Below are 87,823 nucleotides of genomic sequence, written 5' to 3'. Positions count from 1 at the left end.
GCGCAGGGCGTCCTGCGCAACGAACGCGGCGAGGTGCTCCTCTGCGAGCTGGCCTACAAGCGCGAGTGGGACCTGCCCGGTGGCGTCGTCGACCCGAACGAGTCACCCGCCGACTGCGTCGCCCGGGAGGTGCAGGAGGAGCTCGGGATCACCGTGCGCCCGCGCAGCCTGCTGGCGGTCAACTGGATGCCCGCGTGGCTGGGATGGCGCGACGCCGTGCTGCTCGTCTTCGACCTCGGCACGAGCCCGTCCAACGTCGTGGAGCGGGCCGTCCTCGAGCACCGCGAGATCCGCGCCCTGCACTGGGCCGACGAGTCGACCTGGCCGCAGCGAGTCGCGCCCTACACCGACCGGCTGCTCCGTTCCATCGGCTCGATCACGCTGGATGACCCACGGCTCCCGGGTGCGCTCTACCTCGAGGACGGGATCCCCGCTCTCGACAGGGGACCCCACGCCTGAGGTCAGTGGGGCTCGGGAACCGGGCTCAGCGGCATACGACAGGCATGACGCCCGACGGCGGTGGCGCGCGTGGTCAGACGATCCCGGGAAGGGAGAGGTGCCAGATCGGGTCGATCGCGACACCGACGAAGAGAATCGTCAGGTAGGTGATCGACAGGTGGAACAGGCGCATCGGGCGCAGCTTGATCTCCGGGATGCCGGCCTTCGCGCCAGCCAGCAGCCGGTGGGCCTCGGCGAGGAAGAGCCCGCCCGAGGTGATGGCCACGACGGTGTAGATCCAGCCCATGCCGCCGACCGGGATGAGCGCCACCGAGGTGAGCACCATGGCCCACGCGTAGATGGCGATCTGCCGTGCCACGACGACGAACTGCTCGACGACGGGGAGCATTGGGACGTCGGCCTCGGCGTAGTCCTGCTTGAACCGCATGGACAACGGCCAGTAGTGCGGCGGGGTCCAGAAGAAGATGACCATGAAGAGGATGAAGGCCGACCAGCTCAGGCTGTTGGTCACGGCGGACCAGCCGACGAGGACGGGCATGCAGCCGGCGGCGCCTCCCCAGACGATGTTCTGCGCGGTACGGCGCTTGAGCAGCAAGGTGTAGCCGACGACATAGAACAGCAGTGCGGCGAGCGCGAGGCCAGCGCTCAGCCAGTTGACGAGCAGTCCCAGCCACACCGTCGACACCACGGCGAGGACCACGCCGAAGATGAGGGCACCCCGAGGGGAGATGGTCCCCGTGACGAGGGGCCGCTTCTTCGTGCGGTGCATGACCGCGTCGATGTCGCGGTCGATGTAGCAGTTCAGGGTGTTGGCCGAGCCGGCTGAGAGCGTGCCGCCGACGAGCGTCGCAAGCACGAGCAGGAGGTCGGGAACTCCACGCGCGGCCAGGAACATCACCGGAATCGTCGTGATGAGGAGCAGCTCGATGATCCGGGGCTTCGTCAGCGCGACGTACTGCCCGACGAGGAACCTGAGCCCACTTCCTCCGGGACCGTGGAGCGCCGAAAGGTCGGCGCGGGGGTCCACCGTTGTCACTACAGTCCTCGTCATCCGTTGTCTCGCCGGCTCGCCCGGCGCGCCGTGGGCGCGATCGGTGGCAGGCAGGTCCGCCCGAAGTCTAGCCCGTGCCGCTGCCGCTCTGGTGACGGGTGACGGATCCGGGTAAGGGCCCAGCCGTGCAGGTGTCATCCGGCCGTACAGCCGCGCCGCGCCTGCCTCGTGCTCAGGGCGTAGCACTAGGCTCGTGACATCACGCGCCGCACCTCATCTGGCCCATAAGGAGACCCGTCCCGTGCCCACGACGACCAGTGCAACCGCAACGGAGACCACATCCAACCGAGGCAGGACGGCGCCCAAGGACCTCCTGGCCAAACGTAGCCGGAACCTGTCCAGGCCGATCGCCGACGAGGCCGGCTGGTCCGACGTCGATCTGCGCGCCGTGGACACGATCCGCGTGCTCGCTGCGGATGCCGTCCAGAAGGTCGGGAACGGGCACCCGGGGACGGCGATGTCGCTCGCCCCGCTGGCGTACCTCCTCTACCAGAACGTCATGCGCCACGACCCGTCGGACCCCTCCTGGCTGGGCCGGGACCGCTTCGTCCTGTCCGCCGGCCACACCAGCCTGACGCAGTACATCCAGCTCTACTTCAGCGGTTACGGCCTCACCCTCGATGACCTCAAGGCGCTGCGCACCTGGGGCTCCAAGACCCCCGGCCACCCGGAGGTGCACCACACCGTTGGCGTCGAGATCACCACCGGTCCGCTCGGCTCCGGCCTCGCCTCCGCAGTGGGCATGGCCATGGCACAGCGCAGGCAGCGTGGCCTCTTCGACCCGGACGCTGCGGCGGGAACGAGTCCCTTCGACCACCGGATCTACGTCATCGCCTCGGACGGCGACATGGAGGAGGGCCTGAGCCACGAGGCCTGCTCCCTTGCCGGCCACCAGGAGCTCGGCAACCTCACCGTGGTCTATGACGCGAACCAGATCTCCATCGAGGACGACACGGACATTGCGTTCAGCGAGGACGTGGGGAAGCGGTTCGAGGCGTATGGCTGGCACGTCGTCACCGTCGACTGGCGGGGCGACGGCGACGGGGCGGACTACGTCGAGGACGTCGACGCCCTGCTCGCCGCGATCCGGTCGGGCGAGCAGGTGACCGACAAGCCGACCCTCGTGGTCCTCCGCACGATCATCGCCTGGCCGGCCCCGACGAAGCAGGACACGGGCAAGTCACACGGCTCGGCGCTCGGTGAGGAGGAGGTGGCCGCCACGAAGGAGCTGCTCGGCTTCGACCCGAAGAAGTCCTTCGTCGTCGAGCCGGCTGTGCTGAAACGGGCCCGTGAGGTCGTCCAGCGCGGCAAGGCGGCCCACCGCGAGTGGAAGACGTCCTACGCGGCGTGGCGCAAGGCGAATCCGGATCGTGCCTCCCTGCTCGACCGCGTCGTCTCGGGTCAGGCACCCGAGGGGTTGGCCAAGGCGTTGCCGAGCTTCCCCGCCGACGACAAGGGGATCGCGACGCGCGCGGCCTCCGGCAAGGTCCTCACCGCGCTCGCGACCGTCATGCCTGAGCTGTGGGGTGGCTCCGCCGACCTCGCCGAGTCGAACAACACCACGATGGAGGGCCAGCCGTCCTTCATCCCGACGTCGAAACAGACGAAGGCCTGGCAAGGCAACCCGTTCGGCCGGACGCTCCACTTCGGGGTGCGCGAGAACGGCATGGGGATGATCCTCAACGGCATCGCGCTCGAGGGCCTGACACGCCCCTATGGCGGGACGTTCCTCATCTTCTCCGACTACATGCGACCGGCCGTGCGACTCGCGGCCCTGCAGCAGCTGCCCGTCATCTACGTGTGGACGCACGACTCGATCGGCCTCGGCGAGGACGGCCCGACGCACCAACCAGTCGAGCACCTCTCCGCACTGCGCGCGATCCCGGGCCTGGACGTCGTGCGTCCTGCGGATGCCAACGAGACGGCGGCCGCATGGGGCCAGATCCTCACCAGCGCGACCGGGCCGAGCGCCCTCGCCCTCACCCGACAGCCGGTCCCGACCTTCGACCGCACAACGCACGGCAAGGCCAGCGGCGTTGCCAAGGGCGCCTATGTCCTCGTCGGGGAGTCGAAGCCCGGCGACCCGGACGTCATCCTCGTCGCGACCGGCTCGGAGGTCCAGCTCGCGGTGCAGGCCGCCGAGCAGCTCGAGACGTCCCGGATCGCGGCGCGCGTTGTCTCGATGCCCTGCCGCGAGTGGTTCGAGAGGCAGCCGAGGAGCTACCAGAACAAGGTGCTGCCGCCCGAGGTGCGGGCCCGCGTCAGCGTCGAGGCCGGCGTCTCGATGGGCTGGCACGACATCGTCGGCGACGCCGGCCGCACCGTCAGCCTCGAGCACTTCGGCGCCTCCGCCGACTACAAGACGATCTTCCGGGAGTTCGGGATCACCGCCGAGGCCGTCGTCAAGGCCGCGAAGGACTCGATCAAGGCCGCCAAGGCGGCGGTCCACGCGCCCGCCATCACCGAGACCAATCCGCGTAAGCGTGACTCGAGCGGTGACACAGATGTGAAGAGCTCCCTGCCCCGGGCCGCCGCCCAGAAGTCCGCGGCGGCGCACACCTCGAAGAGGAAGTGACCACCATGACCAACACCAACACGAAGGCCCTGTCGGACGCCGGCGTCTCGATCTGGCTGGACGACCTGTCCCGCGAGCTGATCGAGACCGGCAAGATCGCCGAGCTCATCGAGGAGCGCAACGTCGTCGGGATGACCTCCAACCCGACGATCTTCCAGCAGGCCCTGTCCGCCGGGGACCGCTACAACGATGACTTGGCGGCCCTGACGAACAAGGGCAGGAGCGCCGAGGAGATCGTGCACGAGCTGACGACGGCCGACGTGAGTGACGCGTGCGACCTCTTCCGACCGATCTATGACCGGACCGGTGGCGTCGACGGCCGGGTGTCCATCGAGGTCGACCCCCGGCTGGCACACGACACGAAACGCACCATCGACCAGGCCCGGCAGCTCTACGCCGACGTGGACCGGCCCAATGTCCTCATCAAGATCCCCGCGACCGAGGCGGGACTACCGGCGATCACGACCGCCACGGCCGAGGGCATCAGCGTCAACGTGACCCTGATCTTCGCGCTGGACCGCTACCGGGCCGTCATGAACGCGTACCTCGAGGGGCTCGAGAAGGCCCACGCGGCCGGCAGGGACCTGTCGAAGATCTACTCCGTCGCATCGTTCTTCGTCTCACGTGTGGACACCGAGGTCGACAAGCGCCTGGATGCCATCGGGACCGACGAGGCCAAGGCCCTGCGTGGCAAGGCCGGGGTCGCCAATGCCCGCCTCGCCTACCAGGCCTACGAGGAGGTCTTCAGCACGCCACGCTGGAAGAGCCTCGCCGACGAGGGAGCCAACGTCCAGCGCCCGCTCTGGGCCTCGACCGGCGTCAAGGACCCCGCCTACCCGGACACCCTGTATGTCACCGAGCTCGTCGCCCCTGGCGTGGTCAACACCATGCCGAGCAAGACGCTCGAGGCGACCGCCGACCACGCGGAGATCCGGGGCGACACGGTGACGGGCAACTATGCCGACGCCAGTGCCGTGCTGGACGGTCTTGCCGCGCAAGGGATCTCCTACAACGACGTCGTCAAGGTCCTCGAGGACGAAGGCGTCGAGAAGTTCGAGAAGTCCTGGACCGAGCTCCTCGCCGGTGCTGCTGAGGAGATGGAGAAGGTGCGGGCATGACCGCCCTGTCCGTCAGCGCGTCTGGAGCAGCTGCGGACGCGATCGAGCGGCACGTCCCTGACCTCGTTCGGGACTCCGTGGCGAGTCGGCTCTTCGCCAAGGACGCCACCCTGTGGGGTCCTGAGGCGGAGCCGGAGGCCAGCATTCGCCTCTCCTGGGTTGGCCTCGCCACATCCTCCCGGCCGCTTGTCGGGGAGATCGCAGCGCTGCGGGAGGTCTTTGCGGAGGAGGGGATCGACCACGTCGTCCTCTGTGGCATGGGCGGGTCCTCGCTTGCGCCGGAGGTCATCTGCGCCACCGCAGGCAAACCCCTCGTCGTGCTCGACTCGTCAGACCCGGACTACGTACGGCGGGCCATCAGTGAGGACCTCGAACACACCGTGGTCGTCGTGTCGAGCAAGTCGGGCTCGACGGTGGAGACCGACTCGCAGCGCAGGGCCTACGAGCAGGCCTTCACCGATGCCGGAATCGATCCGGCTGCCCGGATCGTCGTCGTCACGGATCCGGGGAGCCCGCTCGACACCGAGGCGCGGGCGAAGGGGTATCGCGTCGTCAATGCCGATCCCAACGTCGGCGGACGCTACTCGGCGCTGACCGCCTTCGGTCTGGTGCCCAGCGGCCTCGCGGGAGTGGACGTCTCGGCCCTGCTCGACGAGGCGGAGTCGGTCGCCGACCTGCTCGCCGCCGACGACGCCGCCAACCCGGCCCTTCGACTGGGGGCCGCCCTCGGTGGCACCGACCCGCTCCGCGACAAGGTCGCCCTGCTCGACGACGGCTCCGGCATCCACGGCTTCGCCGACTGGGCCGAGCAGCTCATCGCCGAGTCCACCGGCAAGGAGGGCACCGGGCTGCTCCCCGTCGTCGTGCAGTCGGAGGAGGCTCCCGAGATCCAGTGGCCCGCGAGCGACGTCCTCGTGGCCCGTCTCGTGGCGGCCGACGACGAGACCCGCCCGAGCGGCGACAGCGTCCGTGTCGGCGGAACGCTTGGTGCCCAGATGCTGCTCTGGGAAGCCGCCATCGCCGTGTCGGGGCGACTGCTCGGGATCAACCCGTTCGACCAACCGGACGTCGAGTCCGCGAAGCAGGCCGCTCGCGGGCTCCTCGAGGAGGGCACCGGGGAAGACACTGCGCCCGCCTTCGTGGACGGGGCTGTCGAGGTCCGCGCACTGGGGGGTGGGTGGCTGCGTCAGGCGGCAACCGTCGACGAGTCCGTCACGGCACTGCTCGCACAGGTCGGCGAGCGCGGCTACGTGGCGGTGATGGCCTACCTCGACCGGCTCGAGGATGCCGACCTGGCCGAGTGCCGACGGGCCCTGGCCAGGCGTACGGAGCGGCCGACGACCTTCGGGTGGGGGCCCCGGTTCCTCCACTCGACCGGGCAGTTTCACAAGGGCGGGCCTCCGGTGGGGGTGTACCTCCAGATCACCTCCGCCCCGCACGAGGACCTTCCGGTACCGGGCAGGGACTTCACCTTCGGGAAGTTCATCGCGGCACAGGCAGGCGGCGACGCACAGGTGCTCGCCGACCACGGGCGGCCGGTCCTCCAGCTCCACCTGACCGAGCACGACGCCGGACTGGCCCAGGTCCGCAAGGCGCTCCAGGCGGGAGACCACGAATGAGCCCGGCGCGGGTCGCCCATGGCGTGAACCCGCTGCGCGACCCGGAGGACAAGCGACTCCCCCGGATCGCGGGTCCCTGCAGCATGGTGCTCTTCGGCGTGACCGGTGACCTCGCCCGCAAGAAGCTCTTGCCCGCCATCTACGACCTCGCGAACCGCGGGCTGCTGCCGCCGGGCTTCTCCCTGGTCGGCTTCGCCCGCCGCGACTGGGCCACCCAGGACTTCGGCAAGGTCGTCCACGAGGCGGTGCGGGAACACGCCAGGACCCCGTTCAACGACTCGGTCTGGCGCAACCTCGCCGAGGGGTTCCGCTTCGTGCCGGGCACGTTCGACGATCCGGCGGCATTCGACCTGCTCGCCCAGACCGTGCGTGAGCTTGACGCTGTTCGGGGCACTGGCGGGAACCATGCCTTCTACCTGTCGATCCCCCCGGCGTTCTTCGCCCCGGTCTGCGAGCAGCTCGAGCGTTCCGGGCTCCCGGAGGCGGATGGGGACTCCTGGCGACGCGTCGTCATCGAGAAGCCGTTCGGCCACGACCTGCGTAGCGCACAGGAGCTGAACCGGATCGTCGAAAAGGTCTTCCCGCCGGACAGCATCTTCCGGATCGACCACTATCTCGGCAAGGAGACCGTCCAGAACCTGCTCGCCCTGCGGTTCGCCAACCAGCTCTTCGAACCGGTCTGGAACGCTCACTATGTCGACCACGTGCAGATCACGATGGCCGAGGACATCGGAATCGGCGGCCGGGCCGGCTACTACGACGGCATCGGGGCCACGCGTGACGTCATCCAGAACCACCTCCTCCAGCTCCTCGCCCTGACGGCGATGGAGGAGCCGGTGTCCTTCGACGCCAATGAACTGCGCGGGGAGAAGGAGAAGGTCCTGTCGGCCGTACGTCTGCCTCAGGACCTCGACTCCCACGCTGCCCGCGGGCAGTACGCCGCGGGATGGCAGGGTGCCACCGAGGTCGTCGGCTACTGCGAGGAGGACGGCGTCGCCCCCGACTCGACGACCGAGACGTTCGCCGCCGTGACGCTTGAGGTCGACACCCGCCGGTGGGCCGGTGTGCCCTTCTACCTGCGCACGGGAAAGCGCCTGGGCAAGCGGGTGACCGAGATCGCCGTCATCTTCAAACGCGCACCGCACCTGCCCTTCGAGCACACCGCAACCGAGGAGCTGGGCGAGAACGCCGTCGTCATCCGGGTCCAGCCGGACGAGGGCGTCACAATCCGGTTCGGATCGAAGGTGCCGGGCGGGCAGATGGACATTCGCGATGTGACGATGGACTTCGGCTACGGATCGGCCTTCACGGAGAGCTCACCCGAGGCCTACGAGCGCCTCATCCTCGACGTGCTTCTGGGAGATCCCCCGCTCTTTCCCCGCCACGAGGAGGTCGAGCTGTCCTGGCGCATCCTCGACCCGCTCATCAGACACTGGCAGCGCAACGGCAAGCCGGAGCAGTACGCCGCCGGCACGTGGGGACCGCCCTGCGCCGCCCGGATGCTCGAACGCGACGGTCGCACCTGGAGGATGCCGTGATCCGCGACCTCACCGACACGACCACGGCTGCGGTCAGCAAGACCCTGGTCCGGCTCCGCAACGACGTCGGTGCGATGGCACTCGGTCGGGTCCTGACCCTCATCGTCGTGGTCGACGACAGCGACGCCTCTGAGGCGATCGACATCGCCACCCATGCCAGCCGCCAGCATCCCTGCCGGATCATCGTGCTCATCTCTGGTGAACGCCGTGGCCGCAGCCGCCTCGACGCCCAGATCCGCCTGGGCGGTGACGCGGGGGCGAGCGAGATCGTCGTCCTCCGGCTCTACGGCCCGCTGGCCAAGCATGGTCCCAGCGTCGTCGTCCCGCTCCTGCTACCCGACTCCCCCATCGTGGCGTGGTGGCCCGGTGAGGCACCCGATGACGTCGGGAACGACCCCATCGGGACGATGGCACAGAGGCGCATCACCGATGCCGCCGAGCACCGGAACTCACGCGTCGTCCTCAGGAAGCGCGCCCAGACGTACCGACCGGGCGACACCGACCTGTCCTGGACCCGGATCACCCATTGGCGGGGCCTGCTCGCAGCCGCGCTGGACCAGCCCCCGTACGAAACGGTGACCGGGGCGGTCGTCTCCGGGGCGCCGGACTCCCCGTCGACCGACCTGCTGGCCGGGTGGCTGGCCCAGCGACTGAAGGTGCCTGTCCAGCGCGTCGCCACTCCCCGAGGGTCGGGCATCAGCGCGGTGCGCCTCGAGCGCAAGAGCGGGCCCATCGATCTGGTCCGGCCCGGCGACGTCGTCGCCACGTTGTCCCAGCCGGGCCAACCGGACCGCCGGATCACCCTGCCCCGTCGCGAGGCCAAGGAGATCCTCGCCGACGAGCTGCGCCGTCTCGACCCGGATGACACATACGAAGAGGCCCTCCTGCTCGGCATCGAGAGGCTCACCCCGGTGCGCCTCTCGGCTGAGCAAGCCGCTCGCACGGGCAAGGCACCCAATCCGGACCAGTCGCGACGGCTGGCCGCCCGCCTGCGCCGCGTCGACTCCGCGAAGGAGGCGATGGCGATGGTCACCGCTCCCCCGGCCCCGGACACGGCCAGGACGGCCCAGGTGCGCTCCGCGACCAGGCGCAAGCTCGCCGGCGAGCCCACCCCACGCGAGGAGAAGAAGACCACCGAGGAAGCCGCCGAGAAGGCCACCGCGAACAAACCCAAGAGCAAGCGGACCGCCCCCGCCAAGAAGGCCTCGTCATGACTCCCGAGCCGGTCGTCATCGTGCATCCGGACAAGCAGTCCCTCGCTGACGCAGCGGCGGCTCGTCTCGTCACTGCCCTCCTCGATGCGCAGGCCCGTTCGGACGAGGCCCAGATCGCGTTGACCGGAGGCTCGCTCGGCTCGGAGATCATCGCGTCACTCACCCGGGTCCCCGGGCGCCACGCCGTCGACTGGCAGCGGGTGCGCGTCTGGTGGGGCGACGAGCGCTACCTGCCGACGGGGGACCCGGACCGCAACGACACCCAGAACGACGAGGCGGGCCTCACCGAGCTGGGCCTCGACCAGGCCAAGGTCCATCGGGTCCAGGGACCCGATCAGTCCGACAGCGCCGAGGCGAGCGCGGCGGCCTATGCCGCAACGCTCCGGCAGTACGGACACGGGGACTTCGACGTCATCGTCCTCGGGATGGGCCCGGACGGCCACGTCGCGTCCCTCTTCCCCCATCACGAGGCGCAGCGCGTCACAGACGCCATCGCCGTGGCGGTCCACGACTCCCCCAAGCCGCCGCCCGACCGGGTCTCGCTCACCTTCGAGTGCCTGGCCCGTTCCCGGGAGATCTGGTTCCTCGTGGCCGGCGCGGACAAGGCCGAAGCCGTCGCGGCCGCCCTCGATCCCTCCTCCGACCGGTGGGACGTGCCCGCCTCTGCGCCGAAGGGCGCCGAGGCGACGCGGTGGCTCATCGACACCGCGGCCGCATCGCGTCTGCCCTGAACTCCACCACAGACAGTCGTATGCCGCTGAGCGGGCGCGCGCTCAGCGGCATACGGAATGCGGGTGGCCGGGTGTGCCCCCTGTGAAGGGGCGGCTCAGCCAGCCGGGGTCAGGGATGCGTCACTGGATGAGGCCACGCTCACGCAGGCTGGTCAGCGCCTCGTCGAGGATGGCGGCACCGTCGGCGTCGCTGCGGCGCTCCTTCACGTAGGCGAGGTGCGTCTTGTAGGGCTCCACCCGCGGTGGGGCAGGCGGGTTGTCCTGGTCCTGACCGGCCGGGAAGCCGCAGCGAGGGCAGTCCCAGAGGTCGGGCACCACCATGCCCGGCTCCTCGGCGAAGCTCGGCCTCGTCTCGTGGCCGTTGGAGCACCAGTAGGAGACATAGACCCGAGGGGCCGCGTCCCCGCGCTCGGCCTCACCCATGGGCCCCGCGCCGACTCGGCTGCCTCGAATTGCGTTACCGCTCGCCATGTGCGTCCTCTCAGCTCTGGAAGCGGGCCAGCAGGCCCAGTCCGATGATCGCGGCGGCCCAGATCGTGGCCACGGCCACCGTGAAGCGGTCGAGGTTGCGCTCGGCGACCGAGGAGCCACCGAGCGAGGTCGACATGCCACCGCCGAACATGTCCGACAGACCGCCACCCTTGCCCTTGTGCAAGAGGATGAAGAGGGTCAGGATCAGGCTGGACAGCACCAGCAGAACCTGCAGCACGATGCGAACCGCATCCACGTGGTCACTCCAAATCGTCGGCTCCGGGCGCTGCCCGTCGGATGGTGGGCCTTTGGTGGGGCTCGGGACAGAATACCTTCCCCGACTGGCTGGACCGAACGAGCGGCGTCCGGCCGGCCCCGTGCGGCTCAGGTCGCCGTCACGTGGTCGCGGTAGCGGCAGATTGACGCGAACTCGGCCGGGTCGATCGACGCACCGCCGACGAGGGCGCCGTCGACGTCCTCCTGCGCCATGATCGCCGCGACGTTGGCCGCCTTGACGCTGCCACCGTAGAGGATCCGCACCCCGTCGGCCAGGTCGCCGCTGTACAGCTCGGCGAGCAGGGTGCGGATGGCGGCGCACACCTCCTGGGCGTCTTCCGGCGTGGCCACCTCACCGGTGCCGATGGCCCAGATCGGCTCGTACGCGATGACGATGCTCGCCGCCTGCTCCTTCGTCACGCCGTCGAGCGCCGCGCGCAGCTGCGCCACCACGTGCTCGACCTGCCGGCCCTCCTTGCGCACCTCGAGGGCCTCCCCGCAGCAGAGGATCGGCGTGAGCTCGTGCGCGTAGGCCGCCTTGACCTTGGCGGCCACGACGTCGTCGGTCTCGTCGTGGTACTCCCGGCGCTCGCTGTGGCCGACGACGACGTACGTGCACCCCAGCTTCTTCAGGAAGGCCCCCGAGATGTCGCCCGTGTACGCGCCCGACGGGTGCGGTGACAGGTCCTGGGCGCCATGGCGCAGTCGCAACCGGTCTCCCTCGACCAGCGTCTGCACGGACCGGAGGTCGGTGAAGGGCGGGATGACCGCGACCTCGACGGCGTCGTAGTCGTGCTTGGCGTCGCGCAGGGTCCAGTCGAGCTTCTGGACGAGGTGGGTCGCCTGCAGGTGGTCGAGATTCATCTTCCAGTTCCCCGCCATGAGCGGGACCCGGCCCACGGGCGTCTCAGCGGCCATCAGGCGTCTCCCGCCCGGTCCTCGGCGTCGCCGTCGAGGACGGTGAGACCCGGCAGCTCCTTGCCCTCGAGGTACTCGAGGCTCGCCCCGCCCCCGGTGGAGATGTGGCCGAAGTCGCTGTCCGCGAAGCCGAGCTGGCGCACCGCGGCGGCCGAGTCACCGCCTCCGACAACGGTGAGTGCCCCGGCGCGAGTCACGTCGGCCAGCGCCTGCGCGATCGCCTTGGTCCCCGCCGCGAACGGTGCCATCTCGAAGGCGCCCATCGGTCCGTTCCAGAACACCGTGCGACAGTCGGACAGCTTCTCGGCGAAGATGCGGGAGGACTCCGGGCCGATGTCGAGACCCATCCGGTCCGCGGGAATCGCGTCCACGGCGACGACGTCGTGCGCCGCGTCCGCGCTGAAACCGTCGGCGACGACGATGTCGACGGGCAGGACGATCTCGACACCCTCCGTGGCGGCCCGCTCAAGGTAGCCCTTGACGGTGTCGATCTGGTCGGCCTCGAGCAGGCTCTTGCCGACCTCGAGTCCCTTCGCCGCGAGGAAGGTGAACACCATGCCGCCCCCGACGATGAGCCGGTCCGCGGTGCCGAGGAGGTTGCCGATGACGCCCAGCTTGTCGGACACCTTGGCGCCACCGAGCACCACGGCGTAGGGCCGCTGCGGATCGCGGGTCAGCCGGCGCAGCACATTGACCTCGGCCTCGACGAGGCCACCGGTCGCGTGCGGCAGCAGCTTGGCCACGTCGTAGACCGACGCCTGCTCGCGGTGCACGACGCCGAAGCCGTCGGAGACGAAGACGTCGGCGAGCGAGGCAAGCGCCCGGGCGAACTCGGCGCGACCCTCATCCGTCTTGGCGGTCTCGCCGGGGTTGAAGCGCAGGTTCTCGAGCAGGAGGACGCCGCCGTCATCGAGGTGCTCCACCGCCGCCTTGGCGCTCGGGCCCACGGTGTCCTCCGCGAAGGTGACCGGGGCACCGAGGACCTCACCGAGCCGCTTTGCGACGGGCGCGAGGGAGTACTTCGGGTGCGGCTCGCCCTTGGGACGTCCCAGGTGCGCGCACACGATGACGCGCGCCCCCATCTCGGCGAGCATCCGGATCGTCGGCACGGACGCGCGGATGCGGCCGTCGTCGGTGATCGTCGTGCCGTCCAACGGCACATTGAGGTCAGAGCGGACGAGGACGCGCTTGCCGCGCAGGTCCCCGAGGTCGCCTATCGTCTTCACGCGGTTGCCTCTTCGGTCGGGTCAGGTGGGTGACTGGTGCGAGGTGGGAGTGTGGGAGGTGCCCAGCGGGTGCCAAGAGCGCCCACGCACGGCGGTGGCCGCCGCTATCGCCGGGCGCCATGCACGGGCGCCGGGCTTGGCGGCGGCTGCGACACGAGTCGTCAGGAGCCCGTCAGGAGTCGTCAGAGCGACTGGCCGACGAGCTTGACGATGTCGACGAGGCGGTTCGAGTAGCCCCACTCGTTGTCGTACCAGCCGACGACCTTGACCTGGTTGCCGATGACCCTGGTCAGGCCGGCGTCGAAGATGCATGATGCCGGGTCGGTCTCGATGTCCTTGGAGACGATGGGGTCCTCGGTGTAGACGAGGTAGCCCTTGAGGGGTCCCTCGGCTGCAGCCTTGACCGCGGCGTTGACCTCCTCGACGCTCGTCTCTCGGCCCGACTCGAACGTGAGGTCGGTCGCCGAGCCGGTCGGGGTCGGCACCCGGAACGCGAAGCCGTCGAGCTTGCCCTTGAGGTCCGGAATGACCAGGCCGATGGCCTTGGCCGCGCCCGTCGTCGTCGGGACGATGTTCAGCGCGGCGGCCCGGGCACGTCGCAGATCGCGGTGCGGCCCGTCCTGGAGGTTCTGGTCCGCCGTGTAGGCGTGGATCGTCGTCATGAGGCCCTTGACGATGCCGAACTCGTCATTCATGACCTTCGCCATCGGTGCGAGGCAGTTCGTCGTGCACGAGGCGTTGGAGATGATGGTGTGGTTGGCGGCGTCGTAGAGATCATCGTTCACGCCCATGACGATGGTGATGTCCTCGTTCTTGCCCGGGGCGGAGATGATCACCTTCTTGGCGCCCGCATCGAGGTGGCCCTTGGCCTTCTGCGCGTCGGTGAAGAAGCCAGTCGACTCGACGATGACGTCGGCTCCGACCGACGCCCAGCCGATCTGGGCCGGATCCTTCTCCTCGAAGACGCGAATCGACTTGCCGTCGACGGTGATCGACGTCTCGTCGTAGGTCACCTCGCCGGGGAACTTCCCCAGGATGCTGTCGTACTTCAGCAGGTGGGCGAGGGTCTTGTTGTCCATGAGGTCATTGGTGGCGACGACTTCGAGGTCGGCCCCGGAAGCCAGGGCGGCGCGGAGGAAGTTGCGGCCGATGCGGCCAAAGCCGTTGATGCCTACGCGAACAGTCACGGTGTGCACCTCTTCAAGTGAGACTTCACTGGTCGGCGGTAGCCGCAGCGCTGCGACGTCCGCACGGTCAACCCTAGTCCGTCAGCGCGTACCCGTTTCCGTGAGTCTCATCGCACGGGGGCGCAGGAGGGCCGGCTCTCAGCCGTCCAGCATCTCCGGCGTCAGGTTGGCCTCGGTGCCGGGTATGCCGAGCTCCTCCGCCCGTTTGTCGGCCATCGCGAGCAGGCGACGGATGCGGCCCGCCACGGCATCCTTCGTCATCGGTGGCTTGGCGAGCTGGCCGAGCTCCTCCAGGCTGGCCTGCTTGTTCTCGAGGCGGAGCGTCCCCGCCTCACGCAGGTGTTCCGGCACGTCGTCGCCGAGGATCTCCATCGCGCGCTCTACCCTGGCGCCGGCAGCCACCGCGGCGCGTGCGGATCGGCGCAGGTTGGCGTCGTCGAAGTTCGCGAGGCGGTTGGCGGTGGCGCGGACCTCCCGGCGCATACGGCGCTCCTCCCACGCGAGGACGGCGTCGTGCGCGCCGAGGCGGGTGAGCATCGCCCCGATGGCGTCGCCGTCACGGATGACGACCCGGTCGACGCCGCGCACGTCGCGAGCCTTTGACTGGATGCCGAGCCGGCGAGCTGCTCCGACGAGGGCCAGCGCCGCCTCGGGGCCTGGGGAGGTGATCTCGAGCGCGGACGACCGGCCCGGCTCGGTCAGCGAGCCGTGGGCGAGGAACGCTCCCCGCCATGCTGCTTCCGAATCGCAGGTCGGCCCGCTGACGACCTTGGGTGGCAGGCCCCGGACGGGCCGGCCCTGGGCGTCGATGAGGCCCGTCTGGCGCGCCAGCGTCGCACCCTCCTCGATGACACGCACGACATACCGGGAGCCCCGCCGCAAGCCGCCCGCTGCCAGCACGAGCACGTCGCTGCGGTGGCCGTAGACCTCGGAGATGTTGCGGCGCAGGCGACGCGCGGCGTTCGCCGTGTCGAGCTCGGCCTCGACGACGATCTGACCACCGATGATGTGCAGGCCCCCGGCGAAGCGGAGCATCGTCGACACCTCGGCCTTGCGACAGCAGGGCTTGGTCACCTCGAGCCGCGAGAGCTCGTCCTTCACCATTGCCGTCATCGCCATGGTCGACATCCTGCCATCCTGATCAACGACCCGCGGGCAGACGGCGATGGCCCCATCGACCCGCCAGCCGCGGACCCCGGTCCCCAATTGGCGTGCAGAACCCCCGCCACTCCGCCACCCGCGGACCCCGGCCCCCAAACTGGCGCCGGTCGCGCGGCTCAGGCTGAGATGACGTCGCGGAGCGCCGCGGCGAGCCGTAGGGGGTCGTGGACGCCCGGCCGACCCCTCGCCACGACAGGAGCGACGACGAGCTCGGCCCCGACATCGGTGGCCGCCACCTTCAGGGCGGCGTGGTCGTCCACGACGCTCGGGTCGGCGAGCACAGCATCGAGGCGCAGCGCAGGAGCGTTCGCGGCGAAGGATCGCAAGTGGTCCTCGGCGCTGAAGTCCCGTGTCTCGTCCCTGGCCACCTCGAGGTTGAGGTTGAGCAAGCGACGAGCCTTCGTGGCGACCAGCGCGTCGGCGAGGTCGGGCACGAGCAGGTGCGGCATGATCGAGGTGAACCATGAGCCCGGACCGAAGACGATCCAGTCGGCCTCGGCGACGGAGGTCAGGGCCTCCGGGCATGGCCGCGGGCAGGTCGGCAGGATCCCGATCGAGGACACGGTGCCCGGCGACGACGCGATCCGATGCTGCCCGCGCACGACGACCGTCTCGTCCGGCGACGCAGGATCGTGACCGCGGATCTCCGCGATGATCTCGAGGGGCTCGGCAGCCATCGGCAGCACCCGTCCGCGCGCCCCGAGCAGCCGGCCGACGAGGTCGAGGCCACGGACCGGGTCCCCGAGCAGCTCCCAGATCGAGACGATCATGAGATTGCCGAGCGCGTGTCCGTTGAGCTCACCGGAGCCCCCGAAGCGGTGCTGCAGCACGTCCCGCCAGGTGTGGCCCCAGTCCGAGTCGTCGCACAGGGCTGCGAGGGCCATCCGCAGGTCGCCTGGCGGCAGGACATGGAAGTCGTGTCGCAGCCGGCCGCTCGACCCCCCGTCGTCGGCGACCGTGACGACCGCGGTCAGGTGGTCCGTGAGGAGGCGCAGGGCACTGAGTGAGGCGGCGAGCCCGTGTCCTCCGCCGAGAGCCACGATGTGGCGCTGGTCCTTGCGCAGCAGCCGGGCAGCAGGCGGCACCGTCACTCCCTGCCGAGATCACGATGGACGATGAACGTGTCGACCCCCTCGGGTTGGCCGATTCGGGCACTGAGTGCCTCGGCGGTGGCGACCGAACGGTGCTTTCCGCCGGTGCAGCCGATCGCAACAGTGACGTACCGGCGGCCCTCACGGATGTAGCCCTCGATCATGGTCTCGAGCAGGTCGGTCGCCCGGTCGAGGAACTCCTCGGCACCGGCCTGCCGCATGACGAACTCGGCCACCGCCTCGTCCTGCCCGTTGAGTGACTTGAGCTCCGGCACCCAGTACGGGTTGGGCAGGAACCGCATGTCCAGGACGACGTCGGCGTCGAGTGGGAGGCCGTACTTGAACCCGAAGCTCATGACGGCGACCCGGAGCTGCACCTTCCGGTCGCCGGCGAAGATGGACGTCAGCTTCGCCGCGAGCTGGTGGACGTTGAGCCCTGAGCTGTCGATGACCACGTCGGCGCTGGAGCGCAGGTCGAGGAGCAGCGAGCGCTCCCGTTGGATGCCGTCGAGCAGTCGGCCGCGGCCTTGGAGGGGATGGGGACGGCGGACGCTCTCGAAGCGACGGACCAGAGCCTCGTCCGTCGCGTCGAGGAAGAGCACGCTCGGTCGCTCACCCCGGTCGGTGGCTGCGTCGATGGCCTCCTGCAGGTGTGCGAACCAGCCGCGAGAACGGACGTCGACGACGACCGCGACCCGTCGTGGCGCCACCTCGGGCCTGCGCTCCAGGGAGGAGTGGCGCAGCTCGGCCAAGGGCTCGAGCATCTGGGGCGGCAGGTTGTCCACGACGAGCCAGCCGAGGTCCTCGAGGACATTGGCGGTCGTCGTCCGCCCGGCGCCGCTCATGCCAGTGACGATGACCAGCGGTGCATCGGAGATCGCGTTCCCGTCGGGCTGCGGGCTCTCGGAGGTCGCAAACCGGGTGTTCATTCGAGGATCTCTCCCGTCGTGAGACTGACGGCCGGTTGAGCCGGACCGCCCTCGGACAAATGGGCAACGATGGCAGCGGCGAGGGCGGGCCCGATCCCCGGCACCGCCATGATGTCCTCCGCAGCGGCGGTCCGGAGCCGTTTCACCGACCCGAAGTGCCGCAGCAGCGCCCGTTGGCGCGCCGCCCCGAGGCCGGGCACTCCGTCGAGCTGCGAGGCAGTCATCGCCTTGGAGCGGCGCTGGCGGTGGAAGGTGATGGCGAAGCGGTGCGCCTCGTCACGAAGCCGCTGGAGCAGGTAAAGGCCCTCGCTCGTGCGCGGCAGGATGACGGGGTACTCGGTCCGAGGTAGCCAGACCTCCTCGAGCCGCTTGGCCAGGCCGACGACGGCCACCTCCTCGATACCGAGCTCGTCGAGCACCGCTTGGGCCGCGTTGACCTGCGGCAGTCCGCCGTCGACGACGACGAGGCTGGGCGGGTAGGCGAACCGCCGAGGACGGCCGGTTGCCGGATCGATCGGACCCGACCCCCTGTCGTCATCGGCACCCGCATCCCCGTCGACGGCAGGACGGGCGCCGCCGTTGAATCCGCCAGCAGTGCCGGCCGAGCCGTCGTCACCCGGCTCGACGCCAGCGGCCAGGTCGAGGTCTCCGATGCCCTCGGCCTCCTCGAGGTAGCGCCGGAAACGCCTGGTCAGCACCTCGTGCATCGCGGCGGTGTCGTCCACGGTGACTGCCTCCGCGCCGGTCGCCCGGCGCCCCTCAGGACCTCCGGACGACGTGGCCCCGCGGACGATGAACCGCCGATACTCACCCTTGCGCGCCAGCCCGTCCTCGAAGACGACCATGCTCGCCACGACGTTGGTGCCCTGGACGTGGCTCACGTCGTAGCCCTCGATCCGAAGTGGTGCCTCGGCAAGGCCGAGATAGTCCTGGAGCTCCTTGAGGGCCTGGCTGCGGAGGGTGAGGTCGCCGGCGCGGGCCACCTTGTGACGGGCCAAGGACTGTTCCGCGTTGCGCCTGACCGTCTCCATCAGGCTCCGCTTGTCGCCGCGTTGCGGGACCCGAACCGAGACGGTCGAGCCGCGCAGCCCGGACAGCCAGGACACGACCGCCTCCCGGTCGGCGGGCAGGATCGGGACGAGGACTTCGCGCGGCACCGCGCTGCGGTCACCGTTCTCGGAGTCAACGTCACCGTAGACCTGCTGGAGCAGGTGCTCGATGAGGAGCGGCAGGTCTTCGCTCTCCTTCTCCACGACCCAACCGCGCTGCCCCCGGATCCGTCCACCGCGGACATGGAAGACCTGCACGGCCGCCTCGAGGTCGTCATCGGCGAGGGCGAAGACGTCTGCGTCGGTGGCGTCCCCGAGGACGACGGCCTGCTTCTCCAACGCCTTGCGCATCGCCGTGAGGTCATCGCGCAGCCGGGCGGCCTCCTCGAACTCGAGGTTCGAGGCCGCCTCCTTCATCCGGGCCTCGAGACGCCTGCTGAACCGGCTCGTGTCGCCGGACATGAAGTCACAGAAGTCCTCGGCGATGGCGCGGTGCTCCTCCGCGGTGACCCGGCCCACGCACGGCGCCGAGCACTTGTCGATGTAGCCGAGCAGACATGGCCTGCCGCTCGCCGCCGCGCGCTTGAAGACACCGGCGGAGCAGGTCCGGATCGGGAAGACCCGCAGCAGCAGGTCGAGCGTCTCCCGGATGGCCCAGGCATGACCATAGGGACCGAAGTACCGCGTGCCGCGCCGCTTGGCGCCGCGCATCACCTGGGCGCGGGGGAACTCCTCCCCCATCGTCACGGCGAGGAACGGGTAGGACTTGTCGTCGCGGTACTTGACGTTGAACCGGGGGTCGAACTCCTTGATCCACGAGTACTCGAGAGCGAGGGCCTCGACCTCGGTGCGGACCACCGTCCACTCGACCGAGGCAGCGGAGGTGACCATCGTGGCCGTCCGTGGATGGAGCGCGGCCAGGTCCTGGAAGTACGAGGACAGCCGTGGGCGAAGGGACTTCGCCTTACCGACGTAGATGACGCGGCCGTGTGCGTCCCGGAACCGGTAGACGCCGGGATCGAGCGGGATCTCGCCCGGCTTGGGGCGGTAGGTCGTCGGATCGGCCACACCACCACCCTATGTCGGGTCACTGACGCGGCCGTATGCCGCCGAGCCGGGTCCCGAGCCCACCTGCGGATCCAGCCCGGCGACGGTTCACGACACGGTGAACCGGTCTCCTTCCACATGCACGGTCATCGCGGCCAGGGGCTGTTTTGCCTGGCTGTCCGGGGTGGGGGCACCGGACGTGAGGTCGAACTGGCTGCCATGGCAAGGGCAGATGATGTGGCCGCCCTCGATCATGGTCACGGCGCAGCCCTGGTGTGTGCACGTCGTCGAGAAGGCCTTGAACTCACCCGCAGCGGGCTGCGTCACGACGACCTGTTGGTCGGGGAAGATCCGCCCACCGCCGACCGGTATGTCTGCGACCGGGGTGCCTGCGGGACTGGGGGTGGCGCCGCCACCCTGGGCGGCGGGACTCCCGGCGGACGAGCTGCCACCCGAGGCCTTCGCGGTGGGAACGGGAGGGCTGCTGCAAGCGGCCAAGGTCCCTGCTGCCACGCCTACCCCGATCGCCCCGATGAGCACGGTCCTGCGGCCAGTGACAGGCTCCGTCATCCGGTTCCCTTCCTCGTTCGCGTCGTCCTCGTCGATCGGGTGGAGCGCCCGCCTCCCGCATCCGTCGTCCGGGCCGTCGTGCGGACGGTGACCGATGCGGAGGACTTCGTTGCGGCGGCGGTCGTCCTGCCCGCGGTGCCCACCTTGCGCTTTCCGCCTGTGCGGGCGCTGTCGCTCGCCTGTGAGCTCCGTCTCGCGGGCGCCTTGGCGCCAGCCGGCGAACGCTCCGGCGTGCGCGCTGTCCGCTCGAGGATCGGCCGGAGGAACCGCCCCGTGTGGCTCGCCTCCACCAGGGCAACGTCCTCTGGTGTGCCCTCGGCGATCACCTCACCACCGCCGGATCCGCCCTCGGGGCCGAGGTCGATGAGCCAGTCGGCGTTCTTGATGACGTCGAGGTTGTGCTCGATGACGATGACGGTGTTTCCCTTGTCGACCAGGCTCTGGAGGACGTCGAGCAGCTTGCGGATGTCCTCGAAGTGCAGACCCGTCGTCGGCTCGTCGAGCACGTAGACCGTGCGCCCGGATGAGCGCTTCTGGAGCTCGCTCGCCAGCTTGACGCGCTGCGCCTCGCCGCCCGACAGCGTGGGTGCCGGCTGGCCGAGTCGGACGTACCCGAGGCCCACGTCGTTGAGCGTCCTCAGGTGCCGCGAGATCGCCGGCACCGCCTCGAAGAAGTCGGCCGCCTCCTCGATGGGCATGTCGAGCACGTCAGCGATGGTCTTGCCCTTGAAGTGCACTTCGAGGGTCTCCCGGTTGTAGCGGGCGCCGTGACAGACCTCGCACGGGACATAGACGTCGGGGAGGAAGTTCATCTCGATCTTGATGGTGCCGTCGCCGGCGCAGTTCTCGCAGCGACCGCCCTTGACGTTGAAGGAGAACCGGCCGGGCTGGTAACCCCGGACCTTCGCCTCCGTCGTCTCGGCGAAGAGCTTGCGCATGTTGTCGAAGACCCCGGTGTAGGTGGCCGGGTTCGACCTCGGGGTGCGCCCGATCGGGCTCTGGTCGACGTGGACGACCTTGTCGAGATGGTCGAGTCCGGTGACCGACTTGTGCCGTCCAGGAACCCGCTTCGCGTTGTTGAGCTTGTTGGCGAGGACGTTGTAGAGGATGTCATTGACCAGGGTCGACTTCCCCGAGCCCGACACTCCGGTCACCGCGACGAGGTTGCCCAGTGGAAAGTCGACGGTGATGTTCTTGAGGTTGTTCTCCTTGGCTCCCGTCACGGTGAGCCGACGTCCGTCGTGACCGCGCCGAACGACGGGCACCGGGATCTCGCGACGCCCGGACAGGTACATCCCGGTGAGCGAGTCCGGGTGCTCGAGCAGGCCCTGGACCGAGCCGGAGTGCACGACGTGGCCGCCGTGCTCGCCCGCACCGGGACCGATGTCGACCACCCAGTCCGCCGTGGCGATGGTGTCCTCGTCGTGCTCGACGATGATGAGCGTGTTGCCCAGGTCGCGAAGCCGCGTCAGCGTGTCGATGAGCCGATGGTTGTCCCGCTGGTGCAGGCCGATGGACGGCTCGTCGAGGACGTAGAGGACGCCGACGAGCCCCGACCCGATCTGCGTCGCGAGCCGGATCCGCTGGGCCTCGCCGCCCGACAGCGTCCCCGCCGGTCGGTCGAGCGAGAGATAGTCGAGGCCGACGTCGACGAGGAAGCCGAGCCGCGAGTCGATCTCCTTGATGACCCGCTCGGCGATCTGCTGCTCGCGTGGCGTGAAGTCGACGTGGTCGAGGAACCCGGCCGCATCGCAGATCGCGAGCGCACACACCTCGGAGATGTTCTTGCCACCGATGAGCACGGCGAGCGACTCGGGCTTGAGCCGCGCGCCCTTGCACACGGGACAGGGCACCTCGCGCATGTAGCCCTCGTAGCGCTCGCGGCTCCAGTCCGAGTCGGTCTCGGCGTGCCTGCGCTTGATGAAGGGCACGACCCCCTCGAAGCCGGTGGTGTAGGAGCGGTCGCGGCCGTAGCGGTTGCGGTAGCGCACATGGACCTTGTAGTTCTCCCCGTGCAGGAGCGCCTGCTTGGCCCGGCTCGGCAGGGCCTTCCACGGCACGTCCATGGAGAACTTGAGGTCCTCGGCGAGCGCCGACATGACCCGCTGGAAGTACTCGGCGGACCCGGACCCCTGTGCCCACGGCTGGATGGCGCCCTCCGCGAGCGTGAGGTCCTCGTCAGGCACGGCGAGCTCCGGGTCGACCTCGAGCTCGGTGCCGATGCCGGTGCACTCGACGCACGCGCCGAACGGCGAGTTGAAGGAGAAGGACCGCGGCTCGATCTCGTCCATGCCGAGCGGGTGGTTGTTGGGGCAGGCCATCCGCTCGGAGAAGCGCCGCTGGCGCTCGGGGTCCTTGGGGTCCCGATCGACGAAGTCGACGAGCAGGATGCCGCCGGCGAGTCCGAGGGCGGTCTCCACCGAGTCGGTGAGCCGGCGCTTGGCGCCGGTGTCGTCACCCTTGGCCACCAGCCGGTCGACGACGACCTCGATGGTGTGCTTCCGCTGCTTCTCGAGCTTCGGGGGCTCGGACAGCGACACGACCTCTCCGTCGACACGGGCCCGCGCGAAGCCCTTGGTCTGGAGCTCCGCGAAGAGGTCGACGAACTCCCCCTTGCGGCCCTGCACCACCGGGGCGAGGACCTGGAAGCGGGTGCGATCCTCGAGGGTGAGCAGCTGGTCGACGATCTGCTGCGGCGTCTGCCGGGTCACCGGCTCACCGCAGACGGGGCAGTGTGGCCGACCCGCTCGCGCGAAGAGCAGACGCAGGTAATCGTAGACCTCGGTGATCGTCCCCACCGTCGACCGCGGGTTGCGGCTCGTGGACTTCTGGTCGATCGAGACCGCCGGCGACAGGCCCTCGATGAAGTCGACGTCCGGCTTGTCCATCTGCCCGAGGAACTGCCGTGCGTAGGACGAGAGCGACTCGACGTAGCGACGCTGTCCCTCGGCGAAGATCGTGTCGAAGGCGAGCGACGACTTGCCCGAGCCGGAGAGTCCGGTGAACACCACGAGGCTGTCGCGGGGAAGGTCCACCGCCACGTCCTTGAGGTTGTGCTCGCGCGCGCCGCGGACGACGAGCGAGTGGGGGTTGGCGTCCCTGTTGGCGGGCGTAAGACTCACGCGCCCCATGCTAAGTCGGTCCACCGACAGTCCCCCAAACGCAGGCGTGGTCGTATGCCGCTGAGCCGGCTCCCGGCGTCCCCCACTCCCAGCCACGCGAGCTTGCGCCCCCTCTCCCGCAGTCTCGGCCACGCGGATTTTCGGGGGACCACGGGGGCCAGAGCGTGGCCTTTTCGGGGGGTACACGGGGGGCGGAGCCCCCCGTGGGTAGGCATACTGCATGAGTATGAGCGGGAGCCAGCCGACCTCGAACGTCACTCCCATCGAGGACTACGCGGTCATCGGCGACACCCAGACGGCCGCGCTCGTCAGCCGGGAGGGCTCGATCGACTGGCTCTGCCTGCCGCGCTTCGACTCGCACGCCTGCTTCGCGGCGCTCCTCGGCACCCCGAACAACGGTCGGTGGCTCATCCGGCCGGTCGACCCGGATGCCAGGACGACGCGTCGGTACCTCGATGACTCCTTCGTCCTCGAGACGACCCACGAGACCTCGACCGGCGCGGTCCGGGTGCTCGATGTCATGCCGCTCGGCGACGGACGAGCCGATGTCCTCCGGCGGATCGAGGGCGTGTCCGGAACCGTGCGGATGCGTCACGAGTGGATCGTGCGGTTCAGCTATGGCCGCACCAAGCCGTTCGTGAGCCGGCACACCGAGGAACGCGAGGCCGGCATCGACCAGATCATCACCGCGATGGCTGGCCCGGACATGATCGTCCTTCGCGGAGCGCGGCTACCCCGGGCCGAGAACTGGACCCACGTCGACGAGTTCGACATCGCCGCGGGCGAGAACCTCGCCTTCGCCACGACCTGGTTCAGCAGCGTCGAGACGATTCCTCCGCCGCTCAAGGTCCTGAGCCGGATCGCCGACACCATCGAGCGCAGCCGTCAGTGGGCGGCCCGGAGCGACTACGACGGTCCGTACGAGAACGCCGTGACTCGGTCCATCCTGGTGCTGCGCCTGCTCACCCATGGAGTCACCGGCGGTATCGTCGCTGCCCCCACGACCTCGCTGCCCGAGGACTTCGGTGGTGAGCGGAACTGGGACTACCGCTACTGCTGGCTCAGGGACGCCGCGCTGACTCTGGAGTCCCTGCTCGGTTGCGGCTACGTCGAGGAGACCGAGTCATGGCGCCAGTGGCTGCTTCGCGCCGTCGCCGGCGACCCCGAGGACATCCAGATCATGTACTGCGTCGACGGCGCACGGGACCTGCCGGAACGCGAGCTCGACCACCTGCCCGGATACGCCGACTCGCGCCCGGTGCGCATCGGCAACGGCGCCGTCAAGCAATGGCAGACGGACGTGCTCGGTGAGGTGATGATCGCCCTCGAGCAGGCCCGTCAGCAGGGTCTCGCCGAGACCGAGGACTCCTGGATGCTGCAGCGCGCTCTCATGGACAACTTGGCGGAGCGCTGGCAGGAGGCGGACAACGGGCTGTGGGAGGTCCGCGGCCCACGGCGGCCCTTCACCCACTCCCGGGTCATGGTCTGGGCCGCCTTCGACCGGGCCATCCAGGGCGTCGAGGAGCACGGACTCAAAGGTCCGGTCGACCACTGGCGGGAGCTGCGGGAGGCGGTCCGGGCGGAGGTCATGGAGAAGGGCTGGAACGAGGAGAAGCAGAGCTTCGTGCAGCACTACGACACGACCGAGCTCGACGCCTCCCTGCTCAACCTGTCGGCCGTCGGCTTCCTCCCCGGGGACGATCCCAAGATGGTCGGCACCATCCGGGCCGTGGAGCGGGAGCTGTTGCGAGATGGCCTGGTCCTGCGCTACCGGACCCAGACGGGCGTCGACGGGCTCGCCGGCGACGAGCATCCCTTCCTCGCGTGTTCGTTCTGGCTCGTCACCGCCTATGCAAAGGCGGGCATGCTGACGGAGGCGACGGCGCTGATGGACCGCCTCGTCGGGCTGGCCAACGACGTCGGGTTGCTGTCCGAGGAGTACGACCCGATCCACCAACGCATGGTCGGCAACTTCCCCCAGGCGTTTTCACACCTCACCCTCGTCGGCGCAGCCCTCGCGCTGGCCGAGGCCACCGGAAAGGCACGGCATGCACCTCATTGACCTCTCCACGAAGCACCTGCCCAGCGAGACAGAGCGGCTCGTGGCCACGGCCGAGCGCCTGGGCGACCCCGATGTGCGGGCGGCGTCACTGTGCGCGGGGTGGACCCGCGGGCACGTGCTGACCCACCTCGCCCGCAATGCCGACGCGCTCTCGCGGGTGTGTGCGGCGGTGCTGACCGGGGAGCCCGACACCATGTACGACTCGGCCGAGGCGCGCGACGCCGACATCGAGGCGGGCGCGGGACGGCCTGCGGCCGAGCTCGCCTCGGACGTCCGGACGACGGCGGCGTCCTTGGCGCCCCAGATCAGCCGGCTGGGCGTCGGGCACGTCGGCACCACCGTGGAGCGGGTGCCGGGCGGCCAGCTCATCTCCGCCGAGCGCGTCCCGTTCATGCGTCTGCGTGAGGTCGTGTGGCACCACGTCGACCTCGATGCCGGCTACGGGTTCGCAGAGACGCCCGAGGACCTCGTCCACCTCTTCCTCGAGGACATGGTCGCCCGACTGGCCTCGTCGGACGGCGCCCCGGGGCTCGAGATCCGGACCGACGAGGGCGACGAGTGGATCGTCGGGGACGGTGGCGCGACCATCGCTGGGCCGCGCTGGGGCGTGCTCCTCTGGCTCGCCCGCGGCCGCATCGATGGACTGACGGCGCCGGGAACGGCGCTCCCCCAACTGCCGTTCGGAGGCTGAGCGATGGCCGACACCTACACCGGACGAGTCGTACCGGGCGGCCCCGTGCAGGTGCGCGAGCTGCCGGATCTCACCATCCGCAAGCTCGCCGTGTCGCAGATGAGCAACAACGTCTACCTGTTGACGTGCAAGGCGAGCCGCCGCCAGCTGCTCATCGACGCGGCCGATGACGCTCCGCGCATTCTCGAGATCGTCCGAGACAGCGGTGACGGGCTGGAGGCTGTCGTCACCACGCACCGGCACTGGGACCATGTGCGGGGCCTCGAGGAGGTCGTCGCCGCGACCGGCGCTCGCACCTTCGCCGGCGCGGAGGATGCCGACGAGCTGCCGGTCCGGGTCGACGAGCCGCTCGGGCACGGAGACCAGGTGCGGTTCGGGCAGGTCACGCTGGACGTCATCCACCTGCGCGGGCACACCCCTGGCTCTGTCGCCCTGTCGTACCAGAGCCCAGATGGCGGCACGCACCTGTTCACCGGCGACTCGCTGTTCCCGGGGGGCGTCGGCAACACGAAGAACCCCGGGCAGAGCTTCGACTCACTCATCGAGGACGTCACGACGCGCATCTTCGACGTGTACGACGACGACACCTGGTTCTATCCCGGTCACGGCGACGACTCCACCATCGGCGCGGAGCGTCCGCACCTGCAGGAGTGGCGCGAGCGCGGCTGGTGACCCGACGCGATGGTGCCGAGGGCCGCTGAGGGGCGCTGAGACGCGCCCATCAGTCAGCACTACGCGGGGACCGTCTCCTGATCCGGACCCGCATCGAGCTCGGCGATGAGGGACTCCAGCTCGGCGCGGACGACCTCGACGTCGTAGGGGACGTTGGTCACGACGAAGTGCCGCCTCGGGTTGTTGGCGACGCAGAGCCCGATGCCGAGCCGGGACCGCCCGTGCTTCTGGTTCCAGAGCCGCTCCAGAGGAGTCCCGTCCCAGTCCGGAGGTGCGTGCAGCCAGCCCTGCATGACGACCAGGGAGTCCTCCGGGTCGGGGCGGCGCTTCGGAGCATCGATGGCAACCACCGTGATCTCGCCCATGAGTTGACCGTACGACGACCGCCCGGCCCGTGTCAGCACTTCTGGCCTCAGGAGTCCCGCGTGTCACATGGAAGGATGACGTCCGTGTCCCCCGGCCGCCCGCGTTCATCGCGCCCATGAGGATCGATCGCTCGACCGCTCCGCTCCTCGTCCTCGGCGGCGTCATCTCTGTCCAGTTCGGTGGGGCGCTCGCCGCCACTCTCGTGCCGAGGATCGGGGCCGTCGGCTCGGTGCTGCTGCGCCTCTGCTTCGCCATGCTCATCCTCTGCGCCGTCGTCCGACCCCGGCTGCGTGGGCGCTCGCGCAGGGCGTGGGGCACCGTGGTGCTCTTCGGCCTCGCGCTCGCGGCGATGAACACGGCCTTCTACTCGTCGCTCGCCTACCTCCCCATCGGGGTCGCGGTGACCGTCGAGTTCCTCGGGCCACTCACCCTGGCCGCCGTGCTGAGCAGGCGACCCAGGGACGTCGCGGCGGTGCTCGCCGCCGGTCTGGGGGTCGCGCTCGTCTCGGGGGCGACGGGTGCCACGTGGGGGCGGTTCGAGCCGATCGGCCTCTTCTGGGCGGCGGTGGCAGGGGCGATGTGGGCCGCGTACATCGTCCTCAGCCAACGCACCGGGACCCTCTTCACCGGCCTCGATGGGCTGGCCCTGGCGCTCGTCGTGTCGACCGCCGTCGTCGCGCCCTTCGGGCTCTTCTCGGTCGACAGGTGGACGCCCGAGATCGTGGGTCTCGGCCTCGGCATCGCCCTGCTGAGCTCCGTGCTGCCCTACTCCCTGGAGCTCATGGCCCTACGACACCTGAGCCAGCGCGTCTTCGGCATCCTGCTCAGTCTCGAACCAGCCGTGGCCGCCCTGGCCGGCCTGCTCGTCCTCGACCAGGTCCTCGACCGGGGACAGGTCGTCGGCCTGTTTCTCGTCGTGACCGCCAGCGCTCTCGTGCTCAGCGCGAAGGCGAAGCCAGACCCCCCGGACACGGTGGTCGGCTCGGGCTGACCCCGGACGTCAGCTCGACCCGCGACGTGTGCCGGAGCTCGAGTCGATGGCAGCGGGCGCGGCGGCTGCCGCCCGTGCGTCGCGGCGCGTCTTGAGCAGGCTCGCGACCGTTGTCACACCGAGGATGAGGACGATGGCGCCGAGCGAGACGGTGATCGGGATGTCGGGCACGCCGTGGATCGGCTCCCCGCCATTGACGAACGGCAGGTTGTTCTCGTGGAGGGCGTGGAAGATCAGCTTGACGCCGATGAAGCCGAGCAGGACCGCGAGACCGATGCTGAGGTAGACCAGACGCTTGAGCAGGCCGCCGATGAGGAAGTACAGCTGGCGCAGACCCATCAGCGCAAAGATGTTTGCCGTGAGGACGAGGTACGGCTCCTTGGTCAGCCCGTAGATCGCAGGGATCGAGTCGAGCGCGAAGAGCAGGTCGGTCGTCCCCAGCGCGAGGATGACGATCATCATGGGCGTGATGAGGCGCTTGCCGTGCCGGGCGATGACAAGACGGACCCCGTGCCACTCCTTGGTCGCCGGGAAGGTCTTCTCGACCCACACGAGCAAGCGGTTCTCGTGGTACTCGTCGTCGTCGGTCTCCCCACCCCTGGCCAGCTTGATCGCCGTGTAGATGAGGAAGGCCCCGAACAGGTAGAAGACCCACGCGTAGGCATTGATGACGACGGCCCCGAGGGCAATGAAGATGCCACGCAGCACGATGGCGATGACGATGCCGATCATCAACGCGGACTGCTGGAACCGCAGCGGAACCCGGAAGCTGCTCATGATGAGCAGGAAGACGAAGAGGTTGTCGACCGACAGCGAGTACTCGGTGAGCCAGCCCGCGTAGAACTCGCCGGCAGAGCGTCCGCCCCACTCCCACCAGACGAAGAGCCCGAAGAGGATCGCAGCGGTCACGTAGAAGGCAAGGTGGCGGCTGGCCTCCCCCATCGAGGGGATGTGGGGCCGGCGAGCGATGACGAACACGTCGACGACGAGGACGACCGTCATCAGTCCGATCGTGAGGAACCAGCCCCAGGCGGGGACATTCATGTGGGCACCTTCCGGTTACGGCGTCGGTCAGGACAGCGTCAGCAACCGGAGGTCTCTCCCGCCCAGCAAGGCCGGCCCGACGGGCCCGGGACCGACCGAGTCGGAGCCGTGATGACGAGCCCGTCGCTTCGGGGATACTCCCCTCCGTGAACGCCTGAGTCTTGCATCCCCCCGGCCCTGCACTCAACTCGCGTCTGCCGGGTGGACTCGTCCCAGTCGGACCGGACCGTTCAGCGGGTCGCCGAGGTCATCTGCCGGAGCTCCTTCTTCAGCTCGCTCACCTCGTCGCGCAGCCGGGCCGCCAGCTCGAAGTGCAGCTCGGCCGCGGCCTGGTGCATCTGCGCGGTCAGCTCCTGGATGAGCCCCGACAGATCGGCGGCGGCGAGGTCGGACGGCCGCTCGCCGCGCACCCCGGCGGAGACCCCGACGTCCGCCGCCACGGCACCACGCCCAGCCCCGCTCTTCCCACGGGACTGCATGCGCCCGGAGCCGATGAGCTCCTGGGTATCGGCGTCCTCCCGTTGGAGCAGGTCGGTGATGTCCGCGATCTTCTTGCGCAGGGGCTGGGGGTCGACACCCATCTCCCGGTTGTAGGCGAGCTGCTTCTCACGGCGGCGGTTGGTCTCGTCCAGCGCGTCCTGCATCGAGGGCGTGACCTTGTCCGCGTACATGTGGACCTGACCGGAGACGTTGCGGGCGGCACGGCCGATGGTCTGGATGAGCGAACGCGTGGACCGCAGGAACCCTTCCTTGTCGGCGTCGAGGATCGAGACCAGCGACACTTCCGGCAGGTCGAGCCCCTCCCGGAGCAGGTTGATCCCGACGAGCACGTCGAAGACGCCGGTGCGCAGCTCGCGCAGCAGCTCGACCCGGCGGAGCGTGTCGATGTCGCTGTGGAGGTAGCGGACGCGGATCCCCTTGTCGAGCAGGTAGTCGGTGAGGTCCTCGGCCATCTTCTTGGTCAGCGTCGTCACGAGGACGCGCTCGTCCTTGTCGACCCGGAGCTGGATCTCGTGGATCAGGTCGTCGATCTGGCCCTTCGTCGGCTTGAGCACGACCTCGGGGTCGACGAGACCGGTCGGGCGGATGATCTGCTCGACGGGCGGCCCGCCCCTGGCCGACTTGGCCAGCTCGTACTCGCCCGGCGTCGCCGAGAGGTAGACCGTCTGCCCGATCCGCTCGAGGAACTCCTCCCACTTGAGCGGCCGGTTGTCCATCGCGCTCGGCAGTCGGAACCCGTGCTCGACGAGCATCCGCTTGCGCGACATGTCGCCCTCGTACATCGCGCCGATCTGCGGCACCGTCTGGTGCGACTCGTCGATGACGAGCAGGAAGTCCTCGGGGAAGTAGTCCAGCAGGCAGTTCGGCGCAGATCCCGGACCGCGGCCATCGATGTGTCTCGAGTAGTTCTCGATGCCGGAGCAGAAGCCGACCTGCCGCATCATCTCGATGTCGTAGCTCGTGCGCATCCGCAGCCGCTGCGCCTCGAGCAGCTTGCCCTGCTTCTCGAAGGTCGCGAGCTGGTCCTCGAGCTCGAGCTCGATCCCGCGGATCGCGCGGTCCATCCGCTCCGGCCCGGCAACATAGTGCGACGCCGGGAAGACGTACATCTCCTGCTCCTCGTGCACCACTTCGCCGGTGACCGGATGCAGGGTGTAGATCCGCTCGATCTCGTCGCCGAAGAACTCGATCCGGATCGCGAGCTCCTCGTAGACCGGGATGATCTCGACCGTGTCCCCGCGAACCCGGAACGTCCCGCGCGTGAAGGCGAGGTCGTTGCGGGTGTACTGCATCTCGACGAACCGTCGGAGGAGGGAGTCCCGGTCGACCTCCTCTCCGACCCTGATGCGTGCCATCCGATCGACGTACTCCTGCGGCGTCCCGAGGCCGTAGATGCACGAGACCGACGCGACGACGATGACGTCGCGACGGGTCAGCAGCGAGTTCGTCGCCGAGTGACGCAGCCGCTCCACCTCGTCGTTGATCGAGCTGTCCTTCTCGATGTACGTGTCCGTCTGCGGGATGTACGCCTCGGGCTGGTAGTAGTCGTAGTACGAGACGAAGTACTCGACGGCGTTGTTGGGCAGCAGCTCGCGGAACTCGTTGGCGAGCTGCGCGGCGAGCGTCTTGTTCGGTGCCATCACGAGGGTCGGCCGCTGGACCTGCTCGATGAGCCAGGCGGTCGTGGCCGACTTGCCGGTCCCGGTGGCGCCGAGGAGGACGACGTCCTGCTCTCCAGCCGTGATCCGGCGCGCGAGCTCGGCGATGGCCGGGGGCTGGTCACCGCTCGGCCGGTAGTCCGAGATGACCTCGAAAGGTGCCACCGTGCGCTGGAGGTCGGTCGTGGGACGCATGGCTACACGGTACGTCGCGATACCGACAACGCCGGGGTCGTCTGCCGCTGGGCCGGCTCCCGCACGCCGCTCACGGCACCCGGTGGGTCCAGCCGGGCGTGGCGAACTTTGCCTCGACGAGCTCCTTGGCCGCGCTGAGCTCGGCCTCCGAGTACGTCGCCGGCGTCGTGCGATACGCCCGGGTGAACGAGGCCAGGAAGCTCTCGATGATCGCCTCGCGGGTCATCCCGGTCTGGGACCGCATCGGGTCGACCCGCTTGTTCGCCGACTTCGTCCCCTTGTCGGACAGCTTCTCCCGCCCGATCCGGAGCACCTCGAGCATCTTGTCCGCGTCGATGTCGTAGGCCATCGTCACGTGGTGGAGGACCGCGCCGGACGCGAACCGCTTCTGCGCCGCACCGCCGATCTTGCCCTTGTCGCTCGCGATGTCGTTGAGCGGCACGAAGTGCGCGCGCACCCCGATGTCGGCGAGGGCGCCGATGACCCAGTCGTCGAGGAAGGAGTAGGACCGCTCGAAGCTGAGGCCCTCGACGAGCGAGCTCGGCACGACGAGCGAGTACGTGATGGTGTTGCCCGGCTCCATGAACATCGCGCCACCGCCGGAGATCCGCCGGACGACCTCGATCCCGTGCCTGGCGGCCCCGTCGGGGTCCACCTCGTTGCGAACGCTCTGGAACGAGCCGATGACGACGAGCGGCCGGTCCCAGTCCCAGAACCGCAGGGTCGGTGGCCGCTCCCCGGCGGCGACCTCGTGGGCGATGACCTCGTCCAGGGCGACGTGCATCGCCGGGTCGAGGGTCACGGGCGGGATGACGTCGAAGACGTGGTCCTGCCACCCCGTGGCCTTGCCGAGGGCCCGGCGCACGGCGATCCCGATGGCGTCGGGCGTGAAGCCGATGAGGGAGACGGTCTCGTCGAGCGCGCCGTCGATGGCCGACGCCAGCTGCTCGACCCCCGCGTCGGTCGACAGGCCGCTCAGCGCCGCATTGATGTCCTCGAGCGCGTCGTCCGGTTCCAGGAAGAAGTCACCGGAGATGCTCACGTCGGAGAGCCGCCCGTCGGACACGTCCAGATCGACCGCCACGAGCTTGCCACCGGGAACCTTGTACTCGCCTCGCATGCCTGCCTCAACAATTCCGTATGCCGCTGACTTCCCTCCGCACGAGCGTGACCTCAGCGTGGTGTCCAGTCGGTCTGCGCCGCCCAGGCCTGAGCCCGTGCGAACCCCTCGGTGAACCACGGCTCCTTGGCGTCCGCGTACGCCGTCGTCGTGTCGTGCAGGTCGAGCAGGCGGCGCTTCTCGGCCGCATACCCGTCACGCTCCTCGGCAACGTGGGTGAGCCAGTCACGGAACAGGAGCGCGAATCGCCACGCCGGCGAGCCGGCCTCACGGACGTGTACATGGGCGATCTCCCCCGGATCCGTCGATCCGAAGACGCGTTTGCGCCACCCGTCGGCCTCCGCGCCGCTCGGATGGGGGGTGTCCGCATTGAGGTGGTCGAAGACCAGCAGCCCGGCACTACGCATCGCAGCGCGGAACCGAGGGTCGTCCGCCATCGAGAGGTCGCGGACACCGACCTGGATGTCGAGGACGTCCTTGGCCAGCAGGTGGGGCACGGAGGTCGAGCCGACGTGCTCGACCTCGGTCACCCCGTCCACCTGCCTCAGGGCATGGGCGATCTTGGCAACCAGCCGGGCGCCGCGGGGAGCCCAGTCGTCGCGGGGTGCTACGACAGCGGCACGCTCGGGCCGTCGGGAGTGTCGACCGGCGACGAGGTTGTCGTTCCACGGGTGCAGCCGGGCCTCCCAGAGCCGGTCGACGTCGGCGACGAGGTCCTCCCGAGACCCGTCGTTGGACAGCACGACATCACACGCGGCTCGTCGCTCGGCGTCGGAGGCCTGTGCCGTCATCCGGTTGCGCACGTCGTGCTCGTCGAGGCCCCGCTGCTCGACGAGCCGGCCGACCCGCGTCTCGAGGTCGGTCTCGACGACGATCGACACGTGCTCACCGACCCAGAGCCCACGTTCGACGAGCAGTGGCATGTCGTGGACGGTGATGACGCCGTCCGGAACCGCGTCACGCAGCTGCGCGATCCGCTCCCCGATGGCAGGCCCGGTGAGGGCGTCGAGCGCAGCCATGGCCGCCGGATCGGTGAAGACGATGCCGGCCAGTCCGGCCCGGTCGAGCGTGCCGTCGGCGCGGATCACCTCGTCGCCGAAACGCCGCCGGACCTGCTCGAGGACTGGCTGGCCCGGCTCCATGATCTCGCGGGCCACGACGTCCGCATCGACGACCGCTGCACCGAGCTCTCCCAGCCGACGCGCCACCGTGGACTTGCCCGAACCGATTCCCCCGGTCAACCCGACCCGCAGCATGCGGTCACGCTACGGCATCCACCGGCGCAGCAACCGTCCCGTTCTCGTCTACCGACCGGTAGCATCCGACCGTGCCCGCACCAGACCCCTTGCAGCACGCGATGCCCGAATCGTCCACCGGTCGATCGCGCATCTCCAGCTCGCGCCGCATCTCCGCCCTCGACGGACTTCGCGGGCTCGCGGTGGTCCTGGTGGCACTCGGGCACGCCGGTGGGCTGCTGTGGCCCCGGCAGCCGATCGACTCGGTCCCCGTGCTCCGAGGATTCTTCGGCGGCGGCGCCGTCGAGATCTTCTTCATCGTGGGCGGCCTCATCGTCACCCGCGGGCTGCTCCGAGAGCACCAGCTCGGCGTGCTCGATCCCGTGCGGTTCTACCTGCGCAGGCTCGTCCGCCTCGGGGTTCAGCTCGTGCCGCTCGTCCTCGTCATCGTCCTCATCCACCATCTCGACCCAACGGACCCGTGGACGGATCGCGGCACCTACCTGACCGCCGCGCACACCCTCACGCACACGTCGAACGTGTGGGGCGCCTCCCACGTCCTCGAGCTTCGCTCCGACCTCGGACATCTCTGGTACCTCAGCGTCCAGCAGCAGGTGTACCTCGCCCTGCCCCTCGTCATCCTGCTGCTCGCCCGCAGTCAGCGGGCCCTCGCAGGACTCCTTGCGGCGGGCATCGTTGCCGTGACCGTCTGGCGATACCACGTCCTCGAGCACGAGGGATGGCTCATCGCCACCATCTCGACCCTGACCCGGGCCGATGGCGTCCTCTTCGGTGCCCTGATCGCCGTGACGCTCCTCTGGTGGCGCCGGTGGAGCCGGTTTGCGGGCACGCTCATGGCCGTGACGGCTGTCGGCCTCCTTGTCCTCATGGCCAGCCTGCACGAACTGCCCGAGCTGGCCTTCCTGCGCGAGTGGGGCATCGCCTTCAACCTCACCGCGTCGGTCCTCGTCCTCGCCATCTATCTCGCGCGTCAGTCCACCGCCGTAGGGCGGGTGCTGTCGCTCCCGCTGCTCACCTACCTGGGACGGGCCTCACTCGCGATCTTCGTGTGGCACCTTCCGATCTTCACCGTCGTGGCGAGGCACACCGGCGACTGGGACTGGGTCACCCGCACGGTGCTCGGGGTGACGATCCTGGCAGCCGTCGTCCTCGTGACCCATCGCTGGATCGAGGAGCCGACCCGGCGGTGGCTCGCGACGCACCTCCGGCCGCCCGAGTCGCCGACGCACCCGGCGGCCGCCCCGCCGCTTCAGCCGGAGACGGCCGCACCGGTGGGAGGAGGACGATGACCGTGTCGGCTCTCGCGCAACCGGGGGCCCGCCACCGCACCGGGCGTCCTCGCAACGACCTCCTCGACGGGCTGCGCGGCATCGCGATCGTGCTCGTCGTGCTCTCCCACTTCGGCATCGTGTGGTCACCGTTGGTGCGGTGGGACCTCGGGCCGATCCAGAGCCTCTTCGAGGCCGGCAACATCGGTGTGTCGATGTTCCTCGTCATCGGCGGCTTCCTGGTCACCGGGAGCCTGCTCCGCGCCCGGGCCGAGCGCGGCTGGACCGGTCCTCTCTCCGCGCTGTCCCGCCGCACCGTTCGGATCTCCATCCAGGTCTACGTCCTGCTCGTCGTCGTGCTGCTCATGGCGCGACTCGACCCCACCGACACGACGCCGGAGTCGGCCACGCTGTCCTCGGTCCGGGCCGTCGCCACCTACACGTGGAACGAGTACGTCCGACACAACGCGCTCAACGCCCGGTCCGACCTGGGCGCGCTCTACTACCTCAGCATCGAGCTCCAGGTCTACCTGGTCCTCCTCGTCCTGCTGCTCGTCCTGTGGCGAGCCCGGACACTCCTCATCGTGCTCGTCGGACTGGCCATTCCCGTGGTCACCTGGTGGCGCTGGTACGCCTTCGACAGCGAGGGCTGGTACCAGGCGAGCCTGATGACGACGACGCGCATGGATGGCCTGCTCTACGGCATCCTCGCGGCACTGCTCGTCCACCGCCTGGGCTCCGTCCGTCGCCACGGCGGCGGGCTCCTCGGCTCCGGACTCCTGCTCATCGTCGCTGCGGTGGTCAGCACCGCCTTCACGGAGGTCGACGCCTACTTCGGCGTCCAGGGTGTGGTCATCGCCATCGCCACGACGCTCTTCGCGGTCGGAGCCGTCAGCTCACCGGATCCGCGCACCTACGGGTTCCGGGCCATGAGCTGGAGACCGCTCGGGTGGCTCGGCCGGCGGTCGATCACGATCTTCATCTGGCACCTGCCCGTGTTCGCGTTCGTCGCGCGCCGCACCGGGGAATGGGCGCCGCCCGAGCGCGCGCTCGTGGCCGTGGCGCTCCTCACCGTCGTGGTCCTGGTCGTGGACCGCTTCGTCGCGGATCCCGCCACCCGGCTCGTGGCCGGCTGGTGGCGCGGCGTGCCGGCCCGCCGTGCCCCGGGCCAGCGCGGCGCCCGCGGATCGGCCGGTCGCCGGATGGCGAGGCGGATCGAGGAGGAGTTCGCGGACGACCCCCTGTATCCGGACGACCCGTTCCTGCTCGACGACCCACGATCGGATCTCGGCGCACACGAGCCCCGGTCCTCCACGTCGTGAAGGGCCGGGGCTCGGAGCGGGCGTTACCGTGTGAGCGAGCTCAGCGGCATACGAAACGCGTTGTTCAGTTGCCCGTCAGCTTCTCGCGAAGCGCGGCCAGCGCCTCGTCCGAGGCGAGCGTGCCCTCGGCCGGGGTCGCGGCCTGGCTCTCCGGAGCGCCACCACTGGTCGCCGACGAGTAGGACGTCGCAGTGCCGGCATTCGCGGCAGCCTCGGCGTCGGCCTTGTGCGCCGCGTCGACCTGAGCCTTGTGCGACTCCCACCGAGCGTGGGCCTCGGCGTACTGCCGCTCCCACTTCTCGCGCTGGGCCTCGAAGCCCTCGAGCCACTCGTTGGTCTCCGGGTCGAAGCCCTCGGGGTACTTGTAGTTCCCCTCCTCGTCGTACTCGGCCGCCATGCCGTAGAGCGTCGGGTCGAACTCCGACACCGGCACGCTCTCGTCGTTGGCCTGCTTGAGCGACAGGGAGATCCGGCGACGCTCGAGGTCGATGTCGATGACCTTGACGAAGATCTCGTCACCGACGTTGACGACCTGCTCAGGCAGCTCGACGTGACGCTCGGCGAGCTCGGAGATGTGGACGAGGCCCTCGATGCCGTCCTCGACGCGCACGAACGCACCGAAGGGGACGAGCTTGGTGACCTTGCCCGGGACGACCTGGCCGATCGCGTGCGTGCGCGCGAAGTGCTGCCAGGGGTCCTCCTGGGTCGCCTTGAGCGACAGCGAGACCCGCTCGCGGTCCATGTCGACGTCGAGAACCTCGACGGTGACCTCCTGGCCGACCTCGACGACCTCGGACGGGTGGTCGATGTGCTTCCAGGACAGCTCAGAGACGTGGACCAGGCCGTCAACACCGCCGAGGTCGACGAACGCACCGAAGTTGACGATGCTGCTGACGACGCCCTGGCGGACCTGACCCTTCTGGAGCTCCTTGAGGAACGTGGTGCGGACCTCGGACTGCGTCTGCTCGAGCCAGGCGCGACGCGACAGGACCACGTTGTTGCGGTTCTTGTCGAGCTCGATGATCTTGGCCTCGATCTCCTTGCCGACGTACGGCTGGAGGTCGCGGACGCGCCGCATCTCGACGAGCGAGGCCGGCAGGAAGCCGCGGAGGCCGATGTCCAGGATCAGGCCACCCTTGACCACCTCGATGACGGTGCCGGTGACGACGCCGTCCTCCTCCTTGACCTTCTCGATCGTGCCCCAGGCGCGCTCGTACTGCGCGCGCTTCTTGGACAGGATTAGGCGGCCTTCCTTGTCCTCCTTCTGGAGGACGAGGGCCTCGACCTCGTCGCCCACCCCGACGATCTCGGACGGGTCGACGTCGTGCTTGATGGACAGCTCGCGCGAGGGGATGACGCCCTCGGTCTTGTAGCCGATGTCGAGCAGGACCTCGTCCCGGTCGACCTTGACGATGCGACCCTGCACGATGTCGCCGTCGTTGAAGTCCTTGATGGTCGCGTCGATGGCGGCAAGGATGTCTTCCTGAGAGCCGATGTCGTTGATGGCGACCTCAGGCGCGGTCTTCTCGACCGTGTTGGCAGTCATGTAGTAGGAACTCCGATTGTGGACATTGAGATTGGCGACGACCAAGGGCCGCCGTGCGGACAGGATGAACTGAGCACACGAGTGCGTTCGAGCATCCTATCCGTGCTGCCGGGAACCGGTCAAAGGCACGACTGGCTGCGCTCGACGTGAGCCACCATCCCTCGGAGGCGCTACGCCGGCCGGCCGCGCCCGACGAGTCTGCCCGCGCGAACCGGGTCTGGTGGGATGCCGAGGCCCGCGACTACTACGCGGAACACGGCCGGTTCCTGGGAGACGCGGACTGCGTGTGGGGACCGGAGCGGCTCCGGGAGGCAGACGCGCGACTGCTCGGCGACCTGCGCGGCCGGCAGGTGCTGGAGATCGGTGCCGGTGCCGGCCAGTGCGCGCGGTGGGTGCGGGCGGTCGGCGGCCAGGTGGTGGCCACCGACCTCTCGGCCGGCATGGTGGGACAGGGCCGGGCGATCGACGCCGTACGGGCTCGCGAGGAGCGCGTGCCCTTTGTCCAGTGCGACGGCCGCGCGCTGGCCTTTCCCGACGACACCTTCGACATCGTCTTCACCGCCTACGGCGTCATCCCCTTCGTCGCGGACTCCGAGCTCGTCATGCGGGAGGCCGCACGGGTCCTGCGGCCAGGTGGCCGCTTCGTCTTCTCCACGACGCACCCGTTCCGATGGGCCTTCCCCGATGATCCCGGCCCGGGCGGTCTCACCGTGCGGCACTCGTACTTCGACCGGACGCCGTACGTCGAGCAGGACGGGGCGGGACGCACGACCTACGTCGAGCACCACCGGACGCTCGGCGACCGGGTGCGCGAGATCGCTGCCGCCGGCCTGCGTCTCGTCGACGTGGTGGAGCCGGAATGGCCCTCGGGGCACGAGCAGCCCTGGGGCGGCTGGTCGCCCCTGCGAGGGCGCCTCATCCCCGGCACGGCGATCTTCGTCTGCCGCCTCGACTGAGCCAGGGGCCCCGCCCAACGTGCCAGTGTCGACTGGGTCGAATGGAGCGCCAGGCGCCTTCGGGTCAGGCTGAGGTGTCCACCCGGCGGCGCTGCCCCGCAGGGTTCTGGACGCCCTCGCGCGGGAGCAGGACGAAGCCCATGACGAGCAGGAGCACGCCGCCGATGATGCCGACGAGCGGAACGGTCTGGGTCAGCAGGGTGAGGCGTGCTCCATTGTCCTTGGCGTCCGCGACGTTGTTCGCCACTGTCTCCGGCGTGAACTCGAAGTCGAGGTCGAGGACCGTCTGGCCCGTCGCGGCCATCTTGCGGACCTGGTGCTCCGACTGCTTGAGGATCGACCCGGTCGTGGCATCGACCCACATCGTCTTCTCGGTCGTGTACTTGCCAGGGTCGGAACCGATGGTGATGTCGCCGTCGACGACGTTGACCACGAAGCGATAGACGTGGACGCCGTCCAGGTCCTCCTCACCGGAGTACACCGCCGGCACGGCCTTCCCCGTGAGGCCGTCCCAGAACGGGTAGTCCTTCTGCTCGACGTCGAACGGGAACTTGTTGACCAGGCCCTCGACGGCGGTGGCGTCGGCCGGGAGGTACCGGGCCTCGTTGACGGCGAGGGCGGTGACACGATCCGTCGCGAAGTGAGTCGTGCTGGCGCTGATGAGCCGCTTCTGGGGGTCGTCCGCGGAGACGCAGTCGGGCGCGTTGTTGTCCGGGTCCTTGACGAGGCAGCTGGAGTTCTGGAACACGACGACGTCGTCGTCGGACTTGGCGGAGTCGGCGTGCGTGACGCTCGAGGCGCGAACCGGAGTGCGGACCAGGGCGGTGCCGTCGAAGAGGAGCGCCTCGCCGGAGAGGCGCATGACCGAGTTGACGTCGAGCGGAGTCTTCTTCACCTCGCCGGGAGCCCAGAACCTCGCGAGCAGACCCACGACGAGGAGGAAGGACCCGAGAAAGAGCAGGACCATGCTCAACGCTTTGCGCACCGTGACCCCTTTGTCGAAGGCCGGCGCCCCACATGGGCCTTCCCGGCATGGATTGCGCGAACTGTACCAGTCAGTAGGGACCCCGGCAGAGAGGCCGGGACCGAGGAACTCGCGGTTGAATCCGACTTGTTACCACCGTTCAGCTGGCCCGCCCCGTCAACTACAGTTCGCCGGTATGACGACGACCGACGCGGCCGCTGGCCGGCGCCGCCTCCTTGCGCTCGACGGCCTGCGCGGCGTCGCGATCGCGCTCGTCGTGCTCTCACATGGTTGGGCACTCTGGCCACTCGACGCGATCAAGGGAATGCCGTTCATCGGACTCTTCCGGGCGGGCAACATCGCCGTCACGGTGTTCTTCGTCATCGGCGGCTACCTGCTCGTCCGAAGTCTGCTGGCCGAGGTCGAGCGGACCGGGAAGCTTGCCGCCGGGCGGGCCGCGTTCCGACGTCTGCTGCGGGTCAGCGCCCACGTCTACGCCCTGCTCATCGTCCTTGCCATCGTCCATGCGGTCGACGAGACCGATGTCTACCCCGGCACCAGCCTGCGGCAGTCGATCGTCCGGGTGGCGAGCTACACGTGGAACTGGTTCCTGCTCGACAACGCCCTCGTCGCACGCCCGGACCTCGGTCACCTCTGGTACATCAGCGTCTACGTCCACGCAACGCTCCTGCTCATCCTGGTCGTGTGGGTGCTGCGCAGGTACCGCCTCGCCCTCGTCGCCGTCCTGACCGTGCTGTCCGTCGCCCTCTTCGCGTGGCGACTGTGGGTCGTGACGAACGAGGACCTGTTCAGCGCCCTGCTCCGGACGACGACCCGGATGGACGCGATGGTCCTGGGCGCGCTGGTCGCCGCCGCGCTGCCATGGATCCGACGATGGTCCGTCGCCGCAGCGCCGGTCCTCCTCCCGCTGTCCATGGCTGCCCTCGCGGTCCTCATCATGACGACCGGTCATGACGAGTCGTACTTCCGTTGGCCCGGGCTGCTGATCAACCTCGCCGTCGTGGCGTTCGTCGTCGGGGTGCTGCACGCCCGGGGCAACCCGGCCATCCTCCGCCCGCTCGAGTGGCGTCCGCTCGTCGCCCTCGGCAGTGCGTCGATGGCCATCTACATCTGGCACTTCCCCGTCTTCTGGGCCGTCGCCCGGCACTCGAGCGACTGGTCCTGGCAGCTTCGGACGGTGGTGGGGTTCGCCATCACCGCCGTCGCGGTCCTGGTGGCCCAGCACGTCGTCGAGACACCCCTCCAGAAGTGGCTGATGGGACGCTACGCGCGGTCCGCTCGGTCCCAGCGGCAACCAGAGCAGGGGCGCGACGTGGTGCCCGTCGCCGAGGCATCTGAGGAACCTGCCGACGCAGCCACCTCCGGGACCCCGCGGCTCGTCCAGGACTGAGCCCAGCGGCATACGGCCGTATGCCGCTGGGCTGGGTCTCGGCGACACCGCCGACCAGCCGGGGTCACTTCCTGCGACGCACTCCGTCGATGCGAGCCAGGATCCGCTGCGCGGTGTCGTCGTCCAGGCGCAGCCGCCGCTTGGCGCGGTCATAGAGATCGACGACGTTCTTGTCGGCCCAGATGGCAACCCGCTTGACGCCGTCCTGGGGACGGGCGCGATAGTCCGTCGACCGTCGGACGGCCCGCTCCTCCTCGGTGAAGTAGTACAGGGCCATCGATCGGCGGGCGACGTCCTCGGGACAGACGAGTGGATCCGGGTGCCCGTGGTAACTGTCCCCTGACGTCGTGAACACGAGCATCCGGTTGCCCTTGGGAGAGACCCGTCCCTGGACAGAGCTCATGCCCTTGTCCCAGAGCTCGAGGTGGCCGCCCCATTCGTCGCGCCACTCGTCGTTGAGGTACAGCAGGATGTTCACGCGACGAGCCCAGTTCTCGTGCACGTGGTGGGTGGAGAAGTCGGCATGGATGTTGAGGTGCCCGCCGCGCAGGGTCTGGTGGAGGCCACCCCCGTCCATCGTCCAGTCCGGGAGCAGCGCCGGGATGCCGGTGAGCTGCTCGAGCCAGCCGACGAACTGCGGTGACACGAACTCCCTTGCCACGGCTGTGAGGGCGTCACCCCACGTGTCCGGCTGGGTGTTGGCGTACTTCGTCTCGTTGACGTGGAGGTAGCCCTTCCAGAAGGGATCCTCCGTCGGGGGAAACTCGCGCACGCAGCCCGCGAAGGCGTCCGCCGTCAGGACGTCGTCGATGACGATGTGCGGGAACGGCACCGCCGACGCGTACTGGGCCGCCTTGGACTCGATGCCCGCGGTGAGGCGATCGAAGTCCACGAGGGGTTGCGAGGTCATGCGCGGAACTATCCCACAGTTGGTTTCCCGCGGGTAACTTGGTGGCCTACACTCTCCCGAGTCGCACGGCGGAAGCCCGGCGGGACGTGGCCGCCGACGTCAGGGAGGTCAACGGTGCTCACCCCTCAGCACGGTCAGCGGTCCCCGTCCCCGAAGCGGGTCGGGGTCCTCGTCGTCGCGTACAACGCCGCGACCACCCTCGCCCAGACTCTCGATCGGCTGCCCGAGTCGTTCATCGCCGGGGTCGACCACATCCTCATCGGCGACGACGCGAGTGCGGACGACACCCACGCCGTCGCCACCGCCTACCAGCGCGGCTCCGAGCTCCCGCTCACGGTCGTGCGGCACCCGAAGAACCTCGGCTACGGCGGCAACCAGAAGGCCGGCTACCACTGGGCGATCTCCCATGGCCTCGACGTCGTCGTGCTCCTTCATGGTGACGGCCAGTACGCACCGGAGGTCATCGAGTCGGTGGTCGAGCCGCTGCTCCGGGGGGACGCCGATGCGGTCTTCGGCTCGCGAATGATGACGAAGGGTGCCGCGCGGGCGGGCGGGATGCCCGCCTACAAGTACGTCGGCAACCGCATCCTCACGACGATGCAGAACTCCCTCACCGGACTGGCCCTCAGCGAGTGGCACTCGGGATACCGGGCCTACCGGGTCGACGCGCTGAACGACATCGACTTCGCCTCGTACTCGGACGACTTCGACTTCGACACGGAGATCATCCTCGGCCTGCATGCAGCGGGGAAGCGGGTCGTCGAGGTGCCCATCCCGACGTACTACGGTGACGAGATCTGCTACGTCAACGGCATGAAGTACGCGAAGGACGTCACCAAGGACGTCGTCCGCTACCGCCTGCGCCGCATGGGCTTCGGCAGCACGGCCACCTCCGGAGCGACGGTGGACGCCTACGAGCTCAAGCCGTCGCCCCACTCGTCCCACGGGCGGCTCCTGGCCTGGCTCGGAGCTCGGCAGCCCTCGCGGGTCCTCGACGTCGGCTGCTCCGACGGCAGCTTCGGGGCGCTCGCCCGCGCACAGGGGCACACCGTCGTCGGGTTGGACATCGTCAAGCACGACGGCGTCGGGGACCGCCTCGACGGGTTCATCGAGGCGGACCTCAACGCGCCGATGCCGGACACGGGTGAACGCTTCGACGTCGTCGTCGCGGCCGATGTCCTGGAGCACGTCATCGACCCCGGCCGGCTCCTGGGCGAGATCACCGACAGGCTCCGGCCCGGTGGCACGATCCTCGTGTCCGTCCCGAACTTCGGGCACTGGTACCCACGCGGCCGCGTGGCGGTCGGTCGCTTCGACTATGACCAACGCGGCCCGCTCGACGAGGGGCACGTGCGATTCTTCACCCGACGCAGCTTCGAGAAGCTCATCGCGTCCTCCTCGCTGCGAATCGTGGCGCGTGACACGGTCGGGTCGCCCGTGGACGTGCTCCAACGCGGACGCGAGGGCACCGCGATAGGGTCGGTGGCCAACACCCTCGGCGCGGTCGACCGGGCGGCCACCATGGCTTGGCCGACCCTGTTCGGCTATCAGTTCCTGTACCAGCTGGAGCCCATTTGAGATCAGTCCCGCGACAGCGGCGCGAGCTGGTGGCGACCGCCGTCGGGATGGTCGTGGGCGGCGTCGCGTACGTCCTCGCGCTCTTCGACTACCGCTTCGACCCGACTCGCACGGCAGTGCGGCTCGGGTACGCCTCCAACTTCTTCGACCTCCAGGCCGAGGCCTTCCTCAATGGGCGGATCGACGTCCCCACCGGCAGCCTCGGCATCGAAGGCTTCGTCGTCGACGGGAAGACGTACATGTACTTTCCGCCGTTCCCGGCGTTGATCCGGATCCCCGTCATGCTCGTCACCCGGGCGTTCGACGGGCGGCTGTCCCTCCTCTCCATGGCGGTCGCCTGGGTCCTCTTCGCGGTCATGACCGCGAAGCTCGTCTGGCTCGTGCGCCGAGTGGTGGCTCATGGCCGGCCCGTGACCCGCTTCGAGGCGGTTGCCGCGGCGGTCTTCCTCGTCGCTGCGACCGGTGGCACGGTGCTCACCTTCGATGCGAGCCTCCCCTGGGTCTACCACGAGGTCTACGTGTGGGCGGTGGCGCTCGTCGTGGCGGCCCTCTACTGGCTCCTGCGCACCGCCATCGAGCCGAACCGCGCCAACGCCCTGTGGCTGACGGGTTTCGCCCTTGCGGCCGGCCTGACCCGGACGCCAGGTGGCTGGGCCATCGCGATCGGCGCGATGACCGTGGGGTTGGCCCTTCGACTGGGGCGACTGGGCCTCGAGGGGCAACCACGCTGGCGTCTCCCGTTCGTCGCGGGCCTCGCGCCTCTGGCGGTGGCCATCGGCTACAACCTCGTCAAGTTCGGCCACCCCTTCCTCTTCCCGCTCGAGAAGCAGGTCTGGACGAGCGTCAACGCGCACCGCCGTGACGCCCTTGAAGCCAACGGGGGCACGATCACGGGGCTGCAGTTCTTCCCCACGTCGTTCGTCAACTACTTCCGTCCCGACGGCATCCGGCTCGTCGACTACTTCCCCTTCATCACCCTGCCCGGGAAGCCGGCCGAAGCACACTCGGGCGCCTTCCTCGACCAGTCGTACCGGACCGGCAGCATCACCGCCTTCATGCCGTTGCTCGTGATCCTCAGCCTCGTCGCCGTGGTGTACCTGGCCCGTCGTACCACGGATCCGCAGCGACGAGCCTTGCGTCCGGTCGTCTTCGCCGGAGTGCTCGTCAGCGGGGGCGTCATGGCCTACGGCTATCTCGCTTACCGCTACACGAGCGAGTTCGTGCCCGGCCTGGTTGTCGCCGGCGCCGTCGGGCTGTGGGCCGCCTGCGAGTTCCTGCTCCCGAGGGGCAGGTGGGTGCGCCGGGTGGCGGTGGTAGGCGCGGCGTCGCTCGCGGCCATCTCGGTCGCTGCCAACATGCTGACGGCCCACGCCTCGGCAGCTGTGACGTGGCGCGGCGAGCCCCTGAGGTCCTATGTGGCGAGTCAGCTGGACCACAAGCTGCCCTGGACCCAGGGCGTGCGCCGCATGGTCACCCAGTCGGACAGCCTTCCCGCTGATGGCGTGACCGACCAGCTCCATGTCGTCGGCGACTGTGAGGGGCTCTACCTCCACACCGGTGACGCCTACGAGCCGTGGGTGCTGGTTGAGCGACGTGCCGACGTCGTCGTCGTGGAGGTCAAGGACACCCTCCGTCCCGGGCGTACGCCGCTGTTCACCGTCCACGCGACCAAGGACCGGCTCGTCCATCTGGAGACCAAGGGTGACCACTTCGCACGAGTCGTCATCGCCAACGAGAATGGCGACTATGCCGGTCCGTGGTTCCCGGTCTACGGCGGCGGCAGCTTCCGCGTCGGCATCTCGGTGGCAAGTGACCTCGGCTACGCGGAGGTGACGAGCACGCCGGGCGGCTTCGTCGGGTACGTTCCCTTCACCGAGTGGAACGAGAACTGGGAAGCGCGGCCAGGCACCATCGACTTTGCCTTCCGCTCGCCTTACCGCTCGGTCAAGCAGGGCATCACGCTCCACCGCGAAGAGGGCCTGCCGCTGACCCTGTGCCGACGACTGGTCGACGAGGCCGGCTGAGGTGGAGGTCACCTTTCTCGCCTGGCGGGACCCGTGGCATCCCGACGGCGGCGGCTCCGAGGTCTACGTCGAGGAGGTGGCGAGGCGGCTTGTGGAACGCGGTCACACGGTCACGATCCGCAGCGCCGCTGATCCGGGGCGCCCGGCCCGGGAGACCATTGACGGTGTGGCCCACGTGCGCCGCGGAGGCCGCCTCACCGTGTATCTGCGCGGCTTCGCGCATGTGCTCTCGCCGAGGGGCCGACGGGCCGACGTCGTCGTGGACGTCATCAACGGTGTGCCGTTCTGGTCGCCTCTCGTGCGGCGCCGCGGCGTCGTGGCTCTGGTGCACCACGTCCATCGGGAGCAGTGGGCCATCATCTACCCGAACTGGAAGGGTCGGGTGGGCTGGTTCATCGAGTCCCGCCTCACGCCCCTGCTCTACCAGCGGGTGGGCTTTGTGACGGTCTCGCGCCACAGCGCGGACGATCTCATCGGCATCGGGATCAAGCCGTCGCGGATCACCATCGTGCCCAACGGCTTGGACCAGGAGGTGATCCGCTCGGGCCCGGGCGCACGCTCTCCGACTCCCCGGCTCGTCGTCCTGTCGCGGCTGGTGCCCCACAAGCAGATCGAGCATGCCCTCGGCGTGGTCGCACGGCTGCGCGGCGAGATCCCCGGCCTGAGCCTTGACATCGTCGGGGACGGCTGGTGGCGAGACGAGCTCGTCGCCGAGTCAAGCCGACTCGGAGTGAACGACCTCGTCACGTTCCATGGCCACGTGCCTGAGTCGCAGAAACAGCTGCTCCTCGCACGGGCCTGGTTGATGGTGCTGCCATCCGTCAAGGAGGGCTGGGGCATCGCCGTCACGGAGGCGGCGCTGCAAGGCACGCCGACGGTCGGTTACGCGTCCAGTGGCGGGCTGGCGGAGTCGATCGAGCACGGCCGGACGGGGCTGCTCGTCGCGGAGCCGAGCGAGCTCGTCTCGGCCACGCGGTCGCTGCTGACGGACCGGATCACCCGCGATCGGCTGTCCGTTGCGGCTCGACGTCGAGCACTCGAACTGGACTGGGACGCCACCGCCGACGGGTTCGAGCACGCGCTTCGGGGTCGGATCGCGGTCAGCGGTCGCCGTAGGTGATGATCTCGTGAGAGGCCGGGTTGACGTCAGGAGGCGCCGTCTGGCTCGACACGAGCCCAAAGATCGCAACGCCTGCGAGCACGGCACCGGCCACGATCGGGCCGACAACCTTCGTGAGCATCTTCAACTCCCTCTCTGGGTCCGGGGCAGCATACCAGCGGGTAGCGCCCGGGAGCGGTCAATCCTCGACCGGGCGCGGCCGGTCACGACAGTGCCCAATGCCGCCGCCGCCACGAGCAGCAGCAGGATGTCGACTCCGGCCACGAGCGCGGTCGTCCAGGGTGGTGGCGCAGGCGACGGTGACCAGGGCCCAGGCGTTTCCAGCAAGACGAACTCCGGCCCGGCAAAGCGGGTGACCACTCCGTCACGGTCGCCCTCGACAACTCCCGATCCGACCCGGTCACGCTGAACGAGGATCCAGCGCACCCCGATCTCGGCGAGACGCCGTCCGGTGAGATGGCCGGACGCAAGGGCGTCGGCCACGGCCTCCGAACGCGCACTCTCCCCCTCCAGCGTGACGGACCCGACCCGCAGACGGTCCGACCCGATGACGTCTACGTCAAGCCACCGCGATGCGGGGTCGAACGCCGGCACCGGACGCCCCCAGCGGTACACCCGGTACGGCTCCCACGGCAGCGAGATCAGAGTCTGCGCCGTCCCGTCGACGATGTCAGCGATGGCTCCGAGATCAGCCGGGTAGGAGATCGGCCGCACGGTCCGCCACGTCGAGGTCGGGGCATCCGGCAAGGCCACGATCGGCAGGGCCACGAGGACGACTGCAAGGGTGGGGACCACAGCAGCCGCCCTGGAGGAAGCCGACAGCAGGAACCGGTCGGTCATCGCTCCCAGGGACAGTACGGCCAGCAGGACGAAGGGCAGCAGCAGCTTCTGCCCGTCTCGCACCAGGCCTCCGCCAGGCACCGACTCGACGAGGAGCCGGACCACGGCCTGGCCAGCCGAGAAGGTCGTCAACGCGGCGGCCAGCAGGGACCCGGCCCCGAGGACTGCCAGGCGCCGTCGGGTGCCTCCTCCGAGCAACCGGCCCAGGCTGGGCCAGCCCAGCGCCAGGCCGAGGACGACCAGGACGGACGATGCGTGACCGAAGGCGCCCGCTCGACTGGGTGGTGCACTGGACGCATCCCAGATCCCGCCCAGGCCGAGCAGGCTCCAGACCGCTCCGCCGGGGCGCTCGGCCCTGGCGGAGAAAGCCGCTACCCCGCGAGGGTCGCTGAGCAGGCCGGCGTCTCCGAGGATCGTGGGCAGCAGCCACGGCAGCTGCGCCCCGACGCATACGAGCAGCAGTGGAACCGCCGTGCGACGACGGCGATCCAAGCCGACCACCAGAGCAATGCCCGCGCCGAGCAGGGCCCCCGAGGGCGTGACTGCTGCCAGGGCGAGGGCCGCGATCACCGGGGCGAGGGGACGCCAACCCCCATCACCACGGCGATAGCGCATCGCTGCACCGACGAGCGCGAAAGACGCGGCGTAGCCCCACAGCAGGGCCCATTGGCCGAGGGCCAGGCGCTCGACGACGAAGGGGTTCCAGACGGCAAAGCCCGCGACGGCCATCCTGGCCACGGGATGGGCGAGCCCCAGCACGCGGTGTGCGGCGGCTCCGGCGAGGACGAGGAGGCCGAGCACCGCAATGCGGCTCAGGGCGGCTCCTCCCACGACGCCGTCGGCGAGGGACACGAGAGCATCGAGCGGAACCGCACGGGCGGGCGCGTCACCGAGGCCGAGCCACTCGACTCGGAGCGGCTGGCGCGGGGTGAACACGAGGTCCTTCGCCAGGGGGTACCCGGACGAGGTGACCAGCGGCCAGACGAGGACGACGGAGAGTGCGACGACCCACAGGTCGAGCGCCATGCGGACGCGGAGCGAACCCAGGGCCGGTGAGTTCATCGGCCTCCTTCGGGTGGCTCTACGCTGTGGGCCGACCCACCCTAGTTGACGTGAGGACCACCGTGTCCGGAGAAGACCAGTACCCGACGGCCGGCACTCCTGCAGGAGCAGGATCGGCCGGGACCTTCGAGGAGGCGTGGTCCAGGGCGGCGGGGGTACCAGGGTGGCTCACCGAGGCTCAGGGGCGGCGCCTCTGGGAGGAGACCATCAGCCTTGGCCGGGGCTCCCACGTGCTCGAGATCGGCTCTCACCGGGGCCGGAGCACGCTGGTTCTCGCCGCTGCCATCTGCAGCCATGGACCGGGTGGTCGACTGACGGCGGTCGACGCCTTCGTGCCGGGCCCTCGATACGGTGGACAGCTCGCCCGGACGGCGCTGGAGCGCAACCTCAGGGCCGCCGGGCTCGAGGGCCACGTCACCGTCGTTGCCAGCCGGAGCAGCGAGGTGCGGCAGACGTGGCACGAACCGGTTGACCTCGTCTGGGTGGATGGCAAGCATGACTTCTGGACCTGCAGCGACGACCTGAAATGGGCGCGCCAGCTGCCCTCCGGCGGCCACCTGCTGGTCCATGACGCCTTCTCGAGCATCGGGGTGACGACCGCCCTCCTGGTCCATGTCCTGCCTTCGCGCCGGCTGCGGCTCGTCGACAGAGTCGGTTCCCTGGCGACGCTGGAGGTCGGTTCCCCGGACTGGGGCGACCGGCTCCGCTTCGTCAGGCAGCTGCCCTGGTGGTTACGCAACATCGTGGTCAAGGTTCTGCTCAGGCTTCGGATGCACTCGCTGACGCGCGTGCTGGGACACCACGGCCCGGACGACCCCTACTGAGCCAGCTGAACCAGCGGGCAACGGGGCCAATCGGGCCATTCGGGCCATCAACTCGAGGATCGCGCACCCAATCGCTACTTACCGGTAGCGGGGCCCCTATCCTCGTCGTGTGGTCGAGCGAGCCGGGCGCACCCAGGCGGTCAAGAGCGGGGTCGTCGTCGCGGTCGCGACGGGCGTCATGAATGCAGCCACCTACGCCTTCACGCTCCTGTGTGCCCATGTCCTGGGCCCGGCCGACTACGGCGCCTTCGCGGCGATGCTGGGGCTGGTCATCGTCGTCAACGTGCTGTCCCTCGGGCTGCAGGCAACGGGAGCCCGGCGGGTGGCCGAGACCCCCGGCGACCGCCATCTCATCGAGGACAAGCTGATGGCCACCTCGGTGAGATCAGGGATCGCCCTTGCGATTGTCTGCCTCGCCGTGTCACCGGTCCTTGCGGCGGTGCTGCAGCTCGACTCCTGGTTCCTCGCAGCTCTCTTGGCCGTGCCTGCCTTCTGCTTCGCCATCATGGGCGGACAGGCGGGCATCTTGCAGGGCGAGGGCCGTTGGTTGCCGCTCGCGGTCGTCTTCAGCTCGCTCGGGCTGGCCCGACTCGGCATCGGTGCGGTCTTCCTCGCGTTTCGGCCGGACGCCCTCGGGGCCGTTGTGGGCGGTGTCGCCGTGGCCGCCGTGGTCCCGGTTGTGGTTGGGGCAGCAGCGCTGCGCCGAGCGAGTGTCCAGGCGGCTGCAGAGTCGCTGCCTCCCGCATCCGGGCGGTCGCACTCGCGCATGGTGCGAGAGGCCTTGATGAGCTCACACGCGCTTCTGGCGTTCTTCGCACTTGCGACGATCGACATCGTCGTGGCCAGAACGGCGCTCGATGCTCACCTGGCAGGCATCTACGCGGCGGGGCTCATCCTGGTGAAGGCGGTGCAGTTCCTCCCCCAGTTCGTCACCGTCGTTGCCTTTCCGGCCATGGCTCGGCGAGGCGGGGGCCGTCGGGTGCGGGCGGCGGGGTTGGGGCTCATCCTGCTCATTGGCGGCACCGCCACGGTGATCGTCGGCATCTGGGGCGACCTGGCGCTGCCCTTCGTCGGCGGCGACGCGTATGGCGAGGTCGTGCCGCAGCTATGGGTCTTCGCCACCATTGGGACGCTTCTCGCCTCCGTGCAGCTGCTCGTCTACAGCGCGCTTGCCAGGGCGCACCACCGAGCCGTGCTCTTCATCTGGGGCGCGGTGGCGGCCATCCTCGTGTCCACCTGGTGGGTCGACTCAGTCGAGCGGCTGCTCCTGGTGACCGTGTCGGTCGATCTCGCCCTGCTGCTCGTCCTGCTGGTCATCACCAGGCTGGGCAGCACGCGACCAACCGCGGACGACCTGCCCGCGCGCACGCCGGCCGCCGCTTGACGGCTCTGAATCGCGGCGCGACCGGCGCCGTCAGTGCGCGGCGTCGTGCCAGGAGCGACCGACTCCGACGTTGACATCCAGTGGGATGTCCATCTCGACGGCGTGGCCCATCTCGTGGCGGACCAGCTTCTCGACGTCGTCGCGCTCGCCCGGGGCGATCTCGAGGACGAGCTCGTCGTGGACCTGCAGGAGGATGCGCGACCTCGCTCCGGCCTCGGCCAGGGCCCGGTCCACGCCGATCATCGCGACCTTCATGATGTCCGCGGCCGACCCCTGGATCGGCGCGTTGAGGGCCATCCGCTCGGCGGCCTCGCGGCGCTGGCGGTTGTCGGACGTGAGGTCGGGCAGGTAGCGACGCCGTCCGAGCATCGTCGCGGTGTAGCCGGTGCCACGGGCCACGGCGACGACATCGCGCAGGTAGTCGCTCACCCCGCCGAACCGCTCGAAGTAGCCGTCCATGAGGCCGCGGGCCTCCTCGGTGCTGATCGTCAGCTGCTTCGACAGCCCGAACGCAGACAGGCCGTAGGCCAACCCGTACGACATGGCCTTCACCTTGGAACGCATCTGTGGCGTGACGTCCTCCGGTGCCACGCCGAAGACCTTCGACCCGACATAGCGGTGCAGGTCCTCCCCTGACCGGAACGCGTCGATGAGCCCCTCGTCGCCCGACAGGTGGGCCATGACCCGCATCTCGATCTGGGAGTAGTCGGCCGACATCAACGCGTCGTACCCAGCGCCGACGACGAACAGCTCGCGAATGCGCCGCCCCTCCTCCGTGCGGATCGGGACGTTCTGCAGGTTGGGGTCGGTCGAGGACAGCCGGCCCGTGGCTGCGATGGTCTGCAGATAGGTCGTGTGGACCCGGTCATCGTCGGCGACCGACTTCTGCAGCCCCTCGACGGTGACGCGCAGGCGAGCCGAGTCGCGATGCCGGAGCAGCGCCTCGAGGAAGGGGTGCTCGGTCTTGACGTAGAGGTCGCTGAGCGCGTCGGCGTCCGTGGTGTAGCCGGTCTTCGTCTTCTTCGTCTTCGGCATGTTGAGCTGCCCGAAGAGCACCTCCTGCAGCTGTTTCGGCGAGCCCAGGTTGATCTGGTTGCCGCCGATCGCGTCCCACGCGTCCTGCTGGGCCTGGGCAACCTTCGCTGCGAAGTCCTTCTCGAGGGAGTCCAGCCCGGGCACGTCGACGGCGATCCCGATCTGCTCCATCCTGGCGAGCACGTGGATCAACGGCAGCTCGACCTCGGCGAGCAGCTCCGCGCCGCCGGTGGCCGCCACCTGCTCGTCGAGCACCCTGGCCAGGTCGCGCACCGCCGTCGCGCGGACCATCTGCTGCTGCGCTGCCCTGGCTTCGGCATCCCCCTCGAAGTCGAGGATCCCTTGCCCCTCAGGCGTCGTCGACCCGCTGAGCTCGCGCCTCAGGTGACGCAGCACGAGGTCATCGAGATGGTAGGTGCGCTGGTCCGGCTTGACGAGGTAGGCCGCGAGCTGCGTGTCGCTGGTCAGGCCCGCGAGGGTCCAGCCCCGCGCGGCGAGCGCCTCGATCGGACCCTTGGCATCGTGCATCGCCTTCGGTCGGCCGGCGTCCTCCAGCCACGTCCCGATCGCGGCCTCAGCCTCCGGGGTCAGCCCGGTCAGGTCGATCCACGCCGCCGCGCCATCCGCCGAAGCGATGGCCAGCCCGGTCGGGTCGCCCGTCCCGCGCGCCCAGGTGCCGGCGACTGAGAGCGCCGCGCGGTCGCCAGGGACGAGGTGCTCCGCGACCCAGCCCGCCACCTCATCCGGCTCGAGGACCGACCCGTCCACCTCGAAGCCCTCCTCGGCCTCCGGTGCGCTCGCCTCGACCTCAGCGAACAGCCGGTCGCGCAACACGCGGAACTCGAGGCGGTCGAACACCTCGTGCACCTCCTCACGGGCCCACTGGGCCCGCTCGAGGTCATCGACGGTGCACCCGATGTGGACGTCCCTGACGAGCTGGTTGAGCCGACGGTTGCGCAGGACCTGGTCGAGGTGTTCGCGCAGCCCGTCTCCCGCCTTGCCCTTGATCTGGTCGATGTTGGCAACGATGCCGTCGAGGTCGCCGAACTGCGCGATCCACTTCGCGGCGGTCTTGGGGCCGACTCCAGGCACCCCGGGGAGGTTGTCGGACGTCTCGCCCACCATGGCGGCGAGGTCGCTGTAGCGGGTCGGTGGCACGCCGTACTTTTCCTCGACCTGCGCCGGCCCCATCCGCCACACCTCGGACACGCCTCGCACCGGATAGAGGATCGTGACGTTGTCGCTGACGAGCTGGAACGTGTCTCGGTCGCCCGAGCAGATCAGGACCTCGATCTCCTTGGCGTCTGCTTCCGTCGCGATCGTCGCAAGGATGTCGTCGGCCTCGTAGCCGTCGAGCTCGCAGTACCGGATCCGGAGCGCGTCGAGCACCTCCTTGACGAGGGGCAGCTGGCCGCTGAACTCGTCCGGTGTGCGCGCCCGGCCCGCCTTGTACTCGCTGTACTCCTGCGTCCGGAACGTCTGGCGCGACTTGTCGAACGCCACGGCGACGTGCGTCGGCTGCTCATCGCGCAGCATGTTGATGAGCATCGACGTGAACCCGTAGACGGCGTTCGTGTGCTGCCCCGTCGCGGTCGAGAAGTTCTCGGCCGGCAGCGCGAAGAACGCGCGGTAGGCAAGCGAATGTCCGTCGAGGAGGAGAAGTCGGCTCACCCCGCAGAGCCTAGTGTCCGGTGCCGACACCGGTGCAGCCCGTTCGGACGCCCTCTCAGGCGCGCTCTCCGCCGCATTACGATCCCCCTATGTCTGATACCACGCACCTCGAGTCGATCCGGGCGGTGGGCGCCGGCGCCCTGGGCGAGCGGATGGGGATCGAGATCACGGAAGCGACTCCTGAGCGCCTCGTCGGAACCATGCCAGTCGAGGGCAACACCCAGCCCTACGGCCTGCTCCACGGCGGCGCCAGCGTCGTGCTCGCCGAGACGCTCGGCTCGTTCGGCGCGGCCCTGGTGGCCGGCGAGGACCGCGTGGCCGTTGGGCTCGACATCAACGCGACCCACCACCGGGCGGCGCGCTCCGGCGTCGTGACCGGCACGGCGACGTTGTTGAGCGGAGGACGTTCCGTGGCCAGCTACGACGTTGTCATCACCGATGAGGACGGGCGGCGAGTCTGCACCGCCCGCATCAGCTGCCTGCTGCGCGATCGGGCGCCGGGGGCCTGAGACGGCAACCGTCCCGATCAGCCAACGGCACCGGGGTGCTGCGCCGACGTCGCGCGGGCCCGGACGTCACGACGACGCTGCAAAACCTTGTCGAGCGAATATCGTTGGCTCCGAGGCTTGCCGGCGAGCTTGCGCTGCAGCACCGCCGAGGACGTGACGCGACGAACCGTCTCCGGGACGAAGCCGAGCCGGGCAAAGAACCGGTTCAGCTCGCGATCCTGCGCGGGCACCGCGCTGACGAGGTGGTCGCACCCGTTCCGGTCGGCGTAGCGGGACGCGGCGGCGAGCAGGGCCTTGCCCACCCCTTGTCGCCGGAAGTCCGCGTGGACATAGAGCATGTCGATGGAGACGCTCGGGGCGGCGACGAGCAGACTGCGCGTCGTGTCCGCGATGACGACGTAACCAGCGGGTCGCCCATCAAAGAACGCGATGTACGCCGTCACATCCTTGCGCGCCAAGGCCTTTCGAAGGGTGCCGTCAGCCGCCAGGCGACCTGCCGCCTCGGGCGTCGTGCCCGCCTCGACACGATGCGCCGTCCAGAGCTCGATGAACGGTGTCTGCAAACCCACGTCCACGCGCTGGACGGTCACCGGCGAACGACTCATTCGTCCCTCCAAAGCTGTGGTCCCGGAACCCACCCGCCCTGACCTTACGACCACGACGCTCGTTGCGAAAGAGGGGGTTTGACACATCTCGTCCACGCACCCGAGTGCGCCCAACACATTCCGTGTGCCGCTGGGCTCGCTTTCGCCGTTTGCCTCCTCGGCGCCATGGCTGGGTTGTCGGGACCATGAGTGGAATCAGGGGCGAGCGGACCAGAGTCGGCCCTTGCCGTCGCGGTCCGTGGTCGCGACGTAGAGGGTGTCGTCCACGGTTGCCGTAGCGATCGGCACACCGGGAGGCGCGGACCGTTGACGCCAGCCCGACGAGCCGCGTTGGAGGACGGCCCCCGGCACCATGACGAGGTCCTCTCCCCGCACCCTGACCGGGGCAGGCACCGTCTGCTTGTCGGACACCCCGAGCGCCGGGGTCGTGGCTCGGGACACGGTGGAGCCCTGCACCGTCCAGACAGCAAGGGTCCCGCCATCGGTGCCGACGACGAGGCAGGCGGCGCCGTCGCAGCGCGCCGCATGGGCCTCAGCGATCGGCTGCGACGCCGGCAGTCGGACCAGCGTCCAGGGGCCGTGTCCGCCGGGGGCCGTCCAGAGGGCGGGGACTGAGGCGATGGAGCCCGTGCCGAGGTCGGTGACGGAGCCTGCGAGAGCCAGGCCGTCGCCGGCGGACGTGACGAACCGGGCACCGTTCAGGGCACGTGGGGTGCTGCCGAGGGGCGAGCCGGTCGAGTCCTGTCGTTCCCATCGGTTTCCCGATCGGAACCAGAGCGAGACGTCGTTGCCGGTTCGGTTGCTCTGCCACGCCCCGGCCACGACCGGCTCCGTCCCGGCGAACGCGATGCCGGTCAGGTCACCGGCACCCCAGCCGCCGAAGACCCCGAACGGCTGGGGCTGCTCGACGAGGCGCGGGGGCTGGCTTCCCAGGTCTCCTGCCCAGATGGTCCACCGGACGTTGGCATGGGCTCCGCCCCTGGCCCCGCCGACCGCGACGACCTGTCCGTCACGGGTGGCCAGGGAAAGCCAGCGCGCGACGGCCGCATAGGGCGTCTTGCCGTCGACGTCCACCTCGGTGAGCCTGCCGTCGCGGAGGACGAGCAGGCGAGGGTTCGGACGGTCGGGCGCCCACGCTCCGATGACGAGGGAATCGCCCGCAGCGGCCAGCGTCACCGCGTCCATGCCGTCAGGCAGCGGGTGTTCGCTCCAGGCCAGGGGGCTCGCGTTCGCGCTGTCCGAGGCGGTCGGAATGACCTCGCTCGCCCCGTCCTGACAGGCCGCCAGGACGGCCCCCAGGACGACGACCACAAGGACCGCGAGCAGCGGGCGCTGCCTCCGTGGCGGACGGCGGCTGTCATCGGGGCGCACCACCCGGTGAGCCTCGATCCGTCGCCGTCCGCGCACGCTGGAGAGCTGTCCGTCAGTCCTCGCCGAGATAGGCCTTTCGGACCTCGTCGCTGGCGAGCAGTTCCTCACCGGAACCCTTGAGCACGATCCTGCCGACCTCGAGGACGTAGCCCTGGTTGGCTCGCTGGAGCGCGGCCTGGGCGTTCTGCTCGACGAGCAGGATCGTCGTGCCCTGCTGCTGCAGGGTCGTCACGGTGGACATGATGCGCTTCATCATGATCGGCGAGAGCCCCATCGACGGCTCGTCGAGCATGAGCAGCTTCGGGCGGCTCATCATCGCCCGCCCCATCGCCAGCATCTGCTGCTCACCGCCGGAGAAGGTGCCGGCGGGCTGCTGGTGGCGCTCGCCGAGGATGGGGAAGAGGTCGTACGCCGCCTGGAGGTCCTTGTCGACCTCGCGGTCCCGGCGCGCAAACGCCCCGAGGCGCAGGTTCTGCTCGACGGAGAGGCGGGGGAAGATGCGGCGGCCCTCCGGTGAGTGGGCGATGCCGAGGCTCACGATCTCGTGTGCCGCGGCGTTGTCGATCCGCCTGCCCTGGAAGCGAATCGAGCCTGAACTCGGACGCATGAGCCCGGAGATGGTCCGCAGGGTCGTCGTCTTCCCGGCTCCGTTGGTACCGATGAGGGTGACCACCTCGCCCTCGTCGACGGAGAAGCTGATCCCCTTGACCGCCTTGATCTTGCCGTACGAGACGACGAGGTCTTTGACCTCGAGCATCGCGCTCACGCGTCCTCCTCGTCGTCGTCGGCGCCGCCGCCAATGTAGGCCTCGATGACCCTGGGGTCGGACTGCACCTCGTGCGGGGTTCCCTCGACGAGGACCTCCCCGCGGACGAGGCAGAGCACCCGGTCGCAGAGGTTGAAGATGAAGCGCATGTCGTGCTCGATGACCACGACGGCCAGCCCGTTGTCCCGGATCCGGAAGATGAGATCACTCGCCTGCTGCGTCTCCCTCGGGTTCATGCCGGCCGTCGGCTCGTCCAGCAGGAGGAGCTGTGGGTCGGTGGCCAGGGCGCGGGCGATCTCGAGTCGCCGCTGGTCCCCGTAGGGCATGTTGCGAGCCAGGTGCTCGGTCGACTTGCCGAGCCCGACGAACTCCAGCAGCTCCTGGGCGCGGTCACGCGACTCCCGCTCCTCGCGACGGAACTTCGGACCCCGGAGGATCGAAGTCAGCGCCATGGAGCTCGTCCGGCAGTATCGCCCCACCATGACGTTCTCGAGAGCGGTCATGTTGCCGAAGAGACGGATGTTCTGGAAGGTCCTCGCCATCCCGGCGCTGACGACTGCCCGTGGCTTGGGCGGCAGATCCGTGCCGAGCAGGCGGACGCGCCCCTCGGTCGGCTTGTACAGGCCGGTGAGACAGTTGAAGAAGGTCGTCTTGCCGGCGCCGTTGGGCCCGATCAATCCGACGATCTCACCCTCATGGACACTCATCGCCACGTCGTTGACGGCGACGAGGCCGCCGAAACGCATGGTGACTCCGGTCGCCTCGAGCACGGGCGTGCCGTCCGTGCGGTCGGTGGGCGTGATCTCGTCGACGGCGGTCATGCCTTGGCCTCCTGTTCCTCGACGAGGTGGACTTCCTCGATGCGGGTGGCGAGCTCCTCATCCTCCTCGTGGAACTCGAGCTGACGCCGCTTGCTCGCAATGATGCCCTCCGGCCGGAAGCGCATCATGACGACGAGCAGCAGACCGAAGATGAGCAGCCGGTAGTCGGCGACGAAGCGCAGCTTCTCGGGGAGCAGCTTGAGAATGGTGGCGCCGATGAGCACTCCGGTGACGGTGCCCATGCCGCCGAGGACGACTGCCGCGAGCAGGAAAGCAGACTCAAGGAAGATGAACTGGTCCGGGGTGACCGACACGTCGTGATGGGCCTTGATCGTGCCCGCCAGGCCAGCGAGGAAGGCGCCACCGGCGAAGGCGAAGAGTTTGAGGGCGAAGGTGTTGACCCCCATGGCCTCGGCTGCCTTCTCGTCCTCACGGATCGCGATCCAGCCGCGTCCGATGCGGCTGTCGTTGAGCCGCGTGAAGACGGTGATGACGAACGCGAGCAGCACGAGGAGCGCGAAGTAGTAGTTCGCGAACCGCCCGAGCGTGAACCCGAGGACGTCGTGCGTGTCACCGAAGTTGAACGAACCGATCTCGAGGTCCGGGATGGCCGGGATGCCGTTGGGTCCGTTGGTCAGCTTGGGACCGTCCTGACCATCGAGGTTGCCCATCGAGAGTCGGAAGATCTCCCCGAAGGCGAGCGTCACGATAGCGAGGTAGTCGCCCGAGACTCGCAACGTCGGCGAGCCGATGATCAGGCCGAGAGTCGCCGCCACGCCGCCGCCGATGAGCATCACGACGAGGAACGGGGGCTTCCATCCGATGGTTGCGAACGTCGAGTAGGACATGGTCGCGCCCACGTAGGAACCGGCACCCAGGAAGGCGATGTAGCCGAGGTCGAGCAGGCCCGCGAGACCGACGACGATGTTGAGGCCGAGAGCCGTGGTCCCGAAGATCAGCACCTGGGTGGCGATCGACATGTTCGCGTCCGAGCCACCCTGGGTGAACGGGAACAGGAGCGCCACGGCGACAGCGCCGAGCATGAGGACGCGTCGATGCGTCTGTGCGATGATGCCGACCCACGTGAAGAACCCGGCTCTGGCGAGCGTCAGGGCGATGATGCCCACGAACAGGACGACGAGTGAGAAGACCGTCCCGTCGTCGATGCCCAGGACATAGGCGGCCCCGAAGAGGGCGATGGCGAGCAGCACGACGATGGTGAGGATCTCGACCCACGACGGCAGGCTCGCGTGCAGCGGGTCGCGGTGCGCACGCGGTGTCAGGCCGGCCGACCCGACCAGGAGGATGACGGCCCCGGCGAAGGAGACCCAGGCGCCCGGCATGACGTTGACGAGGCCACCGGACTGGATCGCTATGAGGGCGATGACGAGCACCATGAAGATGGTGCTCCCGAGTCCGAGGGTGCGCAGGGCCAACACCGAGCTGAGCCACTCGCCGAGTCGGTTCAACGGGCCCCGGTACATCAGGGCGAAGAGCACGGCGAACACCGCGGTGATGATCATCAGGATCTGGACGGCACCTGGGTAGAAGTTGATCGACAGGTCGTCCAGCACGTCGCTGGTGTAGCTCCACGCGAAGAAGCAGCCTGCCGCGAGGATGACCGCGCCCGCCAGCGTGAGGGGCCACGCGTAGGGGCCGACCGGCCGACCGACGCGGTCCCACAGACTGACCCGCTCCGTGTCGTCGTGCACTTCATCGATGTCGGTGTCGATGCTCATGCGCGGTCCACCACCCTTGCACCGAGAATGCCCTGGGGCCGGAAGACGAGGACGATGATGAGCAGCACGAACGCCCAGACGTCCTTCCACGCCGATCCGCCGAACTGGCCGGGTATGAAGCCGACGGCCAGCGCCTCGGCGACACCGAGGACAAGACCCCCCACGACGGCGCCCATGATGTTGCCGATTCCACCGAGCACGGCCGCGGTGAAGGCCTTGAGGCCGGCGAGGAAGCCCATCCGGAAGTCGATGTTCGCGTTGAGCAGGCCCTGCGAGACGCCGGCGATGGCGGCGAGGAGAGCACCGATGGCGAACGCGATCACGATGATCCGGTCGACGTTGACGCCCATGAGCCGCGCGGTGTCCGGGTCCTCGGAGACCGCCTGCATTCCCTGACCCGACCTGGTCCTGTTGATGAACCACCAGAGGAACGCCGCGGACATGAGGAGCGCGCCGACCGTGAAGACCGCGGCGCGCTGCACGGTGACGCCACCGAACGTGAGTGCGGGACCCGTCACCACGTCGATCTGCGGGAACGGGATCTTGCTCTTCGCGCCGGGGTAGAAGAGACGGACCGCCTCCTGGAGGGCCACGGAGATGCCGATCGCGGTGATGAGGGGGGCCAGTCGGGGCGCCCCGCGGAGGGGCCGGTAGGCGAAACGCTCCATCACCACGGCCGTGGTGACCGAGGCGATGACGGCACCGAGGAGCATGATGGGCAGCACCCACAGTGCGGTCGTCCCCTCGAAGAGGAGGGTCCACGTGGCCAGGGCGCCGAAGGCCCCGATCATGAAGATCTCGCCGTGGGCGAAGTTGATGAGCTGGATGATGCCGTAGACGACGGTGTAGCCGACCGCGATCAGGGCATAGAGCGAGCCGAGAGTCAGGCCATTGACCAGTTGCTGTAGCAATTCGGTCATGTGTGCCGGAACCACCTTTCGATGTCGACGATTTCGGCCAGGGACGGTAATGCCCGCCCCTGGCCGAAGTCTGTCAGTTGATGATCCGGATCAGGCGAGGTTCTCCGACTTGACGAAGACCCACTTGCCGTTCTCCACCTTGTAGCCCGAGATGACCTTGACCTTCGTGTCACCGAACTCGTCGAAGCCGACCTGGCCAGTCACGCCGGCAAAGCTGACCTTGCCGACCGCGTCGATGATCGCCTGACGCTGGCTCTTGACGTCGGACGCGTCCTTGAGGGCAACCTTGAGGCCCTCGATGATCGCCTTGGCGGCGTCGTACGAGTAGCCACCGTAGGCAGCGGCCGGCTCGGCGAACTTGGCGGCCTCGTAGTCGGCGAGGAACTTCTTGCCCGCGTCGGACTTGTCGGTCGGCTCACCGACCGAGGTCGCGAGGTCGCCGTTGGACGTGGCGCCGGCGAGCTGGACGAACGTCGGGTCGAAGATGCCGTCGCCACCCATGAGCGGGACGTTGAGGCCAGCGGCCTTCATCTGCTGGGAGAGCGGCCCTGCCTGCGGGTACTCACCACCGTAGTAGACCGCACCGGGCTTCGCCGGAGCGACCTTGGAGACGACCGGGCCGTAGTTCGACTCGTCCGGGTTGATCGTCTCGGCGGCGACGATGGTGCCACCGCCGGCCTTGAAGGCCTCGGTGAAGTACTGGACCAGGCCCTGACCGTAGGTCTTCTTGTCGTGGATCGTCGCGACCGACTTGATGCCCTGGTCGAGCAGGAACTTCGCGGCGAAGGCGCCCTGCGTGATGTCGGTCGTGCAGGTGCGGAAGAAGGTCTTGTACGGACGCGTGTTGCCGTCCGCGCCGCGGGTCAGCGACGGGCCGGTGTTGGCCGGTGAGACCTGGACGATGTTCGCAGCCGCGAAGACGGGCTGCGTCTGCTGCGACACGCTCGAGTTGAGGTTGCCCACGACGCCGGCGACCTGGTCGTCCGCGGCGAGCTTGGTTGCGCCGTTCTTGCCGACGTCGGCCTTGCCCTCGTCGTCGACCGGCTCGACCTTGATCTCCCAGCCGGGGATCGCGTTCTCCTGGTTGGCCTGCATCACTGCGAGTTCGACCGAGTGCTGGATGCCCTTGCCGAGCGCGGAGAGGTCACCGGAGAGCGGCGCGATGACACCGATCTTCACCGTCTTCTTGGCGCCGCCGGTCGACCCGGCGTTGGACTCCGCGCCGCGAGTGCCACAGGCGCTCAGGGCCAGAGCGGCGACCACGACGGGCACCGCAAACTTCATGTGGGAACGCACTGCTGTCCTCCTGATGTCACACATCCCTCGGTCGAGGGGCTGAGGAGGACACTAGAGCCATCCCGGCGCCACGTCACCCCTCTTGGCCGGATCGGTGACCGTGTCGTGACCTGCGGACCTCAACGGGCGACGTATTCGCTCATCGGACGTGCTGTCGCTCAGTTCGTCGGGAAGCCGTTGATGACCGCATCGGCAACCTCCTTCATCCCGAGGCGCCGATCCATGGCCGTCTTCTGGATCCAGCGGAACGCGTCCGCCTCCGACAGCTTCAGCTGCGTCATGAGCACGCCCTTGGCCCGGTCCACGAGCTTGCGCGTCTCGAGTCGCTCCCCGAGATCGGCGACTTCCGCCTCCAGGGCGGTCAGCTCGAGCCACCTCGAGTGGGCGATGTCGATCGCCGGCCGCAGGTCGTCCGCCGTGAACGGCTTGACGATGTAGGCCATCACGCCGGCGTCGCGGGCACGCTCGACGAGCTCGGTCTGGCTGAATGCCGTCAGCATGATGACGGGACACACCTTGCCCTCGTGGAGCTGCTCGGCAGCGGAGAGCCCGTCGAGCACCGGCATCTTGACGTCCATGATGACGACATCCGGCCGCAGCTCCTTGGCCAGCTCGACCGCCTGCTCACCGTTGCTCGCCTGGCCGACGACCTCGTAGCCCTGCTCGCCGAGCATTTCGACGAGGTCGAGGCGAATGAGGGCCTCGTCCTCCGCGACGAGGACGCGGGTGGCCCCGCGGTCGCCGGCGTGGGTGTCCCGTGTGCTGCTCTGCTCTGTGCTCACGGTCAAACCCTATCTGTGTGCCGGGAGCGGGACTTGAACCCGCACGACCTTGCGGCCAGAGCATTTTGAGTGCTCCGTGTCTGCCATTCCACCACCCCGGCAGAGGTGCCGGGCCAGCATACCCGCCCGGTCCGGCCGAGAGATCGGGTCAGGCGGTCACCTCGTCGGGGTTGTACGCCGGCGCGGCCCGGTTCACCGCGTCCCCGATGCGATGGACTCGAAGGGCGTTCGTCGAGCCGGGGATGCCGGGCGGCGACCCGGCGACGATGAGGACGCGGTCGCCCTCGGCGACCCGGCCCTCGGGAAGGAGGTTGAGGTCCACCTGCATCGCGAACTGGTCGGTATGGGACATCCGGGACACGAGGTAGGTCTCGATGCCCCAGACCAGGGCGAGCTGGGAACGGGTGCGCTGCTGCGACGTGAAGGCCAGCATCGGCCGCTTCGGGCGCAGCCGGGACTGGCGTCGCGCCGACCCACCCGTCTCGGTGAAGGTGATGAGGAACTTGGCGTCGACGACCTCGCCGATCTCGACCGCAGCCTTGGTGACCGCCCCGGCCGCCGACGTGATCGAGGCGCTCAGCGGCGCGATCTTGTCGAAGCCGTGCTCCTCGGTCGACTCGATGATGCGCGCCATCGTCGTGACCGCCTCCAGCGGCCACGCGCCGACCGAGGTCTCGCCGGAGAGCATGATGGCGTCGGCGCCGTCGAGCACCGCGTTGGCCGCGTCCGATGCCTCCGCTCGGGTCGGCCTCGGGTTCTCGATCATCGACTCGAGCACCTGGGTCGCGACGATGACCGGCTTGGCCGCCTGGCGCGCGAGCTCGACCGCGCGCTTCTGGACGATCGGCACGTCCTCGAGCGGCATCTCGACGCCGAGGTCTCCCCTGGCGACCATGATGCCGTCGAACGCCTCGACGATCCCCGCCAAGTTGGCAACGGCCTGCGGCTTCTCGATCTTGGCGATGACGGGGACCCGATAGCCGAACTCGTCCATGATCTCGTGGACGTCGTCGATGTCACTCGCCGACCTGACGAACGACAGGGCGATCAGGTCGACGCCGAGGCGCATCGCGAATCGCAGGTCGTCCTTGTCCTTCTCGGACAGCGCAGGCACGCTGACCGCCACGCCGGGCAGGTTGATGCCCTTGTTGTCCGAGACGACGCCGCCGATGACCGTCTCGGTGAGCACGTCGGTCTCCGTGACGTCCACTGCCCGGAGGCAGACCTTGCCGTCGTCGATGAGCAGGACGTCCCCGGGACGGACGTCCCTGGGCAGGCCCGCGTAGGTCGTGCCGACCTCGGTCTCGCCACCCTCGATGTCACGGGTCGTGATGGTGAACCGCTGGCCTGGCGAGAGGGTGACCGGGCCCTCCGAGAACCGGCCGGTCCGGATCTTCGGACCTTGCAGGTCGATGAGGATCCCGACGGCACGTCCCGAGGCGTCGCCCGCAGCCCGCACATCGCGGTACACCTGCGCGTGCAGGGACTGCTCCCCGTGCGAGAGGTTCAGGCGGGCGACATCCATCCCCGCGTCGACGAGGGCTCGGAGCTTCTGGGGGGACGAGGTCTTGGGACCGATGGTGCAGACGATCTTGGCGCGACGCATGACTCAACCTTATGGGGCCTGTGACGTGGGTCACGTGAGGGGGTTCACCCCTTGGACGAAGGGCGGGAGTGCTGGGACTGCGCGTCCCCGCCGACCAGCTCAGCGGCATACGGACAGGTCGTATGCCGCTGGGCTGGGTCGCGTTGGACCTCAGACCGCGAGGGGCCGCTCGGTCGGGGCGATGGGACGCGGCAGCGAGCTCGAGCCGGTGAGCCAGGCGTCGACTCCGGCGGCAGCCGCGCGGCCCTCGGCGATGGCCCACACGATGAGGCTCTGGCCACGACCCGCGTCACCCGCGACGAAGATGCCCGGCACGGAGGACATGTAGTTCTTGTCGCGCCGGACGTTGGACCGCTCGTCGAGCTCGACGCCGAGCTGCTCGACGACACCCGGACCCTGCGGACCGAGGAAGCCCATGGCGAACAGGACCAGCTGGGCCGGGATCTCGCGCTCGGTGCCGGCCCTGGGCTGCGGTCGACCGTCGACGAGCTCCACCTCGACCAGCCGCAGGGCGGCGACCCTGCCCTGCGCGTCCCCGACGAACTCCGTCGTGCTCACCGAGTAGATCCGGTCCCCACCCTCCTCGTGCGCGCTGGCGACGCGGAAGATCATCGGGTAGGTCGGCCACGGCTGGTTCGCGGGTCGGTCGTCACCGGGCTGCGGCATGATTTCGAGGCTGGTGACCGACCGGGCCCCCTGCCGGTGCGCGGTTCCGATGCAGTCGGCCCCGGTGTCACCGCCGCCGATGACGATGACGTCCTTGCCGGTGGCGAGGATCTGGTCCTCGACCACCTCGCCCAGCGCCGCCCGGTTGCCTTGCGGGAGGTACTCCATCGCCTGGTGCACGCCGCGCAGCTCGCGGCCCGGGGCCTGCAGGTCGCGCGGCACCGTCGCCCCGATGGCGAGGACGACCGCGTCGTAGCGATCGCGCAGCTGCCGCCCCGTGAGGTCGACACCGACATCGACCCCACTGCGGAAGCGAGTGCCCTCGGCCTGCATCTGGCTGAGGCGCCGGTCGAGCACCGACTTCTCCATCTTGAACTCAGGGATGCCATAGCGCAGCAGTCCACCCGGCTTGTCGGCGCGCTCGAAGACCGCGACCGTGTGTCCGGCGCGGGTCAGCTGCTGGGCGGCCGCCAGACCGGCAGGGCCTGAGCCGACGACGGCGACCGTCTTGCCGGACAGACGCTCCGGCGGCAGGGGCCGGACCAGCCCGCGGTCGAACGCCTGCTCGATCGTCGACACCTCGACCTGCTTGATGGTCACCGCCGGCTGGTTGATGCCGAGCACGCAGGCCGTCTCGCACGGGGCCGGGCAGAGCCGTCCGGTGAACTCCGGGAAGTTGTTCGTCGCGTGGAGCCGCTCGATGGCATTGGCCCAGTCACCGCGCCAGGCGTGCGTGTTCCACTCCGGGATGAGGTTGCCGAGCGGGCAGCCCTGGTGACAGAAGGGGATGCCGCAGTCCATGCACCGGCCGGCCTGACGCTGGAGCTGGCCGAGCTGCTGCTCCTCGTAGACCTCCTTCCAGTCCCGGATGCGCACCGGGACGGGGCGTCGGGCGGGCAGCTCGCGCTGCCTCGTGGTGAGGAAGCCTTGGGGGTCAGCCATGGGAAGCCTCCATGATCCGGTTCCACACGTCCGGGCCGTCGGCGTCGAGGCCCTCGGCCACCGCCTCGGCCCGGACGTCGAGAACCCGCTGGTAGTCACGCGGGAGGACGAGGGTGAACCGCCCGCGGGCGCTCCCCCAGTCATCGAGCAGGGCCTCGGCGACCGGCGAGTCGGTCCAGGCGACATGGTCGGTCAGGAGTTGCCGGACCGTCGTCTCGTCCTCCGTCCGCAGCGGCGAGAGACCGACGAGCTCGCGGTTGACGAGCTCGGGCCGCAGGTCGAGGACGTAGGCGACGCCGCCGGACATGCCGGCCGCGAGGTTGCGTCCGGTTGTCCCGAGGATGAGGACGGTGCCCCCCGTCATGTACTCGCACCCGTGGTCGCCGACGCCCTCGACGACGGCCGTGACCCCGGAGTTCCGGACACAGAACCGCTCACCGACGACGCCTCGGAGGAAGAGCTCGCCCGTGGTGCCGCCGTAGCCGATGACGTTGCCGGCGATGACGTTCTCCTCGGCGACGAGCCGTGCCCTCTGGTGCGGGCGGACGACGATCCGACCACCGGAGAGCCCCTTGCCGACGTAGTCGTTCGCGTCGCCGAGGAGGCGCAGGGTCACCCCAGCGGGCAGGAAGGCGCCGAACGACTGGCCACCGGAGCCGGTCATGGTCAGCTCGATCGTGTTGTCCGGCAGGCCGTGTGGGTGTGCTCTGGTGACGTGGTGGCCGAGCATCGTGCCGACGGTCCGGTTGACGTTGCGGACCGCGATCTCGCTGCGGACCTGCTCACCGCCCTCGATCGCGGGCAGGGCCCGGGTGATCAGCTCGTTGTCGAGTGCCTTGTCGAGCGCGTGGTCCTGCGCAGTCGTCTGGTGCAGCGTCCCGGCGGTGGGGTTGTCGGCAACCGACAGAATCGGCGTGAGGTCGAGCCCGGACGCCTTCCAGTGCGCGATCGCCTTGTCGAGATCCAGGCTGCCGACCTGGCCGACGGCCTCCTCGATCGAGCGGAACCCGAGGGCCGCGAGGTGCTCGCGGACCTCCTCGGCGACGTACTCGAAGAACGTCTCGACGAACTCCGGTTTGCCCGTGAAGCGCGAGCGCAGCTCCGGGTTCTGTGTCGCGATCCCGACCGGACACGTGTCGAGGTGGCAGACCCGCATCATGATGCAGCCGGAGACGACGAGTGGCGCCGTCGCGAACCCGAACTCCTCCGCCCCGAGCAGGGCCGCGACGACGACGTCCCGCCCCGTCTTGAGCTGGCCGTCCACCTGCACGACGATGCGGTCGCGCAGACCGTTGAGCACGAGCGTCTGCTGTGCCTCGGCGAGCCCGAGCTCCCACGGCGCTCCCGCGTGCTTGAGCGACGTGAGCGGCGACGCGCCCGTGCCCCCGTCGTGGCCCGAGATGAGCACGACGTCGGCGTGGGCCTTCGACACCCCGGCGGCCACCGTGCCGACCCCGACCTCCGAGACGAGCTTGACGTGGATCCGCGCGGAGGGGTTGGCGTTCTTGAGGTCGTGGATCAGCTGGGCGAGGTCCTCGATCGAGTAGATGTCGTGGTGCGGTGGAGGCGAGATGAGGCCCACGCCCGGTGTGGAGTGCCGGGTCCGAGCCACCCACGGGTAGACCTTGTGGCCGGGCAGCTGACCACCCTCCCCCGGCTTGGCACCCTGGGCCATCTTGATCTGGATGTCGTCCGAATGGGTCAGGTAGAGGCTGGTGACACCGAACCGCCCGGACGCCACCTGCTTGACGGCCGATCGCCGCTCCGGGTCGAGGAGCCGGTCGACGTCCTCGCCGCCCTCGCCCGTGTTGGAGCGTCCGCCCAGACGGTTCATCGCGACGGCCAGCGTCTCGTGCGCCTCCTGGGAGATCGAGCCGTAGCTCATCGCGCCCGTGTTGAACCGCTTGACGATCTCGCTGACCGGCTCGACCTCGTCGATCGGCACCGGCAGGCGGCCGGTGACCCCGGCCGACTTGAACGCCATCAGGCCACGCAGGGTCATCAGCCGCGACGTCTGGTCGTCGATGCGCCCGGTGTACTGCTTGAAGATGTCGTAGCGGCGCTGCCTCGTCGAGTGCTGCAGGCGGAACACCGTCTCGGGATCGAACAGGTGCGGCTCCCCCTCGCGTCGCCACTGGTACTCCCCGCCGACGTCGAGCACGCGGTGGGCCTGGTAGACCCCGTCGGGCGGGTAGGCGGTCGCATGGCGCTCGGACGTCTCCCTCGCGATGACGTCGAGGCCGACGCCCCCGAGCTGCGAAACAGTGCCCGTGAAGTAGCGGTCGACGAGGTCCTGGGCGAGGCCGATCGCCTCGAACACCTGGGCCCCTCGGTAGGACGCGACGGTGGAGATGCCCATCTTGGACATCACCTTGAGCACTCCCTTGCCGAGTGCCTTGATGAGGTTCTTCACGGCCTGCTCCGGGGTCACGCCCTCGAGCTGGCCCGACCGGACGAGGTCCTCGACGGTCTCCATCGCGAGGTACGGGTTGACCGCGGCGGCCCCGTAGCCGATGAGCAGCGCCACGTGGTGGACCTCGCGCACGTCACCCGCCTCGACGAGCAGGCCGACCTGGGTCCGGGTCTTCTCGCGGATGAGGTGGTGGTGGACGGCCGCGGTGAGCAGCAGCGAAGGGATGGGCGCGAGGTCACGACCCGAGTCACGGTCGGAGAGGACGACGAAGCGGGCACCGCGCGAGATCGCCTGGGAGACCTCGGCGAAGATCTCCTCGAGCCGGTCGCGCATCGCGGCCGCTCCCCCGGTCACGTCGTAGAGGCCGCGGATGACGTGGGTCGCGTAGCCGGGCAGGTCGCCGTCGGCGTTGACGTGCACGATCTTGGCCAGCTCGTCGTTGTCGATGACGGGGAACGTCAGGACGATCTGGCGCGCGTGCGCCGGGGAGGCCGACAGGGCGTTGCCCTCAGGACCCATCGTCGTCGACAGCGAGGTGACGAGCTCCTCACGGATCGCGTCGAGCGGTGGGTTCGTCACCTGCGCGAAGAGCTGGGTGAAGTAGTCGAAGAGGAGCCGGGGGCGCGACGAGAGGACGGCGATCGGCGTGTCCGTGCCCATCGACCCGAGGGCCTCGGCCCCGGACCTCGCCATCGGCGTGAGGAGAATGCGCAGGTCCTCGGTCGTGTAGCCGAAGGTCTGCTGGCGGCGCGCGACCGAGGACGCAGTGTGGACGATGTGCTCCCGCTCGGGCAGGTCCTCGAGGCGGATGAGCCCCGCGTGCAGCCACTCGCCGTAGGGCTTGCCCGCCGCGAGCTGGCCCTTGATCTCGTCGTCGCTGACGATCCGGCCGTGCTCGGTGTCGACGAGGAACATCTTCCCCGGCTGGAGGCGGCCCCGCTGGACGATCGTCCCCGGGTCGAGCTCGAGGACGCCGGACTCGGACGCGAGGACGACGAGGCCCTCGTCGGTGACGGTGTAGCGCCCGGGCCGCAGGCCGTTGCGGTCGAGCACGGCCCCGACGAGGGTGCCGTCCGTGAAGCAGACGTTGGCCGGGCCGTCCCACGGCTCCATGAACGTCGAGTGGAACTCGTAGAACGCACGCCGGGCCGGGTCCATCAGCTCGTGGTTCTCCCAGGCCTCCGGGATCATCATGAGGACCGCGTGGGGCAGCGACCGACCGCCCAGGTGGAGCAGCTCGAGGACCTCGTCGAAGCTGGCCGAGTCGGACGCTCCGGGGGTGCAGATCGGGTAGAGCCGCTCGAGGTCGCCCGGGATGATGTCCGAGGTGAGCAGGCTCTCTCGCGCGCGCATCCAGTTCCGGTTGCCCTTGACCGTGTTGATCTCGCCGTTGTGTGCGATGAACCGGTAGGGATGCGCGAGCGGCCAGGAGGGGAAGGTGTTGGTCGAGAACCGGGAGTGTACGAGGGCCAGCTCGGTCGCGAAGCGAGGGTCGGACAGATCCGGGAAGAACGGCTCGAGCTGGCCGGTGGTGAGCATGCCCTTGTAGACGATCGTCCGTGAGGAGAGCGAGGCGAAGTAGACGTCGGCCTCGTGCTCGGCGCGCTTGCGCAGGCAGAAGGCGAGCCGGTCGAGCCCGAGCGCGACCTGGCGCCCCATGGCCGAGCTGACGAAGAGCTGCTCGACGTGGGGCATGCAGGCTCGAGCAGCCGCGCCGACGAGGTCGGCCTCGACGGGCACGTCACGCCACCCGAGCACCTTGAGGTGCTCCTCGGCGGCCAGCGCCTCGATCCTCGCCTTGGCGGCGGCCCGAGCGGCCGGCTCCGTGGGCAGGAAAGCCAGCCCAGCGGCATACGCCCCGGCATTGGGGAGCGGGAAGGGCACGGTCCCGCGGAAGAACGCGTCCGGCAGCTGCGTGAGGATCCCCGCCCCGTCGCCGACGAGGGGGTCGGCGCCCGTGGCACCGCGGTGGTCGAGGTTGCGCAACGCGGTCAGCGCATGCTCGACGATGTCGTGGCCCGCCGATCCCCTCATCGTCGCGATGAGGGCCACCCCACACGCGTCGTGCTCGAACTCGCGACGGTACAGACCCGAGTCGTCCGGGTGGGTACTGAACAGTCCACGCGTGCGGGTGTGCGGCGACATCTTCACCGTCCTTACCAGTTGTCGAACCCCTGACGTTGGGTGAGGGCGTGTGGACGGCCTTGGCCACAAGCTGTGGAGAAAACTACTGCCCGCTTCGGCGTGTCCTACTCTTTGATACGCGGTGTTTCGGATCGTGAGACGCTGTCGGCCGCCTCCGCGGTCTGGGCAGGCTGGTCGGCCTCCTCCGCTCTGTCCGCCTTTGCTGCCTTGTCCGGCTCGTCGGACTCATCCGACTCGTCAGCTGGTGAACCAGGGGCGCCCACGGGCGGCAGGGCCCGGGCGTCGGCCCGCCTGCCGAACCAGCGCCACAGCCAGAGGCCGAGGAGGAAGACGAGGATCGAGGTCCACGTGTTGACCCGCTGGCCGAGGATGTGGGTGGCCGGGTCGGTACGCATGTTCTCCACGATGATCCGGCCGATGGGATAGCCCATGACGTAGGCGGCGAAGACCTGTCCCCGCGCCAGGTCGAAGCGCTGGCCCAGCCAGATGAGGAACGCAGCGAGCGCGAGCACCCACAACGCCTCGTAGAGGAACGTCGGGTGGAAGTAGCCAAGCACGACCGGGTTGCCATCAGGTCCGACCACGGCTCGTCCGGCGGACTGGTCGAACTCGTACACCTTGAGCCGCCAGGGCAGGTCGGTGGGCGCGCCGTGCAGCTCGTTGTTGAACCAGTTGCCGAAGCGGCCCATCGCCTGGGCGATCGCCACTCCGGGAGCCGCTGCGTCGATGAAGTCGCGGAAGTCGACCGCGGACCTGCGGCAGCCGATCCAGGCCCCGACAGCGCCGAGGGCGATGGCACCCCAGATACCGAGTCCGCCCTCGTAGATCTTGAGGGCATCGGCCGGGTTCTTGCCGGGCCCGAAGTAGAGGTGGTTGTCGGTGATGACGTGGTAGATGCGTCCGCCGATGATGCCGAAGGGCACGGCCCAGGCGGCGATGTCGACGGCCGCACCGGCCGACACCCCCCGGGCCGCGAGCCGGCGCTGGGTGAGCCAGACCGCGACGATGATGCCGGCGAGAATGCACATGGCATAGGCGCGGATCGGCACGGGCCCGACGTTCCAGACCGACTGGGTCGGCGACGGGATCTCGGACGCAAGACTTGGCAGTATGCCGCTGAGCCGGCTCACGCGCGCCCCCTCCGTACGCCGTCGGCGAGTTCCCGAGCGAGGGCGCCGAGCGCCTCGAGCCCGGCCTCGGTGGTGGCAGCCTCGGTGAGGCACCGCACGAGCGCGGAGCCGACGATGACACCGTCGGCGAACCGGCCGACCTGGCTGGCCTGGTCCCCGGTGGAGACCCCGAGCCCGACGCAGACTGGCAGGTCGGTGACCGCCCGGGTCCGCGACACGAGGTCCTCGGCTGCCTCGTCGACGCTGGCCCGCGCCCCAGTGACCCCCATGACGGCCGTCGCGTAGACGAACCCCCGACAGTGCGAGGTGACCTCGGCCAGGCGCTCAGGGGTCGAGCTCGGCGCGACGAGGAACACCCTGTCCAGCCCATGACGGTCGGCGGCGCCGATCCAGTCCGCGGCCTCGTCGGGGATGAGGTCGGGGGTGATCAGCCCAGCACCGCCGGCGTCTGCGAGGTCGGCGGCGAACCGGTCGACGCCGTAACGGAGGACCGGGTTCCAGTACGTCATGACGAGGGCTCCGGCGCCAGCTGCGGTGACGCCGCGCACGGCTTCGAAGGTGTCCTTGAGTCGCACACCGCCCTCGAGGGCCCGCACGGCGGCATCCTGGATGACCGGCCCGTCCATGACGGGGTCGCTGTAGGGCACCCCGATCTCGATGATGTCGACGCCCGATCGGACGAGAACCTCCATGGCCGCTATCGAGTCGGAGACGGACGGGAAGCCGACCGGGAGATAGCCGATGAGCGCCGCGCGTCCCTCCCGACGGCAGGCCTCGATGATGGGACCCACACTCACAGCTGCTCCCCCGTCCCCTTGGCACCGGGTGCGTCGAAGGGCTCGTCCCGGGGCTCGGTCGGGTGGTCGCCGATGAGGCCGAACCACCGCGCGGCGGTGTGGACGTCCTTGTCGCCGCGCCCGGAGAGGTTGACGAGGATGACCGCGTCCGGGCCCAGCTCCCTGCCGAGCTGCATCGCGCCGGCGAGGGCGTGGCTGCTCTCGATCGCGGGGAGGATCCCCTCCGTGCGGCTGAGCAGGCGGAACGCCTCCATGGCCTCGACGTCCGTGATGGGACGGTACTCCGCCCGCCCCGACTCCCGGAGGTACGCGTGCTCGGGCCCGACGCTCGGGTAGTCGAGGCCGGCCGAGACGCTGTGCGACTCGATGGTCTGGCCGTCCTCGTCCTGCAGGACGTACGTGAAGGCGCCGTGCAGCACGCCCGGGATCCCGGTGGAGAATCGGGCGGCGTGCTTGCCGGAGTCGATGCCCGACCCGCCTGCCTCGAGCCCGACGAGGCGCACCGATGCGTCGTCGATGAACCGGTGGAAGATGCCCATCGCGTTGGACCCCCCACCGACGCAGGCGCACACGACGTCTGGAAGCCTGCCGACGAGGTCCAGCACCTGCTGCCGCGCCTCGATGCCGATCACGCGGTGGAACTCGCGGACCATCTCCGGGAAGGGATGGGGTCCCGTGACGGTGCCGAGCACGTAGTGCGTGGTCGCGACGTTGGCGACCCAGTCCCGGAAGGCCTCGTTGACGGCGTCCTTGAGCGTCTGGCTGCCGTGCTCGACCGGCACGACCTCGGCGCCGAGCAGCTGCATCCGAGCAACGTTGAGGGCTTGGCGCTCGGTGTCCTTCCGGCCCATGTAGACGACGCACTCGAGGCCCAGCAGCGCCGCCGCCGTCGCCGTGGCCACACCGTGCTGCCCGGCTCCCGTCTCTGCGATGACCCGCGTCTTGCCCATGCGCTTGGTCAGCAGCGCCTGGCCCAGCACGTTGTTGATCTTGTGCGAGCCGGTGTGGTTGAGGTCCTCGCGCTTGAGGATGACCCGCGCGCCGCCACAGTGCTCGGCGAACCGCGGCACCTCGGTGATGATGCTCGGGCGGCCGGTGTAGGTCCGATGCAGCCGCTCGAGCTCGCCGACGAACGCCGGGTCGACGGCCGCCTTGCGCCAAACCTCCTCGAGCTGCTCGAGTGCGGGGATGAGCGCCTCGGGGACGTAGCGGCCGCCGAACGCGCCGAAGCGCCCCACGGACACGGTCTGGGACATCGTCACTCCTCGTTGGACGCGTCGCGCGCGGCCTCGATGAACCGCCGCACGGCGTCGGACGGTGCGCCGCCGGTGACGAGGGCCTCACCGACGAGCACGGCTCGCGCACCGGATCGAACGTAGTCGACGACGTCAGAAGGCCCGGCGACTCCCGACTCGGCGACGCCGACGACCTCCTCCGGCAGCTGTGGCAGGAGGCGGGCCACGACCTGCGGATCCACCTCGAGCGTCTTGAGATCGCGGGCGTTGACCCCGACGAGCGCCGCTCCGAGTCCCAGCGCCCGCTCGAGCTCCTCGGCGTCGTGGACCTCGACGAGCGGCGTCATGCCGAGGCCGGTGGCCTGGTCGTACAGCTCATGCAGCAGCGGGTCGTCCAAGGCGGAGGCCATGAGCAGGACGAGGTCCGCGCCGTGGGCCCGCGCCTCGACGACCTGGTAGGGGTCGACCATGAAGTCCTTGCGGAGCACGGGGATCCGCACGGCGGAGCGGACGGCGTCCAGGTCGGCGAGGCTGCCACCGAACCTGCGCTGCTCGGTGAGGACGCTGACCGCGCTGGCCCCGCCGGCCTCGTACGACGCGGCGAGCCGCCCCGGCTCCGGGATCGCGGCCAGCGAGCCCTTGCTCGGGCTGCGGCGTTTCACCTCGGCGATGACGGCAACCCCGGGGGCCGTGCGGAAGGACGGCAGCAGGTCGATCGGCGGCGCGGCATCCGCGGCTCGGGCCTCGACCTCGGAAAGCGGCGTGGCGGCACGACGGCTTGCGAGATCCTCGCGAACGCCGTCGATGATCCCGTCGAGAACCGTCGGCACAGCTCTCAGCTCTTGCCGACCGTCGAGGTGCCGTGCTCGTCCGGGGCGTCGGCGACGAGGCCCTCGCCCTCCCGGTCATGCGGCCTGCTGCCGTAGCCGGCCATGGCGAGGACCTTGCCCACGATGGCACCGATGACGATGACCACCGCAGCGATGATGCCGAGCACCATGTTCGGCAGGACGACAGCGATGCTGCCGATGGCCGCGCCGACCAGCATGATGCCCACCGCAGCCCACGCCGCCACGCTGTGCCCGTGGTCCTCGTGCTGCTCTTCCATGAGGTTCTCCCATCCGGTCGGCGTCTCGTACCGGTCGCCGCCACGTCGTCAGGCGGCTGCTCCCGACCGCCTTCGGGTCATTCTGTCAGGTCCGGTCCGGCCCGTCGCGAAGGGTGGGGTCGTGGCCCTCACTGAGCTCGTCCCACGTCGTGCGGACCTCTCCGCGGGGCCCGCTGGCGGGCTTGGTGCGCTCGTAGCGGGCAGAGAGTCCGGACCAGTTCCGGCTCGACACGGCTGCGGCAACGGTGCCGCACACGAGGACCGCGGCAGCGACGAGCGCGGCCCAGCCCCATCCGGTCGTGATGCCCGTCGCGTCCGGCGCCGTCGTCCTCGCGAGCTGCCGGGACAGGGCGTCACCGACGACCACGCTCGGCCGGAGGGCCACGAACGCCGTCAGGGCCAGGGTGCCCAGGGCCGACACGACCATGACGACCGCGGAGGCAGTCCGGATCACCGGGCCGCCGGTCATGAGCGCGAGGAGCGCGACCACACAGATGACGGCCAGTCCGACCGCACCGGGGGCGGCGGCGGCTCCGGTGACGTCCACCGCTCCGCCGCTCAGCACGTCACCGGTCGTGCCCCGAGCCCAGACCTGGGTGGACAGGGCGATGAAGAGAACCGCGGGGAGGGCCACGGCCAGGGCCGAGCGGCGCTTGTCGAGCCTCACCGGACCACCGGCCTCAGGCCTTCGGCCGCGGCCACCGCACGCAGGGCGGCAGCCGCCTTGTTGACGGTCTCCTCGTACTCGAGGTGCGGGACGGAGTCCGCGACGATCCCCGCTCCTGCCTGGACGTGGGCCTGTCCTTCCTTGATGAGGGCGGTCCGGATGGCGATGGCCATGTCCAGGTCGCCCGCGAAGTCGAGGTATCCCACCACCCCGCCGTAGAGACCGCGTCGAACCCCCTCGTAGTGGTCGATGAGCGCCATGGCGCGTGGCTTCGGGGCCCCGGAGAGCGTACCGGCCGGAAACGTGGCGACGAGGGCGTCGTAGGCCGTGCACTCAGGGCGGAGCTCGCCCACGACGGTCGACTCGATGTGCATGATGTGGCTGTAGCGGCGCACCGACATGAAGTCGACCGTGTCGACGGTTCCGGCCCGGCAGATCCGCTGGAGGTCGTTGCGCGCCAGGTCGACCAGCATGAGGTGCTCGGCGCGCTCCTTGGCGTCCCCGAGCAGGTCCTCGGCAAGGTGGGCATCGTGCTCCGGGCTCTTGCCGCGCGGACGAGATCCGGCGATGGGGTGGGTGATGGCCTGGCGTCCGGTGACCTTGATGAGCGCCTCGGGACTGGAGCCGACGACGTCGTAGGACGACCCGTCGGGGTGCGGCAGACGCAGCAGGTACATGTAGGGGCTCGGGTTGCTCACCCGGAGGGCGCGGTACACGTCCAGCGCGTCCGCCCGGCACGGCACGGTGAACCGTTGGGAGACGACGATCTGGAAGGCCTCCCCCGCCCGGATGGCCTCCTTGGCCTGCTCGACCATCGCCTCGAACTGCTCCTGCGTGTGGCTGCTTCGCGGCTGCGCGCCCAAGGGGTCGATCGTGGCGACGGTGCTCGGCGCCGGAGCGGCGAGCTCCTCCGTCATGCGGTCGAGCCGCCCGACGGCGTCGGCCCAGGCCTGCTCGATCCGCTCGTCCGTGGCGTCGTGGTTGACGGCGTTGGCCACCAGGAGGAGCGAGCCGTCGCTGTGGTCGAACACGGCGAGGTCGGTGGCGAGCATCAACGCCAGCTCCGGAAGCTCGAGCTGGTCCCACCCGGAGTCCGGGACCCGCTCCCAGCGGCGCACGGCGTCGTAGCTGATCGCACCGACGAGGCCGCCGGTGAGGGGCGGGAGGCCGGGGATGCGCGGCGTGGCAAGCGCTGCGACGGTGTCACGGACGGCTGCCGTCGGGTCACCGGATCGGGGCAGGCCGACCGGCACGTCGCCGACCCAGTACGCCTCGCCGTCGCGTTCGGTCAGGGTGGCGGCGCTCCGGGCTCCGACGATGGAGTACCGGGACCAGACGCCGCCGTGCTCGGCCGACTCGAGCAGGAAGGTGCCCGGTGCGTCCTTGGCGAGCTTTCGGTACACGCCGACCGGGGTCTCGGCGTCCGCGAGCACCCGTCTGACGACGGGGATGACCCGACGGTGCTCCAGGGCCAGCTCGGTGAAGACCCCGAGGCTCGGCCACGTCGTCCCCCAGGTCAGGTCGGCGTGCGGGACCGGCGAGGAGTTCGCTGCGCTCGCCGGCGTCGGAGCGCTGGTCGGTTCCGTGGTCGTCCTGGACACGTGCGCCATTCTCGCGCACCCGCGGCCGGCTTCCTCCGCCGCCCGCGATCCGGGATGCAGGACCGGTTTCAGCCGCGTCAGCCCGTGGACTCTGCCGACTCTCCCGACGAGCCCTCCCCGACCACCGCTGGGAGGACGCGGGCATCGAAGCACGTCCGGTCGCCCGTGTGGCAGGCCGCCCCGACCTGGTCGACCTGGACGAGCAGCGCATCCCCGTCGCAGTCGAGCCGGATGCCGCGGACCCACTGGACGTGGCCGCTCGTGTCGCCCTTGCGCCAGTAGGCCCTGCGGCTCCTCGACCAGAAGGTGACGCGGCCGTCCGCGAGGGTGCGCCGGAGCGCCTCCTCGTCCATCCAGCCGAGCATGAGGACCTCGCCGCTGTCGTGCTGCTGCACGATGGCGGCGACGAGCCCGTGCTCGTCCCGCTTCAGCATCGCCGCGATGGCGGGATCGAGCGCGGGTGTTTCGGTGCTGGTCGACTCGGTCACCGGCACATTCTGCCCCGACCCCGTACGTCCGGGCCAAAGGAGGAGTCGTATGCCGCTGGGCCGGCTGCGCTGTCCCCCACCGTCTGCGCTCGGCTCGGGCATCCGTGGTCACAGCGCCCGTTGCTGCGCGGACCAGGACTGGTGGAGGCGGGTGTACACACCACCGACGCCGACGAGTTCCGTGTGGTGCCCGCGCTCGACGATGCGGCCGGCGTCCACGACGACGACCTCGTCGGCCGCCTCCGCCGTGGAGAGGCGGTGCGCGATGGCGATGGAGGTGCGACCTCGCGTCAGGGAGTCGAGAGCACGTTGGAGCCGTACCTCGGTGCTGGGGTCGACGGCCGAGGTGGCCTCGTCCAGCACCAGCAGATCCGGGTCGGCGAGATAGGCGCGCGCCAGTGCGACGAGCTGGCGCTCACCGGCGGAGAGAGACTCGCCGCGCTGGCCGACATCCGTGTCCAGGCCGAGCGGCAGCGTGGCGACCCAGGCGTCGAGGCCGAGCTCGCTGAGGGCGAGGCGGACGTCGTCTGCGCGGGTGTCCGGCCTCCCGAAGCGGATGTTGTCGAGCAGGCTGGCGTCGAAGAGGAAGCCCTCCTGGGGTACGAGGACGACCCGTTGCCGCAGCGAGGCGAAGCTGATGGTGCGCAGGTCGGCCCCGTCGACGAGGACCCGCCCGGTGGTCGGATCCATCAGCCTGGTGAGCAGCTTGGCGAGCGTCGACTTGCCGGAGCCGGTCTCGCCCACGATGGCCACCCTGCTGCGTGGGGCAATCGCGAGGTCGATGTCGTGGAGCACCGGCTCCCCGCCCGGGTAGGCGAAGCCGACCGCCTCGAAGTGCACCGAGATCGGCCCGCGGGGCAGGGTCACCCCGTCGGTGGGGTCGGCGACGTCGGCCGGCGAGTCGATGATGCCGATGACGCGCCGCCAACCGGCCACGGCGTTCTGCAGCTCGGTGAGGATCTCGGTGGCCTGCTGGACGGGCATGGTGAAGAGATTGACGAGGAAGAGGAAGGCGAGCAGCTCGCCGAGGGTCAGCCGCCCATTGGCTGCGAGGACGGTCCCGACGACGAGGACGACCGCCGTGGTCAGCCCAGAGACGAGCTGACCCGACGTGAAGGCCATGACGGCACGGGCCTGGGCGCCGATCGCCGCCGTGCGATGGTTCTCGATGGCGGTGTCGATCCGCTGGGCCGTGCGGTCCTCGACGCCATAGGCGCGGATCGCCTCGGCGCCGACGACCGCCTCTGAGATGGCGCCAAGCATGTCGCCGACCCGCTCGCGGACCTTCGTGTAGCTGCGGCCGACGACTCCCTGGAACCTGCGGATGATGAGGAAGAGGGGCACGAAACAGGCCCAGACGACCAGGCCGAGGACCGGGCTGTAGACGAGCATGAGGACCGTCGCGAGCGTGATCTGGGCGACGTTGATCATGAGCATCAGGCCGCCGAACTGGACGAACATCGAGATCGTGTCGACGTCGGACGTCACCCGCGAGACGAGCGAGCCCCTCCGCTCCGTGTTCTGCGTCAGCATCGAGAGGTCGTGAATGTGGCGGAACGCCTTGAGCCGCAACGTGGCCAGCCCGCTCTCCGAGGAGCGGAACAGCCGCACGTTGACGAAGTAGGCCGAGAAGGCGGTCACGACGACCCCGCCGAGCGCGAGCGTGAGGTAGCCCAGGACGACATCGATGTCGGGGCCGCCAGTCGCCAGGAGGCCCTGGTCAGTCACGCGCTGGACGACGAACGGCACGAGCACCCGTCCCACGGTCGCGAGGACCGCGAGCAGCATGGTCACGCTGATGCCCCTGCCCAGCTCGGGCGACAGCTGGACGCCGCGGCGGAGCGTGGCCCACGTCGTCAGGTCCCGACCCGACGCGATCCCGTGGTGCTCGACGGGTGGTGCGAACCGCATGCTCATCGGGCCACCTCCTTGGCCGCGGTCGCGGCTCGCTCTGCGGCCTCGCGGGCATAGGCGGTGACGAGCTGTTCGTAGCCGGGGCACCTGCCCAGGAGCTCGGCATGCGTCCCGTGGTCCACGATGCGTCCCTCCTCGATGTAGACGACCTCGTCCGCGAGCAGGATCGTGGCCATCCGGTAGGCCACGACGAGGACCGTGGTGCCGGAGCTGGCGTCCCGCAGCCTCGAGAGGATCGCCTGCTCGACCGACGGGTCCACGGCAGACGTGGCGTCATCGAGGATCAGGAGCTGCGGGTTGCGGACCACCGCTCTCGCCAGCGCGATCCGCTGGCGCTGTCCGCCGGACAGGCTGGCGCCTCGCTCGCCCACGCGGGTGTCGAGCCGCTTCGCCAGACGTCCGACGAAAGCCGATCCCTGGGCCACTTCGAGGGCGCGCCACACCTCGCTGTCGTCGTGGTCCGCCCCGAGCGTGATGTTGTCCCGGACGGTGTCGTCGAACATGAAGGTCTGCTGCGCGACGAGGGCCGCGACCTCGGAGACGCCGCCGCGCCGGACCTGACGGAGGTCGATGCCGTCGATGAGCACGGCTCCTGAGTCGGGGTCGACGAGCCGCACGAGCAGACTCGTCAGCGTGGACTTGCCGCTTCCCGTAGGACCGACGACAGCGACGGTCGCGCCAGCCGGAAGGTCGAGGGTCACCCCGACAACCGCCGGGTTGACCCCCGACTCACCGTCCTCGGTCTCGATCTCGTAGGCGTAGGACAGGTCCTCGGTCGTGACCGCGCTGGCCCGGCCGCGGGGCAGCGCTCGGTCGCCGTACCGCAGGCCGCCACTGGCGTCGAGCACGGCTGAGACCCGGTGCCAGCCGACGACGGCCCGTGGCAGCTCAGCCAGCACCCATCCGAGGGCCCGGACGGGGAAGGCGGTGATCGAGAACAGGTAGGCGATCTGGGTGACCTCCGCCGCCGAGAGCTCCCCGGCCCGCACGCGCAGCGTCCCGATGAGCAGGACGGCGAGGGTTCCCAGGGTGGGAATCGCCTCGACCGCCGGGTCGAACCGGCCCCGTGTCCGCCCCACCTCGATGTTGGCATCGCGCAGCTCGTGCGTCACGGCGCGGAACCGGTCGGTCTCGTGGTCCTCCCGACCGAGGGACTTGACGATGAGAGCGGCCTCGAAGCTCTCATGGGCCACCTCGGACACATCGGCGCGCAGCTGTTGGGCACGAGTCACCCGTGGGGACATCGCCCGCTGGAAGGCGACGTTGGCGGCGAACAGCAGCGGGTACACGGTCAGGCCGACCACGGCGAGGATCGGGTCTATGACGAGCATCTGGACGATGCCGAACAGGAGCATGACGAGGACCCCGATCGCCATCGGCAGCGGGGCGAAGACGTTCCACGTCGCCTCGACGTCGGCGTTGGCGTTCGACAGCAGCTGTCCCGAGGGATGACGGTGGTGCCAGCTGAGGGGCAGGCGGAGGTACTGCCGCGTGACGTCACGCCGATACTTCGCACCGAGGTTGTACATGGCGATGCCGCCGGCGAGGCGGCGGCCGATGACGCCGATGACAGTGACGAGGACGACGGCGGTGAGGACGCCGCCGATGAACCACAGCTGGCTCGCCGTGACATGGCGAGCCTCGATCGCCGGGGCAACGGCCCGGTCGACGACCCACCCGATGGCCCAGGCCATCAGGCCGGTCATGACGCCGTAGACGGTCGCCCCGACGACGGCGACCGCGAACCAGCGCGGCTCCCCCGCGATGCCGCGGCGAACGACGGCCAGACCCTCACGCAGAGTCGACGGGGCAGCGGTTTTCGGCGCGGCTGCGGCCGAGCTGCTCACGTGTGCCGCTCCCCACCGACGGCACCAGCAGTCCGAGCGGGCCGGACGGTCGGCACCCAGTACCGGACGCTCGTGCCCCGAACGTCCTCCTGCACGCCGCCGTTCGCCTCGATCGTGCGAGCGGAGGCGACGTTGTCCTCCTCGCACGTGACGAGGGCGGGGTCGATGCCGAGGCGCGCTGCCAGGTCCAGCGCGAGACGGAGGGCGGCCGTGGCGACCCCTCGCCGACGGGCGCTCGGCCGAACCGCGTAGCCGATGTGCCCACCGACGACGAGGAGCACATCGGTGAGTCGGTGACGCACCGTGATGGTCCCGACGAGCCGATCGTCGTCGAGGATCCACCTGTAGCTGGCGGGGACCCAGCCCCCCGGCAGCGCTGTCCCCGGCACCTCGTACGAGGCGAGCAGGTCCACCCACACCTCGAGTCCGCCGGGCCGCTCGAGCTCGGCGCGATCGTCCGGTCGGTAGGCCGAGCCGTGGATCGGTGCGACACCGAACTCGTCCACCATCTCCCACCACGCGTCCGCGAGGAGGCTGGTGGGACGAACGAGCTCGATCATCCCTCGACCCTAGGTCGGCGCAGGCGGTGCCTGCCACCAGGTTTGGTCGTGCCGCGTCGGGGACTGAGAGGATGAGGCTCATGACGCGCCTCGCCTGGTCCGAACGCCAGCAGCTCTGTGACGACCTGGAGCGGCTCGGTCCAGACGCCCCGACCTTGTGCGAGGGCTGGGCGACTCGAGACCTGGCCGCCCACCTCTTCGTCCGCGACGCCCGCCCCGACCTCAGCATCGGCGTCGTCCTTCCCCTCCTCGGCGGACGTCTCAAGCGGGAGCGGGACAAGCTGGCCCAGGGCGACTACCACACCCTCGTGAACCGGGTCCGCGCCGGCGCCCCGGCGTGGAATCCCATGTCGCGTCCCCGGGTCGACGAGCTGGCCAACCTCATCGAGTTCTTCGTCCACCACGAGGACGTTCGTCGGGCTCAGCAGTCCTGGGCTCCTCGAGACCTCCCCGACAACGAGCAGCGTGCCCTGTGGGCGGCCCTGCGCAGGATCGCCCGGCTCATGTTCCGCAAGTCACCGGCCGGGGTCGTCCTCGTCGCCCCCGGAGTCGGTCGCCATGCGGCGAAGCTGCCTGACGAGCACGGCACCGTGGTGTTGCGGGGCGCCCCCGCTGAGCTGGTGCTCTTCGCCTACGGACGCGGCGACCACGCCGAGGTGCAGTTCGAGGGGCAGGCGGACGACGTGGTTGCGCTCCGCGAGTCGAGGCTGGGCCTGGGCTGACCTCGCGCAGAGCCCTCCCGTCCGTCGACTGTGCAGTTCCCGCCGCCCCTTTTCGTCGACTGTGCAGTTCGCGCCGCCCCTTTTCGTCGACTGTGCAGTTCGCGCCGCCCCTTTTCGTCGACTGTGCAGTTCCCGCCGCCCGGGATGGGAGCAATGACGAGACCGGACCCTCCCGCCAGCTCCGCACGGCGCGGCGTTTGCTGCACACTCGACCAAAGGGTCGTATGCCGCTGGGCCGGCTCCCCCCACCACCCTCGCCAGGTGCCGCGCGGCCCTCCGTCGACTGTGCAGTTCGCGCCGCCCGGGATGGGAGCAATGACGGGACCGGCCCCGCTCCCGCCAGCTCCGCACGCACGAACCGCACCACCTCGTCCCGTCACTCGTCCTGCACGGCGCGGCGTTTGCTGCACACTCGACCTAAACGGGGTGGCGAGCGGGCGGCTAGCGGATGACGACTCCCGCCTCACGCAGGGCCTGCTTGACCTGGCCGACGGTGAGCTCGCCGAAGTGGAAGACGCTCGCGGCCAGGACGGCGTCCGCCCCCGCCTCGACCGCAGGAGCGAAGTGCTCGACCCGGCCGGCGCCACCACTGGCGACGACGGGAACGGCCACGGCCGCGCGCACTCGCCGGATGAGCTCCAGGTCGTAGCCGTCCTTGGTCCCGTCCGCATCCATCGAGTTGAGCAGGATCTCTCCTGCGCCGAGCTCGGCGGCCCGGGCACACCACTCGACGGCGTCGAGATCCACGGGCGTGCGGCCCCCGTGGGTCGTCATCACGAAGTCCTCTGTCCGGCGACCCGCCTCGTCGATTCTCCGCCGGACGTCGGCCGAGAGCACGAGCACCTGGGCGCCGAACCGATCCGCGATCTCCGCGATGAGCGCGGGACGGGCGATCGCGGCGGTGTTGACGCCGACCTTGTCGGCTCCGGCACGCAGCAGCCGGTCCACGTCGTCGACGCTGCGCACTCCCCCACCGACCGTGAGGGGGATGAAGACCTGCTCCGCGGTTCGCCGGACGACCTCGTAGGTCGTCTCGCGATTCCCCGAGCTCGCCGTCACGTCGAGGAAGGTCAGCTCGTCGACGCCCTGCGAGTCGTAGAGCTTCGCGAGCTCGACGGGGTCCCCGGCATCGCGCAGGTTCGCGAAGTTGACACCCTTGACGACCCGGCCTGCATCGACGTCGAGGCAGGCGATCACCCTGGTGGCGACGGTGCTGCGGCTGGTCACGGGGTCAGCGTAGATCGCGAGTAGGGTCGCGCTCATGTGGGACCAGATCACGGAACCCGCCGACCCGGGGCACGTCGAGACGGTGGTCGAGCTCGCCCTGGATGTCCGGCCGCGCTGCGGCGACACGACCGTCGTCGCCATCGACGGCCGGAGCGGCGCGGGCAAGACGACGCTCGCGCTCGGCGTCGCGGCCGACCTGAGGTCCTACGGCACCATGGCCATCGTCCACATGGATCACCTCTACCCGGGCTGGGACGGGCTCGCCGAGTCGTCTGACCTCCTGGCCACCCGCATCCTCGAGCCGATCTCGCGAGCGAGCACAGCGGCATACGCCCGATGGGACTGGAAGGCAGGCGGCTGGGACGGCACGACCGCCCTCGAGCCGACTGACTTCCTCGTCATCGACGGCAGCGGCTCCAGCGTCGGCCCGGCGCGCCCATACACGGCGGTGGGCGTGTTCGTCGACGCCGACCCGATGCTCCGGATGTCGCGCGGGCTGGCCCGGGACGGCGACACGTACCGGCCGCACTGGCAGCGCTGGGCGGCGCAGGAGGACACGGTCTTCGCCGCGGACGAGACGAGGGCCCACGCGGACCTCGTCATCGACACCACGGGACGTGGTCTACGGTCAGCCGGGTGGAACCAGCCGACGTGACCGAGGGCGCCGAGGTCGGCCTGCGCGCGAGGCCGCTGCCGCCGCTCTGGGTCACTGCGGTCGCACTCCTTGCCGTGGCCGGCAACCTGCGGACCGCGATCACGAGCGTGCCGCCCCTGATCGACGCCATCTCGCGCGACCTGGGGCTGAGCCACGCCGCCGCCGGTGCCCTGACCACGCTGCCCGTTCTCTGCATGGGGGTGTTCGCGCCCATCGCGTCCGCGATCGCACACCGCCTCGGCGCCGTCGCCGCCGTGCTCGCCGCCGTGGCCTGCGTCGTCGTCGGCACCGGGAGCAGATGGTTCGGCGACGACGTGCCGACCCTCTACGTCGGGACGTTCGTGGCCGGCGTCGGGATCGCCGTCGCCGGGTCGCTCCTCCCGCGCCTCGTCAAGGCGTTCTTCCCGCCGGAGCGCGTCGGGCTGGTCACCGGGCTCTACATGTTCGCGATGATGGGCGGGGCGGCTCTCGCGTCCGCCGTGTCGGCCCCCCTGGCCGACCGCCTCGGGTCCTGGCAGGCGTCGCTCGCGTCGTGGGGCCTCCTGGCGCTCGTCGGCCTGGTCGTGTGGGCCCCGTTCACGCTGCGCGCGAACCCGCACCACATGCAGGGCGAGGGGGGTCGCGGCCGGCTGCCGTGGCGACATCACACGGCATGGCTCGTCGCCGGTTACCTCGCCCTGCAGTCCTGGTGCTTCTACTCCGCGGTGACCTGGCTGCCGCCGACCTATGTCGAGCTCGGCTGGGACCGGTCCGCGGCCGGCTACCTCGGCGCCGTGTTCAGCGGGGCGCAGGTCGTCTCCGGGCTCCTCGGGCCGGTCCTCAGCGACCGGGCCACCGACCTGCGGCGGCTGCTCCTCGTCGCGGCCGGGCTCGGCATCCTCGGCTGCCTCGCCATCTTCACGGCACCCGAGGCGGCGCCGTGGCTGTGGGCCCTGGTGCTCGGTCTCGGCCAGGGCGCGGCCTTCTCCCTGGCTCTGGTCCTGCTCGTCCGCTACGCGCTGACGCCAGAGGCGAGCGGGCGGCTCACCGGCATGGCCTTCCTCTTCTCCTACGGCGTGGCCTCGGTCGGGCCCTTCGCGATGGGCCTGGTCCGCGACATCACCGGCGGGCTGTCACCCATCTGGGTCGTGCTCGCTGCGATCGGCGTCGTGCAGGGCCTCGTCGTCACGCGTCTGCGTCCCGACCTCCCCCGTATCGCCTGAGCCGCGCAGCGTCGTGCCGTCAGCCCCAGTAGTCGTCCACGGCCTCGGCGTCGGGGCCCTCGGCCTCCGGGGTCTTCTCCGTGACGGTGAACGTGCCGCGGTAGAACAGCATCGGGCGGCCGGCCCCCGTGTCGTCGAGGCTGAGGACCCGTCCGATGACGACGTCGTGGTCGCCGGCGACATGCACCTGGTCCACGGCACAGTGGATTCGCATCAGGGCCTCGGCCAGGCTGGGGCCGCCGTCCGCCGAGGGATACCAGTCCAGCCCGTCAAACCGGCCTCCGGACGGCGAGCCGAAGCGCTCGACGATGTCGTGCTGCTCGTGGTGGAGGACGTTGACGGTGAACAGCCCAGCGTCTCGCATGCGCGGCCAGGAGCGACCGCGGTGGTCGGCGCAGAAGAGCACGAGCGGCGGATCGAGAGACACGGAGGCAAAGGACTGGCAGGCGAAGCCCACCGGGTCGCCGTCCAGGGTCGTGCCGGTGACGACCGTGACGCCCGTGGCGAAGTGGCCGAGCGCGTGACGCATCTGCTCGGCGCTCGGCTGCGGACTCATGACGAGGACTCCTCGCGGAACTCGCCGAACGCCTGGATCAGCGCGGCGAGCCGGGAGGCCTCGCGGCCGGAGATCTCGCCGTCGGCCTTCTGGATCGCCATGACGGCAAGGGTGTCGCCGTCCACGAGGTCGAGGCTGACCCACGGCTCACCCCCGCCGAACTGGATGCCGACGATCTCGGCCCACGCCAGGGTCCTCGTCAGGACGAGATTGCGGACGGTGAGCCCGTCGCGGCTCGGGATGGCGACGATCGCGGCATACCGCCAGGCCAGGGCGGCGATGACGACGCCGAGCCCGAAGAGCATGATCCGGTCGGCCACGCCCCAACGCCCCTCCTGCTCGGGCATGATGACGGCGATGAGGCCGAAGAGCAGCAACGACGCCCACACGACGCCGAGGGCGACGACGCGGCCTCGCCTCGGCCGGAACGGCGCCAGGGCGTCCGAGGGAGTGCTGGCCGGGGAGGTGCTCACAGTCGGCAGGCCGCGATGTCGGTGACGAGGATGGCCCGCGCGCCGAGGTCGTAGAGCTCGTCCATGAGCCGGTTCCGTCCCAGGCGCGGGACCATGGCACGCACCGCGACCCAGGCGTCGTCCTGCAGGGGCGAGACCGTCGGGGACTCGAGCCCCGGCGTCAGCTCGGTCGCCTTGGCGACGATGTCCTTCGGGCAGTCGTAGTCGAGCATGACGTACGTCCGAGCCGTGATGACGCCCGCGAGCCGGCGCTGGAGCACGGAGGTCGCCTGCTGCTCCCCGGGTCGGTCGCCCCGGATGAGGACGGCCTCGGACCGCAGGATCGGCTCGCCGAAGACCTCGAGACCCTGCTGGCGCAGCGTGGTCCCGGTCTCGACGACGTCCGCGATGACGTCGGCGACGCCGAGGGTGATCGCCGTCTCGACCGCGCCGTCGAGACGCACGACCTCGGCCTCGATCCCACGCCTGGCCAGATCGGTCCGGACGAGTCCCGGGTAGGAGGTGGCGACGCGGTTCCCCGCGATCTGCTCGACCGTGGTGACCTTGCCCGGCCGCGCGGCATAGCGGAAGGTCGAGGCGCCGAAGCCGAGGGACATGACCTCGAGGGCGCTCGCCCCCGAGTCGAGGAGCAGGTCACGGCCGGTGACGCCGCCGTCGACCGTCCCAGATCCCACGTAGACGGCGATGTCGCGTGGGCGCAGGTAGAAGAACTCGACGTCGTTGTCGGGGTCCGCGACGACGAGCTCCTTGGCGTCCCGACGGGTGCGGTAGCCCGCCTCCCGCAGCATCTCGACGGTTGCATCGGACAGGGAGCCCTTGTTGGGCACGGCGATTCGAAGCATGGCTGGGTCCTCGGGGCGGATCAGAGGTGGGCGTAGACGTCGTCGAGCGTGATGCCCTTGGCGAGCATGAGGACCTGCAGATGGTAGAGCAGCTGGCTGATCTCCTCGGCGGCCTCGCCGTTCGACTGGTGCTCAGCGGCCATCCACACCTCGGCCGCCTCCTCCACGATCTTCTTGCCGATCTCGTGGACGCCGGCGTCGAGTGCGGCGACCGTCCCCGAGCCCTCAGGGCGCGTCGCGGCCTTCTGGGCCAGCTCGGCGTACAGCTGCTCAAAGCTCTTCACGGTCTAGAGCGTACTTACCGTATGCCGCTGGGCTCGGTGCCGCCCGATCCGTGGCCATCCAGCGCCCTTCCGTTCGAGGTATCGCTCCGGTTCGAGGTATTCGTTCGCTCT

The 87,823-nt window shown here is 69.6% G+C and carries 74 protein-coding genes and 1 tRNA gene; 24 read left to right on the top strand and 51 right to left on the bottom strand.

The window, feature by feature from the left end; genetic code table 11:
* A partial coding sequence (locus ABF401_RS06605) for an NUDIX domain-containing protein (protein WP_353508746.1) occupies positions 1–459 on the top strand: 459 nt, incomplete at its 5' end.
* Positions 460–532: 73 nt separating this feature from the next.
* Here the strand turns inward: ABF401_RS06605 and ABF401_RS06600 are convergent.
* Positions 533–1,510 carry a heme o synthase gene (locus ABF401_RS06600; protein ID WP_353508745.1) on the bottom strand — a complete coding sequence of 326 codons (978 nt, stop codon included), beginning with the start codon at positions 1,508–1,510 and terminating at the stop codon, positions 533–535.
* 241 nt (positions 1,511–1,751) lie between these two features.
* Here ABF401_RS06600 and tkt point away from each other — a divergent pair, with 241 nt between their 5' ends.
* The 6 genes from tkt to pgl are packed head-to-tail and all read left to right on the top strand — an operon-like array spanning position 1,752 to position 10,305.
* Complete coding sequence (gene tkt, locus ABF401_RS06595) at positions 1,752–4,085, top strand: transketolase (RefSeq protein ID WP_353508744.1); 2,334 nt, start codon at positions 1,752–1,754, stop codon at positions 4,083–4,085.
* A 5-nt stretch (positions 4,086–4,090) separates the two neighbouring features.
* Positions 4,091–5,203 (top strand): transaldolase, encoded by a 1,113-nt coding sequence (gene tal / locus ABF401_RS06590; RefSeq protein ID WP_353508743.1) that lies wholly within the window; start codon positions 4,091–4,093, stop codon positions 5,201–5,203.
* Positions 5,200–6,822, top strand: coding sequence for a phosphoglucose isomerase-related protein (locus tag ABF401_RS06585; protein ID WP_353508742.1), 1,623 nt, complete (start codon positions 5,200–5,202; stop codon positions 6,820–6,822). Before tal ends, ABF401_RS06585 begins: the two co-directional genes overlap by 4 nt.
* On the top strand, positions 6,819–8,360 hold the full coding sequence (gene zwf, locus ABF401_RS06580; protein WP_353508741.1) for a glucose-6-phosphate dehydrogenase: 1,542 nt from the start codon (positions 6,819–6,821) through the stop codon (positions 8,358–8,360). The genes ABF401_RS06585 and zwf overlap by 4 nt, the downstream gene beginning before the upstream one ends.
* The gene (locus ABF401_RS06575; protein ID WP_353508740.1) at positions 8,357–9,574 is read left to right on the top strand and encodes a glucose-6-phosphate dehydrogenase assembly protein OpcA; all 1,218 of its coding nucleotides are present in this window, start codon (positions 8,357–8,359) and stop codon (positions 9,572–9,574) included. Before zwf ends, ABF401_RS06575 begins: the two co-directional genes overlap by 4 nt.
* A complete protein-coding gene (gene pgl, locus ABF401_RS06570; RefSeq protein ID WP_353508739.1) occupies positions 9,571–10,305 on the top strand; it encodes a 6-phosphogluconolactonase in 735 nt (244 codons plus the stop codon). The genes ABF401_RS06575 and pgl overlap by 4 nt, the downstream gene beginning before the upstream one ends.
* A 120-nt stretch (positions 10,306–10,425) precedes the next feature.
* Here the strand turns inward: pgl and ABF401_RS06565 are convergent, their stop codons facing one another.
* The 11 genes from ABF401_RS06565 to uvrA form a co-directional block, all read right to left on the bottom strand.
* Positions 10,426–10,776 (bottom strand): RNA polymerase-binding protein RbpA, encoded by a 351-nt coding sequence (locus ABF401_RS06565; protein WP_353508738.1) that lies wholly within the window; start codon positions 10,774–10,776, stop codon positions 10,426–10,428.
* A gap of 10 nt (positions 10,777–10,786) precedes the next feature.
* Complete coding sequence (gene secG, locus ABF401_RS06560; RefSeq protein ID WP_353508737.1) at positions 10,787–11,032, bottom strand: preprotein translocase subunit SecG; 246 nt, start codon at positions 11,030–11,032, stop codon at positions 10,787–10,789.
* Between the two features lie 128 nt (positions 11,033–11,160).
* Positions 11,161–11,970: a triose-phosphate isomerase gene (gene tpiA / locus ABF401_RS06555; protein WP_353508736.1), complete on the bottom strand. Its 810-nt coding sequence runs from the start codon at positions 11,968–11,970 to the stop codon at positions 11,161–11,163.
* Complete coding sequence (locus ABF401_RS06550) at positions 11,970–13,196, bottom strand: phosphoglycerate kinase (RefSeq protein ID WP_353508735.1); 1,227 nt, start codon at positions 13,194–13,196, stop codon at positions 11,970–11,972. Before ABF401_RS06550 ends, tpiA begins: the two co-directional genes overlap by 1 nt.
* 182 nt (positions 13,197–13,378) lie before the next feature.
* On the bottom strand, positions 13,379–14,383 hold the full coding sequence (gap, locus tag ABF401_RS06545; protein ID WP_353508734.1) for a type I glyceraldehyde-3-phosphate dehydrogenase: 1,005 nt from the start codon (positions 14,381–14,383) through the stop codon (positions 13,379–13,381).
* A 138-nt stretch (positions 14,384–14,521) separates the two neighbouring features.
* Complete coding sequence (gene whiA / locus ABF401_RS06540; RefSeq protein WP_331927366.1) at positions 14,522–15,502, bottom strand: DNA-binding protein WhiA; 981 nt, start codon at positions 15,500–15,502, stop codon at positions 14,522–14,524.
* Positions 15,503–15,660: 158 nt separating this feature from the next.
* Positions 15,661–16,629, bottom strand: a complete 969-nt coding sequence (locus ABF401_RS06535; protein WP_353508733.1) for a gluconeogenesis factor YvcK family protein — start codon at positions 16,627–16,629, stop codon at positions 15,661–15,663.
* A 2-nt stretch (positions 16,630–16,631) separates the two neighbouring features.
* On the bottom strand, positions 16,632–17,564 hold the full coding sequence (gene rapZ, locus ABF401_RS06530) for an RNase adapter RapZ (RefSeq protein ID WP_353508732.1): 933 nt from the start codon (positions 17,562–17,564) through the stop codon (positions 16,632–16,634).
* Entirely contained in the window at positions 17,561–19,681 is a 2,121-nt protein-coding gene (gene uvrC, locus ABF401_RS06525; RefSeq protein WP_353508731.1) for an excinuclease ABC subunit UvrC, read from the bottom strand. The genes rapZ and uvrC overlap by 4 nt, the downstream gene beginning before the upstream one ends.
* An 87-nt stretch (positions 19,682–19,768) precedes the next feature.
* Entirely contained in the window at positions 19,769–20,230 is a 462-nt protein-coding gene (locus tag ABF401_RS06520; RefSeq protein ID WP_353508730.1) for a Rieske (2Fe-2S) protein, read from the bottom strand.
* Positions 20,227–23,361 carry an excinuclease ABC subunit UvrA gene (gene uvrA, locus ABF401_RS06515; protein WP_353508729.1) on the bottom strand — a complete coding sequence of 1,045 codons (3,135 nt, stop codon included), beginning with the start codon at positions 23,359–23,361 and terminating at the stop codon, positions 20,227–20,229. Before uvrA ends, ABF401_RS06520 begins: the two co-directional genes overlap by 4 nt.
* A 217-nt stretch (positions 23,362–23,578) precedes the next feature.
* On the opposite strand from uvrA, the gene ABF401_RS06510 reads away from it, so the two are divergent.
* The 3 genes from ABF401_RS06510 to ABF401_RS06500 are packed head-to-tail and all read left to right on the top strand — an operon-like array spanning position 23,579 to position 26,777.
* Positions 23,579–25,414 carry a glycoside hydrolase family 15 protein gene (locus ABF401_RS06510; protein ID WP_353508728.1) on the top strand — a complete coding sequence of 612 codons (1,836 nt, stop codon included), beginning with the start codon at positions 23,579–23,581 and terminating at the stop codon, positions 25,412–25,414.
* Complete coding sequence (locus tag ABF401_RS06505; RefSeq protein ID WP_353508727.1) at positions 25,401–26,105, top strand: maleylpyruvate isomerase family mycothiol-dependent enzyme; 705 nt, start codon at positions 25,401–25,403, stop codon at positions 26,103–26,105. Before ABF401_RS06510 ends, ABF401_RS06505 begins: the two co-directional genes overlap by 14 nt.
* 3 nt (positions 26,106–26,108) lie before the next feature.
* Positions 26,109–26,777, top strand: a complete 669-nt coding sequence (locus ABF401_RS06500; protein WP_353508726.1) for an MBL fold metallo-hydrolase — start codon at positions 26,109–26,111, stop codon at positions 26,775–26,777.
* Between the two features lie 59 nt (positions 26,778–26,836).
* Here ABF401_RS06500 and ABF401_RS06495 read toward each other — a convergent pair whose 3' ends face one another.
* Entirely contained in the window at positions 26,837–27,142 is a 306-nt protein-coding gene (locus ABF401_RS06495; RefSeq protein WP_353508725.1) for a hypothetical protein, read from the bottom strand.
* A 116-nt stretch (positions 27,143–27,258) separates the two neighbouring features.
* Here ABF401_RS06495 and ABF401_RS06490 point away from each other — a divergent pair, with 116 nt between their 5' ends.
* Complete coding sequence (locus ABF401_RS06490) at positions 27,259–28,134, top strand: EamA family transporter (RefSeq protein ID WP_353508724.1); 876 nt, start codon at positions 27,259–27,261, stop codon at positions 28,132–28,134.
* A gap of 9 nt (positions 28,135–28,143) precedes the next feature.
* On the opposite strand, the gene ABF401_RS06485 is transcribed toward ABF401_RS06490, so the two are convergent.
* From ABF401_RS06485 to coaE, 4 genes are all read right to left on the bottom strand, one after another.
* A complete protein-coding gene (locus tag ABF401_RS06485) occupies positions 28,144–29,178 on the bottom strand; it encodes a TerC family protein (RefSeq protein WP_353508723.1) in 1,035 nt (344 codons plus the stop codon).
* Positions 29,179–29,408: 230 nt separating this feature from the next.
* Positions 29,409–31,532 carry an excinuclease ABC subunit UvrB gene (uvrB, locus tag ABF401_RS06480; protein ID WP_353508722.1) on the bottom strand — a complete coding sequence of 708 codons (2,124 nt, stop codon included), beginning with the start codon at positions 31,530–31,532 and terminating at the stop codon, positions 29,409–29,411.
* Positions 31,533–31,602: 70 nt separating this feature from the next.
* A complete protein-coding gene (gene lplAB / locus ABF401_RS06475; RefSeq protein ID WP_353508721.1) occupies positions 31,603–32,652 on the bottom strand; it encodes a lipoate-protein ligase LplAB in 1,050 nt (349 codons plus the stop codon).
* Between the two features lie 53 nt (positions 32,653–32,705).
* Complete coding sequence (gene coaE, locus ABF401_RS06470; RefSeq protein WP_353508720.1) at positions 32,706–33,908, bottom strand: dephospho-CoA kinase; 1,203 nt, start codon at positions 33,906–33,908, stop codon at positions 32,706–32,708.
* A 71-nt stretch (positions 33,909–33,979) separates the two neighbouring features.
* On the opposite strand from coaE, the gene ABF401_RS06465 reads away from it, so the two are divergent.
* Together ABF401_RS06465 and ABF401_RS06460 are read left to right on the top strand one after the other, a co-directional pair.
* Entirely contained in the window at positions 33,980–35,197 is a 1,218-nt protein-coding gene (locus tag ABF401_RS06465; protein ID WP_353508719.1) for an acyltransferase family protein, read from the top strand.
* Positions 35,194–36,498 carry an acyltransferase family protein gene (locus ABF401_RS06460; RefSeq protein WP_353508718.1) on the top strand — a complete coding sequence of 435 codons (1,305 nt, stop codon included), beginning with the start codon at positions 35,194–35,196 and terminating at the stop codon, positions 36,496–36,498. Before ABF401_RS06465 ends, ABF401_RS06460 begins: the two co-directional genes overlap by 4 nt.
* 64 nt (positions 36,499–36,562) lie before the next feature.
* Here ABF401_RS06460 and rpsA read toward each other — a convergent pair whose 3' ends face one another.
* On the bottom strand, positions 36,563–38,044 hold the full coding sequence (gene rpsA, locus ABF401_RS06455) for a 30S ribosomal protein S1 (protein WP_353508717.1): 1,482 nt from the start codon (positions 38,042–38,044) through the stop codon (positions 36,563–36,565).
* 146 nt (positions 38,045–38,190) lie between these two features.
* Between rpsA and ABF401_RS06450 the strand changes: the two genes are divergently transcribed.
* Entirely contained in the window at positions 38,191–39,000 is an 810-nt protein-coding gene (locus tag ABF401_RS06450; RefSeq protein ID WP_353508716.1) for a class I SAM-dependent methyltransferase, read from the top strand.
* A 64-nt stretch (positions 39,001–39,064) separates the two neighbouring features.
* On the opposite strand, the gene ABF401_RS06445 is transcribed toward ABF401_RS06450, so the two are convergent.
* Positions 39,065–39,985 (bottom strand): PorA family protein, encoded by a 921-nt coding sequence (locus ABF401_RS06445; protein WP_353508715.1) that lies wholly within the window; start codon positions 39,983–39,985, stop codon positions 39,065–39,067.
* Between the two features lie 175 nt (positions 39,986–40,160).
* On the opposite strand from ABF401_RS06445, the gene ABF401_RS06440 reads away from it, so the two are divergent.
* Positions 40,161–41,375: an acyltransferase family protein gene (locus ABF401_RS06440; RefSeq protein WP_353508714.1), complete on the top strand. Its 1,215-nt coding sequence runs from the start codon at positions 40,161–40,163 to the stop codon at positions 41,373–41,375.
* Between the two features lie 64 nt (positions 41,376–41,439).
* Here ABF401_RS06440 and ABF401_RS06435 read toward each other — a convergent pair whose 3' ends face one another.
* Positions 41,440–42,285: a 2OG-Fe(II) oxygenase gene (locus ABF401_RS06435; RefSeq protein WP_353508713.1), complete on the bottom strand. Its 846-nt coding sequence runs from the start codon at positions 42,283–42,285 to the stop codon at positions 41,440–41,442.
* Positions 42,286–42,399: 114 nt separating this feature from the next.
* Here ABF401_RS06435 and ABF401_RS06430 point away from each other — a divergent pair, with 114 nt between their 5' ends.
* From ABF401_RS06430 to ABF401_RS06420, 3 genes are read left to right on the top strand one after another with little or no spacing between them, the layout of a single operon-like run.
* Positions 42,400–43,863, top strand: coding sequence for a glycosyltransferase (locus ABF401_RS06430; RefSeq protein WP_353508712.1), 1,464 nt, complete (start codon positions 42,400–42,402; stop codon positions 43,861–43,863).
* Positions 43,860–45,887: a hypothetical protein gene (locus tag ABF401_RS06425; RefSeq protein ID WP_353508711.1), complete on the top strand. Its 2,028-nt coding sequence runs from the start codon at positions 43,860–43,862 to the stop codon at positions 45,885–45,887. Before ABF401_RS06430 ends, ABF401_RS06425 begins: the two co-directional genes overlap by 4 nt.
* A gap of 1 nt (position 45,888) precedes the next feature.
* A complete protein-coding gene (locus ABF401_RS06420) occupies positions 45,889–47,007 on the top strand; it encodes a glycosyltransferase family 4 protein (protein ID WP_353508710.1) in 1,119 nt (372 codons plus the stop codon).
* On the opposite strand, the gene ABF401_RS06415 is transcribed toward ABF401_RS06420, so the two are convergent.
* Positions 46,988–47,128 (bottom strand): hypothetical protein, encoded by a 141-nt coding sequence (locus ABF401_RS06415; protein ID WP_353508709.1) that lies wholly within the window; start codon positions 47,126–47,128, stop codon positions 46,988–46,990. The two genes, ABF401_RS06420 and ABF401_RS06415, sit on opposite strands and share 20 nt — an antisense overlap.
* A 2-nt stretch (positions 47,129–47,130) precedes the next feature.
* Positions 47,131–48,909, bottom strand: coding sequence for an MmpA family trehalose lipid delivery protein (locus tag ABF401_RS06410; protein WP_353508708.1), 1,779 nt, complete (start codon positions 48,907–48,909; stop codon positions 47,131–47,133).
* Between the two features lie 50 nt (positions 48,910–48,959).
* Between ABF401_RS06410 and ABF401_RS06405 the strand changes: the two genes are divergently transcribed.
* Positions 48,960–49,733: a class I SAM-dependent methyltransferase gene (locus ABF401_RS06405; RefSeq protein ID WP_353508707.1), complete on the top strand. Its 774-nt coding sequence runs from the start codon at positions 48,960–48,962 to the stop codon at positions 49,731–49,733.
* 109 nt (positions 49,734–49,842) lie between these two features.
* Positions 49,843–51,117, top strand: a complete 1,275-nt coding sequence (locus tag ABF401_RS06400; protein ID WP_353508706.1) for a lipopolysaccharide biosynthesis protein — start codon at positions 49,843–49,845, stop codon at positions 51,115–51,117.
* Between the two features lie 30 nt (positions 51,118–51,147).
* On the opposite strand, the gene polA is transcribed toward ABF401_RS06400, so the two are convergent.
* Positions 51,148–53,823: a DNA polymerase I gene (gene polA / locus ABF401_RS06395; protein ID WP_353508705.1), complete on the bottom strand. Its 2,676-nt coding sequence runs from the start codon at positions 53,821–53,823 to the stop codon at positions 51,148–51,150.
* Positions 53,824–53,912: 89 nt separating this feature from the next.
* Between polA and ABF401_RS06390 the strand changes: the two genes are divergently transcribed.
* Positions 53,913–54,332: a PaaI family thioesterase gene (locus ABF401_RS06390; RefSeq protein WP_331926276.1), complete on the top strand. Its 420-nt coding sequence runs from the start codon at positions 53,913–53,915 to the stop codon at positions 54,330–54,332.
* 17 nt (positions 54,333–54,349) lie between these two features.
* On the opposite strand, the gene ABF401_RS06385 is transcribed toward ABF401_RS06390, so the two are convergent.
* The 23 genes from ABF401_RS06385 to ABF401_RS06275 all read right to left on the bottom strand — a co-directional run bounded on the left by ABF401_RS06385 (position 54,350) and on the right by ABF401_RS06275 (position 81,751).
* Positions 54,350–54,937: a GNAT family N-acetyltransferase gene (locus tag ABF401_RS06385; protein WP_353508704.1), complete on the bottom strand. Its 588-nt coding sequence runs from the start codon at positions 54,935–54,937 to the stop codon at positions 54,350–54,352.
* 195 nt (positions 54,938–55,132) lie between these two features.
* A complete protein-coding gene (locus ABF401_RS06380; RefSeq protein WP_353508703.1) occupies positions 55,133–56,311 on the bottom strand; it encodes a hypothetical protein in 1,179 nt (392 codons plus the stop codon).
* Between the two features lie 49 nt (positions 56,312–56,360).
* On the bottom strand, positions 56,361–57,065 hold the full coding sequence (locus tag ABF401_RS06375) for an ABC transporter ATP-binding protein (protein ID WP_502908200.1): 705 nt from the start codon (positions 57,063–57,065) through the stop codon (positions 56,361–56,363).
* A gap of 5 nt (positions 57,066–57,070) precedes the next feature.
* Entirely contained in the window at positions 57,071–57,895 is an 825-nt protein-coding gene (locus tag ABF401_RS06370) for an ABC transporter ATP-binding protein (RefSeq protein WP_353508701.1), read from the bottom strand.
* Complete coding sequence (locus ABF401_RS06365) at positions 57,892–59,634, bottom strand: branched-chain amino acid ABC transporter permease (RefSeq protein ID WP_353508700.1); 1,743 nt, start codon at positions 59,632–59,634, stop codon at positions 57,892–57,894. Before ABF401_RS06365 ends, ABF401_RS06370 begins: the two co-directional genes overlap by 4 nt.
* Positions 59,631–60,554 carry a branched-chain amino acid ABC transporter permease gene (locus tag ABF401_RS06360; protein ID WP_353508699.1) on the bottom strand — a complete coding sequence of 308 codons (924 nt, stop codon included), beginning with the start codon at positions 60,552–60,554 and terminating at the stop codon, positions 59,631–59,633. The genes ABF401_RS06365 and ABF401_RS06360 overlap by 4 nt, the downstream gene beginning before the upstream one ends.
* A 90-nt stretch (positions 60,555–60,644) precedes the next feature.
* Complete coding sequence (locus tag ABF401_RS06355; RefSeq protein WP_353508698.1) at positions 60,645–61,838, bottom strand: branched-chain amino acid ABC transporter substrate-binding protein; 1,194 nt, start codon at positions 61,836–61,838, stop codon at positions 60,645–60,647.
* A 170-nt stretch (positions 61,839–62,008) separates the two neighbouring features.
* Positions 62,009–62,632 (bottom strand): ANTAR domain-containing response regulator, encoded by a 624-nt coding sequence (locus tag ABF401_RS06350; protein ID WP_353508697.1) that lies wholly within the window; start codon positions 62,630–62,632, stop codon positions 62,009–62,011.
* Positions 62,633–62,650: 18 nt separating this feature from the next.
* Positions 62,651–62,733, bottom strand: a tRNA-Leu gene (locus tag ABF401_RS06345).
* Between the two features lie 47 nt (positions 62,734–62,780).
* Positions 62,781–64,238 carry a pyruvate kinase gene (pyk, locus tag ABF401_RS06340; protein WP_353508696.1) on the bottom strand — a complete coding sequence of 486 codons (1,458 nt, stop codon included), beginning with the start codon at positions 64,236–64,238 and terminating at the stop codon, positions 62,781–62,783.
* 150 nt (positions 64,239–64,388) lie between these two features.
* On the bottom strand, positions 64,389–65,846 hold the full coding sequence (locus tag ABF401_RS06335; protein WP_353508695.1) for a glutamate synthase subunit beta: 1,458 nt from the start codon (positions 65,844–65,846) through the stop codon (positions 64,389–64,391).
* A complete protein-coding gene (gene gltB / locus ABF401_RS06330; protein ID WP_353508694.1) occupies positions 65,839–70,404 on the bottom strand; it encodes a glutamate synthase large subunit in 4,566 nt (1,521 codons plus the stop codon). Before gltB ends, ABF401_RS06335 begins: the two co-directional genes overlap by 8 nt.
* Before the next feature lie 104 nt (positions 70,405–70,508).
* Positions 70,509–71,534, bottom strand: coding sequence for a prolipoprotein diacylglyceryl transferase (lgt, locus tag ABF401_RS06325; RefSeq protein ID WP_353508693.1), 1,026 nt, complete (start codon positions 71,532–71,534; stop codon positions 70,509–70,511).
* Positions 71,531–72,331 (bottom strand): tryptophan synthase subunit alpha, encoded by an 801-nt coding sequence (gene trpA, locus ABF401_RS06320; protein ID WP_353508692.1) that lies wholly within the window; start codon positions 72,329–72,331, stop codon positions 71,531–71,533. The genes lgt and trpA overlap by 4 nt, the downstream gene beginning before the upstream one ends.
* Positions 72,328–73,587 carry a tryptophan synthase subunit beta gene (gene trpB, locus ABF401_RS06315; RefSeq protein WP_353508691.1) on the bottom strand — a complete coding sequence of 420 codons (1,260 nt, stop codon included), beginning with the start codon at positions 73,585–73,587 and terminating at the stop codon, positions 72,328–72,330. The genes trpA and trpB overlap by 4 nt, the downstream gene beginning before the upstream one ends.
* Positions 73,588–73,589: 2 nt before the next feature.
* Complete coding sequence (gene trpC / locus ABF401_RS06310) at positions 73,590–74,396, bottom strand: indole-3-glycerol phosphate synthase TrpC (protein WP_353508690.1); 807 nt, start codon at positions 74,394–74,396, stop codon at positions 73,590–73,592.
* A 5-nt stretch (positions 74,397–74,401) separates the two neighbouring features.
* Positions 74,402–74,674, bottom strand: a complete 273-nt coding sequence (locus ABF401_RS06305; protein ID WP_353508689.1) for an HGxxPAAW family protein — start codon at positions 74,672–74,674, stop codon at positions 74,402–74,404.
* Positions 74,675–74,759: 85 nt separating this feature from the next.
* Entirely contained in the window at positions 74,760–75,341 is a 582-nt protein-coding gene (locus tag ABF401_RS06300) for a Trp biosynthesis-associated membrane protein (RefSeq protein ID WP_353508688.1), read from the bottom strand.
* A complete protein-coding gene (locus ABF401_RS06295) occupies positions 75,338–76,861 on the bottom strand; it encodes an anthranilate synthase component I (RefSeq protein WP_353508747.1) in 1,524 nt (507 codons plus the stop codon). The genes ABF401_RS06300 and ABF401_RS06295 overlap by 4 nt, the downstream gene beginning before the upstream one ends.
* 158 nt (positions 76,862–77,019) lie before the next feature.
* A complete protein-coding gene (gene hisI, locus ABF401_RS06290) occupies positions 77,020–77,436 on the bottom strand; it encodes a phosphoribosyl-AMP cyclohydrolase (RefSeq protein ID WP_353508687.1) in 417 nt (138 codons plus the stop codon).
* A 102-nt stretch (positions 77,437–77,538) separates the two neighbouring features.
* Complete coding sequence (locus ABF401_RS06285) at positions 77,539–79,347, bottom strand: ABC transporter ATP-binding protein (RefSeq protein ID WP_353508686.1); 1,809 nt, start codon at positions 79,345–79,347, stop codon at positions 77,539–77,541.
* Positions 79,344–81,191, bottom strand: coding sequence for an ABC transporter ATP-binding protein (locus ABF401_RS06280; RefSeq protein WP_353508685.1), 1,848 nt, complete (start codon positions 81,189–81,191; stop codon positions 79,344–79,346). Before ABF401_RS06280 ends, ABF401_RS06285 begins: the two co-directional genes overlap by 4 nt.
* Positions 81,188–81,751 carry a GNAT family N-acetyltransferase gene (locus ABF401_RS06275; protein WP_353508684.1) on the bottom strand — a complete coding sequence of 188 codons (564 nt, stop codon included), beginning with the start codon at positions 81,749–81,751 and terminating at the stop codon, positions 81,188–81,190. Before ABF401_RS06275 ends, ABF401_RS06280 begins: the two co-directional genes overlap by 4 nt.
* A gap of 80 nt (positions 81,752–81,831) precedes the next feature.
* On the opposite strand from ABF401_RS06275, the gene ABF401_RS06270 reads away from it, so the two are divergent.
* Positions 81,832–82,473: a TIGR03085 family metal-binding protein gene (locus tag ABF401_RS06270; RefSeq protein WP_353508683.1), complete on the top strand. Its 642-nt coding sequence runs from the start codon at positions 81,832–81,834 to the stop codon at positions 82,471–82,473.
* A gap of 441 nt (positions 82,474–82,914) precedes the next feature.
* Here the strand turns inward: ABF401_RS06270 and hisF are convergent, their stop codons facing one another.
* Positions 82,915–83,700, bottom strand: coding sequence for an imidazole glycerol phosphate synthase subunit HisF (gene hisF / locus ABF401_RS06265; RefSeq protein WP_502908199.1), 786 nt, complete (start codon positions 83,698–83,700; stop codon positions 82,915–82,917).
* Positions 83,701–83,734: 34 nt separating this feature from the next.
* On the opposite strand from hisF, the gene ABF401_RS06260 reads away from it, so the two are divergent.
* The gene (locus ABF401_RS06260) at positions 83,735–84,355 is read left to right on the top strand and encodes a nucleoside/nucleotide kinase family protein (RefSeq protein ID WP_353508681.1); all 621 of its coding nucleotides are present in this window, start codon (positions 83,735–83,737) and stop codon (positions 84,353–84,355) included.
* Positions 84,337–85,557, top strand: coding sequence for an MFS transporter (locus ABF401_RS06255; protein ID WP_353508680.1), 1,221 nt, complete (start codon positions 84,337–84,339; stop codon positions 85,555–85,557). Before ABF401_RS06260 ends, ABF401_RS06255 begins: the two co-directional genes overlap by 19 nt.
* Before the next feature lie 19 nt (positions 85,558–85,576).
* On the opposite strand, the gene ABF401_RS06250 is transcribed toward ABF401_RS06255, so the two are convergent.
* From ABF401_RS06250 to ABF401_RS06235, 4 genes are read right to left on the bottom strand one after another with little or no spacing between them, the layout of a single operon-like run.
* A complete protein-coding gene (locus ABF401_RS06250; RefSeq protein ID WP_353508679.1) occupies positions 85,577–86,113 on the bottom strand; it encodes a flavin reductase family protein in 537 nt (178 codons plus the stop codon).
* Positions 86,110–86,586: a PH domain-containing protein gene (locus tag ABF401_RS06245; RefSeq protein ID WP_353508678.1), complete on the bottom strand. Its 477-nt coding sequence runs from the start codon at positions 86,584–86,586 to the stop codon at positions 86,110–86,112. Before ABF401_RS06245 ends, ABF401_RS06250 begins: the two co-directional genes overlap by 4 nt.
* Complete coding sequence (gene hisG, locus ABF401_RS06240) at positions 86,583–87,428, bottom strand: ATP phosphoribosyltransferase (protein ID WP_353508677.1); 846 nt, start codon at positions 87,426–87,428, stop codon at positions 86,583–86,585. The genes ABF401_RS06245 and hisG overlap by 4 nt, the downstream gene beginning before the upstream one ends.
* A gap of 20 nt (positions 87,429–87,448) precedes the next feature.
* Complete coding sequence (locus ABF401_RS06235; protein ID WP_353508676.1) at positions 87,449–87,712, bottom strand: phosphoribosyl-ATP diphosphatase; 264 nt, start codon at positions 87,710–87,712, stop codon at positions 87,449–87,451.
* Positions 87,713–87,823 lie beyond the last annotated feature (111 nt).

It is taken from the genome of Intrasporangium sp. (genome assembly GCF_040414665.1).
In the GTDB taxonomy this organism is placed as follows: domain Bacteria; phylum Actinomycetota; class Actinomycetes; order Actinomycetales; family Dermatophilaceae; genus Intrasporangium.
This window is presented reverse-complemented; position numbering and strand designations above follow the sequence as displayed.

Coding starts and splice junctions, on each gene's coding strand:
- ABF401_RS06600 (WP_353508745.1), bottom strand. CDS start 1,510: ATGACGAGGACTGTAGTGACAACGGTGGACCCCCGCGCCGACCTTTCG.
- tal (WP_353508743.1), top strand. CDS start 4,091: ATGACCAACACCAACACGAAGGCCCTGTCGGACGCCGGCGTCTCGATC.
- ABF401_RS06585 (WP_353508742.1), top strand. CDS start 5,200: ATGACCGCCCTGTCCGTCAGCGCGTCTGGAGCAGCTGCGGACGCGATC.
- zwf (WP_353508741.1), top strand. CDS start 6,819: ATGAGCCCGGCGCGGGTCGCCCATGGCGTGAACCCGCTGCGCGACCCG.
- pgl (WP_353508739.1), top strand. CDS start 9,571: ATGACTCCCGAGCCGGTCGTCATCGTGCATCCGGACAAGCAGTCCCTC.
- ABF401_RS06565 (WP_353508738.1), bottom strand. CDS start 10,776: ATGGCGAGCGGTAACGCAATTCGAGGCAGCCGAGTCGGCGCGGGGCCC.
- tpiA (WP_353508736.1), bottom strand. CDS start 11,970: ATGGCCGCTGAGACGCCCGTGGGCCGGGTCCCGCTCATGGCGGGGAAC.
- whiA (WP_331927366.1), bottom strand. CDS start 15,502: ATGGCGATGACGGCAATGGTGAAGGACGAGCTCTCGCGGCTCGAGGTG.
- rapZ (WP_353508732.1), bottom strand. CDS start 17,564: ATGAACACCCGGTTTGCGACCTCCGAGAGCCCGCAGCCCGACGGGAAC.
- ABF401_RS06520 (WP_353508730.1), bottom strand. CDS start 20,230: ATGACGGAGCCTGTCACTGGCCGCAGGACCGTGCTCATCGGGGCGATC.
- uvrA (WP_353508729.1), bottom strand. CDS start 23,361: ATGGGGCGCGTGAGTCTTACGCCCGCCAACAGGGACGCCAACCCCCAC.
- ABF401_RS06510 (WP_353508728.1), top strand. CDS start 23,579: ATGAGCGGGAGCCAGCCGACCTCGAACGTCACTCCCATCGAGGACTAC.
- ABF401_RS06505 (WP_353508727.1), top strand. CDS start 25,401: ATGCACCTCATTGACCTCTCCACGAAGCACCTGCCCAGCGAGACAGAG.
- ABF401_RS06500 (WP_353508726.1), top strand. CDS start 26,109: ATGGCCGACACCTACACCGGACGAGTCGTACCGGGCGGCCCCGTGCAG.
- ABF401_RS06495 (WP_353508725.1), bottom strand. CDS start 27,142: ATGGGCGAGATCACGGTGGTTGCCATCGATGCTCCGAAGCGCCGCCCC.
- ABF401_RS06490 (WP_353508724.1), top strand. CDS start 27,259: ATGAGGATCGATCGCTCGACCGCTCCGCTCCTCGTCCTCGGCGGCGTC.
- ABF401_RS06485 (WP_353508723.1), bottom strand. CDS start 29,178: ATGAATGTCCCCGCCTGGGGCTGGTTCCTCACGATCGGACTGATGACG.
- uvrB (WP_353508722.1), bottom strand. CDS start 31,532: ATGCGTCCCACGACCGACCTCCAGCGCACGGTGGCACCTTTCGAGGTC.
- lplAB (WP_353508721.1), bottom strand. CDS start 32,652: ATGCGAGGCGAGTACAAGGTTCCCGGTGGCAAGCTCGTGGCGGTCGAT.
- coaE (WP_353508720.1), bottom strand. CDS start 33,908: ATGCTGCGGGTCGGGTTGACCGGGGGAATCGGTTCGGGCAAGTCCACG.
- ABF401_RS06460 (WP_353508718.1), top strand. CDS start 35,194: ATGACCGTGTCGGCTCTCGCGCAACCGGGGGCCCGCCACCGCACCGGG.
- rpsA (WP_353508717.1), bottom strand. CDS start 38,044: ATGACTGCCAACACGGTCGAGAAGACCGCGCCTGAGGTCGCCATCAAC.
- ABF401_RS06440 (WP_353508714.1), top strand. CDS start 40,161: ATGACGACGACCGACGCGGCCGCTGGCCGGCGCCGCCTCCTTGCGCTC.
- ABF401_RS06435 (WP_353508713.1), bottom strand. CDS start 42,285: ATGACCTCGCAACCCCTCGTGGACTTCGATCGCCTCACCGCGGGCATC.
- ABF401_RS06415 (WP_353508709.1), bottom strand. CDS start 47,128: ATGCTCACGAAGGTTGTCGGCCCGATCGTGGCCGGTGCCGTGCTCGCA.
- ABF401_RS06410 (WP_353508708.1), bottom strand. CDS start 48,909: ATGAACTCACCGGCCCTGGGTTCGCTCCGCGTCCGCATGGCGCTCGAC.
- ABF401_RS06390 (WP_331926276.1), top strand. CDS start 53,913: ATGTCTGATACCACGCACCTCGAGTCGATCCGGGCGGTGGGCGCCGGC.
- ABF401_RS06385 (WP_353508704.1), bottom strand. CDS start 54,937: ATGAGTCGTTCGCCGGTGACCGTCCAGCGCGTGGACGTGGGTTTGCAG.
- ABF401_RS06375 (WP_502908200.1), bottom strand. CDS start 57,065: ATGCTCGAGGTCAAAGACCTCGTCGTCTCGTACGGCAAGATCAAGGCG.
- ABF401_RS06370 (WP_353508701.1), bottom strand. CDS start 57,895: ATGACCGCCGTCGACGAGATCACGCCCACCGACCGCACGGACGGCACG.
- ABF401_RS06365 (WP_353508700.1), bottom strand. CDS start 59,634: ATGAGCATCGACACCGACATCGATGAAGTGCACGACGACACGGAGCGG.
- ABF401_RS06360 (WP_353508699.1), bottom strand. CDS start 60,554: ATGACCGAATTGCTACAGCAACTGGTCAATGGCCTGACTCTCGGCTCG.
- ABF401_RS06355 (WP_353508698.1), bottom strand. CDS start 61,838: ATGAAGTTTGCGGTGCCCGTCGTGGTCGCCGCTCTGGCCCTGAGCGCC.
- pyk (WP_353508696.1), bottom strand. CDS start 64,238: ATGCGTCGCGCCAAGATCGTCTGCACCATCGGTCCCAAGACCTCGTCC.
- ABF401_RS06335 (WP_353508695.1), bottom strand. CDS start 65,846: ATGGCTGACCCCCAAGGCTTCCTCACCACGAGGCAGCGCGAGCTGCCC.
- gltB (WP_353508694.1), bottom strand. CDS start 70,404: ATGTCGCCGCACACCCGCACGCGTGGACTGTTCAGTACCCACCCGGAC.
- trpB (WP_353508691.1), bottom strand. CDS start 73,587: ATGTCCCAGACCGTGTCCGTGGGGCGCTTCGGCGCGTTCGGCGGCCGC.
- ABF401_RS06305 (WP_353508689.1), bottom strand. CDS start 74,674: ATGGAAGAGCAGCACGAGGACCACGGGCACAGCGTGGCGGCGTGGGCT.
- ABF401_RS06285 (WP_353508686.1), bottom strand. CDS start 79,347: ATGAGCATGCGGTTCGCACCACCCGTCGAGCACCACGGGATCGCGTCG.
- ABF401_RS06275 (WP_353508684.1), bottom strand. CDS start 81,751: ATGATCGAGCTCGTTCGTCCCACCAGCCTCCTCGCGGACGCGTGGTGG.
- ABF401_RS06270 (WP_353508683.1), top strand. CDS start 81,832: ATGACGCGCCTCGCCTGGTCCGAACGCCAGCAGCTCTGTGACGACCTG.
- ABF401_RS06260 (WP_353508681.1), top strand. CDS start 83,735: ATGTGGGACCAGATCACGGAACCCGCCGACCCGGGGCACGTCGAGACG.
- ABF401_RS06250 (WP_353508679.1), bottom strand. CDS start 86,113: ATGAGTCCGCAGCCGAGCGCCGAGCAGATGCGTCACGCGCTCGGCCAC.
- hisG (WP_353508677.1), bottom strand. CDS start 87,428: ATGCTTCGAATCGCCGTGCCCAACAAGGGCTCCCTGTCCGATGCAACC.